General features: G+C 69.9%; 106 protein-coding genes and 2 tRNA genes (2 of these 108 running past the window's edge). 35 read left to right on the top strand and 73 right to left on the bottom strand.

Going from position 1 to position 111,561, the window contains the following annotated elements:
• The 7 genes from C1M51_RS17965 to uvrC form a co-directional block, all read right to left on the bottom strand.
• Window positions 1-374 carry the 5' portion of a SurA N-terminal domain-containing protein gene (locus C1M51_RS17965; RefSeq protein WP_129451881.1) on the bottom strand. Its footprint begins 1,549 nt before the window's first position, so only the first 374 of its 1,923 coding nucleotides appear in the window; the start codon lies at window positions 372-374; its stop codon lies off the left edge, out of view.
• A 158-nt stretch (window positions 375-532) separates the two neighbouring features.
• Window positions 533-608, bottom strand: a tRNA-Val gene (locus C1M51_RS17960).
• 14 nt (window positions 609-622) lie between these two features.
• Window positions 623-895, bottom strand: a complete 273-nt coding sequence (locus C1M51_RS17955) for an HU family DNA-binding protein (protein WP_011829551.1) — start codon at window positions 893-895, stop codon at window positions 623-625.
• A 258-nt stretch (window positions 896-1,153) separates the two neighbouring features.
• A complete protein-coding gene (locus C1M51_RS17950; protein WP_129451880.1) occupies window positions 1,154-2,050 on the bottom strand; it encodes a DMT family transporter in 897 nt (298 codons plus the stop codon).
• On the bottom strand, window positions 2,050-2,616 hold the full coding sequence (gene pgsA, locus C1M51_RS17945; protein WP_129451879.1) for a CDP-diacylglycerol--glycerol-3-phosphate 3-phosphatidyltransferase: 567 nt from the start codon (window positions 2,614-2,616) through the stop codon (window positions 2,050-2,052). Before pgsA ends, C1M51_RS17950 begins: the two co-directional genes overlap by 1 nt.
• 51 nt (window positions 2,617-2,667) lie before the next feature.
• On the bottom strand, window positions 2,668-3,189 hold the full coding sequence (locus tag C1M51_RS17940; protein ID WP_129451878.1) for a hypothetical protein: 522 nt from the start codon (window positions 3,187-3,189) through the stop codon (window positions 2,668-2,670).
• Entirely contained in the window at window positions 3,176-5,197 is a 2,022-nt protein-coding gene (uvrC, locus tag C1M51_RS17935) for an excinuclease ABC subunit UvrC (protein ID WP_129451877.1), read from the bottom strand. The genes C1M51_RS17940 and uvrC overlap by 14 nt, the downstream gene beginning before the upstream one ends.
• 42 nt (window positions 5,198-5,239) lie before the next feature.
• Between uvrC and earP the strand changes: the two genes are divergently transcribed.
• From earP to mnmC, 4 genes are all read left to right on the top strand, one after another.
• Complete coding sequence (gene earP, locus C1M51_RS17930; protein WP_129451876.1) at window positions 5,240-6,310, top strand: elongation factor P maturation arginine rhamnosyltransferase EarP; 1,071 nt, start codon at window positions 5,240-5,242, stop codon at window positions 6,308-6,310.
• Between the two features lie 90 nt (window positions 6,311-6,400).
• The gene (gene efp, locus C1M51_RS17925) at window positions 6,401-6,955 is read left to right on the top strand and encodes an elongation factor P (RefSeq protein WP_036230106.1); all 555 of its coding nucleotides are present in this window, start codon (window positions 6,401-6,403) and stop codon (window positions 6,953-6,955) included.
• 88 nt (window positions 6,956-7,043) lie between these two features.
• Window positions 7,044-7,997 carry a heme-dependent oxidative N-demethylase subunit alpha family protein gene (locus C1M51_RS17920; RefSeq protein ID WP_129451875.1) on the top strand — a complete coding sequence of 318 codons (954 nt, stop codon included), beginning with the start codon at window positions 7,044-7,046 and terminating at the stop codon, window positions 7,995-7,997.
• Complete coding sequence (gene mnmC, locus C1M51_RS17915; RefSeq protein WP_129451874.1) at window positions 7,994-9,955, top strand: FAD-dependent 5-carboxymethylaminomethyl-2-thiouridine(34) oxidoreductase MnmC; 1,962 nt, start codon at window positions 7,994-7,996, stop codon at window positions 9,953-9,955. Before C1M51_RS17920 ends, mnmC begins: the two co-directional genes overlap by 4 nt.
• Here mnmC and C1M51_RS17910 read toward each other — a convergent pair.
• The 16 genes from C1M51_RS17910 to rpsB all read right to left on the bottom strand — a co-directional run bounded on the left by C1M51_RS17910 (window position 9,922) and on the right by rpsB (window position 25,006).
• Entirely contained in the window at window positions 9,922-10,707 is a 786-nt protein-coding gene (locus C1M51_RS17910; protein WP_129451873.1) for an RNA methyltransferase, read from the bottom strand. The two genes, mnmC and C1M51_RS17910, sit on opposite strands and share 34 nt — an antisense overlap.
• Window positions 10,704-11,357, bottom strand: a complete 654-nt coding sequence (rnhB, locus tag C1M51_RS17905) for a ribonuclease HII (protein WP_129451872.1) — start codon at window positions 11,355-11,357, stop codon at window positions 10,704-10,706. The genes C1M51_RS17910 and rnhB overlap by 4 nt, the downstream gene beginning before the upstream one ends.
• Window positions 11,329-12,459, bottom strand: a complete 1,131-nt coding sequence (gene lpxB / locus C1M51_RS17900) for a lipid-A-disaccharide synthase (RefSeq protein WP_129451871.1) — start codon at window positions 12,457-12,459, stop codon at window positions 11,329-11,331. Before lpxB ends, rnhB begins: the two co-directional genes overlap by 29 nt.
• A gap of 7 nt (window positions 12,460-12,466) precedes the next feature.
• Window positions 12,467-13,255, bottom strand: a complete 789-nt coding sequence (gene lpxA / locus C1M51_RS17895) for an acyl-ACP--UDP-N-acetylglucosamine O-acyltransferase (RefSeq protein WP_129451870.1) — start codon at window positions 13,253-13,255, stop codon at window positions 12,467-12,469.
• Window positions 13,256-13,266: 11 nt separating this feature from the next.
• Window positions 13,267-13,707: a 3-hydroxyacyl-ACP dehydratase FabZ gene (gene fabZ / locus C1M51_RS17890; RefSeq protein WP_129451869.1), complete on the bottom strand. Its 441-nt coding sequence runs from the start codon at window positions 13,705-13,707 to the stop codon at window positions 13,267-13,269.
• Window positions 13,704-14,801: a UDP-3-O-(3-hydroxymyristoyl)glucosamine N-acyltransferase gene (gene lpxD / locus C1M51_RS17885; protein WP_129451868.1), complete on the bottom strand. Its 1,098-nt coding sequence runs from the start codon at window positions 14,799-14,801 to the stop codon at window positions 13,704-13,706. Before lpxD ends, fabZ begins: the two co-directional genes overlap by 4 nt.
• 16 nt (window positions 14,802-14,817) lie before the next feature.
• The gene (locus C1M51_RS17880; RefSeq protein ID WP_129451867.1) at window positions 14,818-15,327 is read right to left on the bottom strand and encodes an OmpH family outer membrane protein; all 510 of its coding nucleotides are present in this window, start codon (window positions 15,325-15,327) and stop codon (window positions 14,818-14,820) included.
• A complete protein-coding gene (gene bamA, locus C1M51_RS17875; protein WP_129452265.1) occupies window positions 15,327-17,564 on the bottom strand; it encodes an outer membrane protein assembly factor BamA in 2,238 nt (745 codons plus the stop codon). Before bamA ends, C1M51_RS17880 begins: the two co-directional genes overlap by 1 nt.
• A gap of 112 nt (window positions 17,565-17,676) precedes the next feature.
• Window positions 17,677-19,038, bottom strand: a complete 1,362-nt coding sequence (gene rseP, locus C1M51_RS17870; protein WP_129451866.1) for an RIP metalloprotease RseP — start codon at window positions 19,036-19,038, stop codon at window positions 17,677-17,679.
• Complete coding sequence (gene ispC / locus C1M51_RS17865; RefSeq protein ID WP_036247899.1) at window positions 19,035-20,213, bottom strand: 1-deoxy-D-xylulose-5-phosphate reductoisomerase; 1,179 nt, start codon at window positions 20,211-20,213, stop codon at window positions 19,035-19,037. The genes rseP and ispC overlap by 4 nt, the downstream gene beginning before the upstream one ends.
• Window positions 20,214-20,220: 7 nt before the next feature.
• Window positions 20,221-21,063 carry a phosphatidate cytidylyltransferase gene (locus C1M51_RS17860; RefSeq protein ID WP_036230118.1) on the bottom strand — a complete coding sequence of 281 codons (843 nt, stop codon included), beginning with the start codon at window positions 21,061-21,063 and terminating at the stop codon, window positions 20,221-20,223.
• A 14-nt stretch (window positions 21,064-21,077) separates the two neighbouring features.
• On the bottom strand, window positions 21,078-21,776 hold the full coding sequence (gene uppS / locus C1M51_RS17855; RefSeq protein ID WP_049820893.1) for a polyprenyl diphosphate synthase: 699 nt from the start codon (window positions 21,774-21,776) through the stop codon (window positions 21,078-21,080).
• 74 nt (window positions 21,777-21,850) lie between these two features.
• Window positions 21,851-22,411, bottom strand: a complete 561-nt coding sequence (gene frr / locus C1M51_RS17850; RefSeq protein ID WP_011829571.1) for a ribosome recycling factor — start codon at window positions 22,409-22,411, stop codon at window positions 21,851-21,853.
• Between the two features lie 23 nt (window positions 22,412-22,434).
• The gene (gene pyrH / locus C1M51_RS17845; protein ID WP_011829572.1) at window positions 22,435-23,145 is read right to left on the bottom strand and encodes a UMP kinase; all 711 of its coding nucleotides are present in this window, start codon (window positions 23,143-23,145) and stop codon (window positions 22,435-22,437) included.
• A 91-nt stretch (window positions 23,146-23,236) separates the two neighbouring features.
• Window positions 23,237-24,145, bottom strand: coding sequence for a translation elongation factor Ts (gene tsf, locus C1M51_RS17840; RefSeq protein ID WP_129451865.1), 909 nt, complete (start codon window positions 24,143-24,145; stop codon window positions 23,237-23,239).
• 117 nt (window positions 24,146-24,262) lie between these two features.
• A complete protein-coding gene (gene rpsB / locus C1M51_RS17835) occupies window positions 24,263-25,006 on the bottom strand; it encodes a 30S ribosomal protein S2 (protein WP_036230121.1) in 744 nt (247 codons plus the stop codon).
• A 223-nt stretch (window positions 25,007-25,229) separates the two neighbouring features.
• Between rpsB and C1M51_RS17830 the strand changes: the two genes are divergently transcribed.
• Genes C1M51_RS17830 through C1M51_RS17820 form a run of 3 tightly spaced genes read left to right on the top strand, consistent with a single transcriptional unit; the run spans window position 25,230 to window position 29,528 of the window.
• Window positions 25,230-26,594, top strand: a complete 1,365-nt coding sequence (locus C1M51_RS17830; RefSeq protein WP_129451864.1) for an amidase — start codon at window positions 25,230-25,232, stop codon at window positions 26,592-26,594.
• The gene (locus tag C1M51_RS17825; protein ID WP_036247905.1) at window positions 26,591-27,982 is read left to right on the top strand and encodes an FAD-dependent oxidoreductase; all 1,392 of its coding nucleotides are present in this window, start codon (window positions 26,591-26,593) and stop codon (window positions 27,980-27,982) included. The genes C1M51_RS17830 and C1M51_RS17825 overlap by 4 nt, the downstream gene beginning before the upstream one ends.
• A gap of 28 nt (window positions 27,983-28,010) precedes the next feature.
• Entirely contained in the window at window positions 28,011-29,528 is a 1,518-nt protein-coding gene (locus C1M51_RS17820) for an NAD(P)H-hydrate dehydratase (RefSeq protein ID WP_129451863.1), read from the top strand.
• Between the two features lie 19 nt (window positions 29,529-29,547).
• Here the strand turns inward: C1M51_RS17820 and rnr are convergent, their stop codons facing one another.
• Window positions 29,548-31,779, bottom strand: a complete 2,232-nt coding sequence (gene rnr / locus C1M51_RS17815) for a ribonuclease R (RefSeq protein ID WP_129451862.1) — start codon at window positions 31,777-31,779, stop codon at window positions 29,548-29,550.
• A 74-nt stretch (window positions 31,780-31,853) separates the two neighbouring features.
• Between rnr and C1M51_RS17810 the strand changes: the two genes are divergently transcribed.
• Window positions 31,854-31,938 (top strand) — tRNA-Leu (locus C1M51_RS17810).
• A gap of 69 nt (window positions 31,939-32,007) precedes the next feature.
• Here C1M51_RS17810 and C1M51_RS17805 read toward each other — a convergent pair.
• From C1M51_RS17805 to C1M51_RS17705, 20 genes are all read right to left on the bottom strand, one after another.
• The gene (locus C1M51_RS17805) at window positions 32,008-32,529 is read right to left on the bottom strand and encodes a phosphoribosyltransferase (protein WP_129451861.1); all 522 of its coding nucleotides are present in this window, start codon (window positions 32,527-32,529) and stop codon (window positions 32,008-32,010) included.
• Between the two features lie 35 nt (window positions 32,530-32,564).
• Window positions 32,565-33,899, bottom strand: a complete 1,335-nt coding sequence (locus C1M51_RS17800) for an adenylosuccinate synthase (RefSeq protein ID WP_129451860.1) — start codon at window positions 33,897-33,899, stop codon at window positions 32,565-32,567.
• 38 nt (window positions 33,900-33,937) lie between these two features.
• Window positions 33,938-35,101, bottom strand: a complete 1,164-nt coding sequence (locus C1M51_RS17795) for an ATP phosphoribosyltransferase regulatory subunit (RefSeq protein ID WP_129451859.1) — start codon at window positions 35,099-35,101, stop codon at window positions 33,938-33,940.
• An 80-nt stretch (window positions 35,102-35,181) separates the two neighbouring features.
• Complete coding sequence (locus C1M51_RS17790) at window positions 35,182-35,370, bottom strand: DUF2065 domain-containing protein (RefSeq protein ID WP_011829582.1); 189 nt, start codon at window positions 35,368-35,370, stop codon at window positions 35,182-35,184.
• A gap of 35 nt (window positions 35,371-35,405) precedes the next feature.
• Complete coding sequence (gene hflC / locus C1M51_RS17785) at window positions 35,406-36,296, bottom strand: protease modulator HflC (RefSeq protein ID WP_129451858.1); 891 nt, start codon at window positions 36,294-36,296, stop codon at window positions 35,406-35,408.
• A 14-nt stretch (window positions 36,297-36,310) separates the two neighbouring features.
• The gene (hflK, locus tag C1M51_RS17780) at window positions 36,311-37,618 is read right to left on the bottom strand and encodes an FtsH protease activity modulator HflK (protein ID WP_129451857.1); all 1,308 of its coding nucleotides are present in this window, start codon (window positions 37,616-37,618) and stop codon (window positions 36,311-36,313) included.
• A complete protein-coding gene (hflX, locus tag C1M51_RS17775; RefSeq protein ID WP_129451856.1) occupies window positions 37,615-38,859 on the bottom strand; it encodes a GTPase HflX in 1,245 nt (414 codons plus the stop codon). The genes hflK and hflX overlap by 4 nt, the downstream gene beginning before the upstream one ends.
• 70 nt (window positions 38,860-38,929) lie before the next feature.
• Window positions 38,930-39,175, bottom strand: coding sequence for an RNA chaperone Hfq (hfq, locus tag C1M51_RS17770; protein WP_036230128.1), 246 nt, complete (start codon window positions 39,173-39,175; stop codon window positions 38,930-38,932).
• 71 nt (window positions 39,176-39,246) lie between these two features.
• Window positions 39,247-40,587, bottom strand: coding sequence for a ribosome biogenesis GTPase Der (gene der, locus C1M51_RS17765; RefSeq protein WP_129451855.1), 1,341 nt, complete (start codon window positions 40,585-40,587; stop codon window positions 39,247-39,249).
• Between the two features lie 17 nt (window positions 40,588-40,604).
• Window positions 40,605-41,714, bottom strand: a complete 1,110-nt coding sequence (bamB, locus tag C1M51_RS17760; RefSeq protein WP_129452264.1) for an outer membrane protein assembly factor BamB — start codon at window positions 41,712-41,714, stop codon at window positions 40,605-40,607.
• Window positions 41,714-42,400, bottom strand: a complete 687-nt coding sequence (locus tag C1M51_RS17755) for a tetratricopeptide repeat protein (protein WP_129451854.1) — start codon at window positions 42,398-42,400, stop codon at window positions 41,714-41,716. The genes bamB and C1M51_RS17755 overlap by 1 nt, the downstream gene beginning before the upstream one ends.
• A gap of 49 nt (window positions 42,401-42,449) precedes the next feature.
• Window positions 42,450-43,781, bottom strand: coding sequence for a histidine--tRNA ligase (gene hisS, locus C1M51_RS17750; protein WP_129451853.1), 1,332 nt, complete (start codon window positions 43,779-43,781; stop codon window positions 42,450-42,452).
• 76 nt (window positions 43,782-43,857) lie between these two features.
• Window positions 43,858-45,156, bottom strand: coding sequence for a flavodoxin-dependent (E)-4-hydroxy-3-methylbut-2-enyl-diphosphate synthase (gene ispG / locus C1M51_RS17745; protein ID WP_129451852.1), 1,299 nt, complete (start codon window positions 45,154-45,156; stop codon window positions 43,858-43,860).
• Entirely contained in the window at window positions 45,153-46,067 is a 915-nt protein-coding gene (locus C1M51_RS17740) for a RodZ domain-containing protein (protein ID WP_129451851.1), read from the bottom strand. Before C1M51_RS17740 ends, ispG begins: the two co-directional genes overlap by 4 nt.
• The gene (gene pilW, locus C1M51_RS17735) at window positions 46,060-46,893 is read right to left on the bottom strand and encodes a type IV pilus biogenesis/stability protein PilW (protein WP_242499818.1); all 834 of its coding nucleotides are present in this window, start codon (window positions 46,891-46,893) and stop codon (window positions 46,060-46,062) included. Before pilW ends, C1M51_RS17740 begins: the two co-directional genes overlap by 8 nt.
• Complete coding sequence (gene rlmN, locus C1M51_RS17730) at window positions 46,890-48,074, bottom strand: 23S rRNA (adenine(2503)-C(2))-methyltransferase RlmN (RefSeq protein WP_129451850.1); 1,185 nt, start codon at window positions 48,072-48,074, stop codon at window positions 46,890-46,892. Before rlmN ends, pilW begins: the two co-directional genes overlap by 4 nt.
• A 47-nt stretch (window positions 48,075-48,121) precedes the next feature.
• Window positions 48,122-48,547, bottom strand: a complete 426-nt coding sequence (ndk, locus tag C1M51_RS17725) for a nucleoside-diphosphate kinase (RefSeq protein WP_011829595.1) — start codon at window positions 48,545-48,547, stop codon at window positions 48,122-48,124.
• Window positions 48,548-48,627: 80 nt separating this feature from the next.
• Complete coding sequence (locus C1M51_RS17715; RefSeq protein WP_242499817.1) at window positions 48,628-50,685, bottom strand: pseudouridine synthase; 2,058 nt, start codon at window positions 50,683-50,685, stop codon at window positions 48,628-48,630.
• Entirely contained in the window at window positions 50,682-51,470 is a 789-nt protein-coding gene (scpB, locus tag C1M51_RS17710) for an SMC-Scp complex subunit ScpB (RefSeq protein WP_129451849.1), read from the bottom strand. Before scpB ends, C1M51_RS17715 begins: the two co-directional genes overlap by 4 nt.
• Window positions 51,471-51,670: 200 nt before the next feature.
• Window positions 51,671-52,699, bottom strand: a complete 1,029-nt coding sequence (locus tag C1M51_RS17705; protein WP_242499816.1) for an RluA family pseudouridine synthase — start codon at window positions 52,697-52,699, stop codon at window positions 51,671-51,673.
• A gap of 66 nt (window positions 52,700-52,765) precedes the next feature.
• On the opposite strand from C1M51_RS17705, the gene C1M51_RS17700 reads away from it, so the two are divergent.
• Window positions 52,766-53,575: an outer membrane protein assembly factor BamD gene (locus tag C1M51_RS17700; RefSeq protein ID WP_310733934.1), complete on the top strand. Its 810-nt coding sequence runs from the start codon at window positions 52,766-52,768 to the stop codon at window positions 53,573-53,575.
• A 33-nt stretch (window positions 53,576-53,608) separates the two neighbouring features.
• Here C1M51_RS17700 and C1M51_RS17695 read toward each other — a convergent pair whose 3' ends face one another.
• A complete protein-coding gene (locus C1M51_RS17695; RefSeq protein ID WP_242499814.1) occupies window positions 53,609-55,609 on the bottom strand; it encodes an ATP-dependent DNA helicase in 2,001 nt (666 codons plus the stop codon).
• Window positions 55,610-55,691: 82 nt separating this feature from the next.
• The gene (locus C1M51_RS17690; protein ID WP_011829601.1) at window positions 55,692-55,895 is read right to left on the bottom strand and encodes a YdcH family protein; all 204 of its coding nucleotides are present in this window, start codon (window positions 55,893-55,895) and stop codon (window positions 55,692-55,694) included.
• Between the two features lie 96 nt (window positions 55,896-55,991).
• Between C1M51_RS17690 and C1M51_RS17685 the strand changes: the two genes are divergently transcribed.
• Window positions 55,992-56,759, top strand: coding sequence for a PP2C family serine/threonine-protein phosphatase (locus C1M51_RS17685; protein WP_129451847.1), 768 nt, complete (start codon window positions 55,992-55,994; stop codon window positions 56,757-56,759).
• A 62-nt stretch (window positions 56,760-56,821) separates the two neighbouring features.
• Here the strand turns inward: C1M51_RS17685 and C1M51_RS17680 are convergent, their stop codons facing one another.
• From C1M51_RS17680 to C1M51_RS17645, 8 genes are all read right to left on the bottom strand, one after another.
• Window positions 56,822-57,436, bottom strand: a complete 615-nt coding sequence (locus C1M51_RS17680; protein WP_129451846.1) for a hypothetical protein — start codon at window positions 57,434-57,436, stop codon at window positions 56,822-56,824.
• Entirely contained in the window at window positions 57,436-58,533 is a 1,098-nt protein-coding gene (zapE, locus tag C1M51_RS17675; protein ID WP_129451845.1) for a cell division protein ZapE, read from the bottom strand. Before zapE ends, C1M51_RS17680 begins: the two co-directional genes overlap by 1 nt.
• 19 nt (window positions 58,534-58,552) lie before the next feature.
• On the bottom strand, window positions 58,553-59,980 hold the full coding sequence (lpdA, locus tag C1M51_RS17670; RefSeq protein ID WP_036231538.1) for a dihydrolipoyl dehydrogenase: 1,428 nt from the start codon (window positions 59,978-59,980) through the stop codon (window positions 58,553-58,555).
• Window positions 59,981-60,007: 27 nt separating this feature from the next.
• Window positions 60,008-60,325 (bottom strand): multidrug efflux SMR transporter, encoded by a 318-nt coding sequence (locus C1M51_RS17665; protein WP_011829606.1) that lies wholly within the window; start codon window positions 60,323-60,325, stop codon window positions 60,008-60,010.
• 31 nt (window positions 60,326-60,356) lie between these two features.
• A complete protein-coding gene (odhB, locus tag C1M51_RS17660; RefSeq protein WP_129451843.1) occupies window positions 60,357-61,637 on the bottom strand; it encodes a 2-oxoglutarate dehydrogenase complex dihydrolipoyllysine-residue succinyltransferase in 1,281 nt (426 codons plus the stop codon).
• Window positions 61,638-61,750: 113 nt separating this feature from the next.
• On the bottom strand, window positions 61,751-64,609 hold the full coding sequence (locus C1M51_RS17655; protein WP_011829608.1) for a 2-oxoglutarate dehydrogenase E1 component: 2,859 nt from the start codon (window positions 64,607-64,609) through the stop codon (window positions 61,751-61,753).
• Between the two features lie 249 nt (window positions 64,610-64,858).
• Window positions 64,859-65,824: an Hsp33 family molecular chaperone HslO gene (locus C1M51_RS17650; protein ID WP_129451841.1), complete on the bottom strand. Its 966-nt coding sequence runs from the start codon at window positions 65,822-65,824 to the stop codon at window positions 64,859-64,861.
• Between the two features lie 216 nt (window positions 65,825-66,040).
• A complete protein-coding gene (locus tag C1M51_RS17645) occupies window positions 66,041-66,565 on the bottom strand; it encodes a gamma carbonic anhydrase family protein (RefSeq protein ID WP_129451839.1) in 525 nt (174 codons plus the stop codon).
• A gap of 31 nt (window positions 66,566-66,596) precedes the next feature.
• Between C1M51_RS17645 and C1M51_RS17640 the strand changes: the two genes are divergently transcribed.
• Window positions 66,597-67,418 carry a ferritin-like domain-containing protein gene (locus C1M51_RS17640; protein ID WP_129451837.1) on the top strand — a complete coding sequence of 274 codons (822 nt, stop codon included), beginning with the start codon at window positions 66,597-66,599 and terminating at the stop codon, window positions 67,416-67,418.
• A 6-nt stretch (window positions 67,419-67,424) separates the two neighbouring features.
• On the opposite strand, the gene C1M51_RS17635 is transcribed toward C1M51_RS17640, so the two are convergent.
• The 4 genes from C1M51_RS17635 to C1M51_RS17620 form a co-directional block, all read right to left on the bottom strand.
• Window positions 67,425-68,027 (bottom strand): MarC family protein, encoded by a 603-nt coding sequence (locus tag C1M51_RS17635; RefSeq protein WP_011829615.1) that lies wholly within the window; start codon window positions 68,025-68,027, stop codon window positions 67,425-67,427.
• Window positions 68,028-68,052: 25 nt separating this feature from the next.
• On the bottom strand, window positions 68,053-68,766 hold the full coding sequence (locus tag C1M51_RS17630) for a phosphatase PAP2 family protein (RefSeq protein WP_129451835.1): 714 nt from the start codon (window positions 68,764-68,766) through the stop codon (window positions 68,053-68,055).
• A gap of 37 nt (window positions 68,767-68,803) precedes the next feature.
• Window positions 68,804-69,724 (bottom strand): site-specific tyrosine recombinase XerD, encoded by a 921-nt coding sequence (xerD, locus tag C1M51_RS17625; protein WP_129451833.1) that lies wholly within the window; start codon window positions 69,722-69,724, stop codon window positions 68,804-68,806.
• Window positions 69,725-69,870: 146 nt separating this feature from the next.
• Window positions 69,871-70,785, bottom strand: coding sequence for a tripartite tricarboxylate transporter substrate binding protein BugE (locus C1M51_RS17620; protein WP_129452260.1), 915 nt, complete (start codon window positions 70,783-70,785; stop codon window positions 69,871-69,873).
• 191 nt (window positions 70,786-70,976) lie between these two features.
• Between C1M51_RS17620 and C1M51_RS17615 the strand changes: the two genes are divergently transcribed.
• The gene (locus tag C1M51_RS17615; protein WP_011829619.1) at window positions 70,977-71,879 is read left to right on the top strand and encodes an AEC family transporter; all 903 of its coding nucleotides are present in this window, start codon (window positions 70,977-70,979) and stop codon (window positions 71,877-71,879) included.
• 29 nt (window positions 71,880-71,908) lie between these two features.
• On the opposite strand, the gene queG is transcribed toward C1M51_RS17615, so the two are convergent.
• A complete protein-coding gene (gene queG, locus C1M51_RS17610) occupies window positions 71,909-72,958 on the bottom strand; it encodes a tRNA epoxyqueuosine(34) reductase QueG (RefSeq protein ID WP_207207849.1) in 1,050 nt (349 codons plus the stop codon).
• 33 nt (window positions 72,959-72,991) lie between these two features.
• On the opposite strand from queG, the gene tsaE reads away from it, so the two are divergent.
• A complete protein-coding gene (tsaE, locus tag C1M51_RS17605) occupies window positions 72,992-73,462 on the top strand; it encodes a tRNA (adenosine(37)-N6)-threonylcarbamoyltransferase complex ATPase subunit type 1 TsaE (protein ID WP_129451831.1) in 471 nt (156 codons plus the stop codon).
• Window positions 73,459-74,823 carry an N-acetylmuramoyl-L-alanine amidase gene (locus tag C1M51_RS17600; RefSeq protein ID WP_129451829.1) on the top strand — a complete coding sequence of 455 codons (1,365 nt, stop codon included), beginning with the start codon at window positions 73,459-73,461 and terminating at the stop codon, window positions 74,821-74,823. Before tsaE ends, C1M51_RS17600 begins: the two co-directional genes overlap by 4 nt.
• A gap of 22 nt (window positions 74,824-74,845) precedes the next feature.
• On the opposite strand, the gene C1M51_RS17595 is transcribed toward C1M51_RS17600, so the two are convergent.
• Window positions 74,846-75,502 carry a DedA family protein gene (locus C1M51_RS17595; protein WP_129451827.1) on the bottom strand — a complete coding sequence of 219 codons (657 nt, stop codon included), beginning with the start codon at window positions 75,500-75,502 and terminating at the stop codon, window positions 74,846-74,848.
• A gap of 41 nt (window positions 75,503-75,543) precedes the next feature.
• Window positions 75,544-77,178 carry a cation:proton antiporter gene (locus C1M51_RS17590; protein WP_129451825.1) on the bottom strand — a complete coding sequence of 545 codons (1,635 nt, stop codon included), beginning with the start codon at window positions 77,176-77,178 and terminating at the stop codon, window positions 75,544-75,546.
• 87 nt (window positions 77,179-77,265) lie between these two features.
• Between C1M51_RS17590 and mutL the strand changes: the two genes are divergently transcribed.
• From mutL to C1M51_RS17565, 5 genes are read left to right on the top strand one after another with little or no spacing between them, the layout of a single operon-like run.
• Window positions 77,266-79,083 (top strand): DNA mismatch repair endonuclease MutL, encoded by a 1,818-nt coding sequence (gene mutL, locus C1M51_RS17585; RefSeq protein ID WP_129451823.1) that lies wholly within the window; start codon window positions 77,266-77,268, stop codon window positions 79,081-79,083.
• A 30-nt stretch (window positions 79,084-79,113) separates the two neighbouring features.
• Entirely contained in the window at window positions 79,114-79,998 is an 885-nt protein-coding gene (locus C1M51_RS17580; protein ID WP_207207775.1) for an alpha/beta hydrolase, read from the top strand.
• A 34-nt stretch (window positions 79,999-80,032) separates the two neighbouring features.
• The gene (locus tag C1M51_RS19370) at window positions 80,033-81,283 is read left to right on the top strand and encodes a pseudouridine synthase (RefSeq protein ID WP_129451821.1); all 1,251 of its coding nucleotides are present in this window, start codon (window positions 80,033-80,035) and stop codon (window positions 81,281-81,283) included.
• Window positions 81,280-82,263 carry a tRNA (adenosine(37)-N6)-dimethylallyltransferase MiaA gene (miaA, locus tag C1M51_RS17570; protein WP_129451819.1) on the top strand — a complete coding sequence of 328 codons (984 nt, stop codon included), beginning with the start codon at window positions 81,280-81,282 and terminating at the stop codon, window positions 82,261-82,263. Before C1M51_RS19370 ends, miaA begins: the two co-directional genes overlap by 4 nt.
• A complete protein-coding gene (locus C1M51_RS17565; RefSeq protein WP_207207774.1) occupies window positions 82,260-82,919 on the top strand; it encodes an ABC transporter ATP-binding protein in 660 nt (219 codons plus the stop codon). The genes miaA and C1M51_RS17565 overlap by 4 nt, the downstream gene beginning before the upstream one ends.
• 780 nt (window positions 82,920-83,699) lie before the next feature.
• Here C1M51_RS17565 and C1M51_RS17560 read toward each other — a convergent pair.
• Window positions 83,700-86,180: an SEC-C metal-binding domain-containing protein gene (locus C1M51_RS17560; protein WP_129451817.1), complete on the bottom strand. Its 2,481-nt coding sequence runs from the start codon at window positions 86,178-86,180 to the stop codon at window positions 83,700-83,702.
• Between the two features lie 262 nt (window positions 86,181-86,442).
• Between C1M51_RS17560 and C1M51_RS17555 the strand changes: the two genes are divergently transcribed.
• Window positions 86,443-87,777 (top strand): AAA family ATPase, encoded by a 1,335-nt coding sequence (locus C1M51_RS17555; RefSeq protein ID WP_129451815.1) that lies wholly within the window; start codon window positions 86,443-86,445, stop codon window positions 87,775-87,777.
• A gap of 470 nt (window positions 87,778-88,247) precedes the next feature.
• On the opposite strand, the gene C1M51_RS17550 is transcribed toward C1M51_RS17555, so the two are convergent.
• Complete coding sequence (locus C1M51_RS17550; protein WP_129451813.1) at window positions 88,248-88,616, bottom strand: DUF1428 domain-containing protein; 369 nt, start codon at window positions 88,614-88,616, stop codon at window positions 88,248-88,250.
• Between the two features lie 214 nt (window positions 88,617-88,830).
• Between C1M51_RS17550 and C1M51_RS17545 the strand changes: the two genes are divergently transcribed.
• From C1M51_RS17545 to C1M51_RS17535, 3 genes are read left to right on the top strand one after another with little or no spacing between them, the layout of a single operon-like run.
• Complete coding sequence (locus C1M51_RS17545) at window positions 88,831-89,556, top strand: AzlC family ABC transporter permease (RefSeq protein ID WP_129451811.1); 726 nt, start codon at window positions 88,831-88,833, stop codon at window positions 89,554-89,556.
• Window positions 89,546-89,854, top strand: a complete 309-nt coding sequence (locus C1M51_RS17540) for an AzlD family protein (protein ID WP_129451809.1) — start codon at window positions 89,546-89,548, stop codon at window positions 89,852-89,854. The genes C1M51_RS17545 and C1M51_RS17540 overlap by 11 nt, the downstream gene beginning before the upstream one ends.
• A 33-nt stretch (window positions 89,855-89,887) precedes the next feature.
• Complete coding sequence (locus C1M51_RS17535) at window positions 89,888-90,691, top strand: 2-keto-4-pentenoate hydratase (RefSeq protein ID WP_129451807.1); 804 nt, start codon at window positions 89,888-89,890, stop codon at window positions 90,689-90,691.
• A gap of 19 nt (window positions 90,692-90,710) precedes the next feature.
• Here the strand turns inward: C1M51_RS17535 and C1M51_RS17530 are convergent, their stop codons facing one another.
• Together C1M51_RS17530 and C1M51_RS17525 are read right to left on the bottom strand one after the other, a co-directional pair.
• Entirely contained in the window at window positions 90,711-91,343 is a 633-nt protein-coding gene (locus C1M51_RS17530; protein ID WP_129451805.1) for an FMN-binding negative transcriptional regulator, read from the bottom strand.
• Window positions 91,344-91,382: 39 nt separating this feature from the next.
• Complete coding sequence (locus C1M51_RS17525; RefSeq protein ID WP_129451803.1) at window positions 91,383-92,006, bottom strand: DJ-1/PfpI family protein; 624 nt, start codon at window positions 92,004-92,006, stop codon at window positions 91,383-91,385.
• Window positions 92,007-92,070: 64 nt separating this feature from the next.
• Between C1M51_RS17525 and C1M51_RS17520 the strand changes: the two genes are divergently transcribed.
• The 3 genes from C1M51_RS17520 (at window position 92,071) to C1M51_RS17510 (ending at window position 94,446) form a co-directional block, all read left to right on the top strand.
• A complete protein-coding gene (locus tag C1M51_RS17520; RefSeq protein ID WP_129451801.1) occupies window positions 92,071-93,405 on the top strand; it encodes a PLP-dependent aminotransferase family protein in 1,335 nt (444 codons plus the stop codon).
• A gap of 173 nt (window positions 93,406-93,578) precedes the next feature.
• On the top strand, window positions 93,579-94,031 hold the full coding sequence (locus C1M51_RS17515) for an Hsp20/alpha crystallin family protein (protein ID WP_036235252.1): 453 nt from the start codon (window positions 93,579-93,581) through the stop codon (window positions 94,029-94,031).
• Between the two features lie 31 nt (window positions 94,032-94,062).
• Entirely contained in the window at window positions 94,063-94,446 is a 384-nt protein-coding gene (locus tag C1M51_RS17510; RefSeq protein WP_129451799.1) for an Hsp20/alpha crystallin family protein, read from the top strand.
• 72 nt (window positions 94,447-94,518) lie between these two features.
• On the opposite strand, the gene C1M51_RS17505 is transcribed toward C1M51_RS17510, so the two are convergent.
• The 3 genes from C1M51_RS17505 to C1M51_RS17495 form a co-directional block, all read right to left on the bottom strand.
• Window positions 94,519-94,926, bottom strand: coding sequence for a GreA/GreB family elongation factor (locus tag C1M51_RS17505; protein ID WP_129451797.1), 408 nt, complete (start codon window positions 94,924-94,926; stop codon window positions 94,519-94,521).
• A 311-nt stretch (window positions 94,927-95,237) separates the two neighbouring features.
• Window positions 95,238-95,885 (bottom strand): phosphatidylcholine/phosphatidylserine synthase, encoded by a 648-nt coding sequence (locus C1M51_RS17500; RefSeq protein ID WP_129451795.1) that lies wholly within the window; start codon window positions 95,883-95,885, stop codon window positions 95,238-95,240.
• Between the two features lie 51 nt (window positions 95,886-95,936).
• The gene (locus C1M51_RS17495; protein WP_129451793.1) at window positions 95,937-96,521 is read right to left on the bottom strand and encodes a flavin reductase family protein; all 585 of its coding nucleotides are present in this window, start codon (window positions 96,519-96,521) and stop codon (window positions 95,937-95,939) included.
• A gap of 121 nt (window positions 96,522-96,642) precedes the next feature.
• Between C1M51_RS17495 and C1M51_RS17490 the strand changes: the two genes are divergently transcribed.
• The 9 genes from C1M51_RS17490 (at window position 96,643) to xth (ending at window position 107,030) form a co-directional block, all read left to right on the top strand.
• On the top strand, window positions 96,643-99,180 hold the full coding sequence (locus C1M51_RS17490) for an FtsX-like permease family protein (RefSeq protein ID WP_129451791.1): 2,538 nt from the start codon (window positions 96,643-96,645) through the stop codon (window positions 99,178-99,180).
• Window positions 99,177-100,301, top strand: coding sequence for a lipocalin-like domain-containing protein (locus tag C1M51_RS17485; protein ID WP_129451789.1), 1,125 nt, complete (start codon window positions 99,177-99,179; stop codon window positions 100,299-100,301). The genes C1M51_RS17490 and C1M51_RS17485 overlap by 4 nt, the downstream gene beginning before the upstream one ends.
• Before the next feature lie 86 nt (window positions 100,302-100,387).
• Window positions 100,388-102,217, top strand: a complete 1,830-nt coding sequence (locus C1M51_RS17480; protein ID WP_129452256.1) for an ABC transporter transmembrane domain-containing protein — start codon at window positions 100,388-100,390, stop codon at window positions 102,215-102,217.
• An 82-nt stretch (window positions 102,218-102,299) separates the two neighbouring features.
• A complete protein-coding gene (locus C1M51_RS17475) occupies window positions 102,300-103,007 on the top strand; it encodes an OmpA family protein (protein WP_129451787.1) in 708 nt (235 codons plus the stop codon).
• Window positions 103,008-103,046: 39 nt separating this feature from the next.
• A complete protein-coding gene (locus C1M51_RS17470; RefSeq protein WP_129451785.1) occupies window positions 103,047-103,877 on the top strand; it encodes a thymidylate synthase in 831 nt (276 codons plus the stop codon).
• Between the two features lie 9 nt (window positions 103,878-103,886).
• Window positions 103,887-104,384: a dihydrofolate reductase gene (locus C1M51_RS17465; RefSeq protein ID WP_129451783.1), complete on the top strand. Its 498-nt coding sequence runs from the start codon at window positions 103,887-103,889 to the stop codon at window positions 104,382-104,384.
• A 125-nt stretch (window positions 104,385-104,509) separates the two neighbouring features.
• Entirely contained in the window at window positions 104,510-104,677 is a 168-nt protein-coding gene (locus C1M51_RS17460) for a DUF2256 domain-containing protein (protein ID WP_129451781.1), read from the top strand.
• Between the two features lies 1 nt (window position 104,678).
• Window positions 104,679-106,205, top strand: a complete 1,527-nt coding sequence (locus C1M51_RS17455) for a cryptochrome/photolyase family protein (RefSeq protein ID WP_129452255.1) — start codon at window positions 104,679-104,681, stop codon at window positions 106,203-106,205.
• A 54-nt stretch (window positions 106,206-106,259) separates the two neighbouring features.
• A complete protein-coding gene (gene xth / locus C1M51_RS17450) occupies window positions 106,260-107,030 on the top strand; it encodes an exodeoxyribonuclease III (protein ID WP_129451779.1) in 771 nt (256 codons plus the stop codon).
• A gap of 12 nt (window positions 107,031-107,042) precedes the next feature.
• Here xth and C1M51_RS17445 read toward each other — a convergent pair whose 3' ends face one another.
• The 5 genes from C1M51_RS17445 to glnA all read right to left on the bottom strand — a co-directional run.
• Entirely contained in the window at window positions 107,043-107,612 is a 570-nt protein-coding gene (locus C1M51_RS17445) for a DUF3617 domain-containing protein (protein ID WP_129451777.1), read from the bottom strand.
• A 52-nt stretch (window positions 107,613-107,664) separates the two neighbouring features.
• Window positions 107,665-109,176: a nitrogen regulation protein NR(I) gene (gene ntrC / locus C1M51_RS17440; RefSeq protein ID WP_129451775.1), complete on the bottom strand. Its 1,512-nt coding sequence runs from the start codon at window positions 109,174-109,176 to the stop codon at window positions 107,665-107,667.
• A gap of 50 nt (window positions 109,177-109,226) precedes the next feature.
• Window positions 109,227-110,348, bottom strand: coding sequence for a nitrogen regulation protein NR(II) (gene glnL / locus C1M51_RS17435; RefSeq protein WP_129451773.1), 1,122 nt, complete (start codon window positions 110,346-110,348; stop codon window positions 109,227-109,229).
• Window positions 110,341-110,856 (bottom strand): hypothetical protein, encoded by a 516-nt coding sequence (locus C1M51_RS17430; protein WP_011829668.1) that lies wholly within the window; start codon window positions 110,854-110,856, stop codon window positions 110,341-110,343. Before C1M51_RS17430 ends, glnL begins: the two co-directional genes overlap by 8 nt.
• A gap of 190 nt (window positions 110,857-111,046) precedes the next feature.
• Window positions 111,047-111,561, bottom strand: partial view of a type I glutamate--ammonia ligase gene (glnA, locus tag C1M51_RS17425; protein ID WP_011829669.1) — the final stretch only. Its footprint extends 904 nt past the window's final position; 515 of the gene's 1,419 nt are visible here — the last part of the coding sequence; its start codon lies off the right edge, out of view — the gene reads right to left on this strand; its stop codon occupies window positions 111,047-111,049.

Raw genomic sequence — 111,561 nt, 5'->3', positions numbered from 1 at the left:
AAGGCGAGCTGTGGATCGCTGGCGAACGCCCGCTGCAGGCGTTCGTCGCTGGTGGTCAGGTGCAGCTTGTCAGCCGCGACGAGCATCACACGCTCACGCACGAGGGCGTCCAGCGTGCGCTGCTTCGCCTCGGGCGTATCGAACAGCTTGAGGTCGACACCGGGGGACTGCGCCCGCAGGCGTTCGACCTGGTTGCGGTGCGCCGCATCCCACTCGGCCTGCGTGATCGAGGTGCCCGCAACCTTGGCGACGGCCGTATTGCCTTCGCTCATGCCGGTGTAACCCTGCACACCGAAGAACACGAAGGCCGGAAAGATCAGCAGGACCAGGATGAACTGCAACAGCCGGGTGTGCGAACGAACGAATTCAAACATCGATGGCCTCGGAAGATCGATCTGTGTCGGCCCACATGCGACAAAGGCGAACCGGGGTTCGCCTTTGCTGGACTGGCTCTCTTGCGCGCTCTGATGAGAGCGCTGCTGCCGGATTCTATCGAAGCGGTCGTGGCCGTCTCAGGATGTCGACTCCGGGGTGGTGGGTGCTGAGGGGTTCGAACCCCCGACCTACGCCTTGTAAGGGCGCCGCTCTACCAGCTGAGCTAAGCACCCGAGCCGGACATGGTTCAGTTGAGTGCGTCCTTCAGGGCCTTGCCCGGACGGAACTTCGGCACCTTGGCCGCCTTGATCTTGATCGTGTCGCCGGTGCGCGGGTTGCGCCCACTGCGCGCTGCACGCTTGGTCACGGCAAACGTGCCGAAACCGACGAGCGACACGCTGCCGCCCTTCTTGAGCGTCGTGCGCACACCGCCGATCAGTGCCTCGAGCGCACGCGTGGCAGCGGCCTTCGAGATGTCGGCCTGCTTGGCGATGTGTTCGATCAGTTCAGTCTTGTTCACGAAAGGTACCCCCTTTGAAAGGTGTCTCTGTCTACGGTGGAAGGTGCGGGACCCAGCCCGGTGGGACGCGCTGCGGAAGGCCGCTGGGACTGCGGATCATTACAGCGGTGAGCCTGCGGGGTGTCAAGCGCGGAAGGCGATTCTATGCGTATTCCCCCATGCAGATCGCCCACCGGCCGGGGCTCGGCAAGCTGGCTCGCATCGACGCTGCAGGCCCGACGGGACACCTTGTGGACGCGACGGCACAGGTCGCCCCACTCATGCCTCGCTTCGCGTCGCACGAACCACCAAGGCGACGCCCACCGCCGTCAGGGCCAGCCCGACCAGCACGCTCAGCGACAGCGACTCGCCGAACAGCAGCCACGCCATCAGCGCGGTGCAAGGTGGCACCAGGTAAAGCAGACTGGTCACGACCGTCGCGGCGCCGCGCTGGATCAGCAGGTAGAGCAGCGAACTGCCGCCGAGCGTCAGCACCACGACGGACCAGGCCATCGCACCGAGCAGTTGCGGGTGCCATTGCACCGGCGCCGGCTCCAGCAGCGCGAGCGGCAGCGTGACGGCCAGCGCCGCCAGCAGTTGCACGGCGCTGGCCGTCCGCACGTCGCAACGCGCCACATGCTGCTTCTGGTACAGCGTACCGGCGGTGATGCAGAACAGGGCGAACAGCGCCAGGCCGAGGTTCGCTATCGTGACCTCGCCGCTGCCGAGCCGGTGGCCTACCACCAGCAGCAGCCCGGTGAAGCCGAGCGCCAGGCCGACCCATTGCCGGGCCGACACCCGTTCGGACGGCGATCCGGTGCGGCTGATCCACACGGCGGTGAGCACCGGTTGCAGGCCGACGATCAGCGCCACGGTGCCGGCACCGATGCCCAACCGCACCGCGGCCCACACGCCACCCAGGTAGCCCGCGTGCATCAGCACGCCGGTCACGGCCAGGTGTCTCCACTGCGCCCGCCCTTGAGGCCACGCCGCGCCGGACACCCTTACCCAGAGCACGAAGCACAGCGCCGAGAGCGCAAAGCGCCAGGCCAGGAATTTCAGCGGTGGGGCATGCGGCATGCCGTAGCGCGCTACGACGAAGCCGGTACTCCAGATCAGCACGAACAGCGCCGGCATCGCGCCGATCAACAGCGCGCGCTGCTGGGCGGGCGGCATCAGCGCACCTTGGCCCGGATCTCGGGCAACGCCTTCTGCAGGTAATAGACCATCGACCAGATGGTCAGCGCCGCCGCGACGATGATCAGGACGGTGCCCCACAGGTGGGTGTCGATCACGCCGAACAGATGGCCGTCGAAGAGCAGGAAGGGGATCGCGATCATCTGCACGGTGGTCTTGAGCTTGCCCAGCATGTGCACCGCGACGCTGCGCGACGCGCCGATCTGCGCCATCCACTCGCGCAGGGCCGAGATCGCGATCTCGCGCCCGATGATCACCAGCGCGATCAGCGCATTGACGCGGTCGAGCTGCACCAGGATCAGCAACGCGGCACAGACCAGGAACTTGTCGGCCACCGGGTCGAGGAAGGCGCCGAACGATGAGGTCTGATTCAGCTTGCGGGCCAGGTAGCCGTCAGCCCAGTCGGTCAGCGCCACCACGACGAACAGCACCGTCGCGATCAGGTTCTGCATCGATGGCGCCATCTGGAGGTAGAACACGCCGACGATCAGCGGAATCGCGACGATGCGCGCCCAGGTCAGGAGAGTCGGCAGCGTGAAGAACATGCGGGCATTGTGCCCAAGAAGGGCCGATGCCCTTGGCCATGCCGGCGGCGTTCAGGAATCGAGGGTACGAGGCTTGAACTTGCGGTCGTCTCGGAACAGGAAGGTTTCGGTGAACTTCCAGGGCCGGGGCAGCTTCGACACGTCGCCGAAGGGCGCCGCGCGTCGTACCGCATCGATGGACAGCTGGATGGTGTCCTTGGCCTGGCGTGGCTCGCGCAGCACCTCGATACGGCGCACGCTGCCATCGGCGTTGAGCTCGACTTCCAGCACCGGGATGGCCAACAGCGGCTCGGGCACCTCGCCGCTGTAGGTCATGCCCGGGTTGGCGGCGACCAGCCGGCGCGCCGCCTGCAGGCGCAGGCCGGCAAGCGTGCGTGGCGCCTCCGGGGCCGGCAGGGCCCCGGCCGACGGTGCCGGTGCGACAGGCGCCGCAGGACGGGCAGGCGCCGGCGACGGCTTCGGCGTCGGTGGTGCGGTGGTCGAGCAGGCGCCCAGCGTCAACGCCAGTGCGGCCCCGAGGCGGGCCGCGTGCCAGCGCGTGCGTCGCGCCGACGATTCTTCAGTGCAGGACACGGTAGATCTCCTCAGCCAGTTCTCTGGAAATGCCATCGACGCTCGACAGGTCGTCCACGCTCGCACTGGCCACGCCGCGTGCGCCGCCGAAGCGCTGCAGCAGCTTCGCACGTTTCTTGGGCCCGATGCCGGCGATGTCCTCCAGCCGGCTGCCGCCGGTGCGCACACTGGCACGCCGGGCGCGCATGCCGGTGATCGCGAAGCGGTGGGCCTCGTCGCGGATCTGTGCCACCAGCATCAGCGCGGCCGAGTCCTTGCCAAGGTAGACCTTGGCGCGGCCGTCGGCGAACACCAGCTCTTCCAGGCCGACCTTGCGGCCCTCCCCCTTCTCGACCCCGACGATCAGGGACAGGTCGAGCCCGAGCTCCTCGAACACGTCGCGCGCCATCGCCACCTGGCCCTTGCCGCCGTCCACCAGCACGAGGTCGGGCAGCCGCGCCGTGCCCTGGGCGGATGCCTCGGCGAGCTTGGCGTAGCGGCGCGTCAGCACCTGGCGCATGGCTGCGTAGTCGTCGCCAGGGGTGATGCCGGTGATGTTGTAGCGCCGGTACTGGGCCGGCTGCATCTTGTGCTCCTCGAATACCACGCACGAGGCCTGGGTCGCCTCGCCGGCCGTGTGGCTGATGTCGAAGCATTCGATGCGGAAGCGCTCCAGCTGGTCAGGCGCCAGGTCGAGCGCATCGACCAGGGCCCGCGTGCGGGCCTGCTGCGAGCCTTCCTCGCTCAGCAACTGCGTGAGCTTGATGCGTGCGTTCTTCTCCGCCATCTCCAGCCACTGCCGGCGCTGGTCGCGCGGCTGGTGCTGGGCCGTGACGCGCACGCCGCTGGCTTCGGTCAACGCCTCGACGAGCGCCTTGTCGATCGCATGGCTGGTGATCAACAGTGGCGGTGGCGCACCGTCGAGGTAGTGCTGGGCGATGAAGGCCTCCAGTACCCGCACCTCGACGCGAGCGTGGGGCAGTACCACCGCGGCAACCGGCACGGCGGCGTCCTCCACCCCCTCGAGCGCACTCGCCTCCTCGACGTGCGTCGGGAAATAGGGTCGGTCGCCCAGGTGCCGACCGCCCCGCACCATGGCCAGGTTGACGCAGGCACGCCCCCCCTGCACCACCGCCGCCAGGATGTCGGCGTCCTTGTCGAAGGCGCCGTCGGCGTTGGTCTCGACCGACTGCTGGTGCAGCACCCGTGACAGGGCCCCGAGCTGATTCCGGATCTCGGCGGCCTTCTCGAACTCCAGTGCATCGGCGTGCGCCATCATCTGCGCCTGCAGCGTACCCATCACCTCCTGCTGTTCACCGAGCAGAAAGCGCTCGGCGTTGCGGACATCGCGTGCGTAGTCCGCGGCCCCGATGGCCTGCACGCAGGGCCCCGAACATCGCTTGATCTGGTACAGCAGGCAGGGCCGCGTGCGGTGGTTGAACACCGTGTCCTCGCAGGTGCGCAGCCGGAACACCTTCTGCAGCAGCTGGATCGATTCCTTCACCGCCCAGGCGCTCGGGTAGGGGCCGAAGTAGCGATGCCGCTTGTCGACCCCACCGCGGTAGTAGGCCATGCGCGGGTAGTCGGCGGCCGACGCGGCGCCTGCAGCGGCCTGCGGTACGCCGGGCATCGCCGCGCCGGTGATCTTGAGGTAGGGGTAGCTCTTGTCGTCGCGGAACAGGATGTTGAACTTCGGGTTCAGCGTCTTGATCAGGTTGTTCTCGAGCAGCAGCGCCTCGGCCTCGGAGCGCACCACCGTGGTCTCCAGCCGAGCGATCCTGCCGACCATGTGGCCGGTGCGCGTACCGCCATGGTTCTTCTGAAAGTAGCTCGACACCCGCTTCTTCAGGTTGCCGGCCTTGCCCACGTAGAGCAGCGCCCCCTGCGCGTCGAAGTAACGGTAGACGCCGGGCAGGCTGGGCAAGGCCGCCACCTCGATCGCCAGGCGGTCCCGCGCCTCGTCGCCGGCTGCCGCTGTTGCGGCGGCGTCGGTCGGAGGCACCGTGTCGTCAGGGGAGGCGGCCGTCATGGTCGCGGATTGTGCAGCGTCGCCCTGTCGATAATCCCGCCGATGACATCACCGCTGCGATGGGACCTGTTCTGCCACGTGATCGACAACTTCGGCGATGTCGGCGTGTCGTGGCGGCTCGCCGCCGACCTGGCGCAGCGCGGGCAGCAGGTGCGGTTGTGGATCGACGATCCTTCCGCACTCGCCTGGATGGCGCCGGGCGGCCGGGCCGGCGTCGAGGTGCTGCGCTGGGCCGAGCCCCTGCCGGACCACGAGCCGGGCGACGTGGTCGTCGAGACCTTCGGCTGCCAGCTCCCCGCGGACTTCGTGCGCCGCATGCGACGCCCTCGCCCGCCGGTGTGGATCAACTTCGAGTACCTGAGTGCCGAGTCCTACGTGGAGCGCAGTCACGGGCTGCCCTCGCCGCAGCTGGAAGGCCCCGGCCAGGGCCTCACGAAGTGGTTTCTCTACCCCGGCTTCACACCGAGCACCGCCGGACTGATCCGGGAGCAGCGGCTGCTGCAGCGCCGCGCTGCCTTCGACGCCGCAGCCTGGCTGGCTGCCCACGGCGTGCAGCGCCAGCCCGGCGAACGCGTGGTCAGCCTGTTCTGCTACGAGAACCCGGCGTTGCCGGCTTGGCTGAACGGGCTGGCCCAGGAGCCCACGGTACTACTGGTCACGCCGGACAAGGCCGCGCGGCAGGTGAAGGCAGCGCTCGGCGACGGCGGGCGCACGGGCGCACTGCGAACCGTGATGCTGCCTTACCTGCCGCAGGACGAGTTCGATCACCTGCTGTGGGCCAGCGACCTCAACTTCGTGCGCGGCGAGGATTCCTTCTCGCGCGCGCAATGGGCGGGCGTTCCCTTCATCTGGCAGATCTATCCGCAGGTGGACGACTTCCACGCCGTGAAGCTTGACGCCTTCCTGAGCCGCTACCTTGGCGCGGCCTCGCCCGTCCAGGGCGCACAGATCCGCGTGCTTTGGCAGGGCTGGAACGGCCTGTCCGACGTGGCAGTACCCGCCTGGCCCGAAGCGCGGGGCTGGCAGCGACTCGCCCGCGACTGGAGCGCGCACCTGGCCAGCCTGCCCGACGCGACGGACTGCCTGCTTCGCTTCGTGGCCGGCAGAGGCTAAAATACCGAGTTGTCTAGAAAGAAGGCGGCGCTGCCGCTGGGCAGCACAGCCGGGCCGCCACGGACCCGCCCCTTCCAACACGGAATCACTATGAAACTCGCACAGGAAATCCGCGCCGGTAACGTGATCATGCAGGGCAAGGACCCGATGGTCGTGCTCAAGACCGAATACAGCCGCGGCGGCCGCAACTCCGCCACGGTGCGCATGAAGATGAAGAACCTGCTGAACGGCTCCGGTGCCGAAGTGGTGTTCAAGGCCGACGACAAGATGGACCAGATCGTGCTCGAGAAGAAGGAGTGCACCTACTCCTACTTCGCCGACCCGATGTATGCGTTCATGGACGCCGAATACAACCAGTTCGAGGTGGAATCCGAGAACATGGGCGACGCGATCCAGTACCTCGAGGACGGCATGCCGGTCGAGGTGGTGTTCTACGACGGCAAGGCGATCTCGGTGGAACTGCCGACCAGCCTCGTGCGCGAGATCACCGAAACCGAGCCGGCCGTCAAGGGCGACACCTCGGGCAAGGTGCTGAAGATCGCGAAGCTGGCCACCGGCTTCGAGATCTCGGTGCCGCTGTTCGTGCAGACCGGCGACAAGGTCGAGATCGACACCCGCACGCACGAGTACCGCAAGCGCGTGTGAGCGAACGCGCTTCGCCGCGGACGAGGGCACCTGAGGGTGCCCTTGCCGTTTCTGGTGCGGCACGGCGGCTGCGGGCACCATCCGGACCATGAACCCGGGGTTCGACTTCGATGCCGCCGTCGGCGCGCCCTTTCGCATGCAGCCGGGGTTGCGCAAGCTGGCGCCGGCGACGGCCCAGCTGACGGCACTGAATCCGGCCGCACCGGCGTTCGCCGAGAAGCTCACGGTGCTGACGCAGCATGCCGGCGAAGCGCTGGTCTGCGCACCGGACTTCGACCCGCTGCCCGCGCTGCGGGCGCTGGTCCACGAGGCCGCCCGGGATCCCCTCACGGCGTTGAGCGCCGATGACGATGGTGTCACCGCCCACCGGCTCGGTTGTCGCGTGCGCTGGGACGGCGGGCTGGTCGATGCCGGCAGTGCGGCGCCCTCGCCGCATGCGGCGGCGCTCGCCTGCCTCACGGCGCTGCCGCCCGCACAGCGCCTGTCGGGCCTGCTGAGCCTCGCGCTGCACGAGGATCTGGCGATCGTCGATGGCGCCCGGGCCACGCTGCCGTGGATGGCGGTCTGCCTGCCGTCGCACTGGGCGCCGTCGGAGAAGGTCGGCCGCTCGTTCGCTGCGGTGCATGGGCCGGTGGCCGACAACGCCACGCTGATCGCGGCCAGCCAGCACCTGACGCGGCTGGTCTGCCAGCCGCAGCGCTGGGAACGCTTCGTGTGGAACCTGACGACGCACCCTGCGCACGACCAGCATCCGGCCCGCCACGCACGGCGGCCCTGGCCCGACGACCCGCAGGCCGTGGCCGAGCTTGCTCACTGGCGCACCGAGCACCAGACCTTCATTCCGCTGCCCGCGCTGCAGCAGGCCGTGTTCACGATCCATGTGAACGTACGGACGATGACGCAGGCCATCGCGACGCCGCGCCAGGCCGCCGCCCTGCACGCCGCACTGTCGACGATGAGCGATGCGGTGCTGGCCTACCGCAGCCTCGGCCCGGCTCGTGACGGCCTGCTGGCCTGGCTCGCCGCGCGCGCGTCGGCATGAAGACCGCGCCGATCACGCCGGGCCGCCTGGCCTTCTCGCCCGACGGCGTGCCGCTGGCGCCGGAGTTCGGCGACGTCTACCACCCGGCGGCCGGCGCGCTGCAGCAGGCGCACCACGTCTTCCTCGGCGGCAACCGGCTGCCGGTGCGCTGGGGCGGCCGCGAGCGCTTCGTGATCCTCGAGACCGGCTTCGGCCTGGGCAACAACTTCCTCGCCACTTGGGACGCCTGGCAGCGTGACCCGCAGCGCTGCGAGCGGCTGGTGTTCGTCTCGATCGAGAAGCATCCGCTGACGCGCGAGGACCTGGCTCGTGCGCACGCGGCTTCACTGCTGCCCGAATTGGCCCGTGCACTGGTTTCGGCTTGGCCTTTGTCCACGCCGAACCTGCATCCGCTCGCCTTCGAAGACGGTCGCGTGCAGCTGCTGCTGGGTTTCGGCGACGTGGCCCTGCTGCTGCCGCGGTTGGTGGCATCGGTGGACGCCTTCTTCCTCGACGGGTTCGCACCGGCACGCAATCCGGAGATGTGGGAGCCGCGCCGGCTTCAGCGCCTGGGCCGGCTCGCCGCGCCCGGCGCGACCGCGGCGACCTGGAGCGCTGCGCGGGTGGTGCGCGACGGGCTCTCGGCCGCCGGCTTCACGGTGGAAACCACGGCCGGTACCGGCGGCAAGCGCGACATCACGGTGGCGCGGTTCACACCAAGGCACATCGCGGTGCCCCCGCCCGGTGGCTGGCATGCGCACGACGCCGCCTCGCGCGAAGCCTTGGTGATCGGCGCCGGTCTGGCCGGCTGCGCAGCAGCCTGGGCGTTGTCGCAGCAAGGCTGGCAGTGCCAGGTGCTGGATCGCGCGGCGGAGCCGGCCGACGTCACCTCGGGCAATCCGGCCGGGCTGTTCCACGGCAGCTTCCACCGCGACGACGGTCCGCATGCGCGCACGCTGCGTGCCGCCGCGCTGGCGACCGAACGCCTGGCCGGTGCGTGGATCGCGCAAGGCGGAGTGACCGGCCAGCTCGCCGGCTGCCTGCGCCTCGAGTCGAGGTGGGACGACGACGCGGCGCGTGCGGCGCTGGCAGCCCAGCAGATCGCCCCCGGCTATGTCGACTGGATGGATCGGGCTGCCGCGCGCACGCTCTCCGGTCTCGCCCTGCCGAGCGGCGCCTGGTTCTACCCGGGCGGCGGTTGGCTCGCGCCGCGCGACTACGCGCGCGCGCTGCTTGCGCACGGTGGCGCCCGCTTCCGGGGCGGCATCGACGTAGCCGCCATCGAGCGCCACGGCAGCCTGTGGCGCGCCCTCGACGTGCAGCGCCAGGTGATCGCCGAAGCACCGGTGCTGGTGCTGGCCAATGGGCTCGGCGCGAACGGTCTGCTCGGCGCCGGCCGCGGTGAGGCGCTGTTGCCGCTGACGGCGGTGCGCGGACAGATCAGCAACCTGGCAGCCAATGGCCACGCCGGCCCGTTGCCCTGCCCGCGCCTGCCGGTCGCCGGCGGCGGCTATGTGCTGCCGCCGACGGACGGTCGGCTGCTCTTCGGCGCCACCAGCCAGCCCGGCGACACCGATCCCGCGCTGCGCGACGCCGACCACCGGCTCAATCTGCAGCAGCTCGCCGGCCTGTCGGGCGGTGACGCCGAAGCCTGGTCCGGGTTGCCCTGGCAGGGCCGCGTGGGCTGGCGTGCCGTGACGAGCGATCGGCTGCCACTGATCGGTGCAGTGCCCGACCTGGAGGCGCTGGACCGCAGCTCGCGCGCCGACCAGCCACGCTTCGTGCCGCGCCAGCGCGATGCGCAAGGCGGTCTCTATGTCTTCACCGGCCTCGGTTCGCGCGGCATCACCTGGGCCGCGCTCGGTGGCCAGTTGCTGGCCTCGTGGATCAGCGGCGCGCCCTGCCCGCTCGAAGCCGATCTGCGCGACGCGCTCGACCCCGCGCGCTACGCGCTGCCGCGCTGGCGCAGCGACTCGTAGAGGCAGATCGCGGCGGCGGCGGCCACGTTCAGCGATTCCTCGCCGCCCGGCTGCGGGATGCGCCGCGTTTCGCTGCAGCGCGCCAGCAGCGCCTCGCCGACGCCCTGGCCTTCGTGCCCGAGCACCCAGCCGCAGGGACTCGGCAATCGTCCCTCGGCCAGCCCGAGGCCGGCGTGGGAACTGGTGGCCAGCAGCGGCACGCCCAGCGCCTCCAGGTCTCCGACCTCGGCCGATTCGACCAGGTGCAGTGCGAAATGCGCGCCCATGCCGGCGCGCAGCACTTTCGACGACCACAGCGCCGCGGTTCCCTTGAGCGCGACGACCTGCGCCACGCCGAGCGCCGCGGCGCTGCGCAGGACGCTGCCGACGTTGCCGGCATCCTGCAGCCGGTCGAGCACGACGGTCGCCACACCCGCCTGCATCGCCGTCGCCTCGGCCGCGTGATCGAGCACGAAGCCCAGCCGGGCCGGCGACTCCAGGCCGCTGAGTTGCGCGAACAGTGCGTCGGCAACGATCGCGATGCGCGGCGCCGCTCGCGCCAGCCTCTGCAGCCGCGGGTCGCCCCAGCCAGCCTCGCTGACCACCGCCTGCGCCGGCACGACACCGCGCGACACGCAGGCCTCGCACAGGTGATCGCCCTCGAGCCAGACCGCGCCGAGCTTGCGGTAGGCCCCCGGGTCCTGCGCGAGCTTGCGCAGCCGCACGAGCAGCGCGTTGTCGCGCGAGCTGATGAACTGAGGGCCGCTGGTCACGGCCGGCGCTCCAGCAGCACCTCGCGTACCGGCGCGAAGCTGCGCCGGTGCGCGCCGCAGGCCCCATGCGTGCGCAGCGCCGCCAGGTGGTCGGGCGTCGGATAGCCCTTGTGGCCCGCGAAGCCGTACTGCGGGTGCGCTTCGTGCAGCGCGAGGCAGAGGCGGTCGCGGTGCACCTTGGCGAGGATCGACGCCGCCGAGATCGCGGCCACCTTCGCGTCCCCCTTGACGATGGCCTCGGCCGGCACCTGCAGCACCGGCAGCCGGTTGCCGTCGACCAGCACCTTGTGCGGCCGCAGCCGCAGGCCCTCGACCGCGCGGCGCATCGCCAGCAGCGTGGCCTGCAGGATGTTGAGCGTGTCGATCTCCTCGACGCTGGCCTCGGCGATGCAGCAGCACAGCGCCTTTGCGCGGACCTCGTCGAACAGACGCTCGCGCACCCGCTCGCTCAGGACCTTGGAATCGCCCAGGCCGCGGATCGGCTGCACGTCGTCGAGGATCACCGCCGCGGCCACCACCGGCCCGGCCAGTGGCCCGCGGCCGGCTTCGTCGACACCGGCCAGCAGGCCCGGGACGTCCCACGACAGGCCGAGCTGCCGGTCGGTCGGCAGGCCCGGTGCCTCAGCCCGCGATGACTTGCGCGATCGCATCGGTGGCGGCGCGAGCGGTGTCGCGTCGGAGCTGGAAATGGAGCTCGGTGAAACGCTGCGCAATGCGCTCGCAGGCAGTCGGATCGTCGAGCCAGCGCAGCACTTCGGTGGCCAGCGCGTCCGGCGTCATCGCGTGTTGCAGCAGCTCGGGAACGACAAAGTCCTCGCTCAGCACGTTCGGCAGGCCCACCCAGGGCTGGTAGCGCATGTGGCGCATCACCTGCCAGTTGAGCCAGTGGACGCGGTAGCCGATCACCATCGGCCGTTTGAACAATGCGGCTTCGAGCGTGGCGGTGCCGCTGGCCACCATCACCACGTCGCTGGCGGCCATGACCTCGTGCGAGCGGCCGTCGACCAGCTCGACCGCCTCCTGCGCAGAGGCTTCGGCCACCGCCGCCTCGACCATCGCACGCAGGCCGGGGGCGACCGGCAGCAGGCAGCGCAGCCCGGGCCGCGCCGTGCGCAGCCGCTGCGCGGCACGCAGGAAGTCGGGCGCGATGTGGCGGATCTCGCCGCGGCGGCTGCCGGGCATCACGGCCACCACGGTCTCGCCGCCACCCAGGCCGAGCGCAGCGCGCGCGGCGGTGCGCGGCACGTCCAACGGGATCGCATCGGCCAGCGGATGGCCCACGTAGCTGGCCGGCACGCCCGCCTTCGCCAGCAGCGCCGGCTCGAACGGAAAGAGGCACAGTACGTGATCAGCCGACGCGGCCAGCTTGTGCACCCGCCCGCCGCGCCAGGCCCAGATCGACGGGCAGACGAAGTGGATGGTCTTGAGCCCGGCCGCCTTCAGGCGCGCCTCGAGGCCGAGGTTGAAGTCGGGCGCATCGATGCCGATGAAAGCCGACGGGCGCTGCGCAAGCAACCGGTCGCCGAGCTCGGTGCGCAGCGCGACGAGCTGGCGGTAAACCTTCAGCGCCTCGGCGTAACCGTGCACCGAAAGTCGCTCGCTGGGCCACCACGCCTCGAAGCCCTGGGCCACCATGTCGGGGCCACCGATGCCGGCCGCCTGCAGCGACGGCCAGCGGGCCTTCAGGCCCCCCATCAACAAGCCGGCGAGCAGGTCGCCAGAGGCTTCGCCAGCGACCATGCCGAGCTGCATGGTGGTGCTATCTGACGATACCGCGCTTGGAGGCGGCGAGGAAATCGAGCATCAGCCCAAGGTCCACGTCTCCGCCGTCGACCCCGCCTTTCAGTGCAGCGATGGCGGCCTTCGATTCATCGAGCGTCAGCCCCTTGCGATAGAGCAGGCGGTGCATCTGCTTGACCTGGGCGATGCGTTCTGCACCGAAGCCGCGCCGGCGCAGCCCCTCGACGTTGAAGCCGCGCACCTCGGCCGGGTTGCCGTCGACCATCATGAAGGGCGGCACGTCCTGCGACAGCGCGGTCTGGAAACCGGCCATCGCGTGCGCGCCGATCTTCACGAACTGGTGCACGCCCGTCAGGCCGCCGATGATGACCCAGTCGCCCACGTGCACGTGTCCGGCCAGCGTGGCGTTGTTGGCCAGGATGCACTGGCTGCCGAGCTGCACGTCGTGCGCGAGGTGCACGTAAGCCATCACCCAGTTGTCGCTGCCGACGCGGGTGACGCCGCTGTCCTGCGCGGTGCCGCAGTTGAAGGTGCAGAACTCGCGAATGGTGTTGCGGTCGCCGATCTCGAGCCGGGTCGGCTCGCCGGCGTACTTCTTGTCCTGCGGCGCCGCACCGATGGAGCAGAACTGCCAGATGCGGTTGTCGGCCCCGATCGTCGTGTGGCCCTCGATCACGCAGTGCGCACCGATCGTGGTGCCGGCACCGATGCTCACGTCGGGGCCGATGACCGTATACGGCCCGATCTGGACGTCAGGCGCGAGCTGCGCCTGCGGATCGACGATCGCGGTGGGATGGACCGTGCTCATCGCGGGCGCCTTCAGGCGACGCTGCGCATCGTGCACATCAGCTCGGCACCGCAGGCCAGTTCCCCGGCGACCGTGGCGCGTGCCTTGAACTTGTGGATGCCGGCGCGCACGCGGTCCGCCTCGACCTCGAGGATCAGCTGGTCGCCCGGCTCGACCGGCCGCTTGAAGCGCGCCCCGTCGATGCCGACGAAATAGATCACCGAGTTCTTGTCGGACTGCAGGTTGTTGTCGGCAAAGCTCAGCAACGCGGCGGCCTGCGCCAGCGCCTCCAGCATCAGCACACCCGGCATCACCGGACGGTGCGGAAAGTGCCCGACGAAGAACGGCTCGTTGATCGTGACGTTCTTCAGCGCCTTGATGCGCACGCCGGCCTCGACCTCCAGCACCCGGTCCACCAGCAGGAAGGGATAGCGATGCGGCAGTTTCTCGAGGATCTGGTGAATGTCCATCATGGCGTGTTCTCGGCGCCGCTCGCGTCGGCGGCACCTGGTTCTTGGTCGGAAGCGGCAGCGGCCTGGCGCTCCAGTGCGCGGATGCGCTCGCGCAGCGCCGGCAACTGGCGCAGCGTGACCGCGGTCCTTTCCCAGGCGCGATTCTCGGCCAGCGGGAAGATGCCGGTGTACACGCCGGGCTTGTCGATAGAACGCAGCACGGCCGTGTGGGCCGAGACGTGCACGCCGTCGACGATGTTCACATGGCCCACCACGCCGGCGCCGCCACCGAAGGTGCAGCCTTCACCGATGCGCGTGCTGCCGGCCACGCCGGTGAAGGCGGCCATTGCAGTGCCCCGGCCGATTCGCACGTTGTGGGCGATCTGGATCAGGTTGTCGAGCTTCACGCCGTCCTCGATCACGGTGTCGCCGAGCGCACCGCGGTCGATGCAGGTGTTGGCGCCGATCTCCACGTCGTCGCCGATGCGCACGGCACCCAGCTGCTCGATCTTCACGTAGCCGTGCTCGCGGCTCGGCGCGAAGCCGAAGCCGTCGGCCCCGATGACGGCGCCGCTGTGGACGATGCAGCGGGCACCGACCACGCACTCGAACGCCAGGGTCACGCGCGGATGCAGCCGAGTGCCAGCGCCGACGCGCGCCGCGCGCCCGACGAAGCACTGCGCACCGATCTCCGCACCGTCGTCGATCTGCGCGCCGGCCTCGACGACCGCCAGCGCGCCGATGCTGACGCCAGCGCCAAGCCGTGCGCCGGGATCGACCACCGCGCTCGGGTGCACCCCGGAGACCGCTGCGGGTCGCACGCGCCGCGCCCACCATTGGGTCAGGCGCGCGAAATAGAGATAGGGATCGGGCGTGACGATCGCTGCACCGCGGGCCACCGCTTCGTCACGCAGGGCCGGCGCCACGATCACGCAGCCTGCCGAGCTGCCGGCCAGCTGGGCGCGGTAGCGCGGATTGGCCAGAAAGGAGATGGTGGCGGCATCGGCGTCCTCGAGCGGCCCGATGCGGGCGATGCCGAGTGACTCCGGGCCGATCAGTTCGCCGCCGAGTGCTGCGGCGATGTCGCCGAGCGTGACCTCTGCCGAGTCGATCACCGCGCGGCCACGCGCCTCACTTCGCGCCGTTCAGCGCCTTGATCACCTTGTCGGTGATGTCGACGCGCGGACCCGCGAACACGGCTTCCTGGAGGATGACGTCGTACTTCTCGGTCTCGAAGATCTGCTTGATCACCTTGTTGGCGCGATCGACCACACCGGCCAGTTCCTCGTTCTTCCGCTGGTTCAGGTCTTCCTGGAACTCGCGCCGCTTGCGCTGGAACTCGCGGTCCTGCTCGACCAGGTCGCGCTGACGGCGGCTGCGATCGCCTTCGGCCAGGGTGGGCGCATCCTTCTCGAGTTTTTCCGAAGCGGTCTTCAGCTTCGCAGCGACGTCCGCCAATTCCTTCTCGCGTTTGGAGAACTCGGACTCCAGCTTGGCCTGGGCCGCCTTCGCGGGGCCTGCCTCGCGCAGCACGCGTTCGCTGTTCACGTAGCCGATCTTCAGTTCCTGCGCTGCCGCCACCGTCACTCCGGCAGCGAGCACCGCCGCGGCAAGCATCGGCATCAATGACAAGGTCTTCATCAGAACGCGGTCCCGATCTGGAATTGCAACTTTTGAATTCTATCCTGCGCAAACTTGCGCACCGGCTGACCGTAGCTGATCTTGAGCGGCCCGACCGGGGAGACCCAACTCAGGCCGATGCCGGCTGCGGCACGCAGGTCGCCGAGGCTGAGCTTCTCGTCCTCGCCCCACACGTTGCCGGCGTCGAGATAGCCGAACAGGCGCAGCGTGCGGTCGTTGCCCGAGCCGGGCACCGGGACGTAGAACTCGGCATTCAGGTTGAGCTTGCGGTTGCCGCCGATGTAGGCGCCGGTCACGTCGATCGGGCCCAGCGAGCTCTGGTCGAAGCCCCGCACCGACCCGAGGCCGCCGCCGTAGAAGTTCTTGAAGATCGGATACGGACGGCCGCCGAAGCCCTTGCCCCAGCCGGCTTCGGCATTGAGGCCCAGCGTGTACTTCTTCGACAGCGGAATCCACTGCTGGATCTGGTAGTTGGTGCGCAGATACCGGGTGTCGAGCGCCACGCTCCACTCGGCGTTCAGCCGCTGGTAGAGACCGGAGGTGGGGACCAGCGCGCTGTCGCGGCCGTCGCGCTGCCAACCGAGCGTCAGCGGCAGGCTGTCGGTCGTGTCACCGAAGGCCTCACGGTACAGGAAATAGCTGTTCGGGATCGAGACACCGGCCTCGATCTGGGTCCGCTCCCAGCCCGCGCCGAAGAACACGGTATCGAACTCGCTGAACGGCACGCCGAAACGGATCGCCCCGCCCTGCGTCACCAGCTTGTAGTCCTCGCCCTGGCTGTTGATCGGCCTGGCCGTTCGGTAGAACACGTCGATGGCGCGCGAGATGCCGTCGACCGTGAAGTACGGATCGACCGTGCTGACCACGATGTTGCGGTTGTAGCGGCTGGTGTTGACCTCGAAGCCCAGGTAGTTGCCGCTGCCGAAGATGTTGTCCTGTCGGATGCCGAAGGTCAGCGAGACCTTCTCCGCGCTGGAGAAGCCGGCGCCCAGTTGCAGATTGCCGGTCGGCTTCTCGACCACCTGGGCCGTGATGTCGACCTGGTCCTGCGCACCCGGCACCTCGGCGGTGTCGATGGTGACCTCGCTGAAGTAGCCGAGCCGGTCCACGCGGTCGCGCGACAGCTTGATGCGCCGGCCGTCGTACCAGGACGACTCGAACTGCCGGAATTCGCGCCGCACCACCTCGTCGCGGGTGCGGGTATTGCCTGCCACGTTCACGCGGCGTACGTAGACCCGGCGGCTCGGCTCGCCGACCAGCACCACCTCGACGCGCCCGGTGGCACGGTCGATCTCGGTCCGCGGCTCGACGCGTGCAAAGGCGTAGCCGAACGCGCCGTACATCTCGGTGAAGCGGCGGGTCGTTTCGGCGACCGTCTCGGCGCGATACGCCTCGCCCGGCTTGATGGCCACCAGCGCCTTGAAGTCGTCTTCCTTGCCGAGGTACTCACCCTCGAGGCGGACCGCCGTCACGGTATAGGGCTGACCTTCGGTCACGTTGATCGTGATCGAAATGTTCTGCTTGTCCGGCGAGATGGCCACCTGGGTGGAGTCGACGGTGAACTCGAGATAGCCGCGGTTCAGGTAATAGGCGCGCAGTGTCTCGAGGTCGGCATTGAGCTTGGTACGCGAATAGCGATCCGTCTTCGTGTACCACGTGAGCCAACCGCCGGTGGTCAGCTCGAACTGCCCGAGCAGCGTGCTTTCCGAGAACACCTTGTTGCCGGTGATGCGGATGTCGCTGATCTTCGCAACCTCGCCTTCGCTGACGGTGAAGGTGACGTTGACGCGGTTGCGCTCCACCGGGGTGATGGTGGTCACGACCTCGGCACCGTAGAGGCTGCGCGTGAGGTACTGGCGCTTGAGTTCCTGTTCGGCACGGTCGGCCAGGGCGCGGTCGAACGGCTGGCCTTCGCCGATGCCCACATCCTTCAGCGACTTGGTCAGCGCGTCCTTGTCGAACTCCTTGAGCCCGACGAAGGTCACCGACGAGATGATCGGCCGCTCCTCGACGATGACGACGACCACGTCGTTGTCGACGTCCAGTCGCACGTCCTTGAACAGGCCGGTGGCGAACAGCGCGCGCAGCGCGGCGGCGCCCTTCTCGTCGCTGTAGGTGTCGCCGATACGGAACGGCAGCGCGCCGAAAATGGTACCGGCGTCGGCCCGCTGCAGGCCTTCGACACGGATGTCCTTGAGCACGAAGGGCTCGACCGCCCACACCGGCGCCGCGTGCATTGCCACCGCCAGGGCGGCGGCGAGAATCGAGGGGCGCAACGCGGAAGGGGTGGCCAAGGAGAGCGACGGACGGACCGTCGACAGGAGGAGCGCGCGGGAGAAGGCCATGCGGTCAATGCAGGCCCAGCAGGCGGGCCACGTCGTTGTAGAGGGCGAGTGACATCATCACGAGCATGATTGCCAGCCCCCCGCGCTGCAGCCGATCGAGCCACACCTCAGAGACCGGCCGCCCTGTCACTCCTTCGAAAAGATGATACATGAGGTGTCCGCCGTCGAGCATCGGCAACGGCAGCAGATTGAGCACGCCGAGACTGACGCTCACCAGTGCGAGGAAGCCGAGGTAGTAGGCCAGCCCGAGTTGTGCCGACTGGCCGGCGTAGTCGGCGATCGTCAGCGGCCCGCTCAGGTTCTTCAGCGAGGCCTCGCCGATCAGCATCTTGCCCAGCATGCGCAGGCTCAGTGCCGCCACTTCCCAGGTCCGTTGGGCACCGCGCACCAGGCCATCGACCACGCCGTAGCGCACCGTGATCGTTTCCGGCGCCTGCCCCACGTAGGCCTCGATCCGGCCCACGCTGCGGGCGCCGTCGGTCAGCAGCCCTGGCATCACGGTCAGCGATAGCCGCTCGCTGCCCCGCTGTACCTCCCACGCCATCGGGACCGGCACGCCGTCCCGCACGGCCGCACGGATCGTCTCGCGCAGCCGTCCGGCATCGTCGATGCGGGCGCCATCGACGCCCAGCACGCGGTCGCCTTCACGCAGCCCGGCCCGCGCGGCGGGTCCGCCCTCGACCAGCTTGCCGAGCACCGGCTCGCTGAATGGCGCGCCGATGCCGATGCGGCGCATCAGCTCGGCATCGACCTCGCGAGCGTCCACGCCCTCGAGCGCCAGGCGCACCGTGCGCTCGCCGTGCCCCTGGGCGTCGGTGATGCGCAGCGCGATGCGTTCGCCGCGCAGGGCGGCGTCGGTCAGCTGCCAGCGCAGATCGGTCATCGACTGCACCGGCTCGATACCGCCGTCGTCCTGCACGACGCCCCGCACCCAGTCGCCCGCCGCCAGGCCCGCGCGATCGGCAATGCTGCCGACCGTCGGCGCGCCGAGGACGGCCTTGGGTTCCTCCAGCCCGACCCAGTTGGCCGCGGCGTACAGCAGAACTGCGAGCAGCAGGTTGGCGGCCGGGCCGGCCGCCACGATGCTCGATCGCTGCCACAGCGGTCGGTTGTTATAGGCCCGAGCGCGTTCGGCAGCGGGCACCGAACCCTCGCGTTCGTCGAGCATCTTCACGTAACCGCCCAGGGGCAGCATCGAGACGACGAACTCGGTCTCCCCCCGCTGGCGGCGCCACACGACCCGCCCGAAACCGACCGAGAAGCGCAGCACCTTCACGCCACAGGCCACGGCAACCCGGTAGTGCCCGTATTCGTGCACGACGATCAGGATGGCGAGCGTCAGCAGGAAGGCCAGCAAGGTGGTCATGACAGGGCTTTCAGGTGCTGGCGCGCCACGCTGCGGGCTTCCGCGTCCAGCGCGAGCAGGCCCGCGAGCGAGGCCGCGGCCCCGGCGCCAAGCGGCGTGCGTTCGAAGGTGTGGGCATTGACGCTGTGAATCTGGTCGAAGCGGATCGTTCCGGCCAGGAAGGCCGCCACGGCCACCTCGTTCGCGGCATTCAGCACCGCCGTGCCGCCCTCGGGCCCGCGCAGGGCGGCCCAGGCCAGCGGCAGCCCGGGGTAGCGGCGCTCGTCGGCCGGCTCGAAGCTGAGAGCCCCCAGCCGCAGGAAGTCGAGTTGCTCGGCTCCGGACTCGATCCGTTCCGGCCACGCCAGCCCGTAGGCGATCGGTACGCGCATGTCGGGCGTTCCGAGCTGCGCCAGCACCGAATGATCGCGGCATACCACCATCGAGTGGATGATGCTCTGAGGGTGCAGAACGACACGCACCTGCTCGGGCTGCAGGTCGAACAGCCAGCGGGCCTCGATCACCTCGAGCGCCTTGTTCATCATCGTCGCCGAATCGACTGAAATCTTGCGGCCCATGACCCAGTTCGGATGGGCGCAGGCCTCGTCGGGCGAGACGTCGCGCAGGCTGGCCGGGTCACGGCTGCGGAACGGCCCGCCTGAAGCCGTCAGCACGATGTGATCGATGCGCCGCGCCCAGGTGCTGCGATCCTCCGGCAGGCACTGGAAGATCGCCGAGTGCTCGCTGTCGATCGGCAGCAGCGTGGCGCCGCCTTCCTTCACCGCCGCCATGAACAGCGCACCGCCCACCACCAGCGCCTCCTTGTTCGCCAGCAGCAGGCGCTTGCCGGCGCGCGCAGCAGCCAGGCAGGGCGCCAGCCCGGCGGCGCCGACGATCGCCGCCATCACCGTGTCCACCTCCGGGTGCGCCGCTACCTCGGCCAGTGCGGCCGCGCCGGACAGCACTTCGACGCCGCTGCCCGCGAGCCGCTCGCGCAGCGTCTGCGCTGCCGCGGCGTCCGGCAACACCGCGTAGCGCGGCCGGAACTGCAGACACTGCGCCGCCAGTTCGTCGATTCGGCTGTGGGCGCTGAGTGCGAACAGTTCGTAGCGGTCGGGATGGCGCGCGATCACATCGAGGGTGCTGACACCGATGGAGCCGGTGGCACCGAGAAGGCACACGCGTTGCATCGTCATGGCGTCTTCAGAAGGAACACAGCGCCAGCGCCAGTGGGAACACCGGCAGCAACGCGTCGATACGGTCGAGCACGCCGCCGTGGCCCGGCAGCAGCGCGCTGCTGTCCTTGGCGCCGGCACTGCGCTTGACCAGCGACTCGAACAGATCGCCGACGACGCTCATTGCCGTGAGAAACACCAGTGCCACGGCCAGCCCGGCGAACCCGAGCCGTTCGAGCAACTGGCTGTACAGGCTGGACACCGACTGGCCGGTGTACCGATCGAGGGCGATCCAGACCAGGGCGAGCACCAGCACGCCAGCCATGCCGCTCCACACGCCCTCCCAGCTCTTGCCCGGACTGATGGCCGGCGCCAGCTTGCGCCGACCGAAGGCGCGGCCGCCGAAATAGGCGGCGATGTCGGCCGCCCACACCAGCGTGAACACCGAGAGCAGGAAGTTCACGCCGCGTGCCTTGGCGGCCACCATCGCCAGCCAGACGCTCCACAGCAGCAGCGCGCCGAGCATCCAGCGCAGCGGCGGGCTCAGGGTCGGCCAGCCGGCGACGCCACGGCGCAGGACCCACGCGCCGCCCAGAACCCAGGCCGCGGTCGCGACCCACCACCACCCGGCGCCCTCCGCCGCCACGTCGGGCCAGCCCAGACCGTAGGCTGCCGATCCGCCCGCGGCCACCAGTCCGCCCAGCGCTACCGCGCCCACCGATCCGAGACCGTTCAGGCGCCCCCACTCCCAGCCGGCGGCACCGATCATCACCAGCAGCAGCAGCGCGAACGGCCACAGGGCCGCGGCGAACAAGGCCGGAAGGAGTGCCGCGAGCAACAGCAGCGCCGTGATGATGCGTTGCTTGAGCATCGTGCGGGCCGGGCTCAGACCGTGGCCTGCGGATCGGCCGCCACCGCTGCGACCGGCTTCACGCCACCATAGCGGCGATCGCGCGCGGCGTAGGCGGCCAGCGCAGCATCCAGCTCGACGTCACCGAAGTCCGGCCACAGGCAATCGGTGAAGTACAGCTCCGAGTAGGCCGCCTGCCACAGCAGGAAATTCGAGATCCGGACCTCGCCACCGGTGCGGATGAAAAGATCGGGATCGGGCGCGTGGCTGAGCGCCATGTACTGCCCCAGCCGGGCCTCGTTCAGCTGGTCAGCCGGTATGCCGTCGGCGATCGCCTGCCGGCAGGCCTGCAGCACGTCCCAGCGGCCGCCGTAGTTGAACGCGACCGACAAGGTGATGCGCGTGTTGTGCGCGGTGCTGCGCTCGGCCTCCGCCCAGGCCTCTCGCACCTTGTCGGACACCGCATCGCGGTCGCCGACGATGCGGATGCGCACGCCCTCCTTCGCCAGCTTGGCCAGGTACTTGGAGACCGCCACCAGCACCAGACCCATCAGACCCGACACCTCTTCTTCGGGCCGCTTCCAGTTCTCGCTGGAGAACGCGAACACCGTGAGGTACTCGATGCCACGATCGGCGCAAGCCTTGACGGTGCGCACCAGCGCGTCGACGCCCTGCTTGTGCCCGACGAAGCGCGGCATGAAGCGCTTGCTGGCCCAGCGGCCATTGCCGTCCATCACCACGGCCACGTGGCGCGGGATCGCGGCGGGGGCCTGGCTCACGGCGGAGGCGCTACGCACACCGGAGGCTCTCAAACCGCGAGGATCTCGGCTTCCTTGGACTGCACCAGTCGGTCGATCTCGGCGATCACGCGGTCGGTGAGCTTCTGCACCTCGTCGAGCGAGCGGCGCTCGTCGTCTTCGGAGATGGCCTTGTCCTTCAGGAGCTTCTTGGCCTGGTCGTTGGCGTCGCGGCGCAGGTTGCGCACCGCGATCCGTGCGTCCTCGCCGGCGCCGCGCACCACCTTCGTGAGGTCGCGGCGGCGTTCTTCGTTCAGCGCCGGCATCGGAACGCGCAGCAGCTCACCCTGCGACGACGGATTCAGGCCCAGGTCCGACTCGCGGATCGCCTTCTCGATCTTCGGGCCCATGCCCTTTTCCCACGGCTGGACGCTGATGGTGCGGGCGTCGAGCAGGCTCACGTTGGCCACCTGGCTGATCGACACCATCGAGCCGTAGTACTCGACGTGCACCTGGTCCAGGATGCCGGGGTGGGCGCGGCCGGTGCGAATCTTCTGCAGTTCCGACTTGAAGGATTCGATCGAACGTGCCGACTTCTGCTCGAACGTCTTCTTGATGTCTGCGATGCTCATGTTGTTGCGATCCTCGGACGGGTTCACACATGCACCAGGGTGCCCTCGTCCTCTCCCGTCACCACGCGCCTGAGGGCACCGGGCTTGAAGATCGAGAACACCTTGATCGGCAGCTTCTGGTCGCGGCACAGCGCGAACGCCGTCGCGTCCATGACCTGCAGGTTCTTGCTGATCGCCTCGTCGAAGCTGATCTTGGCGTAGCGCGTGGCGCCGGGATCCTTCTTCGGATCGGCGGAGTAGACGCCATCGACCTTGGTCGCCTTCAACACGATCTGCGCGCCGATCTCGGCCCCGCGCAGCGCGGCGGCGGTGTCGGTGGTGAAGAACGGGTTGCCGGTGCCGGCGGCGAAGATCACCACCTTGCCTTCTTCGAGGTACTGCAAGGCCTTCGGCCGAACATAGGGCTCGACCACCTGCTCGATGCCGATCGCCGACATCACCCGGGCGGTCATGCCCTCTTGGCGCATCGTGTCGGCGAGGGCGAGTGCATTCATCACCGTGGCGAGCATGCCCATGTAGTCGGCCGTCGCGCGGTCCATGCCGACGGCACCGCCGGCCACGCCTCGGAAGAGGTTCCCGCCGCCGATCACCACCGCCACCTCGCAGCCCATCTCGGTGATCTCGCGCACCTCCTGCACCATGCGCACGATGGTCGCGCGGTTGATGCCGTAGGCGTCGTCGCCCATCAAGGCCTCGCCGGAAAGCTTGAGCAGGATGCGCTTGAACGCCGGCATGCGGGGGACTCCTCGGGTGAACGGTCGGTAGGACGGCAGTTTAGGGGATGGCCCCGGCACGCAGGCACGCGCGCCGGGCCGGGCGCAGCGCTTACTGCCCCTTGGCAGCGGCCACCTGGGCGGCCACTTCGGCGGCGAAGTCGTCGGTCTTCTTCTCGATGCCCTCACCCACGATGTACATCGTGAAGCCCTTGATCGTCGTGCTGGCGGCCTTGAGCATCTGCTCGACGGTCTGCTTGTCGTTCTTCACGAAGGTCTGGTTGAACAACGAGACCTCCTTCAGGAACTTCTGCACCGAGCCTTCGACCCGCTTGGTGACGATCTCGGCAGACTGCGGCGCCTTGCCGGCCGCCTCGGCGGCCTTGGCATCCTCGGCGGCCTTGCCGGCGGCGACGTTGCGCTCCTTCTCGATCAGATCGGCCGGCACATCGGCCGAGGTCAGCGCCACGGGCTTCATCGCGGCCACGTGCATCGCCACGTCCTTGGCGGCCACGTCGTCGCCGGTGTACTCAACCACCACGCCGATACGGGTGCCGTGCAGGTAGCTGACCAGCTTGCTGTCGCCGCTGAAGCGCTTGAAGCGGCGGATCGCGATGTTCTCGCCGATCTTGCCGATCAGCGCGGTGCGGGTGGCCTCCACCGTCACGCCGGCGATCTCCAGCGCCGACAGCGCCGCGACGTCCACCGGGGCCTGGGTGACCACGAGTTCCGCGAGCGTCTTGCCGAAGGCCAGGAAGTCGTCGTTCTTGGAGACGAAGTCGGTTTCGCAGTTCAGTTCCATCAGCGCGCCGGTCGTGCCGCTGATGTGCGCCACGACGATGCCTTCGGCCGTGACGCGCGAGGCGGCCTTGCTGGCCTTGCTGCCGAGCTTGACGCGCAACAGTTCCTCGGCCTTGTTCAGGTCACCTTCGGCCTCGGTGAGGGCCTTCTTGCACTCCATCATCGGGGCGTCGGTCTTGGCGCGCAGTTCGGCGACCATGCTGGCGGTGATTGCGGGCATTGCGTTCTCCGTTCGGTGAAGCGAGGCTGCCTCCGGGCAGCGATCGCTTCGAAATCATTGAAAAAAAGGGGCTGAATCAGCCCCTTGATGAGTGCGCGGGGGCGCCTTGCGACGGGCTCAGGCCGCGTCGCTGACTTCCACGAACTCGTCGGTGCTCTGGGCGGCGGCGACCACTTCGCTGACCGCGTTGGCCTTGCCTTCGAGTGCGGCATCCGCCACGGCACGGGCGTACAACGCCACGGCCTTCGCGGAGTCGTCGTTGCCCGGGATCACGTAATCGATGCCCTCGGGCGAGTGGTTCGAGTCCACCACGCCGATGACCGGAATACCCAGCTTCTTCGCCTCGGCAATCGCGATCTTGTGGTAGCCCACGTCGATGACGAACATGGCATCGGGCAGCGCGTTCATGTCCTGGATGCCGCCGATGTCCTTCTCGAGCTTGGCGATCTCGCGGGCGAACAGCAGCGCTTCCTTCTTGCTCATGGACTCGAGGCCCGCTTCCTGCTGCGCCTGCATTTCCTTCAGCTTCTTCAGCGACCCCTTGACGGTCTTGAAGTTGGTCAGCATGCCGCCGAGCCAGCGCTGGTCGACGTAGGGCATACCGGCGCGCTGGGCCTCCTGGGCGACCACTTCGCGCGCCTGGCGCTTGGTGCCGACCATCAGGATCGTGCCGCGCTTGGCGGCGAGCGAGCGGGTGAACTTCATCGCCTCGTTGAAGAGCGGCAGCGTCTTCTCGAGGTTGATGATGTGGATCTTGTTGCGATGGCCGAAGATGAAGGGGGCCATCTTCGGATTCCAGAAGCGGGTCTGGTGTCCGAAATGGACGCCCGCTTCCAGCATTTCACGCATGGTGAGGGACATGGAAACTCCAAAGGTTGGGTCTAAAATCCGGCCAGAATTGCAAGTGATTGCAGCGCTTTGTTGCGACATGCAAGCAGACCTCTTTCGAGTCTTGCAACACCTTTTGGCGACCGGGTTTGCGGATTGCAAATGTTCTTCCGGCTTTTGCCGAACCGGCCTCGATCGAACCGACCAGGACAGGCACCGACGTGTTCCAGAAAAACCCTGAGAGTTTAGCACGCCGATGACCGACGACCTGCTCTCCCGGCGCGCCCGGGTGCTTGACGGCACGAGCAGCGCCGGCGCGGAGATCGAGCGCTCGCTGCAGCACGCAGCCTCCGCTGCCGTGGCCCCGGCCTTCCTGAAGATCGATGCTGTCGGCGCGCGAGCCGCGGCCCGCGCCGTCGACGCCGCGTTCTCCAGCGGCGCCCCGCTGCCGCCGCTCGCCGGTCTGGCCGTCAGCATCAAGGACCTGTTCGACATCGCCGGTCAGGTCACGACCGCGGGCTCCACGGTACTGGCCGATGCCGAACCGGCTGCGCAGGACGCGCCCGCGGTGTCGCGGCTGCGGGCAGCCGGCGCAGCGTTGATCGGCCGCACCCACATGACCGAGTTCGCGTTCTCGGGCATTGGCCTCAATCCGCACCACCCCACGCCGGCCAACGTGCCGATGGCAGCCCTGGACCGCGACACGCCGCGCATCCCAGGCGGCTCCAGTTCCGGCGCGGCGGTCTCGGTGGCCGGCGGGGCCGCGTGGGCGGCGCTGGGTTCGGACACCGGCGGTTCGGTGCGCATCCCGGCCGCGCTGCAGGGTCTGGTCGGCTTCAAGAACACAGCATCGCTGACGCCGACCGAGGGGGCCATACCGCTGTCCACCACGCTCGACACGGTCTCGGCCCTGACGCGCTCGGTGCGCGACGCCGTGCTGCTGCACGAGTTGCTGTCGGCGCGCCGCGTCGCGCTGCCTGGCCGGCCGCTGCGCGCCACCCGGCTCGCGGTGCCGACGACGCTGATGCTCGACGCGCTGGAGCCTGCCGTGGCCGCGGCCTTCGAACGCGCCGTGGACCGGTTGTCGCGCGTCGGCGCACAGATCGTCACGCTCGACGTCCCGCCGCTGGCCGACCTGGCGCCGCTGCAGGTCAACGGTGGTTTCGCGAGCTGCGAAAGCTGGGCCTGGCACCGGCACCGGCTCGCGACACACGAAGAAGCCGGCTACGACCGCCGCGTGGTGACGCGCATCCGCCGCGGCATGGCCATGAGCGCGGCGGACTACATCGACCTGCAGAAGGCACGCGCCGCCTGGATCGCTCGCATGCACGTGGCGCTGCGTGGCTTCGACGCGGTGCTGTCCCCGACCGTGCCGATCCTCGCGCCACCGATCACCGCGCTGGAAGCGAGCGACGAGGAATTCTTCCGCGTCAACTCGCTGCTGCTGCGGAACCCGTCGGTCGTGAACCTGCTCGACGGCTGCGCAATCAGCCTACCCTGCCAGGCGCCGGGCGAAGCGCCGGTCGGCCTGATGCTGTGGTCGCGCGGCCATGCCGACGACGCCCTGCTCGACACGGCCCTGGCCGTCGAAGCCGTGCTGGCCACTGGAGCATCCTCATGAAGGTCGGCGTGATCGGCGCCGGTATCGTCGGCGTGACCACAGCCTACGAGCTGGCCGAGGACGGCCACGACGTCACCGTGTTCGAGCGACACAGCAGCGTCGCCTCGGAGGCGAGCTTCGCGCATGCCGGCTTGCTGGGCTCGGGCGATGTTGCGCCATGGGCAGCGCCCGGCCTTCCCGGCCGCCTGCTGCGCGACCTGTTCAGCCGCCATCCGGCGATGCGCGTGCGCCCTTCCTTCGACGCGATGCAATGGCGCTGGCTGTGGCGCTGGTGGAGCGCCTGCCGCGCGCCGAACTTCCCGCAGCGCCACATCGAGCTGCTGCGACTGGCGCAGTACAGCCGCGAACGGCTCCGCGTGCTCGACGAGCGGCTGCAGCTGGATTTCGAACGCTCGCAGGGCCTGTTGCTCCTGCTGCGAGAAGAGCGCGACGTTGCCGCGGCGCAGCCCCGCCTGGCGCTGCTGCGCGAACTCGGCATCAGCGTGCGCGAACTGGACGCCGCCGCCTGCCACGCGACGGAGCCCGGCCTCCATCGCGAGCAGCCGCTGGCCGGCGGGATCCAGCTGCCCCAGGACGGCGTGGGCAACTGCCGCCAGTTCGCCCACCTGCTGCGCGACGCGGCCGAGCGGCTCGGCGTCGAGTTCCGGTTCGGCACCGTGGTGCGCGCGCTGGAGACCGGAACACGCTCCGATGGCGCCGAACTGCAGCTCGAGCACCTGGCCCTGACCACCGGCTTCGCTTCGAGCCGGGCCACGGCCGTCCCCGGCGGCAACGGCGACAAGCACGGCAACGCGATGGCTCACCGCGCGCGCGCCGCGGCGCGCTATCTCGACCCGGTGTCGGCGGAGGCTTTCGATGCCGTGGTGATCGCCGCCGGTGTCGATGCCGCCGAACTGCTGCCGGGCCTGGGCATCAAGCTGCCGCTGATGCCGATCCACGGCTACTCGCTGACAGCGCCGCTGCGCTCGCCCGAACGGGGCCCGAAGGCAGCACTGGTCGACGAGCGCTACCGCATCGCGATGAGCCGGCTGGGGCAGCGCGTGCGTCTGGCCGGCTGCGCCGAGCTGGGCGGCTCGGTGCAGACGCAGCGGCGGGCGGCGGTCGAGACGCTGTACCGACTGCTCAACGACTGGTTCCCCGGCGCCGCCCACATTGCGCGGCCCCAGGTATGGAAAGGCGCTCGGCCAACGCTGCCCGACGGCCTGCCACTGATCGGCCCCAGCCCCCGCCCCGGCGTGTGGCTGAACCTGGGCCACGCCGACCACGGCTGGACGCTGGCCTGCGGCAGCGCCCGGCTGCTGGCCGACCAGATCGCCGGACGCTCGCCCGGCTTCGATCCGGGCAGTTTCGCGCTGGCCCGGGCGGCCTCGGTCCCGCCGTCTGCCTGACGGGTCAGCCAACATGCCTGATGTCGCGATGCCCTGGGCCGTTCTGGGCGATGGCTCGCGGCGTGACGTGGAGCGGCTGCCGCTGTTCGGCGTGGCCGCAACGCGTGCGCTGGAGATCGAGGCCGCGCGCGCCTTGCCGCCCCACACGCTGATGCAGCGTGCCGGCGGCTCGGTGGCCCGGCTGGCCCTCGCATTGGCGCCGCATGCACGACGCATCTGGATCGCTGCCGGTCCCGGCAACAACGGTGGCGACGGCTTGGAAGCCGCGGCGTGGCTGCAGCGCGCCGGCAAGCAGGTGACGGTGAGCCTTGCGCCTTCCGTGCAAACGCCAGCCGATGCGGCGGCAGCCGGCGCCAAGGCACGTGCCGCGGGAGTCGCACTGGTGGAAAGCAGCGCGCCGCCCGAGCCGCTCGGCCCCGACAATCTGGCCATCGACGCCCTGTTCGGCATCGGCCTGACCCGCGCGCCCGCCGGCTGGGCCCTGGCCGCGATGAGGTCGCTCAACGACGGCGGCACTCCGGTGTTGTCGATCGACCTGCCCAGCGGGTTGGATGCCGAGCAGGGGGCACTGCTTGACGAGACCGCCGTGGTGCAGGCTCGCTGGACACTGAGCCTGCTGACCTTGAAGCCGGGTCTGTTCACCGCTCAGGGACGCGACCACGCCGGGCAAATCTGGTTCCACGACCTGGGTGTCGATGCCGAGACCTCACAGGCGAGTGCCGGCCTGCTGACGGGTGCGAGCACGTTGTGGCCGGCGCGCCGGCATGCGCAGCACAAGGGCAGCTTCGGCGACGTATGGGTGGTCGGCGGCGCCGCCGGCATGGCCGGGGCCGCGCTGCTCGCGGCACGGGCCGCGCTGGCCGCCGGCGCTGGCCGTGTGCACCTGGTGCCGCTCGATCCGCAGTCACCGGCGCTCGATCCCATTCACCCCGAGTTGATGCACCGGCCGCTCACCGCACTGCACGATGCCCGCACGCCTCTCGAGAATGCCACGGTGGTGTGCGGCTGCGGTGGCGGCGACGTGGTGCGTGAGCACCTCCCGGGCCTGATCGCCCGTGCCGGACGCCTGCTGCTCGATGCCGATGCGCTGAACGCGGTGGCCGCCGACCCGTCGCTCGCTCGCTTGCTCGAAATGCGTGCCGGCCGCAGGCGCGCCGCCACGCTGCTGACGCCGCACCCCCTCGAGGCCGCCCGGCTGCTGGGTCTGCAGACTGCCGCGATCCAGTCCGCCCGGCTGTCGGCCGCGGAGCGGCTCGCGCAGCGATGGCACGCCACCGTCGTCCTCAAGGGATCGGGGAGCGTCATCGCGGCGCCGGGGGAAACCACGCTGATCAACGCCAGCGGCAACGCATCGCTGGCCACGGCGGGAACCGGCGATGTGCTGGCGGGCTGGATCGGCGGGCTCTGGGCGCAAGGCCTGTCAGCACGGAGCGCCGCGCTGCTGGGCACACACACCCATGGCGCCGCCGCCGACGCCTGGTGCGCAACCCAGGCGCGCACCGGGCCGCTGGCCGCGAGCGCGTTGATCGCTCAGCTGCAGCGCTGAGCGCCGCAGCGGCTCGGGCCTACCGCCTCGATCGCTTCGACTTGCGCGCGGGCGCAGTGTCCACGCCCGCGCTGCGCGCGGGCTTGCGGGGGGTCTTGCTGACGGCCTTCTTGGCCGCCCGCTTGTGTTCGCGGTCGACGTCCTTCACGACCTGCAGCTCCTCGACGGCCGACGCCGCCTTGTCGCGCGGTGCCCGCGGGTTCAGCCCCGATTCATGGACCAGCCGGAAGTCGATCTTGCGACCGTCGAGGTCGACACGACTCACCTGCACCCGCACCCGGCTGCCGACGACATAGCGCACGCCGGTGCGCTCGCCGCGCAGCTCCTGTCGCGCTTCGTCGAAGCGGAAGTACTCTCCGCCGAGTTCGGTGATGTGCACCAGGCCCTCGACATACAGCTCGTCGAGCGTGACGAACAGCCCGAAGGTCGTGACCGCGGTGACCGCGCCGCCGAACTCCTCGCCGAGGTGCTCCCGCATGAACTTGCACTTCAGCCAGGCCTCGACGTCGCGCGACGCCTCGTCGGCTCGCCGCTCGTTCGCGCTGCAGTGCGCGCCGGCCGCTTCCCAGGCCATCGCCTCGGCGGTCTGCTTGACGACCAGCTTGCTGGCCTGCTGCGCCTTGGAGGCCGCGGTCGGCCGAACCTTGCGCGTGTGGACGGCCGAGCTGGCGAGCTCGGTGACCTGCAGGTGGTACTTCTTGCTGCCCAGCAGCGCCTTGATCACACGGTGCACCAGCAGGTCCGGATAGCGGCGGATCGGGCTGGTGAAGTGCGTGTAGGCCGGGTAGGCCAGGCCGAAGTGACCGCTGTTGGTCGGCGTGTAGATGGCCTGCTGCATCGAGCGCAACAGCATCGAGTGGATCTGGGTGGCGTCAGGGCGGTCCTTCGTCGCCTGCGCGATCGCCTGGAACTCGCCGGGCCGGGGATCGTCGCCGATCGACAAGCCGAGGCCGAGCGCGCGCAGATAAGTCTGCAGGATCGCGCGCTTCTCGGGCGTCGGGCCTTCGTGCACGCGGTACAGCGAGGCGTGCTTGTGCGACGCGATGAAATCGGCCGAGCACACGTTCGCCGCCAGCATTGCCTCCTCGATCAGGCGGTGTGCGTCGTTGCGCGTGCGCGGCACGATCTTCTCGATGCGCCCGTTCTCGTCGCAGACGATCTGCGTCTCGGTGGTCTCGAAGTCGACCGCGCCGCGCGTGGCGCGCGCCTTCAGCAGGGCGCGATACACCTCGTGCAGGTGCAACAGGTGCGGCACCAACTCCTTGCGCTTCTGCGCCTCGGGCCCGCGCGTGTTGGCGAGGATCGTCGCAACTTCCGTGTACGTGAAGCGCGCGTGCGAATTGATGACCGCCGGGAAGAACTGGTAGGCGTGTACCTCGCCGGCGGCGTCGACCACCATGTCGCACACCATCGCGAGGCGGTCCTCGTTGGGATTCAGCGAGCACAGCCCGTTGCTGAGCTTCTCCGGCAGCATCGGAATCACGCGCCGCGGGAAATAGACCGAGGTCGCGCGCTCGTAGGCATCGTCGTCCAGCGACTCGCCGGGCTTCACATAGTGGCTCACGTCGGCAATGGCAACGATCAGGCGCCAGCCGTTCGGCGCCGCCGCCTTGGTCTTGCGGCCGATCGTGACCGGTTCGCAGTACACGGCGTCGTCGAAGTCCCGGGCGTCCTCGCCATCGATGGTGACCAGCGGGACGTCGGTCAGGTCGATGCGCTGCCTCTTGTCGGCCGGCCGCACCTTGTCGGGCAGCTTGGCCGTCTGCGCCAGCGTCTCGGCCGAGAAGCGGTGCGGCACTTCGTACTTGCGCACCGCGATCTCGATCTCCATGCCCGCGTCGTCGATCTCGCCGAGCACCTCGGTCACGCGGCCCAGCGGCTGCGAATGCATCGACGGCGGCTCGGTCAGCTCGACCGCGACCACCTGACCCGCGCTGGCATTGGCGATGCCGTTCTTCGGGATCATGATGTCTTGGCCGTAGCGTTTGTCCTCCGGGGCGACCAGCCAGATGCCACTCTCGTGCAGCAGGCGACCGATGATCGGCGCCTTGCGGCGTTCCAGGATCTCGAGCACCCGCCCTTCCGGCCGGCCCTTGCGGTCGTAGCGGATCACCCGCACGCGGACGCGGTCGCGGTGCAGCACGGCGCGCATTTCCTGCGGCGACAGGTAGATGTCGGATTCGCCGTCGTCGCGCTGCACGAAGCCGTGCCCGTCGCGGTGGCCTTGGACGATGCCCTCGACCTCACTCATCAGCGCCGCGCCGAGCGGCGTGCTGCTTGTCTTGTCTTCGTTCTTTATGCTAATATCTCCGGCTTCGGTACCTAGCCCAGGTGGCGGAATTGGTAGACGCACTAGTTTCAGGTACTAGCGAGTAACATCGTGGAGGTTCGAGTCCTCTCCTGGGCACCAAATCATAGAAGGCCAGCGCAGCGCGCTGGCCTTTTTGTTTTCCGCGTTCGATGACAGGCGCGTCCCTGCTCAAACCGCCAGCTTCCGCGCGAGCCCGTCGGGCCGCAGGCTGTCGTAATCCTCGAACGGCTGGTGGATCCAGGGACTGGTCGGCAGCGATTCGACGTAGTAGTCCGGCGTGTAGCTCGACACGCCCTTCACCCAGATCACGGACGAACGCAGTTCGCTGATCGACGGCATGCCGCGCAGGCGATCGACCACGGCCTTCAGGGTTACCCCGGTGTCGGCAAGGTCGTCGACCAGCAGCACCCGACCGGCCAGTTCGCCCTTGGGCAGGGTGATGTAGGTCGCCAGGTCGAGCCGGCCCTGGATGGTGCCGGCGTCCGAGCGGTAGGAACTGGTCGACATGATCGCCAGCGGCTTGTCGAACACCCGTGACAGCATGTCGCCGGGCCGCAGGCCGCCACGCGCCAGGCACAGGATCTGGTCGAACTCCCAGCCCGAGTTGTGCACCTTCAGCGCCAGGCGCTCGATCAGCAGGTGATACTCGTCCCAGGAGACGTAGAGGTGCTTGCCGTCGTCGGTGAGCATGTGGCGTGGTTCCCGTGGTATCAACCTTTGGCGCATCAGCCCTGGTAGGGGTGGCGTAGCAGGATGGTGTGCTCGCGATCCGGCCCCGTCGACACCATGTCGATCGGCGCGCCGATGACCTCCTGCACACGCTCGAGATAGCGGCGCGCGTTGAGCGGCAGGTCGTCCCAGCGCGTCGTGCCGACGGTGCTGTCGGTCCACCCCGGGAAGCTCTCGTAGACCGGCTTGCAGGCCACGATCTCGTCGGCGTCGAGCGGCAGGATGTCGATGCGCCGGCCATCGAGTTCGTAGCCCACGCCCATCTTGATCTCGGCCAGGCCGTCGAGCACGTCGAGCTTGGTGATGCACAGGCCCGTGAGGCCGTTGATCAGGATCGAGCGCTTCATCGCCGCCGCATCCAGCCAGCCGCAGCGCCGCGGGCGGCCCGTGACGGTGCCCCGCTCCTGGCCGACCGTCGACAGATGGTGCCCCACCGTGCCGGGCTCGTCCATCGGCAGCTCGGTCGGGAACGGGCCCGAGCCCACGCGCGTGGTGTAGGCCTTGGTGATGCCGAGGATGTAGTGCAGCTTGTCCGGGCCGACGCCAGACCCGGCGGCCGCATTGCCGGCCACGCAGTTGCTCGACGTGACGTAGGGGTAGGTGCCGTGGTCGATGTCGAGCAGCGTGCCCTGCGCGCCCTCGAACAGCACGCTGCCGCCGGCCAGGTTGGTCTCGTGGATGCGCACGCCGACATCGGCCAGCATGGGCTTCAACTGTTCGGCGACCTTCATTGCATGGTCGAAGATCGGCTGGAACTCGAGCGCCTCCGCCTTCAGGAAACCCTGCAGCACGAAGTTGTGAAGCTCGAGCAGATCGCGCAGCTTCTTCGCGAAGCGATCCGGGTGCTTCAGGTCCTGCACGCGCAAAGCGCGCCGTGCGACCTTGTCCTCGTAGGCCGGGCCGATGCCCTTGCCGGTCGTGCCGATCTTGCCGGCCCCCGAGCTCTCGCGCAGCGCCTCGCGGGCCTTGTCGACCTCCACGTGGAAAGGCAGGATCAGCGGGCACGACTCGCTGATGAACAGCCGCGAACGCACCTCGACGCCGGCCGCCTCCAACCGCTCGATCTCGCCGAGCAGGTGGGCCGGATCGACGACCACGCCGTTGCCGATGTAGCAAGCCACGCCGTCGCGCATCACACCCGATGGAATGAGCTGCAGCGCAGTCTTCTTGCCCTTGATCACCAGCGTGTGACCGGCGTTGTGGCCGCCCTGGAAGCGCACCACCGCCGCTGCGTGGTCGGTCAGCCAATCGACCACCTTGCCCTTGCCCTCGTCGCCCCACTGGGTCCCGACCACCACAACGTTGTGACCGGCCTTGCTCGCTGCTTGCATTGTCTTGTCCTGAATCTGATGGCTCTCGGTCGCTGGCTTCACAGCGGCCGGACGACCCATTGGCCGCCTTCTTGCACGATCTCGCGGTCGCAGTCGAACTCCTGGACCTCGTGCTCATGTCCCGGCAGCACGCACACCACGGTCTCGCCGCCGGCCCGCAGGGCGCGGATGGCGGCGCGCAACCCGGTTTCCTCGCCCCAGGGCGCCCGCACCGCAGCCCGGCGCCCATCGGGGCAGGCACGTTGCACCACTTCCTTGAGATCGGCGCTGAAACCCACCGCCGGCCGGTTGCGGCCGAACACCGCACCGACTTCGTCGTAGCGCCCGCCGCGCACCAGCGAGTCGCTGGACCCGGCACCGTAGACGGCAAAGCGCGCGCCGCTGTAGTAGGCGTAGCCGCTCAGGTCGGCAAGGTCGAAGCCGACCCGCACGTCCGGATGCGCGATCGCGGCATGCGCGGCCAGGCGCCGCAGGTCGGCCAGCGCGGCGGTGATCAGTGGACGCTGCGGCAGCCGCGCCGCCGCGATGTCGAGCACCTCTCCATCGCCGTACAGCGAGGTCAGTGCCTGCAGCCCCTGCCGCACCTCGGCGGCGAATCCGCTGCCAAGCGCCTGCAGCGCCGTGCCGTCCTTGGCAGCGAGCGCCGCGTACACCTCGTTCAGACGCGCGGGGTCGCAAGCGACACCGGCCAGCAGGCCGCGCACGATACGGGCGTCGGCCAGGTCGAGCAAGAGGCCCGGGACACCTGCGGCACGCAAGCTGTCGAGCGCCAGATCCTGCACCTCGAGATCGGCCTCGAGTCCGGCATGACCGTAGAGCTCGGCGCCGAACTGCAGCGGTTCCCGGCTGCCGTGCAGTCCGGCCGGCCGCGTGTGCGCCACCGGGCCGCAGTAGCACAGGCGCGTGATGCCATCGCGATTGAGCAGGTGCGCGTCGATGCGCGCCACCTGGGGCGTGGTGTCGGCACGTAGACCCAGCGTGCGGCCGCTCAGTTGATCGACCAGCTTGAAGGTCCGCAGATCCAGTTCGTGCCCGGTGCCCGTCAGCAACGACTCGAGGTGCTCGAGCAAGGGCGGCATCACCAGTTCGTAGCCGTAGACGCGGGCCGCGTCCAGCACGGTGCGCCGCAATTCCTCGATGCGCCGCGCCTCGGAGGGCAGCACATCGGCAATGTGCTCGGGCAGCAGCCAAGCAGAGGTCATGAAAAGCCTGCGGGGTTAAAACCGCATTGTACCGGCGCCCCCAGCAGCATTCGCGCGCGATTGACCTGCGCGAACGGCGCTCAGCCCGCCAAAACCAGCAGCACCACCAGCCCGCCCAGCATGCTGCTCAAGCCGAGAAAACGCAGTTGCCCGTCGCTCAGCCGCGTGGCCTGCTCGAACACCCGGCGCCAGCGCTGCGGACTCAGGAAGGGCAGCAGCCCCTCGAAGACCAGCATCAGCGCCAGCGCGCTGAACAGCGTGTCCCACATGCCGGCTCCTGCTGCGGCGCGCCGTCAGCCCGAGCTCACCTGGCACGGGAGGAGGATGGCCCGCCCTCACCTCGCATCGCGCGGAAGAACTCGCTCTCGGGCTCGACCACCATCACGTCGGTCTTGCTGCGAAAGCTCGCCCGATAGGCCTCGAGGCTGCGATAGAACTGCGCGAACTGCGGGTCGCGCCCGAAGGCCTCGGCATACAGTGCCGAAGCCTTGGCATCGCCATCACCCTTGACCTTCTGTGCATCCCGGTAGGCCTCGGCGACGATGACCTCGCGCTGCCGGTCGGCGTCGGCGCGCACCTGCTCGCCTTCGGCCTGGCCGGTGGAGCGGGTCTCGTTTGCCACGCGCTTGCGCTCCGACTCCATGCGGCGGTAGACCGCCTCGGTGATGTTGGCGACGAAGTCGACCCGCTTGATCCGCACGTCGACCACCTCGATGCCGAAGCTCGTGGCGTCATCCGACAACCGCCGCAGCACGCCCTGCATGACCTTGTCGCGCTCGGTCGAGAGCACCTGGCGCACGCTGACCTTGGTGACCTCCTCGTTCAGCGCGGCCTGGACGATCGGTGCCAGCCGCGCCTCGACATTGCGCGCATCGATGCCGCTGTTGCGGATGAATTGCCGAGGGTCCTTGATGCGCCACTTCACCAGCCAGTCGATCACCAGACTGGTCTTCTCGGCGGTGAACACCGGCCGCGTTTCAGGGCTGTCGAGGCTCTGGATGCGGCGGTCGAGGAAGACCACGTTCTGGAACGGCGGGGGCAGCTTGAACTTCAGCCCCGGCTGGGCAATGACTTCCTTGATCTCGCCCAACGCATACAGCACGGCGAACTGCCGCTGGTCGACGACGAACAGCGTGCTCGAGGCAACCATCAATGCGAGCAGAGCGCTCGCCACGATCAGACCGATGCGATTCATTCTTGTTGTTCTCCTCAACGGCTCTCGCGCTCGCGCGAACGCTGGTTGTCGCGTGAGCGCACGTCGTTCGGCGACGTGCCGGTGCTTTCGGTGGTCGGCAGCGCGGGCGCCGGTGTGGCCGCGGCGGTCGCCCCGGCCGATTGCATCAGCTTGTCGAGCGGCAGGTACAGCAGATTCGAGCCGGTGCGCGACTCGATCATGATCTTGCTGACGTTGGAGTACACCTCACGCATCGTGTCCACATAGAGACGATCGCGGGTGACGGCCGGCGCCTTCTGGTACTCCGTCAGCACCTGCTTGAAGCGCGACGCATCGCCCTCGGCCTGTGCGATCACGCGCGCCTTGTAGCCCTCGGCCTCCTCGCGCAGGCGCGAGGCCGTGCCCTGCGCCTTCGGGATCACGTCGTTGGCGTAGGCCTGGCCCTCGTTCTTGAAGCGCGAGCGGTCGGCGCCGGCCTTCACGGCATCGTCGAACGCTGCCTGCACCTGCTCGGGCGGCGCCACGCTCTGCACGTTGACGTTGGAAACCAGGATGCCGGTCTTCAGGCGGTCGAGCTGGGCCTGGATGGACTTGACGAGGTCGGTCGCGATGGCATCGCGCTGCTCGTACAGCACCGAGTCCATGTTGCTGCGACCGACGATCTCGCGCACCGCGGATTCGGAGGCCAGCACCACCGCCTCGTCCGCATTGCGGTTCTCGAACAGATAGTCCTTCGAATCCTTCAGTCGGTACTGCACCGTGAAGCGGATGTCGACGATGTTCTCGTCCTGGGTCAGCATCGACGAGTCCCGCAGCCCGGTGGCCTGCACCACCGAATTGCGCCCGACCTCGACCGACCGCAACTGCGTCACGTTGACCACCTCCGCCGACTGGAACGGGTATGGGAAGCGCCACTGGAAGCCGGCTTCGACCGTGTGGCTGTATCGGCCGAAGGACATCACGACGCCCTGCTGCCCTTCCTGCACGATGAAGAAACCGCTGCCCAGCCAGATCAACGCCACGACCGCGCCGATCAAGCCGATGCCGATACCGGCGCTGCGCAGGTCCGGCGGCGGCGAGCTGGCGCCGCCGCCTTCGGGCTGCGGACTGTTCCCACCCCCTTTGCCACCGAACAAGCCGCTCAGGCGACGGTTGAAGTCGCGCCAAAGCTCGTCGAGGTCGGGCGGGCCGTCGTTGCGGCCGCCGGTCGCCAGCAGCCGCTCCCCGCGCGCGCGCCAGACGGCGCGGCGCACGGCGCCGGACCACAGCAGCGCCAAGGCCTCGACCAGGAGTGCGGGGCGGCCCCGCGGGCGCACTGCGCCTGCATCGTTATAGGTATTCATGCGTGTCGTTGGAGCAAGACGGAGGCGGGAATGGGATCGTGATCGGAGGGCTCGGCGTCGGCGGCGTCGCGCACCGGCGCGGCGGGGACCGAGGCAACGGGCGCGCCCGCCTCGCCACCATCGGCGAGCAGCGCTTCGCTCACCAGCGCCCGCAGCTCCGCGAGCCCCACACCGCGCAGGGCACTGACGAAGACGCGCGGGATGCGGCGTCCGCCATCGAGTTCGAGCCGATCCACCAGCACGCGGGGCCGCTGCTCCTCGTCGAGCTGGTCGAGCTTGTTGTAGACCAGGATCTGGGGAATGCCGGCCGCGTCGATCTCCGCGAGCACGCGCTCCACCTCGACCCGCTGCTCGGCCAGCACCGGGCTCGAGGCGTCGACCACATGCAGCAGCAGGTCGGCATCGGCAGCCTCCTGCAGCGTGGCGGCGAAGGCCTTGACCAGCGTGTGCGGCAGGTCACGGATGAAGCCCACGGTGTCCGACAGACTGACCGAGCGCCGTGCGTCTTCGAGGTAGAGCTGCCGCGTGGTGGTGTCGAGCGTCGCGAACAGTTGGTCGGCGGCGTAGCTGCGGGCCTTGACCAGCGCGTTGAACAGCGTGGACTTGCCGGCATTGGTGTAGCCGATCAGCGAGACACGGAAGGTGCCGGCGCGCTCGCGCGAGCGCCGTTGCGTGCCGCGCTGGCGCTTCACCTTGTCGAGTCTCGCCTTGAGCGACTTGATGCGCTCGCCGATCATGCGGCGGTCGAGTTCGATCTGGCGCTCGCCCGGGCCGCCGCGATGGCCCACGCCGCCGCGCTGGCGCTCGAGGTGGGTCCAGCGGCGCACCAGCCGGTTGCTGAGGTACTGGAGCTGCGCGAGCTCGACCTGCAGCTTGCCCTCGTGGCTCTGCGCACGGGCCGCGAAAATCTCGAGGATGAGGCCGGTGCGGTCGAGCACCTCGACGCCAAGATGACGCTCCAGGTTGCGCTGCTGGGTCGGCGACAAGGCCTGATCGAAGATCACGCACTGGCCGCCGCTTTCGGCCACCAGCGCCTTGAGCTCGTCGGCCTTGCCCGAACCGAGGAACAGTGCGGCGTCGGGCGCCTTGCGGCGGGCGATCAGGCGCGCCACCGGCGTGTCGCCGGCCGACTCGGCCAGCAGCGCCAGTTCGTCGAGGGTGGCGTCGAAGGAGGCGCCGGCGCCGAGGTCGACACCGACCAGCACCGCCCTGGCCTCATTGACGGCGGCGGACGCGCTCAAGCTGAAACCACCAGGGTCTGGCGGCAGGCGGTCAGGCGACGGGACGGATGCCGGGAGTCCATCGAGCCGTTCAGCCCGCCGACTCCGGCGCGTCGTTGGCCTGGAAATTCACGGCCCGGCCAGGCACGACGGTCGAAATCGCGTGCTTGTAGACCATCTGGGTCACGGTGTTGCGCAACAAGACCACGTACTGGTCGAAGGACTCGATGTGCCCCTGCAGCTTGATGCCGTTCACGAGGTAGATCGAGACCGGAACGTGCTCCTTGCGAAGCAGGTTCAGGAACGGGTCTTGTAGGAGTTGCCCTTTGTTGCTCACGATATCGTCCGTGTTCTGAAGCTGTTGGAGGATGGAAGGTATCACAGGCTCCAGCCGGCGACGCCCCCAGGCTACGAGTCCTTCTCCGCGAAGGGGTTCCGTGACGATTTCATCTCGATGCGCATCGGCGTGCCGCTGAGCTGGAAGTGGCTGCGGAAGCGCCCCTCCAGGAAGCGCTTGTAGGCGTCGGTCACGTGCTCCAGCGAGTTGCCGTGGATCACGATCACCGGCGGGTTCTGCCCGCCCTGGTGGGCGTAGCGCAGCTTGGGCCGGAAGGCGCCCGCGCGCTTGGGCTGCTGGAACTGCACCGCCTCCAGCAGCACCCGCGTCAGCACCGGCGTGGCGAGCTTCTTGGTGGCCGAGGCCCAGGCGTCGGCGATCGCCTTCCACACCGGCCCCAGGCCCTGGCGCTTGATGGCGGAGATGTGCAGCACCGGCGCGAACTTCAGGAAGGCCAGCCGCTGCTCGATGGAGCGCTGCAGCAGTTCGCGCTGGTAGCTGTCGACCGCATCCCACTTGTTCACCGCCAGCACCACGGCACGGCCGGAATCGAGGATGTAGCCGGCGATGTGGGCGTCCTGGTCGGTCACGCCCTGGGTCGCGTCGAGCAACAGGAGCACCACATTCGCGTCGGCGATGGCCTGCAGCGTCTTGACGACCGAGAACTTCTCGATCGACTCGAACACCTTGCCCTTGCGCCGCAGACCCGCGGTGTCGATCAGTTCGAACTTCTGGCCGTTGCGCTCGAACGGCACGCTGATGGCGTCGCGGGTGGTGCCGGGCAGGTCGAAGGCCACCAGGCGTTCTTCGCCGAGCCAGGTGTTGATCAGCGTGGACTTGCCGACATTCGGGCGGCCGGCCACCGCCAGGCGGATCGGTCGATCGGGGTCGTCGAGCGCCAGATCGTCGGGCTCGTCGAACGCAAAGTCCTCCAGCGCCGCCGTCAGCAGGCTGCGGATGCCCTGCCCGTGTGCCGACGACACCGCCAGCGGCTCGCCCATGCCGAGCTCGTAGAACTCGGCCAGCTGGATGCCTTGCAGCATGCCCTCGGCCTTGTTGGCCGCAAGCAGCACCTTCTTGCCGGCGGTGCGCAGGTAGCGCGCGATGTCGTGGTCCTGTCCGGTGAGGCCGGCGCGGACGTCGACCACGAAGATGACCACGTCGGACTCCGCCACCGCCTGGCGCGTCTGCTTGGCCATCTCCTTGTAGATGCCGCTCTCGGCGGTGGGCTCGAAGCCGCCGGTGTCGACGACGATGAACTCGCGTTCGCCGAGCCGCCCATCACCGTAGTGGCGATCGCGGGTCAGCCCGGCGAAGTCGGCCACGATCGCATCGCGGCTCTTCGTCAGACGGTTGAACAGCGTCGACTTGCCGACGTTGGGGCGCCCCACGAGCGCCAGGACGGGTTTCATTCAGGTTCCGATCGCACTCACTCGGGCCGGAACGCGAACACCGTACCGCGGCGGGTCACCGCGACGATGGTGGTGCCGACCTTCACCGGGGCGCCGACGATGGGCTGCCCGTCGGTGGGCAGACGCAACAGCGGCTGGCCGTTGTTGCGATCGAGGAAGTGCACCTGGCCCTCGAAATCGCCGAACACCAGCGTCGGGCCCACCACCAGCGGTGAACTGAGGCCGCGGTGGAGCATGCGCTCCGAGGTCCATGCGACGTCGCCGCTGGCGCGCTTCCAGGCGGTGATGCGGTCGGTGGCATCGGCCGAGAACACCAGTTGCTCGTCGGCCGCCACGCCCTGGGTCCCGCCGGTGGTCTTGGCCCAGCCGAGAGTGCCCCCTTCGGCGTTGACGCAACCGACCGCAGCCTGGAAGCCGCGCACGCAGACCGCGTCGCCGACACGCGCCGCCGGCCCGACCAGGTCGGCCAGCCGTTCGACCTCGTTGGTGCCGCGCGGCGACGCGACGGTGGTGTCCCAGCGCACGCTGCCGCGCAGCGGGTCGAGCCCGGCAAGGCGCGGACCCTGGCCGACCACCAGCGTGTCCTTCCACGGCAGCAGCACACCGGGCTGCAGCAGCGTCAACGGATCGCCGGGGCGCTGCTGGATCCATAGCTTGCGACCATCGAGCACGTCGAAGGCCTGCACGCTGCGGTCGATGCCGAGCACGAAGACGCGCTCGCCCGCCACCAGCGGCGGCGTCACGACACGGGTGGTCAGGCGCGTGCGCCACAGCGGCTTTCCGCTGTCGAGCACGACCAGCTCGTTGCCGGTCGTCACGACGCTGGCGTAGCGCCCGTCGCTGCCGACACCGGCGCTGAGCTTGCCGTCGGCATCGCCGCGCCAGACCTCGCGGCCGGTGTCCGCCGCCAGGGCGACGACGCGGCCGTCGGAACTGGCCAGCACCACGGCGCCAGCGCCGGTGGCGATGCGCAGGGGAAAGTCCACGCTGCCCAGACCCTGCGTCCACACCTGCCGGCCCGCGATCTGCGCCTTGAGCGGCTCGAGGGGTGTCGGCTTGGGTTTCTCGGGACCGCTGGAGCACGCGGCCAGGCCGGCGACGAGCAGCGCGGCGGCAAGGCGGCGCATCACTTCGACGCTCCCGTCACCGCCGCCGAGGCCGCTGCAGCAGGCGCCTCAGCGGCGCCCAGCGCGGTCAGCTTGGCCTCGACCAGCCGACGGTAGTCGAGCGTCGGCGGCATCGCATCGAACGCGGTCTGATAGGCGGCACGCGCCTCGGCGGGCTTGCCCTGCGCCGTGAGAATGTCGCCGCGGCGATCGGCCGCCAGCCCTGCAAAGGACTGCGGAGGATCGGTCGGCAGCGCCTTGAGCGCCTCGTCGTACTTCTTTTCGTCGAGCAGCACGCCGGCCAGGCGCAGGCGCGCCAGCACCGCGTACTCCTTGTCGCCGGCGTTGCCGATCACCCACTCCAGGCTGGCCCGCGCCGCGTCGTTCTGGCCCTTCTCGAACTGCGCCTTCGCCGCCAGCAGGCCGGCCTGCCCGGCGAACGCCGTCGAACCGTAGCGATCCTTCATGTCGGCGAACACGCGAGCGGCCTTGTCGGTGTCGCCGGCGATCACGGCCTTGTCGAGTTCGTCGAACAGCACGCTGGCCTTCACGGATCGGTCTCGCTGCATCCACTGCCAGCCGTTGAACGCGGCGAAACCGCCGAGCGCAATGATCAGGACCCAGGTGATCAGGTTGCCGTACTGCTTCCAGAAGTGCTTGATCGAGTCGAGCTGTTCTTGTTCTTGGAGGTCGAGATGGGTGGCCATGCGGGTGCTTTGTGAGAGGCTGCGCGGCGTGCGGGGCGCGAAGCCGGGATTATGAACGGAGCAATTCGCCGGCCCAGGCCGCTGGATCGGCCAGCGGGCGCAGCACCTGGGTGGCCGCGCCCTCCCCGGCACGCAGCGGCTTGAGCGCCACCATGCCCTGCGCCAGTTCATTGGCACCGAATACCAGCGCATGGCGGGCGCCGCTGGCGTCGGCCTTCTTGAACTGCGACTTCATGCTGGCTGGCCCGTCCTTGCCGGCGGGATGCAGGACGACGCTGGCGCCGTGGGCGCGCAAGGCCTCGATCAGCACCATCGCCGTCGGCAGCGCGGCAGCGGCAGGCAGCACCGCGTAGGCGTCCGGCAGCCGCGGCGGCGTCACGACGCCGACCGCGTCCAGCAGCAGCAGCAGGCGCTCGATGCCCAGGCCCCAGCCGACGCCTGGTGCCGGCTTGCCGCCGAGCTGCTCGATCAGGCTGTCGTAACGGCCGCCGCCTCCGACCGTCAGGGGCGCGCCCATGCGATCGGTGACCCACTCGAACACGGTGAGGTTGTAGTAGTCCATGCCGCGCACCAGCCGCGGGTTGATGCGGTAGGGCAGGCCGGCGGCATCCAGCACCGCACGCACGGCATCGAAATGCGCCAGCGAGGCGTCGCCGAGGAAGTCGATCAGCCGGGGCGCCGCGTCCACCACGGCCTGCATCGCCGGCGTCTTGGTGTCGAGGATGCGCAGTGGATTGCTGTGCAGGCGGCGCTTCGCGTCGTCGTCCAGCAGGTCGGCGTGCGCCTCCAGGTGCGCGATCAGCGCCGCCCGGTGGGCGCGCCGCTCTTCGGGCTGCCCCAGGCTGTTGATCTCCAGCCACAGGTCACGGCCTTCGATCAGCCCGAGCTCGCGCCACAGCGCACGGCACATCAGGATCAGCTCGGCATCGACATCCGGGCCATGGAAGCCCAGCGCCTCGGCGCCGGCCTGATGGAACTGGCGGTAGCGGCCTTTCTGCGGGCGCTCATGCCGGAACATCGCGCCCAGGTAGTAGAGGCGCTTGCCGCCCTCGTACAGCAGCGAATGCTCGGTCACCGCCCGCACCACGCCAGCCGTGCCTTCCGGACGCAGCGTGAGCTGGTCGCCGTTCATGCTGTCGGTGAAGGAGTACATCTCCTTCTCGACGATGTCGGTCACCTCGCCGAGCCCGCGCACGAACAGCGCCGTCGGCTCGACGATCGGTGTGCGGATCGCGGCATAGCCGTAGCGCTGCATCACGCGGCGCACCGCGTCCTCGAACCATTCCCAGCGTGCCGATTCGGGCGGCAGCAGGTCGTTCATGCCCTTGACCGCACGCAGCGGCGAAATCTCCGTCTTGGCGGCTTTCTGTTGTTCTGCCATGGTCGATGCCCACAAGGATTCAGGCCGGCCGCGGCCGGTTCGCTGGGCGCACCCGGGGGTGCGCCGGCTCGCCGCGTCAATGCGCGGCGGTGATGCTGCCGTAACGGCGCTCGATGTAGTGCTCGACGACGTTCTGGAACTCGCGCGCGATGCCCTCGCCGCGCAAGGTCATCGCTTTCTCGCCATCGATGAACACCGGCGCGGCGGGCGCCTCGCCGGTGCCGGGCAGGCTGATGCCGATATCGGCATGCTTGCTCTCGCCGGGCCCGTTGACGATGCAGCCCATTACCGCCACCTTCATGTTCTCCACGCCCGGGTAACGCGCCTTCCAGACCGGCATCTGTGCCCGCAGGAAGTCGTCGATCTGCTTGGCCAGCTCCTGGAAGGTGGTGCTGGTGGTGCGGCCGCAGCCCGGGCAGGCGGTGACGCTGGGGTTGAAGGCACGCAGGCCGAGCGACTGCAGGATCTCGAGCGCCACCACCACCTCCTGCGTGCGGGCCTCGCCCGGCTGCGGCGTGAGACTGACGCGGATGGTGTCGCCGATGCCGTCCTGCAGCAGCATCGCCAGCGCCGCGGTCGACGCCACGGTGCCCTTGGTGCCCATGCCGGCTTCGGTGAGCCCGAGGTGCAGCGGGTAATCGCAGCGCTTGGCCAGCGCGCGGTAGACGCTCACGAGATCCTGCACGCCGCTGACCTTGCAGCTGATGAGGATCTGGGACGGATCCATGCCCAGCTCGCGCGCATACGCGGCCGACTGCAGCGCCGAGCTGATCAGCGCGTGGTACATCACCTGCTTGGCGTCCCAGGGGCGGGCGCGGGCGGCGTTCTCGTCCATCAACGCCGCCAGCAGCTCCTGGTCGAGGCTGCCCCAGTTGACACCGATCCGCACCGGCTTGTCGTGGCGCATCGCGGCCTCGATCATCATCGCGAACTGCCGGTCGCGCTTGTCGCCCTTGCCCACGTTGCCGGGATTGATGCGGTACTTCGACAGCGCGGCCGCGCAGTCCGGGAACTCGGTCAGCAGGCGGTGGCCGTTGTAGTGGAAATCGCCGATCAGCGGCACCGAGATGCCCATGCGGTCGAGTTGCTCGCGCACGTGAGGCACGGCCTGCGCCGCCTCCGGCGTGTTGACCGTGATGCGCACCAGCTCCGAGCCCGCCAGCGCCAGCTCCTTCACCTGGATCGCGGTCTCGATCGCATTCACCGTGTCGGTGTTGGTCATGGACTGCACGCGCACCGGCGCGTCGCCACCGACCGTCACGACATGGCTGCCCCAGACGACACGCGCCTGCAACGAACGGCGCGCAGCAGGCTGCGCCACGTCGATCGCTTCGGCGTCACTGCTGGTCCCTTCGGACGCTGCTGGCCTGTTCATTTCAGCTCCAAGCGCGCGACGTTGTCGCGCGTCGACTCGCTCAATGCGACCGGCTGGCCGCGGAAGACGATCTGGGTGGCTTCGGCATTGCCCACGGTCACGTGCAGCGGGAGCGGGCCGTCCAGACCCGCCGCCTCGCCGGCCGCCAGCGTGCGCGACAGCAGCACCTGCCCCTTCGCGTCACGCACCTCGACCCAGGATTCCGCCACCACCCGCATGGTCAGCAGGCCGCCGGCCGCGGATGCCGAGGCCGCGGTGCCGAGCGGGGCCGAGAACACCGTGTCGATCACGGCCGAACTGGGTGCTGCAGCCTCGCCCTCGGGCGACCCGACGGCCGACGCTGCCGCCAGTGCGGGCGAGGCCGACTCGGGCGCGATCGACTTCGCCGATGACACGGCAATGCCTGCATCGATGGGATTGCCGGCGGCGAGCTCCGGGACCGCCGAGGCGCCGGCATCGGTCGGCAGCAGCCGACCCACCCAGCCCACGGGCAGCAGGTAGACGGCCACCGCTGCCAGCACCAGGACGGCAGCCGCGATCAGCGGTGGGCTGAGGAAACGCTGCCAATCGTCACCATCGCTCGGCACGCCGCGATCGTGGAAGGGCTGGTTGAGGCCCCGCGCGACGTGATCGAGCCCCCGGCCGGCCGACGCGGCCGTAGGCAGGAGCGACAGCACCGGCTCGGCATCGATTTTCAGTGCGCGGCACATGCTCTGCGCCAGCGCGCGCGCGAAAGTGGCGTCGGGCAACTGTTCTGGGCGGTCGTTCTCGATCGCCTCCAGCTTCTGCGGCGAGACCTTCAGCGAGGCCGCGAGCACCGCGAGGTGCAGCCCTTGCGATTCGCGCGCCGCGCGCAGCAGCCTCCCGGCCGTCGTGGCCGGCGGGCTCGCGTCGACCGTCCCCTCACTCATCGAACATGCCCCGCTCGAACGATGCCGCCTCGCGCGACGTGGGGTAGCTCGCACGCAGCTGGTTGCCCAGATCGCGAACGCCCTGCGGATTGGCGAGGCGGTTCTCGATGCGAGCGGCGAGCCACAGCGTCTCGGCGCTGCGCAAGTCGGCGTTGTTGTTGACGCGGCGCACGTAGAAGCGCGCCCGCTCGTACTCGCCACGTCGGTACAGCACGTCGGCCAGGTTCATCGCGATCGCCGGGTTCGCCGGCTCGAGTTCGTAGGCGCGCTTGAGCGTCAGCTCGGCCAGGTCCAGCTGGCCGGCGCGTGCCTCGCAGATCCCCTGCACCAGGAAGGTCCGGTTCGGGGTGCGGTACTGCGGCGTCGCCACGGCGCGCTCGAACAGCTTTCCCGCCTCCGGGTAGCGGCCACGCTGGCACAGGAACCAGCCGTAGTTGTGCATCACGTCGCCGTCGGTGGATGCCAGCTGCAGTGCACGCTTGAAACTGTCCTCGGCCTTCTGCTCCTCGCCCAGCGCGGCCAGCACCAGGCCTTGCAGGTTCAGCGCCTGCGGGAGGTTGGGGTCGGCGGCCAGCGCCAGCTTCACCTCCGACAGGGCATTGTCGAAACGCCCCTCGGAGAAATAGGCCCCCGCAAGGTCGAGGCGGATGCGCGCGCGCTTCGCCGAGTCGGACTCCTCGTCCGGGCCGGCGCCGGCGGTGGAACCGCTGCGGCCGAAGTCGTTGGGCCGGCCCTGCGCCTGGGCAACGCTCCAGACCGCGCCACACAACAGCGTGGCCAGCAGCAGCCCTCGCATCGCGTCCCTCACCCATCCGTCCCGCATCATCGTGTCGTCTCCGTGGCTGAGCCCGATGGTGCAGCGTCAATCCGGCGCTGCACCGCGCTGTCGATCGACCGGATGGCGATCGGCGCACGCCGCATCCGTGCCTGCGCATTGGTGCGGTCCTGCACCTCGCCAGCCAGCTGGCCGCAGGCGGCATCGATGTCGTCGCCGCGTGTCCGGCGCACCGTGGTGACCAGACCCCCGTCGACCAGCAGCTGCGCGAAAGCCTGCACGCGCACCACCGACGAACGCGTCAGCCCCGAGGCCGGGAAGGGGTTGAACGGGATGAGGTTGATCTTGCAGGGCACGCGCCCCACCGGCCCACGCTCTCCGACGAGGCGCAGCAGCTCGCGCGCCTGCGTCTCGCTGTCGTTGACGCCGTCGAGCATGCAGTACTCGAAGGTGATGAAGTCGCGCGGTGCCGCCTCGAGGTAGCGCTGGCAGGCCTCGAGCAGCTCCGCGATCGGGTACTTGCGGTTGAGCGGCACGAGATCGTCGCGTAGCGCGTCGGTCGGCGCATGCAGCGATACTGCCAGAGCCACCGGACAGTCCTCGCGCAGGCGGTCGATCATCGGCACCACGCCGGAGGTCGATACCGTGACACGGCGGCGCGACAGGCCGTAGCCGTGATCGTCGAGCATCACGCGCAGCGCCGGCAACAGCGCGGCGTAGTTCTGCAGCGGTTCACCCATGCCCATCATCACGACGTTGCTGATGACGCGCTCGGACGTGCCCAGCCGCGCGCGCAGCTGGTGCTCCGCATGCCAGAGCTGGGCAACGATCTCGCCGGTCGACAGGTTGCGGCTGAAGCCCTGGTGACCGGTCGAGCAGAAGCGGCAGCCGACCGCACAACCGGCCTGCGACGAGATGCACAACGTGCCGCGATCATCCTCGGGGATGAACACCGTCTCGACGGCATTGCCGCCGCCCACGTCGAACAGCCACTTGACCGTGCCGTCGGCCGACACGTGCTCGCTCAGCACTGCGAGCGGCCGGACCGCCGCCCGCCCCGCCAGCTTCTCGCGCAGCGACTTCGCCAGATCGGACATCTGAGCGAAGTCGCTCTGGCCCTTCTGGTGGATCCAGCGGAACAGCTGAGTGGCTCGAAAACGCTTCTCGCCGAGCTGCTCGCAGAAAGCGGCCAGCGCGTCGAGATCGAATTCGAGCAGGTTGGCCGCAGTCATGGCATGCACCGATCGGACCGTCGAGGCGCCGGGCGCCCCGCAGTCGTTCAGCGGCTGTAGACGTTCATGCCCGGGAAGAAGAACGCCACCTCGACCGCAGCGGTCTCGGGCGCGTCCGAGCCGTGCACGGCATTGGCGTCGATGCTGTCGGCGAAGTCGGCACGGATGGTGCCCTTCTCGGCCTTCTTCGGATCGGTGGCGCCCATCAGCTCGCGGTTCTTGGCGATCGCGCCCTCGCCTTCCAGCGCCTGGATCATCACCGGGCCCGAAATCATGAACTCGACCAGGTCCTTGAAGAAGGGCCGGGCCTTGTGCACGGCGTAGAACTGCTCGGCCTCGCCGCGCGACAGGTGGACCAGCTTGGCCGCCACGATCTTCAGGCCCGCGCCCTCGAAACGGGCATAGATCTGACCGATCACGTTCTTGGCAACGGCGTCAGGCTTGATGATGGACAAGGTGCGTTCGATCGCCATATTTATTCTCCGGAATCAATGATTTAGCAGAACCTTGAATTGTAGCGCTTGAGGTCGGCGCCTCGATGTGGCCCGCAGCCTCAGCGGCGCGGCCCGCGGCCGCCACCGCCGCCCCCACGCCCCCCCTGGCCTCCGCGCCCACCACCACCGCCCCGCTTGCCGCCGGCCTTGTTGAAGTAGGCATCGGCGCCGATGTAGCCCACCGAGGTCTGCATCGGATCGGGCTGCTTCGGCCCTCCCTTCCTGGCGCCCGGTTCGGGCTGGTGCGCATCGTGCCGGCCGAAGCCGGCATTGATGCGCTGAGAGCCCTTGACGAAGCGCTTGTCGAAGGTCTGTTCCAGCGGATTCGGAATGGTTCCGGGCGGGCCGCCGACGTCGTGATCCGACTGCGAGCCCCCATGTCCGAAGCCCTGGGCTGCGCCGCGGCGCGGGCCCTTCGCAAAGCGACGGTCGAAGGTCTGCTCCAGCGGATTGGGGATGCGGCCGAAGTCTTCCTCTCCAGCGCCGTCGGTGTCGGGAGCGGACTCGCCGGACCGCGGTTCACGCGGCTCGCGGCGCGGGCCGCGCTCGCCGCCGCCCTGGCCCTGCGCGCGGGCCCCGCCCGGCTGCGGCCCGCGCGCGTTGCGCTCGGACTTGCCGTTGCGACCGTTGTTGCGCCGCTGTTCGCGGTTGCCTTGAGCGTCGCGCGACTCGCTTTGCGCCGCTGCGCCACGGCCGCCGCTGGCCAGCTGGCGGATCGCGCGCAGATCCTGGTCGTCAAGCTCGACCCAGACGCCGCGCTTGAGGCCGCGCGGCAGCACCACGGTGCCGTAGCGGATGCGGATCAGACGGCTCACGGCCAGGCCGACCTTGTCGAACAGCTTGCGCACCTCGCGGTTGCGCCCTTCGGTGATGACCACGCGGTACCAGCGGTTCGCGCCTTCGCCACCGCCCTCTTCGATGCTCTTGAAGCCGGCGGTCTGACCGTCGATCTCCACGCCCTCGAGCAGCTTCGCGCGCTGTTCCTCGCTGAGGCTGCCGAGCACGCGCACCGCGTACTCGCGCTCGACGCCGAAGCGGGGATGCATCAGCTGGTTCGCCAGTTCGCCTGAGTTGGTGAACAGCAGCAGGCCCTCGGTGTTGATGTCCAGGCGACCGACGGACTGCCACTTGCCCTGCTGGAGGCGCGGCAGACGGCGAAACACCGTGGGACGCCCTTCCGGATCGTTCAGCGTGACCACTTCGCCGGTCGGCTTGTGATAGGCCAGCAACCGTGCCGGGCCCGGCTGGATGCGCAGGCGCACCGGCTTGCCGTCGACGGCGATGCGATCGCCGTAGGAGATGCGCATCCCCACATGGGCCACTTCGTCGTTGACCGTGACCTTGCCGTCGAGGATGAACTGTTCCATGTCGCGGCGCGAACCGATGCCCGACTGCGCCAGCACCTTGTGCAGCTTGGGCGCCTCGGGCTCGGGACGCAGCACGCGCTTGGTCGACTGCTCGACGCTGGCCTCGTCGTCCGGCTCGGGTGGCTCGGCGTCGTAGGCACCCGACAGCACTTCCTCGAAGCGCTCCACCACCAGCGCCGGATCGAGCGCTGGGCGCGGCGCCTGCGGCGGGCGTTCGGCGCCGGGCTCGACCGAGCCATCGGTGGCCTCGCCGCCTTCGCGGCCGGCGCGGTCCTTGCGGCCACGGCGCCGGTTGCGGCCACGACGGCTGCGCTCACCCGATTCGTCGCCGGCCGCCGCCGCCCCCGCTTCGGCGGATCCGACCGCTTCGGTCGGTTCGCTGTCGGCAGCTGCTCCTTCGGCCGCTTCCGCAACCGCCGGCGCCGAGACCGGTACGGGCCGCTCGATCGGAGCCGGCCGGACTTCGGCCGCCGCCGGCGCATCAGCCGCCACGGGCGGCGCGACGGCCTCGGACGACTCCGCGACCGCCACATCGGCCTTGGGCTTGCGCCGCCGCGGGGTCTTCGGTGCCGCTGTGCCCGCATCGGCTTCGACGGCCGCCGTCACCTCCACGGCTGCCGCGCTCTCGGCCGCTGGCGTCGCCGCCTTGCGCGTGCGTCGCTTGACCGGCGCTGCAGCGGCGCTGTCGTCACCGGTGGGCGGCGTGGCATCGGGCTGCGTATCGCTGGGCGGGGTGTCGTTCGAATTCATGTCTGGGGTTCCGTGCCGGCATCGGCCGGCGGCGTGGGAAGTTCTGCGGTCGAGGAGAGCGTCTCCGATGCGCCCATGGGGATGGCCGCGTCGACAGCCTCGTCATCGTCGTCCGCGGCCGCTTCGTCCGAAGCCTCGAGCGGCTCCGGCGGAAGGGCATCGAGGCCCGGCTGCGGGAGCCCGGGATCGTCCTCCCCCGGTGAGGCGGCATCGGTGGGGGCATCGAGCAGCGACACCTGGCCCGGCAAGGCGTCGACGAGCATCGTCACCGCTGGCGCGCCGTCGAGGGCGGGCAACTGCTCGAGCGTGGCGAGGCCGAGGTCGTCGAGGAACTGCCGCGTCGTCGCGAACAGCGCCGGCCGTCCCGGCGTTTCGCGGTGGCCGATGGTCTCGATCCAGCCGCGGTCCTCGAGCTGCTTGAGCAACTGGCTGTTGACGGTGACGCCGCGGATGTCCTCGATGTCGCCGCGCGTCACCGGCTGGCGGTAGGCAATGATCGCCAGCGTCTCGAGCGTCGCGCGGGTGTAGCGCGGCGGCTTCTCGGGGTGCAGGCGATCGAGGTACTCGCGCAGCTCCGGGCGGCTCTGGAACCGCCAGCCGTTGGCCACCGCCACGAGCTCGACGCCACGGTCCTCCCAGTCGCGCGCCAGCTCGTCGAGCAGGACGCGCAGGGTGTCGGGGCCGAGTTGGTCATCGAACAGCGTGCGCAACTCGCGCAGCGGCAGCGGCTGCTGCGCGCAGATGAGCGCCGTCTCGAGGACGCGCTTTGCATCCTGTGTGTTCATCGAATCCGTCTGTCGTCTTGGCCGACTGGGGAGCCGGCGTGCAAGGGAACCGGGGTGCCTTCTGTGTGCTGTCTGCACTGCAGGTGCGGCGAGTGTCTCGGCCGCAGAGGCCGGCCGGAGCCGGGGTGTGGCTGAACTCGGGGAGGACCTGCGGTGGTCGGAGCCGGACGAGCCGCCTTCGGCCACCGGCGAGGGCTGCATCAACCCTGCGCGCCGATTGTATCTGTATCGAGGCCGGGTGCGTGCGGCCCGCCCACGATCTGCTGCCAGGCCGCGCGCAGGTCGTCGGGCAGGACCGCGCTGAACTCGACCGGCTGCAGACTCGCCGGATGGACGAAGCCCAGCCGGTGCGCATGCAGCGCCTGCCGCGTCAGGCCGAGTCCGGGACGGCCACCGTACAGCGCGTCGGCCAGCAGGGCATGGCCTCGCGAGGCCATGTGCACCCGGATCTGATGCGTGCGGCCGGTGTGGAGCGTACAGCGCACCGCGCTGACGGCGTCGCGCGCCGCGATCAGCTCGACATCGGTGCGGGCCGTCCGGCCGCCCGGCAGCACGGCCATCTTGACGCGTGACACCGGATCGCGGCCGATCGGCGCGTCGATGCTGAAGACCGCCTGGCGCAGCACACCGTGCACCAGGGCCAGGTACTCGCGATGCACCTCCCGCGCGGCGATCGCGCGCACCAGCGACGTCATGGCCGGCAGTGTTTTGGCCACCACCATCAGGCCGCTGGTGTCCTTGTCGAGCCGGTGCACGATGCCGGCCCGCGGCAGTGCCGCCGCGCCGGCGTGATGCGCCAGCAGGCCGTTGAGCACGGTGCCCGACCAATTGCCGGGCGCCGGGTGGACCACCAGACCGGCCGGCTTGTCGATGACCAGCAGATGCGCATCCTCGAACACCACCGGCAGCGCCACCGGCTCGGGCCGGAAGGCCTGGCTTTCCGGCGTGGGCAGCAGCGTGATCTCGATCTGCTGGCCCGCGCTGACGCGCCGCGCGCGGGCCGTCACGGTGTGCCCGTCGATGCGGACCTGCCCGCCCTCGATCAGCGTCTGCAGGTGGTTGCGGGAGAACTCGCCGGCCAGCGTCGCCAGCCAGCGATCGAGACGCTCGCCGTGCGCGCCGGCATCGACCCGCGCCTGGCGTTGCTCGGCATCGCCCGCCAGCGGCTCGGCGGGCTCGTCGGCCTCGGCCGGCTCGGTGGCCACGGTCTGGCGCAAGGGAGCACCCATATAATTTTGCTGTTCCTTCAACTGCGGCCGCCCCGGCGCCGCCTGCTGGTGATGACCGCGATGCGTATGAGCCCTGCCGCCCACTGGCGCGCGACCCTGGCCGTGGTGCTGGCGGCCGCCAGCATCGGACTGATCGGATGTGCCGGCGGCCCGAAGGACGAGTTTGCCGGCAAGAGCACCGACAAATTGTACGAAGAGGCCCGCGACGAAGCCGCCAACGGCAACTGGGAGCGCGCCTCCAAGCTGTACGAGAAGCTCGAGGCGCGCACCGCCGGTACCCAGCAGGCGCAGCAGACGCAGATCGACCTCGCCTACGCGTACTACAAGACGAACGAAAAGGCGCAGGCCCTGTCGACGATCGAACGTTTCATCAAGCTGCACCCCAGCAGCCCGGCGATCGACTACGCCTACTACCTGCAGGGCCTGATCAACTTCAACGAGAACCTCGGCCTGCTGGGCGGGTTGGCACGCCAGGATCTCTCCGAACGCGACCAGCAGGCCGCGCGCGACGCCTACCAGAGCTTTCGCCAGCTCACGCTGCAGTTCCCCAACTCGAAGTACACGCCGGATGCGCAGCTGCGCATGAACTACATCGTCAACACGCTGGCCACCTACGAGGTCCACGTGGCGCGCTACTACTACCGCCGCGGCGCCTACGTGGCCGCGGCCAACCGTGCGCAGCAGGCGGTGCAGGAGTTCCAGCGGGCTCCGGCGACCGAGGAGGCGCTCTACATCCTGGGCATCAGCTACGACAAGCTCGGCCTGACCGAATTGCGCGACGACGCCCAGCGTGTGCTGCAGACCAACTTCCCGGAGTCGCGCTACGTGAAGGAAGGCTTCGAGACGGCCGACAAGCCCTGGTGGCAGATCTGGTGATCCGGTCGCGATGGCGGCCCTGACGCCATAGCCTCAGACCCAAGCCGGCGCGGCCTTCGAAATCTCGGCCAGCCACGCCAGCGCCTGCGCTTCTTCGCGCAGTACCTGCATCGGCGGCAACGCAGCCCGCAGTCGCTGTCCATAGCCCATCGTGCCCATGCGCGGATCGCACACGACCAGCAGGCCGCGATCGCTCTCGCTGCGGATCAGCCGGCCGGCCCCCTGCTTCAGCGAGACTGCAGCCTCGGCCACGAAGTAGTCATTGAAGGGGTTGCGCCCCTCGCTCTCGAGCCGCTTCACGCGCGCCTCGACCAGCGGATCGTTCGGCGGCGGAAACGGCAGCTTGTCGATGATCACGCACTGCAGCGCCTCGCCGGGCACGTCGATGCCTTCCCAGAAGCTCTGCGAGCCGACCAGCACCGCGCGCGGCGTGTCGAGAAAGCGCTGCAGCAGCTGGCGCTTGGGCACGCTGCCCTGCATCAGCACGGTGATCGGCTCTGCATCGCCCTCGAAGTCGGCCTGCAGCGCCTCGCCCACGCCGGACAGCGCGCGCAGGGTCGTCGTCAGCACGAAGGTGCGACCGCCCGCGGCCCGCGCACAGGCCGCCGCCAGGCGCGCGACCGCCGCAGTGTGGCCCGGCTCGTTCGGCTTCGGGAAGCGCGTGGGGACGTAGAGCCGCGCGTGCATCGGGTAGTCGAAGGGGCTGTCCACACGCAGCGTGCGCGCCGTCTCCAACCCGGCCTGTTCGGTGAACCAGGTGAGCCGCTCGTCGGCCCCGAGCGTGGCCGACGTGAAGATCCAGGCCTTCGGCGCCGCCGCGATCTGCTCGCGCATCGCGTCGCGCACGTCGAGCGGTGATTCCACCAGCCGCAGCCCCTGCGGCGTGAGATCGATCCACCGCACGCGCCCCGGCTCGGCCTCAAGGCCGAAACCGGCCGCGCGGGCGGCCAGCGTCGACGCCCGCTCCGCGAGCTTGGCCAAGTCGGGTGACATCTCCACCACGATGTCGAGCGCATCGGCCGCGCTCCGGCAGGCCTGCCCCAGCGCGGCGAGTGTCTCGATGAAGTCGGCCCGATCGGCGCGATCGCCCCAGCGCAGCTTCAGGCTGCCGCGCACCTCGCGCAGCGGCCCGTTCGCAGCCAGGCGCAAATCGCGCGCCGCACGGTCGCATCCTGCCGCCAGTTCCTGCCAGGGCTGCAGGCCGCGCGCCTGCGCCAGCCCGACGGCCAGCATGTCGCGCGCGAAATCGACCACCTGGGCGCTGCCCAGTGTGCTGCCGAGGAAGGCCACGCCCGCCTCGGCGAGCTGATGCGCCTCGTCGAACACCGCCACGTCCACGGAAGGCAGCAGTTCGGCCATGCCGGTGTCCCGCAGCGACAGGTCGGCAAAGAACAGGTGGTGGTTGACCACCACCAGGTCGGCCGCCATCGCCTCGCGGCGGGCCTTCATCACGTGGCAGCCGCGGTACTCCGGGCACTCGCTGCCGAGGCAGTTCTCGCGCGTCGAGGTCACGAGCGGGATCACCGACGAGCGCTCGTCCAGGCCTTCGAGCTCGGCCAGGTCGCCGCTCACGGTGCGCTGCGCCCACCGCTCGATCTTCGCCAGCGTGCGCGCCGCGTAGCGGTCGGGCAGCGCCGTCGCCTCCCGAGCCTGCACCAGCCGCTGCAGGCACAGGTAGCTGCTGCGGCCCTTCAGCAAGGCCACGCTGACCGGCAAGGCCAGCACCTCGCGCAGCCGCGGCAGATCGCGCAGGAACAGCTGGTCCTGCAGGCTCTTGGTCGCGGTGCTGATCAGCGTGCGATGCCCGGCCAGCAGCGCCGGCACCAGGTAGGCGAAGGTCTTGCCGACGCCGGTGCCGGCCTCGGCCACCAGCACCTCGCGCGCATCGATCGCATCGGCCACGGCAGCGGCGAGCTCCAGCTGAGCGCCGCGCTCGCGGTACTGCGCATCGGCCCGCTGCAGCGGACCGCCGAACGCGAAGGCCGCACTCACCGCCACCTGCAGTTCGCTGCGCATGCCGTCGGCCGGGCTCATGACCGCCCCGCGCTCACGGCCGCTGGCCGCGCCCGATCCCCCGCGGGGAGGTCGCCCGCCTCCGGGCGGCCGTGCGTCGGGCTCATGCCGGCTCGGGCGGGCTGAGGCGCATTTCCAGTGTGGCGATCTGGTCCCGCAGGGCCAGGCGGCGCTTCTTGAGACGCCGCAGCGTCAGTTCATCGAGGGGCCGCTCGACGGACGCCTGGTCGATCAGGCTGTCGAGGTCGCCATGCTCGATGCGCAATTCGATGAGCCGGCGTTGCGGTGAATGCAGGTTGTCGTCCATCGGGGGTTGCACCGCCGCAATCTGGATGTCAACAGGCCTTGATGCCGATGCAAGCCTGCCATTGGTTCGCATGGCAATGAAGATTATAGTTTTCGGATGAGTACTGCGCCCCCAGGTTATCGACTTGCCGCTGCCACCGGCCTGCACCGCGGCGATCGCGCGTACCAGCAGGACCAGGTCGGCGTGCTGCCGCACCCACGGGTGCCGGGCTGCGTGCTGGCCGTCGTCGCCGATGGCATGGGCGGCAAGAGCGGCGGGCGCAAGGCCGCCGACCAGGTGCTGCTCACCGCGCAGCAACTGTTCGAGCGCTACACGCCGAGCCGCGACACACCCTCCGAGACGCTGAAACAGCTCGTGCTCGAGTCGCACCTGATGATCAAGCTCACGGCGATCACCGCCGAGGAAGAACCGCACAGCACGCTGGCGGCTTTCCTCATCAGCGCCACACGTGCCTGCGACGTGATCCACGCCGGCGACTCGCGCGTCTACCACTTCCGCGGCGCGGAACTGGTCAGCCGCACCGTGGACCACTCGTTCGTGCAGCGTCTGGTCGATGAAGGCCAGATTACCGAGGACGAGGCCAACACGCACCCCCAATCGAACCTGCTGACCGGCTGCCTCGGCACGCAGCAGGACCCGCCGCTGACGCTGAGCCATATCCCTTCGCTGGAAATCGGCGACACGCTGTTGGCCTGCAGCGACGGCTTGTGGCACTACTTCACGCCGCGCGAGCTTGGTGCGATCGTGCACACGCTGTCGCCGCGCGAAGCCAGCGAGATGCTGGTCGGCAAAGCCCGGCATCGGGCCCGCGGCGGTGGCGACAACCTGTCGCTGGCGCTGGTGCGCGTCGAAGCGCTGGGCTGAAAAGACTCCTCGGCGGTTGAACGGCGCGGCCGAGCTGCCTGCGGGCGCAGCCCCGCTGTCACTCAGGGCGCCGACGCACTCTCGACCGGCGGCAGCGGTGCAGCGGGCGGCTTGCGCGATGCGGCCCGCTGCGCCGCGGCCTCCTGCCGCGCCTTGACCTGGCTCTGCCGGTTCTCGTATTCAGCGCGCGAGCGCTGCTCGTCGGCGCGCCGCTGGGCGGGATCGAGGGGCCGCGCGGGCGCAGGCGTATGCGTTGCCGCGCGCGTCGGCGCACGGATCGCCGCGCTGGCGGGCTCGAAGGGGATCCGCGGCGCCGATGCGCGCTCCTCGCGGTCACGCGCCTGGCGTGCCTGCTTCGCATCGATGCGCTGCTGACGGGCCGCAGCCCGCCGCGTCCGTTCCGCGTCGTCAAGCGCCGCCTCGCGCGTGCTCAGGCGCTTCAGCGCATCTCGGCGCTGCGTCTTGGCGGTGTCGACACAAGCCGTCACGAGAAAGCGCTGCGCGCACTCGCGCTCCTGCTCCGCGAAATCGCGCTCGACTTGCCGGCGCTCGGCGGACAGGCGCTCTCGCTGCGCCTTGTCCGAATCCCCTGTCTCGCCCCGCGAAGGCAATGCCGCGCCGATCGCTGCCAGGGCGACGGTGCAGGAGACCAGGAAGCCGGCGAGCTGTGCCCTCATCACGTCAAGCTCGTATCGACTTCTCGCCGCGACAGCGCCAGAAACTCGGCCGACTGCATCTCGGTCAAGCGAGACACGGTGCGCGGGAATTCATGAGCCAGCGGCCCGTCGGTGTAGAGCTGTTCGGGCGGCACGGCGGCGGACATCACGAGTTTCACGCGCCGATCGTAGAGCACGTCGACCAGCCAGGTGAAGCGCCGCGCCTCGGACGCCAGCCGGGGCGGCATCTCGGGCACGTCGGACAGCAGCACGGTGTGGAACTGCGAGGCCAGTTCGAGGTAGTCGTTCTGTGAGCGCGGGCCGCCGCACAGGGTCTTGAAGTCGAACCACACCACCCCCCCGGCGCGCCGGCGCGCACGGATCGTCCGCTGCTCGATGTTCAGCACCGGATCCTCGTCCTTGGCCTCGGCGAGGCGCTCGAAGGTCTCGGTCAGCGCTCCGTCGGCCTCCGGTCCGAGCGGTGTGTGGTAGAGCGCCACCCCCTCCAGCGTGCGCTGGCGGTAGTCGACCCCGGCGTCGACATTGATCACCTCCAGCCTGTCCTTGAGCAGTTCGATCGCCGGCAGGATCCGGTCGCGATGCAGGCCGTTGGGATAGAGCGCGTCGGGGTGGAAGTTGGACGTCGTGACGATGCTGACGCGGTTGGCGAACAGTGCCGCCAGCAGGCGGTGCAGGATCATCGCGTCGGTCACGTCGGCGACGTGGAATTCGTCGAAGCAGATCAACCGGAAACGCCGCGCGATCCGGCTGCCCAGTTCGTCCAGCGGGTCGGCCGTGCCCTTGAGCTCCTGCAGTTCGCGATGCACCTCGCGCATGAACTCGTGGAAGTGCAGCCGCGTCTTGCGCACCAGCGGCACCGACTGGAAGAAGCAGTCCATCAGGAAGCTCTTGCCTCGCCCGACGCCACCGTACATGTAGACGCCGCGCGGAATCGGCGGCCGGCGCAGCAGCTTGCTCACCGCATTGCTGCGGCGTGCCTTGTAGTCGATCCACTCGTTCTCGCAGCGCTCCAGCGCGTCGAGCGCACGCAACTGCGCGTCGTCGGCCCGGTAGCCGCGCTCGGAAAGCGTCTCACCGAACAGTTGGCGGACCGTCATGGCTGTCGGCCCGCGCCGTTCAGAAGTTCAGCGTGCGCTTGTCCACGGCCAGGGCGGCCTCCTTGGTCGCTTCCGACAGCGACGGATGCGCGTGGCAGATGCGGGCAATGTCCTCGGCACTGGCCTTGAACTCCATCGCCACCACCGCCTCGGCGATCAGTTCGCTGGCCATCGGCCCGACGATGTGCACGCCGAGGATCTCGTCGGTCGCAGCGTCCGCCAGGAACTTCACCATGCCGGTCGTGTCGCCGAGCGCACGCGCACGGCCATTGGCCAGGAACGGGAAGGTTCCGGCCTTGTAGGCGCGGCCGGCCGCCTTGAGCTGCTGCTCGGTCTGGCCGACCCAGGCGATCTCCGGGCTGGTGTAAATGACCCAGGGGATGGTGTTGAAGTTGACGTGTCCATGCTGGCCGGCAATGCGCTCCGCGACCGCCACACCCTCTTCTTCCGCCTTGTGGGCAAGCATCGGGCCGCGCACCACGTCGCCGATGGCCCACACCTTCGGCAAGTTGGTGCGGCAGTCGTCGTCGACCACGATCGCGCCGCGCTCGTCGAGCTTCAGCCCCACCGCTTCGGCGTTCAGGCCGGTGGTGTTGGGCACGCGGCCGATCGACACGATCAGCTTGTCGACCTCCAACGTCTTGGCATCGCCCTTGGCGCTGGTGTAACTGACGCTGACGCCCTTCTTGTCCTTCTTGACTTCGCTGATCTTCACGCCCAGCTCGATCTTCAGGCGCTGCCTCATGAAGGCCTTCTGGGCTTCCTTGGCGATCTGTTCGTCGACCGCGCCCAGGAAGGTCGGCAGCGCTTCCAGCACCGTCACCTCGGCGCCCAGGCGGCGCCACACCGAGCCCATCTCGAGGCCGATCACGCCCGAGCCGATCACGCCCAGCTTCGCCGGCACCGACGGGATGCGCAGCGCTCCGTCGTTGCTGAGGATGCTCTCCTCGTCGAACGGTGCACCCGGCAGCGCGCGCGCACTCGAACCGGTGGCGATGATGATGTCCTTGCCGATCAGCGTGTCCTCGGTGGCGCCGCTGACCTTGATCTCGTAGCCACCGTCACCGGCCTTCACGAACGAGCCGCGGCCGTGGAAGAAGGCGACCTTGTTCTTCTTGAACAGATAGAGGATGCCGTCGTTGTTCTGCTTCACGACGGTGTCCTTGCGCCCCAGCATCTTCGCGACGTCGATGCTCAGGTCTTTCAGTCCGATGCCGTGGTCGGCGAACGCATGGCCGGCGTGTTCGAAGTGCTCGCTCGACTGCAGCAGCGCCTTCGACGGGATGCAGCCGACGTTCGTGCAGGTACCGCCGGGTGCCGGACCGCCCTTGTCGTTCTTCCACTCGTCGATGCAGGCGGTGTTGAAACCCAGCTGCGCCGCACGGATGGCCGCGATGTAGCCGCCCGGGCCGCCGCCGATCACGACGACATCGAAAGTCTTGCTCATGAGAATGCTCCGAAAGGCTCGCCGCGTTCAGTGGGCGAGCTTGAGTGTGATGACGCCACCGACGATCAGTGCCACGCCGAGGTACCGCGCCAGCGACGCCGAGTCGCCGAAGAACAGCACCCCGATCAGGAAGGTGCCTGCGCCGCCGATGCCGGTCCAGACCGCGTAGGCCGTGCCGATGGGGATCTCGCGCTGGGCCAGCCACAGCAGCCAGCCTGACAGCCCCATCGACAGTACGGCAGCGGCAATGCCCCAGACCTTGTAGGCCGGTTGCTGCGACAGCTTGAAACCGACCGGCCACCCGATCTCGAACAGGCCCGCCAGCGCGAGGTAGATCCAGGCCATGCTCGTCAGTCGGGAACCGGTCTCGAGACGATCAGATATCGAACAGCAGGCGCGCCGGGTCTTCCAGCGCTTCCTTCATCGCCACCAGGCCCAGGACCGCCTCGCGGCCGTCGATGATGCGATGGTCGTACGACATCGCCAGGTAGTTCATCGGCCGGATCACGATCTGGCCGTTCTCGACCACCGCCCGGTCCTTCGTCGCATGCACGCCCAGGATGGCGCTCTGCGGCGGATTGATGATGGGCGTGCTCAGCATCGAGCCGAAGGTGCCACCGTTGGAGATGGAGAAGGTGCCGCCGGTCAGGTCTTCGAGCGACAGCTTGCCGTCGCGGGCCTTCTGGCCGAATTCGGCGATCTTCTTCTCGATGTCGGCGAAGCTCATCTGGTCGGCGTTGCGCAGGATCGGCACCACCAGGCCGCGCGGCGAGCCCACCGCGATGCCGATGTCGAAGTAGCCGTGGTAGACGATGTCGTTGCCGTCCACGCTGGCGTTGATGACCGGGTAGCGCTTGAGCGCCGCGACCGCGGCCTTCACGAAGAAGCTCATGAAGCCGATCTTGACGCCGTGTTCCTTCTCGAACTTCTCCTGGAAGCGCTTGCGCATCTCCATCACCGGGGCCATGTTGACCTCGTTGAAGGTGGTCAGGATGGCGTTGGTCGCCTGCGACTGCAGCAGCCGCTCGGCCACGCGGGCCCGCAGGCGCGACATCGGCACGCGCTGCTCGGGGCGGTCGCCCAAGTTCAGCGCGGCCGGCACCGTGACGGCGGGCAGCGCCTTGGCGACGGATGGCGCGACCGGCACCGAGACGGCAGCCGCTGCCGGGGCAGCGACGGCGGGCGCCGCGGCCTTGACGCCGGCCTGCAGCGCCGTCTGCACGTCGCCCTTGGTCACGCGACCATCCTTGCCGCTACCGGCCACCTGGCCCGCACCCAGCTGGTTCTCGGCCAGCAGCTTCGCGGCCGCGGGCATCGCCACGTCGCTCTTCGCGCCGGCCGGACCGGACGCGGCGCCGGGCGCCGGCTTGACGTCGGGCACCGGCTTGACCTCGAGCGGGCTGACCGCTTCCTTGCCCTCGGTATCGATCTTCGCGATCACCTCGTCGCTGACGCAGCTCTCGCCGTCGTTCTTGACCAGTTGCGCCAGCACGCCGGCGGCCGGTGCCGGCACCTCGAGCACGACCTTGTCGGTCTCGATCTCGATCAGGATCTCGTCGATCGCCACGGCTTCGCCGGGCTTCTTCTTCCACTGCAGCAGCGTCGCTTCGGCAACGGACTCGCTCAGCTGGGGGACTTTGACTTCAATGATGGCCATGGAATGCTTTCTTCGTTGTTTGGATGACGCATCGCGCGGATCCGGCAGCTCCGACCGGCGCGGAAGCCGGTCGAAGGCCGCGGTTCATGGCCGCGCACGCGTCCGCGATGACGTCACTTGGACAGGACGAATCCCTTGAGCTTGCCGTAGGCCTGGTCCAGCAGGGCCTTGAGTTGCTCCTGGTGCAGGTGCGCGTAGCCGACGGCCGGCGAGGCCGAGGCCGGTCGGCCGGCGTAGCCGAGCTTCTGCCCCTCCAGCATGTTCTCGTGCACGTAGTGCTGCACGAAGAACCACGCGCCCTGGTTCTGAGGCTCGTCCTGACACCACACCACGTCGGTCGCGTTCGGGTACTTCTTCAGTTCGGTCGCGAAGGCCTTGTGCGGGAAGGGATAGAGCTGCTCCACGCGCAGGATCACCACGTCGGTGCTTTTCTTCTCGTCGCGACGCTTCACCAGGTCGTAGTAGACCTTGCCCGAGCACGCGATCACGCGCTTGACCTTGGCCGCGTCGATGTCGGCGTTCTGCTCGGGGATCACCGTGCGGAACTCGCCGCGGGTGAACTCCGACAGCGGCGACGCCGCGTCCTTGTTGCGCAGCAGCGACTTCGGCGTCATCACCACCAGCGGCTTGCGGAACATGCGCACCTGCTGGCGACGCAGCAGATGGAAGATCTGGCTGGCCGAGGTCGGCTGGCAGACCTGCATGTTGTTGTCCGCCGCCAGCTGCATGAAGCGCTCGAGGCGCGCCGAGCTGTGCTCCGGTCCCTGCCCTTCGTAGCCGTGCGGCAGCAGCAGCGTGAGGCCGTTCGCGCGGCCCCACTTCACCTCGCCGGAGGCGATGAACTGGTCGATCACGACCTGCGCGCCGTTGACGAAGTCGCCGAACTGCGCTTCCCAGATCGTCAGCGTGGTCGGGTCGGCCGAGGCGTAGCCATACTCGAAGCCGAGCACCGCCTCCTCCGACAGGATGGAGTCGATCACGACGAACGGCGCCTGGCCATCGGCCACGTGCTGCAGCGGCGTCCAGGTACCCTCGTCCCACTTCTCGCGGTTCTGGTCGTGCAGCACCGCATGGCGGTGGGTGAAGGTGCCGCGGCCGCAGTCCTCGCCGGACAGGCGCACCGGATAACCGCTCGCCACCAGCGAGGCGTAGGCGAGGTGCTCGCCCATGCCCCAGTCGACGTTGATCTCGCCGCGGCCCATCGCCGCACGGTCGGCGAGCACCTTCTCGACCAGCGGATGGACCTTGAAGCCCTTCGGGATGGTCGTGATGCGCTCGGCCAGACGCTTGATCTCGGCCAGCGGCAGCGCGGTGTCGGCCGCGTCGGTCCACTTGCGGTTCAGGTAGGGCGTCCAGTCGACCGCGTACTTGCTCTTGTAGTTGGTCAGCACCGGGTCGACCGTGTGCTTGCCGGCGTCCATCGCGGCACGGAAGGCCTTCACCATCGCGTCGGGCTCGTCGGGCTTCAGCGTGCCCTGGGCCACCAGCTTGTCGGCGTACAGCTTGCGCGTGCCGGGATGGGCCGCGATCTTCTTGTACATCAGCGGCTGGGTCAGCGACGGCGTGTCCTGCTCGTTGTGACCCAGCTTGCGGAAGCAGATGATGTCGACGACGACATCCTTGTTGAACTCCTGCCGGTAGTCGAGCGCGAGCTGGGTGCACAGCACCACGGCCTCGGGATCGTCGCCGTTCACGTGCAGCACCGGCGCCTCGATCATCTTGACCACGTCGGTGCAGTACAGCGTGGAACGCGAGTCGCGCGGGTCGCTGGTGGTGAAGCCGATCTGGTTGTTGATGACCAGGTGCACCGTGCCACCGGTGTAGTAGCCACGCGTCTGCGCCAGCGCCAGCGTCTCCATCACGACGCCCTGTCCGGCGAAGGCCGCGTCGCCGTGCACCAGCACCGGCAGCACCGTGTCGCCTTCCTTGTCGCCACGTCGGTCGAGTCGCGCCTTGACCGAACCTTCCACCACCGGGTTCACGATCTCCAGGTGCGAGGGGTTGAACGACAGGCTCAGGTGGACCGGGCCGCCCGGCGTGGTCACGTCGCTCGAGAAGCCCTGGTGGTACTTCACATCACCCGCGGGCAGTTCTTCCTTGGCGGTGTGGTCGAACTCGGCGAACAGGTCCTTGGGCATCTTGCCCAGCGTGTTGACCAGCACGTTGAGGCGGCCGCGGTGGGCCATGCCGATCACGATCTCCTGGACGCCGCGCTCGCCGCCACGCTGCACCACCTCGTCCATCGAGGCGATGAAGCTCTCGCCGCCCTCGAGCGAGAAGCGCTTCTGGCCGACGTACTTGGTGTGCAGATAGCGCTCCAGGCCCTCGGAGGCGGTCAGCCGATCGAGGATGTGGGTCTTCTGCGCCGCGGAGAAGCTCGGCTTGGCCCGCACGCTTTCGAGCCGCTGCTGCCACCAGCGCTTCTCGACCGGCTCGGTGATGTGCATGAACTCGGCGCCGATGGAGCCGCAGTAGGTCTCGCGCAGCGCCTGCAGGATCTCGCGCAGCGTCTGCTGTTCGGCGGTGGTGAAGTAGGTGTTCGTGGCGCTGAACGTGATGTCCATGTCGGACTCGCTCAGGTCGTAGAACGCCGGCTCCAGCTCGGGAATCTTGGGGCGCTCGGTGCGCTTGAGCGGATCGAGGTCGGCCCAGCGGGCGCCCAGCGTGCGGTAGGCTGCGATCAGCGACTGCACGTGCACCTGCTTGCGCGCGACCGCCAGTTCGGCGGCGCTGGCCTTGACGGCGAAAGCGTTGGCCTTGGCGCGCTGCGCGAAGGATTCGACGACCGGCGCATGCGCCACGTCGCGGGATTCGGAGCCGTCGGTGGCCGGTACGTGCTGGAGCGCGTCGAAGTAGGCGCGCCATTTCTCGGGGACCGAGCCCGGGTTGTCGAGATAGGACTCGTACAGTTCCTCGACGTAGGGCGCGTTGCCCCCGAACAGGTACGAGTTCGACCGGTACTGCTGCATCATCTTCGCTCACCTTTCACCCTGGTATCCAGGACGTTGGCTGGTTGAAAAACCTTCCGCGACACGGCTGGACCGGTTGGCGGATTGCGACCCGCCTTTGCTTGTTCAACAGAACCAGAAAAGGGGACGGGAAGGACCAAATTTCGAGGTGCACTGTAGCACCGCGGCGGGGCGCTGTCCCGGGAACCGGCACCAGAACAGGCCGGAATCCGGCCGTTCATCGGCGTTTCACGATCGTGCGGACGGCCCTCGCTACTGAACGGCGCGCGAGGCCGGCGGCTGGTCGCGCGGGGCCGTGAAGACCTCGCCGCCGTCGACCGCATCGAAGTGGTACTGGGCGCCACAGAACTCGCAGCCCACCTCGGCCAGCCCGCGCTCGGCGATCAGGCCGTCGAACTCCTCGCGCCCCAGGCCGCGCAGCATACGCGCCACGCGCTCCCGCGAGCAGCTGCAGGCGAAGCGCGGCCCGTGCTCGCCGGCCAGCGGCTCGAAGCGGCGCACGGTCTCCTCCCAGAACAGCCGCCGCAGCAGGGTGTCGGCGTCCAGCGTCAGCAACTCCTCGCGCGTCAGCGTCGCACTGAGGTGGGCGATGCGGTTGTAGGCCTCGTTGAGGCCGATCTCGTCCTCGTTGCGCGCGCCGAGGTTGCCCTCGCCCTCGACCGGCAGGCGCTGGATCAGCAGGCCGGCGGCCACGTCGTCGTTCGCCGCCAGCACGAGCTTGGTGTCGAGCTGCTCCGACTGCAGCATGTAGTGCTCCAGCACCTCCGACAGCAGCTGCAGCGGCTCGCGCCGGTCGCCGTGCAGCGGCACCACGCCCTGGTAGGGCTGCTGGCCCGGGAAGCGGTCCTTGGGGTCCAGCGTGATCGCGCAATGGCCGCGCCCGCCCACGTTGACCAGCGCCTCCAGCCGCGCGCCGGCCGGCACCTCGCCGACCACCGTGGCCGTGGCCCGAAACGCCAGGTCGGGCTGCACCTCGGCCACCGCCAGCTTCACCGGCCCGTCGCCCGAAATCTGCAGCACCAGTGCGCCGTTGAACCTGATGCTGGCCTGCATCAGCACACCGGCGGCCGCCATCTCGCCCAGCAGCGTGCGCACCGGCGCCGGATGCGCCCGCTCTGCCCCGCGGCGTGCCAGCAGTTCGGTCCACGCGCCGGTCAACCGCACCAGCATGCCGCGCACCGGCAGGCCCTCGAAGATGAATTTATGGAGTTCGCTCATGACCACCCCTCGCCCGGTGAATACACCGGTCGGTCCCCCGAGGGGACGCGAGCCGGCTTGGGGCGGCCCGGCGCTCGGCTCGCCTGTTGACTTGATTGCTCATCACTGGACCACCCCTCACCCGGTGAATACACCGGTCGGTCCCCCGAGGGGACGCGAGCCGGCTTGGGGCGGCCCGGCGCTCGGCTCGCCTGTTGACCTGGTTGCATATGGGGCTCAATCCACGCGCTTCAACGTGGCCTTGAAGCGCTGGCCCCGCTCCACATAGGTCTGGGTGCCGCGCCGCATGCGTGCGATGTCCTCCTCGCTCAAGGGGCGCACCGCCTTGGCGGGGCTGCCGAGGATCAGCATGCCGTCCTCGAACTCCTTGCCCTCGGTGACCAGCGCGCCGGCACCGACCAGGCAGTTGCGGCCGATCTTCGCGCGGTTGAGCACCACCGCCTGGATGCCGATCAAGGCACCGTCGCCGACGGTGCAGCCGTGCAGCATCGCCTGGTGCCCCACGGTGACGCCCTCGCCCACCACCAGCGGACAGCCCGGGTCGGTGTGCAGCACGCTGCCTTCCTGCACATTGGAGTGGCGGCCGATGACGATCGGCTCGTTGTCGCCGCGCATCGTGACCTGCGACCACACGCTGGCGCCTTCGCCGATCTCCACGCTGCCGATCAGCTCGGCGCTCTCGGCCACGTAGGCCGTCGCGTGCACCTGCGGCACACGATCATCGAGCTGGTACAGGGCCATGGGCGACTCCGGCAAAGTGATAATTTTACGGATGCATCCCGACCTGCCCCGCGCCGGCGAGCCGGCCCTTGAACTGCGAAGCCAAGCGCTGACGCTGCTGCAGGAATGCGATCCACTGGCCAAGGCTTCCGCGGCACGCGCACTGCTGGCCCGGCGCGATGCGCTGGCGCTCGACACCGAGGCCACGCTCCAGCCCGCGGGTCCCCTGCCCGGCCGGCCCGCGCGGCCGGTGCTGCTGCCGGCACTGCGAGTGCCGCAACGCTCGATGGCCAGCCCCGAGGGCCGTGCCGCCCTGCTGCACGCCATCGCGCACATCGAGTTCAACGCGATCAACCTCGCGCTCGACGCCCTCTGGCGCTTCCCGGGCCTGCCGGCGGCCTACTACCGCGACTGGCTGCAGGTCGCCGGCGAGGAGGCCCTGCACTTCTCGCTGCTGCGCGAGCACCTGGTGAGCCTGGGCCACGACTACGGCGACTTCCCCGCCCACGACGGCCTGTGGATCATGACCGAGCGCACCGCCCACGATCCCATCGCCCGCATGGCGCTGGTGCCGCGCACGCTGGAGGCCCGCGGGCTCGACGCCACCCCGCCGCTGCAGCGCAAGTTCGCCGCAGCCGGCGACGCGCGCGCGGTGGAGATCCTCGCGATCATCCTGCGCGACGAGATCGGCCACGTCGCGATCGGCAACCGCTGGTACCGCTGGCTGTGCGACCGCGAAGGGCTGGACCCGGTGGCGCTCTACCCCGAACTCGCGGCGCGCTACGAGGCGCCGCGCCCGCGTCCGCCCTTCAACCTGGCGGCCCGCACAGCGGCGGGCTTCAGCGCCGAGGAGCTGGCCTACCTGAGCGGATGAGGCAGCTCAAAGGCTGTCAAAGAAGTAGCGCTTCAACCCCGCGAGGATCATCTCCACCGCCACCGCGGTCAGCACCAGGCCCATCAGCTTCTCGATCGCCGACACCATCGAGTGTCCGAGCAGCTTGCGGATGCGGTCGGCCGCCAGCATCACCGCGCCGCACACCAGCATCGCCGCGCTGACCGCACCCACCCATTGCATCAGCTGCTGCGGCTGCCGCGAGGCCAGCAGCAGCACCGTGGCCATCGCCGACGGCCCGGCCAGCAGCGGCACCGCGAGCGGGAAGATGAAGGGCTCGCGCGCCCCCCCGTCGGACGCGTAGATCTGCGAGCCCGAGGTGAAGATCATGCGGATCGCGATGATCAGCAGGATCACGCCGCCGGCCACCTCGAGCGAGCGCTCCGACAGGTGCATCAGGTTCAGAAAGCCCTGCCCCGCGAACATGAAGGCCAGCAGCACGCAGAAGGCGATCAGCACCTCTCGCACCGCCACGCGGGTGCGCCGCTCGGGCGGCACGCCCTTCAGCACCGAGATGAAGATCGGCAGGCTGCCGAAGGGGTCGAGCACCAGCAGCAGCAGGACGAAGGCGGAGACGAAGCTGTGATCCATGGCCCGATTGTCCCAGGCCCGCGCCTCAGGTCTCGCCCGTGCGCGGCGCCGGGGCACCCGCCGCAGGGCGGACGAGCGGCCGGTGCGCCAGCGAGCGCAGACCCAGCCAGCCGACCAGCCCGCCCAGCGCGCTGCCGGCCAGCATGTCCAGCGCCACGTGCTGCCGGATCGCCAGCGTGGCGTACAGGATGCCCACGCACCAGAGCGCGTTCAGGCCGCGCATCACCAGGCCGGCCGAGGTCTGGCGGAACACGCGCTCGAACCACACCGCGGTGTACACCGCGAACGCCGCGTGCAGCGACGGGCAGGCGTTGCCGGCCACGTCGGCCGATTTCAGGAAGGCCACCGCCTCATGGCGGGCCCAGTCGATGTCGAACTCGGGCACCTTGCTCGGCCAGAACCAGAAGATCGCCAGCCCGACCAGGCTCAGCAGCAGCGCCGACAGCGCATAGGTGCGCACCTCGCGCGCGTCGTCCAGCAGCGCCGGGGCGATCGACACGTAGAACCACAGCGACGCGTACAGCGGCAGCGCGGCGGGCTGGAAGTCCACCCAGTCGTCCATCGCGATCAGCGGCATCGTCGTGATCGCCTGCGGCGTGTGCCGCATCACCCAGAAGTAGGCGATGAAGAACAGCGTGATGCCGAGCGTGGTGCCCGCCATCTTCACCAGGCTCAGCACGCGGGTGCGCCGGCGCAGTTCGTGCAGCCAGCCGACGGGAGGCAGGAGGCGGTGCTTCAAGGCCCCGATGGTAGTCGGCCGCTCCTGCGGCCCGTGTTCAGCCGCGCGGGTGGTGCTGTGCGTGCAACTGCTTGAGACGCTCGCGCGCCACGTGCGTGTAGATGGTCGTGGTGGAGATGTCGGCATGGCCCAGCAGCATCTGCACCGCACGCAGGTCGGCGCCGTGGTTGAGCAGGTGCGTGGCGAAGGCATGCCGCAGCGTGTGCGGCGACAGTGGCACCTGGATGCCGGCGGCGCCCGCATGCCGCTTGATCAGCTGCCAGAACGCCTGCCGCGTCATCGGGCCGCCGCGTGCGGTGACGAACAGCGCGTCGCTCGCCTGGCCGCCCAGGATGGCCGCGCGCGCCTCGGCCAGGTAGCGCATCAGCCAGCCGTGCGCCTCCTCGCCGAACGGCACCAGCCGCTCCTTGCTGCCCTTGCCGGTGACGCGTAGGGCCGCCTCCGAATACCCCACGTTCACGCTCTTCAGCATGACCAGTTCGCTGACGCGCAGGCCACTGGCGTACAGGATCTCCAGCATCGCCCGGTCGCGCAGGCCGAGCGGCGTGTCGACGTCCGGCGCCTCCAGCAACGCCTCCACCTGGGCCTCGCTCAGGGTCTTGGGCAACCGCAGCGGCTGCTTTGCGGCCAGCAGCTTCAGGGTCGGATCGACGCTCAGTCGGTGCTCGCGCAGCGCCCAGCGGAAATAGCGCTTGAAGACGGTGAGCCGGCGGTTCGCACTGGTCGCACGCGTGCCGGCGTGCCGCTCCAGCGCGTAGGCACGCAGGTCGGCCTCGCCGCTGCCGTCGAGCGGCTTGCCGCTGGCGTGGCCCAGCCAGCGCGCATACAGCGTCAGGTCGCGCCGGTAGGCGGCCAGGGTGTTGTCCGACAGCCCGTCCTCGACCCACAGCGCCTCGAGAAAGGCGTCGATCGCCGCGGCACTGGCGGCAGGCAGAGGTGGCGGCTCGTCGTCAGGCATCCGCCTCAGTGTGCCCAAAAACTGGACCACCCCCTGGACTCACGCGCCCGGCAGACCCCAGCAGACGCCGTGGCTCCGGCTCCGCCGGGCCACCAGCGTCGCCCCCTGGAGGGGGAGCGGCGCAGCCGCAACGGGGGTGGGCAACCTCAATCGAGTTTCAGCTTCTGCTGCTCGACCACCTTCTTGTAGACCTCGAACTCGGCCTGCGTCTGGGCGGTGAACTGCTCCGGCGTGTTCGCCACGATCAGCGAACCGGTGTCCTCGATGCGCTTGCGCACCGACGGGTCCTCGAGCGTCTTCTTGGTCGCGGCGGCGATCTTGTCGACCACGTCCCGCGGCATGCCCTTGGGTCCGTGGAAGCCGTAGTAGGCCATGCGGTTCACCGGCTCCAGGCCCACCTCCTTGAAGGTCGGCACGTTCGGCAGCACCGCCAGGCGCTCGGGCGCGGCCACCACGATCGCGATCAGCCGGCCGTCCTTGATGAAGGGCAGCGCCGACGGCAGGTTGTCGAAGATCATCGGCACCTGGCCCGCCACCGTGTCGTTGAGCGCCGGGCCGGCGCCGCGGTACGGGATGTGAGTCACGAAAGTGCCCGACAGGCTCTTGTACAGCTCCATCTGCAGGTGGCCGATGCCGCCGGTGCCCGAGCTCGCAAAGCTGTACTTGCCCGGGCTCTTCTTCAGTTCGGCGAGAAAGCCCTTGTAGTCGCGGGCCGGAAAGCTGGGGTGCACCGCGATGACGTTCGGTGTCGCCGCGATGTTGATGATCGACGTGAAGTCGGTCAGCGGGTTGTACGGCGTCTTCGGGTTGATGGCCGGGTTGGATGCCGTGGTGGACACCGTGGCCATGCCGATCGTGTAGCCGTCCGGCGCCGCCTTGGTGATCTCGCTGGCACCGATGATGCCGCCACCGCCGGCCTTGTTCTCGACCACCACGGTCTGCCCGAGCGGGCCGTTCATCTTCTCGGCCACGACACGGGCCACGATGTCGGTGGTGCCGCCCGGCGCGAACGGCACGATCAGCCGCACCGGCTTGCTCGGGTAGGCCTGGGCGAACACCATCGTGACCGGGGCGAGGGCCGCCAGCACCCCGCAGGCGGCCACCACGACGCGACGCGAACTCGAAACCATTGAGCGCTCCTGGAAGAAATGGGCAATGCGGTCGACTGTGCCCCCACGATTTGCCAGCGCCGATTGTGGAAACCCCTCACAGGGTCAACCGTTACCCTAGGAGCCCCTGCCCCGGTTCCGACATGCGCGACATCCTGCTCCTGCTGCCCGACTTCCTGCTGATCGTGGTCGGCTTCCTCGTCTGCCGCTACACCACGCTGAACCGCCCGATCTGGGAATCGATGGAGAAGCTGGTCTACCACCTGCTCTTCCCGGTGCTGCTGTTCACATCGATCGTTCGCAACCCGCTGAATCCGGCCGATGCCGCCTCGCTCGCGCTCGGTGGCGTGGCCACGGTGGTGCTGGGCATGGGGCTGGCCTACGCGCTGGGTCGCTGGCCTGGGGTCGACCCGATGTTGCACGCTTCCGGGGCGCAGACGGCGTTCCGCTTCAACTCCTATGTGGCGCTGGCGATGGCCGAGCGCCTGGGCGGTGCGGCCGGCGTGGCCCAGATGGCCGTGCTGGTGGCGGTGTGCGTGCCGCTGTGCAACGCTGGCGCGGTGCTGCCGCTGGCGCGCCACGGCGGCCACCACCTCGGCCGCGAGCTGATGCGCAACCCGCTGATCCTCAGCACCTTGGGCGGCCTGGTGGCGAACCTGCTGGGGCTGCAGTTTCCCGATGCGGTCGGCACCACCCTGCAGCGGATCGGCAGCGCGGCGCTGCCGCTGGGCCTGATGGCGGTCGGCGCCGGCCTGCAACTGGGCGGGCTGACGATCGCACCGAAACTGGCCACCGCGCTGTTGACGATCCGCCATGCACTGCTGCCGGCCTTCGCGCTCGGCTTCGGCCTGTGGCGGCAATTGCCGCCGCTGGAACTGACGGTGCTGGTGGCCTTCGCTGCAATGCCCACCGCGTCGAGCGCCTACGTGCTGGCGGTGCGCATGGGCGGCCACGGCCCCTTCGTCGCCGGGCTGGTGACCGTGTCGACGCTGCTCGGCATGGTCACGCTGCCGGCGTGGATCGCGCTGCGGCTCGCGGTGGGCTGAGTCCGCCCGCGCACCGGCTGCGAAGCCGCTCAGGCGCGCTGCGCCAGTGCCCAGTCGATGTGCTCGCGCAGCAGCTCGCTCGCACCATCACGCGCCACCTGCAGCGCCTGCGCGACCGCCGGGTCGCCCTGCTCGCGCCAGGCGTTGCCGAGGGCCACCGCGAGGTTGCGCTGCCAGCGCGCGTGGCCGATGCGGCGGATCGCGCTGCCCTCGGTGCGCTTCAGGAACTCGGCCTCGGACCAGGCCCACAGCCCCAGCAGCGTCGGCGCCTCGAAGACCTCGCGGGTGTCGAAGTCGGGCAGCACGGCGCGCGTGGCGTACTTGTTCCAGGGGCATACCAGCTGGCAGTCGTCGCAGCCATAGATGCGGTTGCCCATGGGCGCGCGGAGCTCGACGGGGATCGGCCCGTCGTGCTCGATCGTGAGGTAGGAGATGCAGCGCCGCGCGTCGACGCGCCGCTCGGCCACGATCGCCTGCGTCGGGCACACGTCGAGGCAGGCACGGCAGCTGCCGCAGTGCGCGTCCACCGGCTTGGTGAGCGGCAGCGCGAGGTCGACATAGATCTCGCCCAGGAAGAACATCGACCCGGCCTCGCGCGACAGCGCCAGCGTGTGCTTGCCGCGCCAGCCGATGCCGCTGCGCGAGGCCAGCTCCACCTCCAGCACCGGCGCCGAGTCGGTGAACACGCGGTGCCCGAACGGGCCCAGTTGCTCACCCAGCCGATCGGCCAGTGTCTGCAGCCGCGCGCGCAGCACCTTGTGGTAGTCACGGCCCCGGGCGTAGAGCGACACGGTCGCCGCCTCGGGCCGGCGCAGGCGCTCGAACTCGATCGCCTGCCAGCCCTCGGGCAGCGCGGCCGGCAGGTAGTCCATGCGCGCGGTGATCACGCGCACCGTGCCCGGCACCAGCTCGCCGGGCCGCGCGCGCTTCAGGCCGTGCCGCGCCATGTAGTGCATGCTGCCGTGGAAGCCCTGCGCCAGCCAGGCCAGCAGGCCGGGCTCGGCACTGCGCAGGTCCACGTCGGCCACACCGATCTGTGAAAATCCGAGCTCGCGCGCCTCACGGCGCAGCCCGGCCATCACGGCCTGCTCGTCCGGGACGCCCTGCGTTCGATGCATCCGCCGATTCTAGAAACCCGACACGAACACTGGCCCGACGAGGACGCCTGCGCGGCACGCGCGTCCGCCCTGGCCGCCCATGCCGCACTGTGCGACGCCTTCATCGAGCTGCAGGGGCCGCTCGGCGCCGGCAAGACCACCTTCACCCGCCACCTGCTGCGCGCGCTGGGCGTCACGGGCCGCGTGAAGAGCCCGAGCTATGCCGTGGTCGAACCCTACGAACTCGCCACCGGGCCCGCCTGGCATTTCGACTTCTACCGTTTCGGTGACGAGCGCGAGTGGGAGGACGCCGGCTTTCGCGACATCTTCGCGGGCCCGGGCCTCAAGCTCGTGGAGTGGGCGCAGAACGCCGGCGAAACCCTGCCCGTGCCCGACCTGCGCGTGGAACTTGCGCCGCTGGAGGGCGACCAACGCGCCGTGACCCTGATGGCCTACACCGAGCGCGGCCGGGAGCTGCTGCGATGAAACCCTCCCGACGCCGACTGCTGCAACGCGCCGGCTCGGTCGTGCTGCTGCTCGGCACGCGCGAGCTGGCCTTCGGTGCCAGCATCGTCGCAGTGCGCGTGTGGCCGGCAGCCGACTACACCCGCGTGACCATCGAGTCCGACACCGCGCTCGCCGCGAAGCACTTCATGGCCGAGAACCCGCAGCGCGTGGTGATCGACGTCGAGGGCCTCGAACTCAGCCCCGAGCTGCGCGAGGTGGTCGGCAAGGTGAAGGCCGGCGACCCCTTCATCTCCGGGGTGCGCGTCGGCCAGAACCAGCCGCGCGTGGTGCGGCTGGTGATCGACCTGAAGCAGCCCACCGCGCCGCAGGTCTTCACGCTCGATCCGGTGGCCGCCTACCGGCACCGGCTGGTGTTCGACCTCTACCCGACCGCCGAGCGCGACCCGCTGCTCGCGCTGGTGCAGGAGAAGGTCTACGCCGACCGCGCCGCCGCCGAGCCCTCGGACCGCGCCGCCTCGGCGGTGAACGACGCACTGGGCGACTTCATCGGCCAGATGGGCGGGCACGGCAACAAGCCCGCCGCCAGCGCCACCGGGCCGCTGCCGGTGCCGCCGGTGGCCGGCAGCGAGCCTCCCTCGGCGGGCGCCGCAGCGGCCAAGCGCATCGCCGAGCGGCTGGTGATCGTCGCGCTCGATCCCGGCCACGGCGGCGAGGACCCCGGCGCCATCGGCCCGACCGGCCTGCGCGAGAAGGACGTGGTGCTGCAGGTGGCGCAGCGCCTGCGCGCCCGCATCAACGAGCAACCCAACATGCGCGCGATGATGACGCGCGACGCCGACTTCTTCGTGCCTCTCAACGAGCGCGTGCGCAAGGCGCGCCGGGTGCAGGCCGACCTGTTCATCTCCATCCACGCCGACGCCTTCATCAAGCCGCATGCGCGCGGCGCCTCGGTGTTCGCGCTCAGCGAGCGCGGCGCCACCAGCGTGGAGGCGCGCTGGATGGCGCAGAAGGAGAACGCCGCCGACCTGGTGGGCGGCACCAACATCAAGAGCAAGGATGCTGCCGTCACGCGCGCCCTGCTCGACATGAGCACCAGCGTGCAGATCCGCGACAGCCTGCGGCTCGGCAGCGAGGTGCTGGGCCGCATCGGCCAGGTCGGCCGGCTGCACAAGCCGCGCGTCGAGCAGGCCGGCTTCGCGGTGCTGAAGGCCCCCGACGTGCCGTCCATCCTGGTGGAGACCGCCTTCATCTCCAACCCCGAGGAGGAGAAGCGCCTGCGCGACCCCGCCTACCAGACCCAGCTGGTGGAGGCGCTGCTGAGCGGCATCCTGCGCTACTTCGCGAAGAACCCGCCGCTGGCGCGCAACCGCTCCATGTAGCGCGGCGCGGCGCGGGGCCGGCTCAGACCGTCTGCGCCTTGCCCTCGCCGCGGCTGGCGCGCCAGGCGCCGAACAGCGCCACCACGCCGGGGATGATGATCATGGCCCAGATGATCTTGCTGAGGTTCTGCTGCACCCACGGGATGTTGCCGAACCAGTAGCCGGCCAGCACCAGGCCGCAGACCCACAGCACCGCCCCCAGCACGTTGTAGGCGGTGAACTTGCCGCGGCTCATCGCGGCCACGCCGGCCACGAAGGGCGCGAAGGTGCGGATGAACGGCATGAAGCGCGCCAGCACGATGGTGATGCCGCCGTAGCGTTCGTAGAACGCGTGGGCCTGGTCGAAGGCGCGCTTGTTGAAGAAGCGCGAACTCTCCCACTGGAACACCTTCGGTCCGAAATAGCGCCCGATCGAGTAGTTGGTCTGGTCGCCCAGCACCGCGGCCACCAGCAGCAGCCCCATCGCCAGCGGCAGGCTCATCAGCCCGGCGCCGCACAGCGTGCCCACCACGAACAGCAGCGAGTCGCCGGGCAGGAAGGGCATCACCACGACGCCGGTCTCGACGAACACGATCAGGAACAGCAGCGCGTAGACCCAGGCCCCGTAGGCCTGCACGAAGGCCGCGAGGTGCACGTCGACGCGCAGGATGAAGTCGATCAGGTAGGCAATGAATTCCATGGGACGCGATTATCCGGGGCGACCGTGACGGCGGCGGCGGCTCACAGCCGCGCGCGGATGGCGCGGGCGATCTGCTCGGTCTGCTCGTCCAGTGCGTCGACCACGAACTCGGCGCCGAAGTCGCGCAGCCAGGCGGCCTCGGCGTCGTTCATCGCCGCGCCGACGATCTCCACGCGCGGATTGAGCTGGCGTGCCGCGCGGCAGACCTGCATCTTCTCGACCAGCGGCATGTCGGCCACCACCAGCATGTGCGCCTGGCCCAGGCCGGCGGCGGCCAGCACGTCGGGGCGCCCGGGGTCGCCGTAGACCTGGGCCACACCCGACGGCAGGCCCTCGAGCGCCTCGCTCGCCTCGTGTTGCACCACGCACAGCGGGATGCCGGCCGCAGCGCAGCGCTGCACCACGCGCCGCCCGAGCGAGCGGTAGCCGGCCAGCACCACCGCCGCACCCGGCGCGTCCGGCGCATAGGAGGAGGCGAGCGGCACCTCCTCCTCCGGTGTGCCGCTGCGCTCCTTCGGCAGCCAGTGCTCGACCAAGCGGAACAGCACCGGGTTGAGCGCGATCGAGACGATGGCTGCCACCACCAGCACGTCCAGCGCCTCCTTGGGGATCACGCCCAGGCTCAACCCCAGGCTCGCCAGGATGAAGGAGAACTCGCCGATCTGCGCCAGCCCCACGCCCACCGTCGCGGCGGTGCGCCAGTCGGAGCGCAGCAGCAGCACGATCACCACCGCCACCAGCGGCTTGAGCAGCAGCACGACCCCCAGCGCGGTGAGCACGAGCGCCGGCTGCTGCACCACCAGGTTCGGGTTGAACAGCATCCCCACCGACACGAAGAACAGCGCGGTGAAGACGTCGCGGAACGGCGCCATGTCGGCCGCCGCCTGCGGCCCGAAGCGCGACTGCCCGACCACCAGCCCGGCGAAGAAGGCCCCGAGCGCGACCGACACGTGGAACAGCTCCGACGCCAGCACCGCGACGCCCAGCGCCACCACGAACACCGTGAGCGTGAACAGCTCGGCCGAGCGCGCGCCCGCCACGCGCTCCAGCAGCCGGCCCACCACGCGGGTGCCGACCAGCATGACGATCGCCACGAAGGCGGCCACCTTGGCCATCGCCAGCAGCAGCGCGCTGCCCAGGCTCTGCGCATCGGAGGAATCGCTCGCCAGCACCGGCAGCACCACCAGCGCCGCGACGGTGAACAGGTCCTCGACGATCAGCCAGCCCACCGCCACATGGCCGTCGCGCGAGCTCAGGCGGTCGCGCTCGACCAGCATGCGCATCAGCACCACGGTGCTCGCCACCGCCAGCGACATGCCGAACACCGCGCCGGCCGCATGCGACCAGCCGAAGGCGCGCGCCGCGGCCCAGCCGGCCACGCCAGCCACCAGGCTCTGCGCCACCGCACCGGGCACCGCGAGGCGCCACACGCGCAGCAGTTCCTGCGGATGGAAGTGCTGCCCCACGCCGAACATCAGCAGGATCACGCCGATCTCCGACAGCTGCGAGGCCAGCGACTGGTCGGCCACGAAGCCTGGCGTGTTGGGGCCCACCACGATGCCCGCCAGCATGTAGCCGACCAGCGTCGACAGGCCGAGCCGGCGCGTCAGCGTGCCCAGCAGCAGGGCGAAGGCCAGCCCGCCGGCCAGCGTGACGATCAGCGTGAGGTCGTGCATGCGCGAGAGGAAGTCGAGGGTCGATCGAGGCGGTGCCCGTGACCATAACAGGCCGACACCCGATTTCGCGCTTCTACAATCTTCTCGATGAATGCCGTGTTGTCCCCGGCCGGCCCGCGCCGGCAGATCCGTGAGCTGCCCGACGAACTGGTGAGCCAGATCGCCGCCGGCGAAGTGGTCGAGCGGCCGGCCTCGGTGGTGCGCGAGCTGGTCGACAACGCCCTCGACGCCGGCGCCCGCGAGATCGTCGTCAAGCTGATGGCCGGCGGCGTGCGCGCCATCCTGGTGGAGGACGACGGCATCGGCATCCCCGCCGGCGAGCTGCCGCTGGCGCTCAAGCGCCACGCGACCAGCAAGATCGCCTCGCTCGACGAGCTGGAGAACGTGTCGACGATGGGCTTTCGCGGCGAGGCGCTGGCCGCCATCGCCGCGGTGTCGGAGCTGTCGATCGCCAGCCGCCACGCCGACGCCCCCCATGCGCAGCGCCTCGACGCCCGCTCCGGCGAGCTGGTGCCCGCCGCGCGCGGCGTGGGCACCAGCGTGGAGGTGCGCGAGCTGTTCTTCAGCACGCCGGCACGCCGCAAGTTCCTGAAGACCGACGCCACCGAGCTGGCCCACTGCCTGGAGGCGGTGCGCCGCCACGCGCTGGCGCGGCCCGACGTGGGCTTCGCGGTCTGGCACGAGGGCAAGCTGCTGGCACAGTGGCGCCGCGCGCCGCTCGAGCAGCGCATCCGCGATGCGCTGGGCGAAGACTTCATCGCGCACAGCCGCGAGGTCACGGCCCAGCCCACCGGCCTGCGCATCAGCGGCCGCATCGGCCTGCCCGATGCGGCGCGCGCCCGGGCCGACGAGCAGTACGTCTACGTCAACGGCCGCCACGTGCGCGACCGGCTCATCTCGCACGGCCTGCGCACCGCCTACGCCGACGTGCTGCACGGCGGGCGCCAGCCGAGCTACGTGCTGTTCATCGAGATCGCGCCCTCGCGGGTCGACGTGAACGTGCACCCGACCAAGATCGAGGTGCGCTTCCGCGACGGCCGCGAGGTGCACCAGGCGGTGCGCCATGCCGCCGAGGACGCGCTGGCGCTGCCGCGTGCCGACGAGACCCGTCCCGCGCTGTTCGAGCCCACCCGGCCGGCCGTGTGGAGCCCGCTGGCCGAGCAGGCCGGGCTGGGCCTGGGCGCAGGCGTCAGCGAGCGCCGACCGGCCTGGCCCGCACCGAGCGGCGAATCGGTCGACCTGCTGCTGCACCTCGATCCGGCGCCGGACGGTGGCGCGCCGTCCCCGACAGTGCCGCCTCCGACGCTGCAGGGCGGTGACGACTGGCCGCTCGGCCGCGCGCTGGCTCAGCTGGGCGGCGTGTACATCCTGGCCGAGAACCGCGACGGCCTGGTCATCGTCGACATGCACGCCGCGCACGAGCGCGTGGTCTACGAGCGGCTCAAGGCCGGCCTGGCCGGCGCGCGCATCGAATCGCAGCCGCTGCTGATCCCCGCCATCTTCCCGGCCACCGCCGCCGAGGTGGCCACCGCCGAGGCGCAGGTGGAGACGCTGGCGCGGCTCGGCCTCGACCTCACGGTGCTGTCGTCCAGCGTGCTCGCGCTGCGCTCGCACCCGGCCGCGCTGGCCGGCGGCGACATGGTGGCGCTGGCGCGGTCGGTGCTGGCCGAACTGGCGCGCTACGACGCCAGCCACGCGATCGAGCGTGCGCAGCACGAACTGCTGTCCAGCATGGCCTGCCACGGCGCGGTGCGCGCCAACCGGCGCCTCAGCGTCGAAGAGATGAACGCGCTGCTGCGCGACATGGAGCGCACCGAGCGCGCCGACCAGTGCAACCACGGCCGCCCCACCTGGCGCCAGCTCACGCTGAAGGAGCTGGACCAGCGCTTCCTGCGCGGCCGCTGAACTTCTGCGCGGCGCGGCGCTCTGTCGCCCATGCCCGCACTGCCCCGCTCCGCACGCCGCCCCGGCACCGCGCCCGCCCTCGTTGCCCTGCTGCTCGGCCTGGCGCTGCTGACGGCCGGCTGCGCCTCGCTCGACACCCAGCAGCGCCGCTGGATCTTCCAGCCCGCCGCGTCGCCCTGGGCCGGCGGCGTGACCGCCGCCGAGGGCATGGACGACGTGTGGATCGACTTCGACTCCGCCGCGAGCGGCCGGCTGGTGCGGCTGCACGGCCTGTGGCATCCGCGTCCCGACGGCGCGCAGGCCGGTGCGCCGGTGCTGCTCTACCTGCACGGCGCGCGCTGGGACGTGACCGGCAGCGCCCGCCGCGTGCGGCGCATGCAGGAGCTGGGCTTCAACGTGCTGGCGATCGATTACCGCGGCTTCGGCCGCAGCGCGCCGGGCGAGCTGCCGTCCGAGCAGATGGCCTACGAGGACGCCCGCGCCGCCTGGGACTGGCTCGCCGCGCGGCACCCGGGCGCGCCGCGCTACATCTTCGGCCATTCGCTGGGCGGCGCGATCGCGATCGACCTGGCCGCCCAGGTGCCCGACGAGACCGGGCTGATCGTCGAGGGCAGCTTCACCTCGGTGCGCGACGTGTTCTCGCAGATGCGCTGGGGCTGGCTGCCGCTGGGCCCGCTGATCACGCAGCGCTTCGATGCCCAGGCCAAGGTGGCCCGTGTCGGCTCGCCGCTGCTGGTGGTGCACGGCAGCGAGGACCGGCTGATCCCGCCCGCGCTCGGCAAGGCGCTGTACGAGCGCGCCGCGTCGCCCAAGCGCTGGCTGCTGGTGGAGGGCGGCTCGCACCACAACACCAACGCCGTCGGCCAGGGCGCCTACCGCGAGGCGCTGCGCGAGCTGTTCGGGCTGGCCTCCTGAGCCGGCGGCGCGCCATGATCCAATCGGCACCGACATGGCCACCCTCAAGCTCAAGAAGCCGGCGCCCGGCGCGCCCTCCTCTCCCGCGGCCGGACGCCGCGCCCCGCTGCGCAGCGGCGGCGTGAAGCCCGCGCGCCCGACGCTGGCGCAGGCCGAGGCCGAGCGCGCCCGCCAGCGCGCGGAAAGCACGCCCCCACCGCGGCCCGAGCGGACCGACGCACCGCCTCGCGCCGGCCGCACGGCACCCGCCGCGCCCGGCCGCCAGCGCAGCGACGCACCGCGCCCCTCCTCCCGCAGGGTGACCGACCAGCCCCCGCGCGGCCCGGGTCGGCCCGCTGCCGAGCGCTCGTCGCGTGACCCGAACCGCGCCTCCGAGCGAGCTGTCTCGCGCGATCCGGCCCGCGGGCCGAACTCCGACCGCCGCCCCCCGCGCACCGCCGACAGCGGTGCGCCGCGCCCCTTGGCCCGGCCTCCACAGCGCCCAGCGGCCCGCGCCGCCACCGCCGCGCCGGCCGCAGAGGCCCACCCGCGCCTGTCCAAGCGCATGAGCGAGCTGGGCCTGGCCTCGCGCCGCGAGGCCGACGAGTGGATCGAACGGGGCTACGTGCGCGTCGACGGCGAGGTGGTCGACCAGCTCGGCGCCCGCGTGCGCCCCGAGCAGCAGATCACCATCGACCCGCAGGCCCAGCTGGAGCAGGCGCAGCGCGTGACCATCCTGCTGCACAAGCCGCTGGGCTATGTGAGCGGCCAGGCCGAGGACGGCCACGCGCCGGCCTACACGCTGGTCACCGCCGCCACCCGCTGGGCCGGCGACGGCAGCAAGCAGCGCTTCAACGCCAGCCAGCTCAAGCACCTGGTGCCGGCCGGCCGCCTGGACCTCGACTCCACCGGCCTGCTGGTGCTGACGCAGGACGGCCGCGTCGCCAAGCTGCTGATCGGCGAGGACAGCCCGGTCGAGAAGGAATACGTGGTGCGCGTGCAGTGGACCGCCCGGCCCGAGCTCACCGACCTGAAGCAGCACTTCCCGCCCGAGGCCCTGGCGCGGCTGCGCCACGGGCTCGCGCTCGACGGCGAGAAGCTCCAGCCCGCCAAGGTGTCGTGGCAGAACGAGCAGCACCTGCGCTTCGTGCTGCGCGAAGGCAAGAAGCGCCAGATCCGCCGCATGTGCGAGCTGGTCGGCCTGAAGGTCGAGTCGCTCAAGCGCATCCGCATCGGCCGCATCGGCCTGGGCGAGCTGCCGCCGGGGCAGTGGCGCTACCTCGGGCCGTTCGAGACCTTCCTGTGAACGCGGACCTGCCCGCCACCGCCGGGCTGGACGCGCTGTGCCTGGCCGGGCCCACCGCCGCCGGCAAGACCGCGGCCGCGCTGGCGCTGGCGAGCGTGCTGCCGGTGGAGGTGGTCAGCGTCGACTCGGCGCTGGTCTACCGCGGCATGGACATCGGCACCGCCAAGCCCAGTGCCGCCGAGCGCGCCGCGGTGCCGCACCACCTGATCGACCTGATCGAGCCCAGCGCCGCGTACTCGGCCGCGCAGTTCGTCGCCGACGCACAGCGCGCCATGGCGGAGATACGCGCCCGCGGCCGGCTGCCGCTGCTGGTGGGCGGCACCATGCTGTACTTCAAGGCGCTGTTCGACGGCATCGACGCGCTGCCGCCGGCCGACCCGGCGATCCGCGCCGCGCTCGACGCCGAGGCCCGCGCGCGCGGCTGGCCGGCGCTGCACGCCGAGCTGGCCACGGTGGACCCGGCCACGGCCGCGCGGCTGGCACCGAACGACGCGCAGCGCGTGCAGCGCGCGCTGGAGGTGTGGCGTGCCACCGGCCAGCCGCTGTCCAGCTTCCACAGCGGGCGCTTCGACGTGGCGCCCGCCGCACCGCACCGCACCGCGCTGGTCTCGCTGGAGCCTGCCGAGCGCGGATGGCTGCACGCCCGCATCGGCGAGCGCTTCGCGGCCATGCTGCAGGACGGCCTGGTGGACGAGGTGCGCCGCCTGCGCGCACGCGGCGACCTGCACGCCGACCTGCCCTCGATGCGCTGCGTGGGCTACCGCCAGGCCTGGGCCGCGCTCGACGCCGGCGACCCGCCCGACCTGAAAGCGCTGCAGGAGCAAGGCAGCGCCGCGACGCGCCAGCTCGCCAAGCGCCAGCTCACCTGGCTGCGCGGCATGCCGTGGCGGCACACGGTGGCCTGCGATGCGCCGGACGCCAGCGCGCAGGTGGTGGCGCTGGCGCGGCGGCTGGTCGACGAGGGCCAGGCCGCGGCATGAGCCTGCTCGCCATCGACGGCCTGGCCAAGCGCTACGGCGACAGCCGAGTGTTCGAGCACGTCTCGCTGCGCATCGAGGCGGGCGAGTTCGTCGCGCTGCTCGGCGAATCGGGCGTCGGCAAGTCCACGCTGCTCAATGCCATCGCCGGGCTGGACACGGTGGACGCCGGCCGCGTGCTGCTGGACGGCGACGACGTGACCGCCCTGCCCGAGCGCGCGCTGGCGCAGTTGCGCCGCGCCCGCCTCGGCTTCGTGTTCCAGGCCTTCCACGTGCTGCCGCACCTGAGCGTGGCCGACAACGTGGCGCTGCCGCTGCTGCTGCTGGGCGCGCCCGATCCGGCGCGCGTGCAGTCGGTACTGGCCGCGGTGGGCCTGGCCGGGCTGGGCGAGCGCCTGCCGCAGCAGCTGTCGGGCGGCCAGCTGCAGCGCGTGGCGATCGCGCGTGCGGTGGTGCACCGGCCGCGCCTGATCCTGGCCGACGAACCCACCGGCAACCTCGACCCCGCCACCGCCGAGCGCGTGATGGACGTGCTGGCCCACGAGGTGAAGCAGGAAGGCACGGCCTGCCTGCTGGTCACGCACTCCCTGGCCGCGGCGGCGCGCGCCGACCGCGTGCTGCGGCTCACACCGGGCGGCGTGCAGCCGGCCACGGCCTGAGGGCGCGGCCGGCGTGGTGTGTGGCGGTGTGCCGACGAACTCTTTGTGGACACCTTGCGGACAGGCCGCATACGGATCGGTGACGAGCCCCTGCCTACGCTGCTGCGCGCCACGGGATCTTCAGGGGCTGATGACGGATTTCGCTCCTCATCAGCCAGACTTTGACTCGTGCGGAGTGGCTCCATGGCAGCGTCAGCGGTCCGTCGACTCTTTGCTGCCAACGGTAGCTTAGCGGCGCATCGCCGCCAGTGAGGTGGCGCTGGGCGTCAACGGTCGAGATGCAGCGGTTGCTGTCCTCGGGTCCCGCAAGTTCACCGGCAGCTACACCGCGGGCCGCCGCCCTTCGAGTCCGGTCAGCGACCCATCGCCGATCATCAGCGGTGGGCGTCGGCTTTGTGGCGACGATTCGGCAGTTGCTGCCATTTGCGACCGAGCCCCAAAAGTGTTATGTCAGCACCCGCGGGTGTTCTGCACTATTGGCGGCCCCTCGGTCTGCACAGCCCAAGGGCCAGGCGGCAGCATCTACGCCGGGGGAGTCGTGTCGCGGGCGAGTTCGGCGGTCACAGTGTCGCTCGGGGCTGGTCGCTGCTGCGCGAGATAGACGCCGGTGTAGGCGTTGCCGACCTTGTTTTTGCGGCTCGGCCGGACGCCGTCGGCGAATCTGCGGTTGCTGCGTCGCGTCCCGCCCCGTCTCCGCCCCATTGTTCGCACCGACCGCGGCCCGCCGGGCTCGTTGACTGCAAGCCTTTGTGGCAAGCACCGGGATGTCTCGCCCGCGGATCACCTGCGGTTTACCACCGAGCCGCAGCACTTCTTGAACTTCTTGCCCGACCCGCATGGGCATTGTTCGTTTCGCCCGATCCGTCCACCCGTTGCGATGGCCTTCTGAAGCCGTGCCTCGCGCAAGGCTTCACCGCGTGCTTGAAGTTTAGGCAGTTCGAAGACGTTGATGTCCGCACGTCGCAGGAACTCCCACTCGGCATCAACGAGTGCACCCGCGTCATCGTAGGAGAGTTCAAGAAGCACCCGCTCCGGCTCGTCATGCATCACCATGATCGCCCTCGCGTGGTCGCGCGTCTCATCTGCCGAGGGGCGGGGCCAGCGGGGGGTAAACGCGTAGGCTGTCAGGCGCACATCCCCGAAGGTCGAAAACGGACGAGGCTGCTTCGCCTCTGCCCGCTCAAGCTCTTGCGCGATCGTGTTGAACATCCGGTCACGCCAGTCTCCGCCTACGTCGAGCACGAAGGCCGCGATCGCAGAGCGACGCCTCTTGCCGCTCGCTCGCAAGAACTCGAGCAAGGCGGTCATGCCCGCGGGCATTTTCTGATGAAGAGGCGAGGGAAGGTCCGGGTCCGCTAGGCGCGCAGCAAAGAACCTGTCAATCTCCTGCCGGTACCCCAGGAATTGCAGGCGAGCCCTTCCTCCGCCACGAAGGTCGGCAGCGTGCTGGGGGTAGTGGTTGTGCTGGAGGTACAGACCCAAGTGGTCCAGTTCGTCGTCGAGTTGAAGGATGCTTGACTTGAACGCCTCTCTGCGCACCTGGACGAAATGCAGAAACTCGAGTGGATTGGTAAAGATGTCCGCGTACACGCGTAGGTCGTCCAGGGACAGTGACCATACGGGTTCGTTCCCCACGTCGACCCCGATAGACGACAGGTGTTGAACCTGCGCGGCAATCTCAGTGAAGGGGTCAAGCGTGACAGCGCAGACCGTGACTTGGCGATAGTCCTTGAGTCTCAGCCGGCCAGTCTCGTTTCCTGCTTGGTCAAGCAACGGCACCTCATCGGCGGTTTGCAGGTATCGAAGGAATCGGTTGCCTTGCTTCGCGGGCGCGGACACGAGGTTCTTGATCGACTGCACGTGCGCGTCGACATCGGTAGCGGGCGACGTGTAGGTGAACGAGCCTGACTTCACTTCGACGATGAACAGGTGATCGTCAATCGCAAGCACGCCGTCTGCCTCGTATCGAATGGCCGCGGCCCCAGCCTCGGCCAGCCAGTAGTAGATCTCTGTGAAGCACGTAGCGCCTGGCAGAAGCTGTTGCAAGTACTCGAACGGCAAAGTCTCGGTAACTTCCTTGCGAGCGTCGATCCAGGTCTGCTTCAGCCTTGGATCCTCTGCGAAAACGCGTTTCTCGAGCTGTCGGTAGAAGTGGTCGAACAAGCCGCTTTGGTCGAAGCAGTAGTACCGTCCGTCTAGCTTGAGGAAGGGTCGCCTGTGTATGGGCCAGACGCGCAACGGCCACCCCTTGAAGGGCCCTTCGGCGAAGAACTCTCCATCCTGGCCCGGAGCCCACGAAAAGTCCTCGAGGAACGCAGGCGGCAGGTTCGTCACCTTCTGCAAATCGAAAAGGTCGTAGAGAAGAAAGAGCCCGACCGCTCGGTTCTGTTCCGTCTCAAGTCCGTGACGGACGATCGACGCGCGCAGCAGTTCCCCGGGGTCGTCACCCTCCGCGATGCCAGCCTTGATGTCTGTGTCGAGTGCCGCAAGAGACTTCTTTCTGAACTCGTCCATGGCGACAAAGGCCTCTGCGAGGCCTTTGGTCAGTGAATGCCAGATCTTCGCTAGCTCATCGCACAATTGCTCGCTGCTCAGTCCGTAGAGACGCTGGACCGCTCCTGTCTGTGGTGCCAGCAGCTCTCGCAGTGCTTGAACCTGATGGTTCTGATACTGCTCTCCAGTGACATTGCACCAATGGAGCTGTGTCCGAAAGTGGAACTCATCGAACGCGGCGTCGATAGCCGCACCACTCTGGCGGCGCTCAGCTGTGGCGCACATAAAGTACTGCGAATTCAGCTTCTGAAAGATTGACTCGACCAGCTTCTGCAGCTTGCCCCAGGACTCATCGGTCAGATCACTCGGTGGATCTGCGACGGGCGGAGTGGCGGCAACCAGGCTCTGTACGTAGTCGATCATTCGTGCGGCGTGTGCGAGTTCGGGGCCGACCTCGACTTCGCTCTCAATCCCCAGGCTCGCGGCGCTTCGTTCGCCCCAGGCCCGGTGCAGCACTTTCAACGGGTTCAGCGTCGCCAACAGGGCCGATGCTTCGGCGACGTCCCGGTCAATCTCGCGCACCACCTGGCCATAGCCTGCGACGAGGCGCGCTTGGAACTTGTCGAACTCGCCCGGAGACCAGTCTGACTGCCAGACGACGTGACGGCCATATCTCGCCATGCGAAGAGGACCTGCGCTGAAGACCTCGTCAGGCCGCTGAGCCGCGCTGCGACGAGCAGACTTCTTATGCTTGTTGCGGCGCTTCATACGTCGATCCTGCCACAGGCGCTTCCTGGCTCTTGGTAGGCAGGGCGGCGCGGTACCGTTACATCATCGAGAAGGCCCGCCCACTTTTGGTGGGTAGGCCTTCGTGCCTGTCCTAGGCGTGTCAGCAGGAGAACGTAGATGACGGTCCCGCCGGTGACAATGCTGCAACCAGGCATTGGAAGATGGCTGCGAGCGACACTCGACCGGGGTAGTCGTGACTCCCGGCGCTTCCGAGTGCCAATGACGTGAAAGAAGGGTTGGGATGACCGAAGAGACGCCGGCGGATTCGAGTCGAACCGATGTTGGCCTCGCTGCGTCGTGCCTGTCCCAGGCAACCGCGCACTACCTGCGAGACGACGGGGACTTCAATGGTCTTCCGTTGGCACACATCTCGGCTGCAACGGGTCGCTCTTGGTCTGAGCTGCAGCAGGCCTTGACCGATCTTGTAGAGGCTGGTGCCGCACACGTTCACTGGGGTTACGTCGACGTCAACCCACATATCAACCGTCGTGGCTTCGCGCCCAAGGCGGCACAACTCGAGCATCTGAAGACGCTAGATGCCACCGAGTACTACACCTGCCTCTACCCCAGCGAGGATGTGTTGAAGGCGACGCCACCTGCTGGTGCTTACGCCAACAGGCCCTACACGCGCGAGCTTGCCCTTGGTGCAGCGCAGTTCGGCTACCGATCGTTCGAACTGCAGGTCCTGGAGACCTATCGAAACGATCCGCGGTACTACTACACCTGCTCCGACATCGGCGGGTCGATCTGCATCTCCTCGGAACACTCTCAAGGAGGTCAACAGGTGCGTGAGTCCGACCAGGTTTTGGTGGAAACCTTCGGCTTCTCGTACGACGAGCACAGAAACCGCGCGGTTGCGGTCTTCGTTCGGTACCTTCATGATCTCAGCGCTGAGCATCAACAGATGTGGCGTGCGCGGCAGCTAGAGGGATCGCACGGCCTGCATCCCGACTACTACCGAGCCAACGTTCTGGGGGAATGGCCAGAGCACATATCGCTACTCGAGGCGCTGTGCATCGAGGTCTGGCTCATCAACCAGATGGCGCAGGTCATCAGAAAGAGGCCGCTCTTCAGGCAGGACTTTGGCCAGCATGCAGAGAACCGACCGAAGAAGCTTGCCCTTCTCATCCGCCCGACCCTCGAAGAGTTCAACGCTGCCGTTCTGTTGCTGGACAAGGTGCTGTCTGACAACATTTCGACCAAGTTCTTCGAGGGCGCCATTCCGCTGGAGAGCGAGATGGAGCGACGAGACGGGAAGATCGAGGTTCGGCCCAAGGGAACGATCACCTTGCTCGACGAGTACTTGCGAAGCGTCTACCGCACCAATGACTGGAGCGTGTGGGACGAGGCGATCGCGTCGTTAAGGAAGGTGCGGAAGCTTCGGCAGAGCCCAGCGCATGCGGTCAAGGAAGACGTGTTTGACCCGGAGTACGCAAGGCAGTTTCGGGAACTCTGCGTCGAGGGGTACGGTGCGCTGCAAACATTGCGTACCTGCCTTCAGCGACACCCGGCGGTTCGGGGTGCCGGGATCGAAGTTCCGCATGCTCTGGAGGAAGGGAAAGTTTGGACTGAGTAGGCGGAGCCGAGGCTCGTTCCGGCGACCTCCGCAGTTGATTCAGAGTCCCCTGTGGCGCGGCCCACATCCAGCCCAGCGTTCGAGCGCTCCGCACCATCGGCAATTGAATTCTCTGATTCTGCCTGGGGTTTGCCTTCAGTCGCGAGTCTGGCCTCTATAACGGCTGCCTCGGACAGCAGCCACTGGCGGCCCCCAAAATGACTGTCTGCTAACAGTCTGAAGCTGCCCCATTCGCACCGCTATGCCCGTTTCGCAGCGGCTGCGGCCATCCGCGCAGCGCAACCATGGACACTCCGATCGGCATCAACCGGTCGTTGGGCTCATCTGTTTGCGCAGAACCGAGCGCGAGCTACCGGATGTGCAGCGTGCGCAAAACCGCGCGCTGCGGTAGTCGGTGGCGCCGGTGGCGTGCACCGAACGTCCACCGTGGTGCAGCCCCGTGCGGGTCCGGGTCCCGCAGGCCCCACCGCTCAAGCCTTCACTTCGACCACCTGTTCAAAGCCACCGAAGATCATCCGCTTGCCGTCGAAGGGCATCGGCGGATTGCCGGGGTTGGAGGGGTCCATGCGCGGGTCTTCCACCATCTTCTTCATGGCGGCGTCGCGCGTGGCCTTGTCCGGCCATTCGACCCACGAGAACGCCACCGTCTCCTCGGCCGTCGCCTGGACCGCGCGGCGAAAGTCGGTGACCTTGCCGTCGGGGACGTCATCGCCCCAACTCTCGATCACACGCGTTGCCCCCAGCTCGATGAACAGCGCGTCGAAATGACGCGCGTGCTCGATGAACTGCTGCTTGTTGGCCGTGGGAACCGCGATCACGAAACCGTCGATGTAGGACATGCCTGGACTCCTGGCGAGGGTGGACCGGTCGACGCACCCGCCCGGGCGCGCCTCCTGCCTTCACGACGAACGAAAGGTGGCTGATTCGACAGGGCCGCTGACACTGTAGGTCACCCTGCGCATCATGCGGTTCTCGATGTTTCCGCTGAACGAAAGTGTGTGATGCGAACTTTGCGCTTTTCGGAACCCTGCAAAGCAGCCACAGTCACGCCCCATGACTCCGCATGACCCGTTCCTCGCGCAAGGCACCCTCACCCGCCCGCTGGTGTGGGCCGGTTTCCGGCAGATGACGCCGATCGCCGCCTTCGTGCTGGTCTTCGGCGCGGCCTTCGGCCTGGCGGCCACCCAGCACGGCCTGCACGCCGGCTGGGCGGTGGCCATGAGCGCGCTGGTGTTCGCCGGCGCGGCGCAGTTCGCGGTGCTCGACCTGTGGGGGTCGCAGGTGCCGGTGCTGCCGCTGGTGCTGACGGTGTTCGCCATCAACGCCCGCCACCTGCTGATGGGCGCCACGCTCTACCCCTGGCTGCGCCCGCTGTCGGCCCGCCGGCGCTACGGCGTGATGGTGCTGGCCTCGGACGCCAACTGGGCCATGGCGCTGCAGGCCTTCGGGCGCGGCCAGCCGGGCTTCGGCCAGCTGCTGGGCGGCGGCCTGGCGCTGTGGCTGTTCTGGGTGCTCGGCACCTGGCTGGGCACGCAGGTGGGCGACCTGATCGCCGACGCGCGGCGCTGGGGGCTGGACATGGTGATGGGCTGCTTCCTGCTGGCCATGGCGGTGGGCGGACAGGCGAAGAACCTGCGCCTGCTCGCCATCTGGGCGGTGGCGGCCGGCGCCTCGCTCGCCGCCTGGCGCTGGCTGCCCGAGAACAGCCACGTGGTGGTGGGGGCCGTGGCCGGCGGCCTGCTGGGCATGGTCTGGAAGGAGCAGCGCCGTGAGCCTTGATTCGCTGGGCTGGGGCACGCTGCTGATCGTGGCCGTGATGGCGCTGGTCACGCTGGCCACGCGCTGGGGCGGCGTGTTCGTCATGTCCTTCGTGCCCATCGGCCCGCGGGTGCAGCGCTTCATCGAGGCCATGTCGGGCTCGGTGCTGATGGCGCTGCTGGCGCCGCTGGCGGTGCAGGGCGACGGCGGTGCGCGGCTGGCGCTGGCCACCACCGCGGCGGTGATGCTCGTGCTGAAGAAGCCCCTGCCCGCCATCGCCGCCGGCATCGTGGCGGCGGCGGTGTTCAGGCAGTTCTGACGGCGAGCGCCCGTCAGGCAACATCGCCGGACCATGCCGCCCGCCGCCCACGACGCCGCCCAGCTGCTCTGGCGCTGCCGCCAAACAGGCAGCGTCATCGACGCCCTGCCCGACGCGCTGCGCCCCGGCGATGCCGCGGCCGGCCATGCGATCCAGGCCGCGCTGGCCCAGGTGGCCGGCAGCCCGGTGGTCGGCTGGAAGATCGCCGCCACCAGCGCGGCCGGGCAGGCGCACATCCAGGTCGACGGCCCGCTGCCGGGGCGCATCCTGAGCAGCTTCGTGCACGCTATGGGCGCCACGCTGTCGCTCGCCGGCAACCGCATGCGCGTGGTCGAGCCCGAGTTCGCGTTCCGCCTGGGCGCTGCGCTGCCGCCGCGCGGCACGCCCTATGCCGTCGACGAAGTGCTGGCGGCCGTCGCGTCGCTGCACCCGGCCTTCGAGCTGCCCGATTCGCGCTTCGCCGATTTCGCCCGCGCCGGCCTGGCGCAGCTGATCGCCGACGACGCCTGCTGCGGCCGCTTCGCGTTCGGGCCGGCGGTGGCGCCGGCGGCGTGGCGCGGGGCCGATCTGGCGGCGCAGGCCGTGCACGCCACCGTGCGGGCCGCGGACGGCAGCGTGCGCTGCACGCGCCGCGGCGAAGGACGCGCGCTGCTCGGCGATCCGCGCACCGCACTCACCTGGCTGGCCAACGAGCTGTCCTCGCTGGGCGTCGGCCTGCGCGCCGGCGACTGGGCGTCGTGCGGGACCTGCATGGTGCCGCTGGCGGTGCAGCCGGGCGACCGTGTCGAGGCCGACTACGGCAGCTTCGGCGTCATCGAGATCGGCGTGTCCCGCTAGGGCCGCCTGCGGCGGCAGCTCACGCGGGCGGACCGGCGGCCCGCATCGCCTCGCCGAGTTCGGTGTCGCCCTGGTCGATCAGGACCTGCGCCGCGCTCACGCGATCGCGCGTCTCGCGGTTCTGGCTGAGCTTGAACTTGCCCACCAGGCGCGCCACCGCGATCTCCAGGCCCACGATGGACTTCAGCATCGCGTCGATGTAGTCGCTGGGCGCGTCGCCCATCTTCCACGGGCGGGGCTGGCCGGCCTCGTGCTGGCGCGTGAGCCGCGCCACCAGGCCGCGCACGTAGCGCTCGTCGTTGCGCACGGTGATGGTCCCGTGGGCATGGACCACCCGGTAGTTCCAGGTGGGCACCAGCTTGTGCGCCTCGTGTTTGCTGGGGTACCAGTTGGGCGAGACGTAGGCCTGCGCGGCACGGAACACCACCAGCACCTCGTCGCCGTCGGCCACGCTCTGCCACAGCGGGTTGTCGCGGGCCACGTGGGCGCGCAGCACGCCGTGCGGGCCCACGCCGGTGTCCAGCTCGAATGGCACGTGGTTCGCGTCGAGGCCGCCGCTGCCGTGGGTGACCAGCATGCCCAGCGGGTGACGGGCGATCAGGTCGTGCAGGGCCTCGGGCCGCCGCTCCTCGAAATGGCTGGGCAGGTACATCCTGGCTCCCCGGCAGATGGGTTTCGAACGGCCCGATTGTCAGGCGGCTGCCGGTTCGGCGCCCGCGAGATATGGCCCGATGTTGCGCATCGCCTGCGCCACATAGGCCTCCTTCTCACCCACCGGCGCCACGTAGTGCAGCGCGCTCTCGGCCGCGGCCACGCCCTGCAGCCGCGCGATGACCCACGCCGCCAGGTAGGCCGACGCCAGGCAACCGCCCGCGGTGGCGAGGTTGCCGCGCGCGAAGAAAGGCTGGTTCAGCACGTCGACGCCGGCCTCCTGGACCCAGGGTTTGGTGATCAGGTCGGTGCAGGCCGGCACCTCGTGCAGCAGGCCCAGCTTCGCCAGCACCAGCGTGCCGGAGCATTGGGCACCCAGCAGCTGCCGGGTGGGGTCGAGCGGCTTCAGTTGATGCATCAGCGCGGTATCGGCGATCACCTCGCGGGTCTGCAGGCCGCTGCCCACGATCACGGCGTCGGCCGTCACGGCGTCCTGCAGCGAGGCCTGGGCCTCGATGACCACGCCGTTCATCGAACGGACCCGGGCGCTCGGGCTGGCGATCGACACGCGCCAGCCGGGCTGCTTGACGCGGTGGAGGATGCCGAGGGCGATCAAGGAGTCGAGCTCGTTGTAGCCCTCGAAGGTGAGGATGGCGATGTGCATGGCCTCGATGCTAGGCGTGCCAATCAATACAATCAAATAATTGTCATGCATACAACATCGCCCCATGGCCCAGGCCCGGTACAAGCAGGTCGTCGACCGGTTCGCCGCTGAGATCACGGGCGGCCGCCTGCCGCCCGGCACCCGCCTGCCCACGCACCGGCAGCTCGCGGCCGACGAGGGCCTGGCGCTGGTGACGGCCAGCCGCGTCTATGCCGAGCTGGCGACCATGGGCCTGGTGAGCGGCGAGACCGGCCGCGGTACCTTCGTCAAGGAAACGGCGGTGCCGCGTGGCCAGGGCGTGGACCAGCACGCGGTGGCGGCCGACATGCTGGACCTGAACTTCAACTACCCGTCGCTGCCGGGCCAGGCCGAGCTGTTGCGGAACGCGCTGCGCCAGCTGGCCGCGGCCGGCGACCTGGAGGCGCTGCTGCGCTACCAGCCGCATGGCGGCCGCCCGCACGAGCGGGCCTCGGTGGCGCGGCATCTGGCGCGCCGCGGGCTCACCGTGCCGGGCGAGCAGGTGATGCTGGTCGACGGCGCGCAGCACGGCCTGGCCACCACCGTGATGGCGCTGCTGCAGCCCGGCGACGTGGTGGCGGTCGACGCCCTCACCTACCCCGGCTTCAAGCTGCTCGCCGAGGCCCACCGGCTGGAACTGGTGGCGGTGCCCGCCGGCACCGACGGCCCCGACCCGGACGCGCTGGCCGCGCTGTGCCGGCGCCGCCGCGTCAAGGCGCTGTACGCCATGCCGACGATGCACAACCCGCTGGGCTGGGTGATGAGCGCGAGCCGCCGCCGCGCCCTGGTGGCGGTGGCGCGGCGACACGGGCTGCTGGTGATCGAGGACGCCGCCTACGCCTTCCTGGTGGAGCAGGCGCCGCCGCCGCTGGCGGCGCTGGCACCGGAGACCACGGTCTACGTGTCGGGCTTCTCCAAGAGCGTGGCCACCGGCCTGCGCGTGGGCTGCGTGGCCGCGCCGCCGCAATGGGTGGGCGCTATCGAGCGCGCGATCCGCGCCACCACCTGGAACACGCCGGGCGTGATGACCGCCATCACCTGCGGCTGGATCGACGACGGCACGGTGGACCGGCTGGAAGCCGGCAAGCGCCGGGACGCGCGCGCGCGCCAGCAACTCGCCGCACAGGTGCTGGGCGCGCTGCGGCGCGTGAGCCACCCGGCCTCGTACTTCGTCTGGCTGCCGCTCGCCGAAGAGGTGCGCGCCGACCAGGTGGCCGCGGCGCTGATGCGCGAGCGCGTCTCGGTGTCCACCGCCGAGCCCTTTGCCACGTCGGCGCGGGTGCCGCACGCGATCCGGCTGGCGCTGGGCTCGGTGGACTTCGACACGCTGCGCGAGGCTCTGGAGACCGTGGCGGCGGTGATCGCCGAGCGCACGTACTGAGAGGCATCGACCCTTCGCACGCGGTCGAAGGCGGTCGCCGCGGCGGCGCGCCCGGCCTCCGCATGGCCGCGCTTCCGACCCCTTGAAACCGCCGCACCGGCCCCTACTTCGAGAACCGAGCCGGCGGGTCGGTCTCCTGCCGGTGCCAACCCCTGCATCGGAGGACATACACCATGTACGAATCGATCCTGAATCACCCGTACAGCCTGTTTGGCCAGTTCGAGCGCCTGCGTCGTGAACTCGACGACGTGTTCGGCGTTTCCGGGTTGCCCAACAGCATCCGCTCGGTCGCGGCGGGCACGACCCCGGCGATCAACATCGGCCGCACCGCCAGCAGCGTGGAGATCTACGCCTTCGCGCCCGGCCTGGACGCGTCGAAGATCGAGGTCACGCTCGACCGCGGCGTGCTGCGCATCTCGGGCGAGCGCGCGCCGGGCATCCCGACCGGCGACCCCAAGGTGCAGGTCTATGCCCGCGAACGCGGCACTGGCCGCTTCGCCCGGGCGATCTCGCTCCCCGACGACGTGGATGCCGCACACGTGAACGCGAGCTACCGCGACGGCGTGCTGCAGGTCAGCGTGGCGCGCCGCGAATCGGCCCAACCCCAGCGCATCACCGTGCAGTGACGCGCCAGCACGACACACAGGAGAACCCATCATGAGCGACAAGAAGCAAGTGACCGCCCGCGCCGCCGTCGACACCGAACAGCAACGTGCCGTGTCACCCGCGGTCGATGTGTTCGAGGACGCCTCCGGCATCACGCTGCTGGCCGACATGCCCGGCGTGCCCAGGGATCAGCTGGATCTGAAGATCGAGGGCGACGCACTGCTGATCGAAGGCGCGGTGCAGCAACCCACGCCCGATGGCCTGGAGGCGGTGTATGCCGAAGTGCGGGTGCCGCGCTACCGGCGCAGCTTCACGCTGAGCCGGGAGCTCGACACGGCGCGCATCGACGCCAACCTGAAGGACGGCGTGCTGACCGTGCGGATCCCCAAGCAGGCGCACGCGCAGCCGCGGCGGATTGCCGTGACCGCGGGCTGAAACCTCGGGCCGCCGTCGGCGTGCGGCGCCCTCGAAGCACGCGGGGGCGCCCGCGGGTCGGGGCGATGACCGCTACATCGCGTAGTCGCCGCTGGCCTCGGGCTGGAACAGCAGGGCCACCACCTCGGCGGCCCGCGCCTCGCCCGCGGGCGTGGACCAGCGCGCCACGGCGCCGACCGTCAGCCCCAGCAGGCTGCAGCCCACCGGCGACAGCACCGACACGAAACCTGCCGCGGGCTCCGCGTCGGCCGGGTAGCAGAGCGTGAGCCGGCTGCGCAGGCCGCTGGCCAGGTCGTGCAGCAGCACCTGCGAATACATGGTCACCACGTCGGGCCGGACCTGGCGGGAGGGCACGACGGTGCAGGCGTCGAGCAGGGGCTCGATCGCCGCGGCGGCGGCGGGACGCTGACGGCGCGCGAGGCTCAGCAGACGAACATGGTCCAGCTCGGTGAGCGTGCGCTCGAGTGTCAAGACTTCCACGGGGCATTCCTTCGATCAGGGGCGCCGTGCCGGGCCATCGCCGGCACACGCCATCGCGCGGGCTGGGGGCCCGGCGATCGGAGGTTTGCGCAGAGGGGGTGGAGGTGATCGCCGGGCCTAGGGGTGTGCGGCCGGCAGACGGGTGCGCATGCCCGCCCCGGCCCGCAAGGCGGGTCCGCGCAGCGCGGCGGTGCGGGCAAGGGAGCACATGGCGGCACTCTAGGCGGCCCTCCTCAGGGACGCAACGGACGGCGGCCAAGTCGCACTGCGGCGTGGGCGTATTGCCTCGACGGCGGACCGGGACGCTGCGCTCAGATCTTCGGGATGCGCAGCGTCTTGCTGATCATCAGCGTGCCCGACAGCGCGAACATCAGCACCAGCGGGTGCAGCGTCCAGCCGGCGATCGACCAGGCGCCGCCGGGCAGCGGCGCCGTGAGGCCGCCCTGCTGCCACGCGATGGCCGCGAGCACCGCGGTCAGCACCACGCTGGTGGGAATGGGCGTGCCCTCGAAGTACGGCACCTTGGCGGCGCCGGCCGACAGGCTCTCGGCGGTGACGTTGTAGCGCGCCAGCCGGCTCACGCCGCAGCAGACGAAGTAGATCAGCACCACCACGTCCCAGCCGCCGCGCAGGCCCGCGGCGAACGCCAGCGCGGCCGGGGCCACGCCGAAGGAGATCACGTCGGCCAGCGAATCGAGCTCGCGGCCCAGCGCCGAGTGCTGCTGCCGCCAGCGCGCCACGCGGCCGTCGAGCCAGTCGAACGCGAAGGCCAGCGGCGCCATCGCGGCAGCCCACAGGAAGTCGGACAGCTTGCCGCTGCCCATGTAGAGCATCGCCAGGAACACGCCGGCCGTGCCGCAGGCGGCGTTGCCCAGCGTCACGAAGTCCGCGAGATGGAAGCCGCGGATCATCGACAGGTGGCGCGGGGGCGGCTTGGATGGCGGTGTGTCGTGGGGCATGCAGACCTCGGCGAGTGCGGGCAGTGCTGAATTGCAGGGACGGCGATGGTCTCAGTGGCTGTCGCCAACCGGCGCCGCCCTGACGATGCGCGAGGGCACGGCGAACGTGCCGCCGCCCAGGTGGTGCAGCGTGTGCAGCTCGGCGTTGTCGTCGCGGAACGACCAGCGCCCGTCGGCGAACACGCGCGGGTCGGCCTGCGCCGAGACCACCTCGCCGAACACGGTGTCGTAGGCCGCCTCGGTGTGCGGCTCGGGGATGCGGCGCAGCTCCAGCCAGGCCACGCAGCCTTCGACGAGCGGCAGGCCCAGCACCGGACCCGGCGTGAAGCGGAGGCCGAAGCGGGCGAACTTGTCGACCTCGCGCCCGCTCTCGCTGCCCACGGCGTAGCTCAGGTCAGCCAGCGCCGCGCACGGCAGGCCGATCGCGAAACGGCCGCTGGCCTCGAGCAGCTCGCGCGTGTAGGTCTTCTTGTCGACCACCACCGCGATGCGCGGCGGCGTGAACTCCACCGGCATCGACCAGGCCGCGGCCATCAGGTTGCGGCGGCCTCCGTGTTCGGTGGCGATCAGCACCGTGGGACCGTGGTTGACCAGGCGGCTGGCATGGTCGAGGGTAACGGGGTGCATCGGCATCATGCGGGCAGTCTACGGGCGCTGCAGCGTTAGCATCGGCGCCGTCATGAAGCGCACCGTGCCCCAGCAGCCCCACGGAAGCTTCTTCGCCAGCGTGGCGGCGGTGGCGCGCTGAGCGAGCGCGATGAGCCTGACCCCCCTGCTGCGCCACCTGTCGTGGCCCGAGCTGCGGCACCACGCCGCACGCCACGCCATCGCCGTGCTGGCGGTGATGCTGGGCGTGGCGCTGGCGTTCTCGGTGCACCTGATCAACGCGTCGGCGCTGTCGGAGTTCGGCGCGGCGGTGCGCAGCGTCAACGGCGAGCCCGACCTGAGCCTGCGCGCCGTGAGCGGCAGCGGTTTCGACGAGGCGCTCTACGGCCGCGTGGCCACGCACCCGCAGGTGGTGCTGGCGTCGCCGGTGGTCGAGGTGGACACCTATGCGCTCGACGCGCAGGGCCGGCGCGTGGCGCTGCGGGTGCTGGGGCTCGATGCGCTGGTGGCCCCGGCGCTCTCGCCGACCCTGCTGCCCGAGCCGGCCGCCGGTGCCGGCCGCCTGGCGATGCTGGACCCCGGCGCGGTGTTCCTGAACCCGGCCGCGCAGGCGCTGCTGAAGCCGGACGACGGCGACGGACTCCTGCGCGTGCAGAGCGGCCTGCATCTCGTGTCGCTGCGCATCGCCGGCGGCAGCAGCGCGCCGGGCGTGCCACTGGCCCTGATGGACCTGGCCGGCGCGCAGCAGGCCTTCGAGCGGCTGGGCCGGCTGAGCCGCATCGACCTGCGCTTCAGCGCCGGCGCCGACCCGCAGCGCGTGCTGCGCGAGCTGGCGCTGCCGGCCGACGTGCGCGCCGCGACGCCGGGTGAATCGGCGCAGCGGCTCAGCAACGTGTCGCGCGCCTACCGCGTGAACCTCACGGTGCTGGCGCTGGTGGCGTTGTTCACCGGGGCCTTCCTGGTGTTCTCGGTCCTGTCGCTGTCGGTCGCGAAGCGGCTGCCGCAGTTCGCGTTGCTGGGCGTGCTGGGGCTGGGCGCGCGCGAGCGGCTGCAGTGGGTGCTGGCCGAATCGGCGCTGCTCGGGCTGGTGGGCAGCGCGCTGGGCCTCGCGCTCGGCACGGCGCTCGCGCTGGGCGCGCTGCGCTGGCTGGGCGGCGATCTCGGCGGCGGCTACTTCGCCGGCGTGGCCCCGCGGCTGCAGTTCGGGCCGCTCGCAGCGCTCGTCTACGGCGGACTGGGCGTGGTGGCGGCGCTGGTGGGCGGCTGGCTGCCCGCGCGCGCGGCGCAGCGCATCGCACCGGCCCAGGCCTTGAAGGGCCTGGGCGAGGCCGGCGCGCGCACGCGGCGGCCGTGGCTCGGGCCACTGCTGATGCTGGCCGGCGCGCTGCTGGCGCTGGCGCCGCCGATCGCCGGCCTGCCGATCGCCGCCTACGTGGCGGTGGCGCTGCTGCTGGTCGGCGGCATCGCCTGCGTGCCGGCCGGCGTGGGCCTGCTGCTGCGCGCGGTGCGGGTCCCTGCCTCGAGCGCCGCCTGGTTGCTGGCCACGCAGCGCGCGCGCCACCAGCGCGCCAGCGCGACGGTGGCGGTCGCCGGTGTGGTGGCCAGTCTGGCGCTGGCGGTGGCGCTGACCGTCATGGTGGCGAGCTTCCGCGACGCGGTGACGCGCTGGCTCGACACGGTGCTGCCGGCCGACCTGTACGTGCGCACCGCGACCGTGAGCGCCAGCAACGACACGGCCTGGCTGCCGCCCGATTTCGTGGCGCGCGCCGGCGCCCTGCCCGGCGTGCGCCGCCTCGAGACGCTGCGCGCCCTGCCGCTGTCGCTCGACGCGGCCCGCCCACCGCCGGTGCTGATCGCACGGCCGCTGGCCGACGCGCAGCGCACGCTGCCACTGGTGGGCGAGCTGCTGCCGGCCGCGCCGGGGGGCGAGCCCGGCGTGTTCGTGAGCGAGGCGATGGTGGCGCTGTACGGCGCCGCGCCAGGCACGCGCCTCGTGCTGCCGCTGACGCACCGCGACGGCCACGCGCTGCCCACGCGCTTCTTCGTGCGCGGCGTGTGGCGCGACTACGCGCGCCAGCAGGGCGCGCTGGTGGTCGACGCGCAGGATTTCGTGGCGCTCACCGGCGACACGCGCGTGAACGACCTGGCACTCACGCTCGCGCCCGGCGCCGACCCGGCCGCGCTGCAGCAGGCGCTGCGCGCGCTGGCGCCCGACCCGGCGCTGCTCGAGTTCGCGCAGGCCGGCGAGATCCGCGCGAGCTCGCTGCGCATCTTCGACCGCAGCTTCGCGGTCACCTACTGGCTGCAGGCCGTGGCGATCGCGATCGGGCTGTTCGGCATCGCGGCCAGCTTCTCGGCGCAGGTGCTGGCGCGGCGCAAGGAGTTCGGCCTGCTGGCGCACCTGGGCTTCACGCGCGGCCAGGTGCTGGCCATCGTGGCCGGCGAAGGCGTGGCGTGGACGGCGGCCGGCGCCCTGCTCGGCCTGGCACTCGGGCTGGCGGTGAGCGTGGTGCTGGTGCATGTGGTCAACCCGCAGAGCTTCCACTGGACGATGGAGCTGCTGGCGCCCTGGGGCCGGCTGGCGGCGCTGTGCGCCGCGGTAGTGGCCGCCGGCACGCTGACCGCGGCCGTCGCGGCGCGTCGCGCGGTCTCGCAGGACGCCGTGCTCGCGGTGAAGGAAGACTGGTGAACGACAAGCCCCTGCCGCTGTCGCGCCGCGCGCTGCTGCTGGCCTGTGCGCCGGGCTTCGGGCTGGGTGTGGGCGCCGCACGCGCGGCGCCGGTGGTGCGGGCCGGCACGCCCATCGTGCTGCCGCGCGACTTCGGTTCGCACCCCGAGTACCGCACCGAATGGTGGTACGTGACCGGCTGGCTCGAGCCCGCCGCAACGTCTGAACCATTCGGCTTCCAGGTGACGTTCTTCCGTTCGCGCACCGACGTGGCCGCCGCCGACCACCCGAGCCGCTTCGCCGCGCGGCAGCTGCTGTTCGCGCATGCCGCGCTCACCGATCCGCGGGCCGGCCGGCTGCGCCACGACCAGCGCACCGCCCGTGCCGGCTTCGGCATTGCCGAGGCGGCCACCGCCGACACCGACCTGCGGCTGCGCGGCTGGCAGCTCCTGCGAGTCAGCGCCGCGGCGTCTGGCGCGCACCACTACCGCGCCGTGGTCGACGCCACCGCCCAGGGCTACACCTTCGACCTGCGGCTCGACGCGACGCAGCCGGTGCTGCTGCAGGGCGACGCCGGCTATTCGCGCAAGGGCCCGGCCCCCGAGCAGGCGAGCCACTACCTCAGCGAGCCGCAGCTCTCCGTCGGCGGCACGCTGCGCGTGGAGGGCCGCGCGCTCGCGGTGACCGGCCGTGCCTGGCTCGACCACGAATGGAGCGAGGCGCTGATGCACCCCGACGCGGTGGGCTGGGACTGGGTCGGCATGAACCTCGACGACGGCGGCGCCCTCACCGCCTTCCGGCTGCGCCGCGCCGACGGCTCGGCGCTGTGGGCCGGCGGCAGCTTCCGGCCGCGCGGCGGCGCGGTGCGCACCTTCGGCCCCGACGAGGTGCGCTTCACGCCACTGCGGCGCTGGCGCAGCCCGGCGACGCAGGCCGAGTACGCGGTGGCCTGGCAGCTCGACACGCCGGCCGGCTCGCACCACGTGCGCGCCCGTCTGGACGCCCAGGAGCTCGACAGCCGCGGCTCGACCGGCTCGGTCTACTGGGAGGGCCTGAGCGACCTGTTCGAGGCCTCCAGCGGCACGCGCACCGGCCGTGGCTACCTGGAAATGACTGGCTATGCGAGCCCGCTGAAGCTGTAGCCGCGCCGCGCGCAGGGCCGCAGCGTCAGGGCCCCACGGCGGGGGCTGCTTACACTGCGGGCCCCATGGCCTCTTCCACTTCCACGATGTCCCAGGCCGTCACCGGCGGCGCCGCTGCCGGCGCCGGCGCCAAGGCGCGCTCGGTCCGCCCCTTGCGCGGCCTGCTGCCCTTCCTGAAGCCCTACCGCGGCCGCATCGTGCTGGCCGGGCTGTTCCTGGTGGGGGCCGCGCTGACCACGCTGGTGTTCCCGGTGGCGCTGAAGGCGCTGATCGACCAGGGCCTGGTCAGCAGCGACCCCGGCGAGCGCGTGCTGGCGCTGCGCGGCCACTTCTTCGCGCTGTTCGGCGTGGGCGCGGCACTGGGCCTGTTCTCGGCGCTGCGCTTCTACATGGTCACCTGGCTCGGCGAGCGCATCACCGCCGACCTGCGCAATGCGGTCTACGCGCACGTGGTGAAGCAGAGCCCGCAGTTCTTCGAGACCACGCAGACCGGCGAGGTGCTGTCGCGCCTGACCACCGACACGACGCTGGTGCAGACGGTGGTGGGCTCCAGCCTCAGCATGGGCCTGCGCAACACCGTGATGGGCCTGGGCGCTCTCGTCATGCTGGTGATCACGAACCCGGTGGTGATGGCGCAGGTGCTGGGCATCCTGGTGCTGGTGGTGCTGCCGGCGCTGTGGTTCGGCCGCAAGGTGCGCAGCCTGTCGCGCGCCAGCCAGGACCGCGTGGCCGATTCGAGCGCGATCGCCGCCGAGGTGCTGAACGCGGTGCCGGTGGTGCAGAGCTACACGCAGGAGGCGCGCGAGGCGCAGCGCTTCGACGCCTCCACCGCTCGCGCCTTCGCCACCGCGGTGCGCCGCACTCGCATGCGCGCCGGGCTGGTGGCCTTCATCATCACGGCCACCTTCGGCGCGCTGCTGTGGGGCCTGTACCAAGGCACGCAGGCGGTGATCCGCGGCGAGATCAGCGCCGGCCATCTGGGCCAGACGGTGGTCTACGTGATCCTGCTGGTGAGCTCGGTCGCGGTGCTGGCCGAAGTGTGGGGCGACCTGCTGCGCGCGGCCGGTGCCAGCGAGCGCTTGATGGAACTGCTGGCCACGCGCTCGCCGATCGAGAGCCCCGCGCAGCCGCGGGCGCTGGCGGCGGCGCCCACCGGCTCGCGCGTGAGCCTGCGCGAGGTGCTGTTCCGCTATCCGTCGCGACCCCTGACGCCGGCACTGGACGGCGTGACGATCGACGTGGAGCCGGGCCAGACGGTGGCGCTGGTGGGTCCCAGCGGCGCCGGCAAGAGCACGGTGTTCCAGCTGCTGCTGCGCTACTACGACGCCCAGGGCGGCACGGTGGCGATCGACGGCGTGCCGGTGCGCGAGGCCGACCTGGGCGCGCTGCGTTCGCGCATCGGCCTGGTGCCGCAGGACAGCGTGATCTTCTCGACCAGCGCGCTGGAGAACATCCGCTACGGCCGACCCGAGGCGAGCGACGAGGAGGTGATGGCCGCGGCGCGGGCCGCGCACGCCGACGCCTTCATCCGCGCGCTGCCCGAGGGCTATGCCAGCTTCCTGGGCGAGCGCGGCGTGCGGCTGTCGGGCGGGCAGCGCCAGCGCATCTCGATCGCGCGTGCGATCCTGAAGAACGCGCCGCTGCTGCTGCTGGACGAGGCCACCAGCGCGCTCGACAGCGAAAGCGAGCGCGCGGTGCAGGCCGCGCTGGACGAGGCGATGCGCGGCCGCACGACGCTGGTCATCGCCCACCGGCTGGGCACGGTGATGCACGCGGACCGCATCGTGGTGCTCGACGCCGGGCGCGTGGTGGACAGCGGCACGCACACGGAACTGCTGGCCCGCAGCGGGCTCTACCAGCGGCTGGCAGCGTCGCAGTTCTCCGATGCGCCGGCGATGGCGGTCAACGACGCCTGAGACGGGCGCGTTGTAACGAACGCTTGCAGCGCCCCCGGCGCCGCGCCGTACAAAGACGATCCCGGACCTCGAAGGAATTGCCATGACGATCACCTCCTCCCGCAAGTCGATCCCCACGCTCTCGATCGTCGCGCTCACCGCGGCCGCGCTGCTGGCCAGCGGCTGCGCCAACATGAGCCAGGAGCAGCAGGACACCGCCAAGGGCGCCGGCATCGGCGCGGCCGTCGGCGCGGTGGCCGGCGTGCTGATCGGCGACAGCAAGAAGGGCGCGGCCACGGGCGCGGCGATCGGCGCGCTGGGCGGCGCGGTGGCCGGCAACGTGTGGTCGAAGAAGATGGAAGAGAAGCGCCGTGCGATGGAACAGTCCACCCAGGGCACCGGCGTCGACGTGACGCGCACCGCCGACAACCAGCTCAAGCTCAACGTGCCGAGCGACATCTCCTTCGACACCGGCAAGTCGGCCATCAAGCCCGAACTGCGCACCGTGCTCGACAGCTTTGCCAACGGCCTGGCCAACGACCCGGCGCTGCAGGTGCGCGTGATCGGCCACACCGACAGCACCGGCAGCGACGCGATCAACAACCCGCTGTCGGTCGACCGCGCGCAGAGCGTGCGCGACTATCTGGCCGGCCGTGGCATCCAGCCGGCACGCATCGAGACCTCGGGCCGCGGCTCGCACGAGCCGATCGCCGACAACACCAGCGAGGCCGGGCGCGCGAAGAACCGCCGCGTGGAGATCCTGCTGCGCGAGCCGGAACAGGCCGGCGCCCCGGCCGCCCCGAAGTCCTGAACCGGCGCGGCCGCGGGGCCCGCTGCCTACAATCTGCAGATGTCAGCTCTTCCTTCCCCCTCGCCCCGCCCCGCCCGTTCCCAGTACGAGGACTTCCTGCGCCACGTGCGCGACCACGGCGTGGTCAAGGCCGACCGCACCGGCACCGGCACCACCAGCGTGTTCGGCCACCAGATGCGCTTCGATCTGCGCGAGGGCTTCCCGCTGGTGACGACCAAGAAGGTCCACCTGAAGAGCATCGTGCTCGAGCTGCTGTGGTTCCTGCGCGGCGACGGAAACGCCTCCTGGCTGCAGGAACGCGGCGTGACGATCTGGGACGAGTGGGCCGCGCCCGACGGCGACCTCGGCCCCGTCTATGGCGTGCAGTGGCGCAGCTGGCCCACGCCGGATGGCGGCCACGTCGACCAGATCGCCGAGGTGGTGAAGCAGCTCAAGACCAACCCCGACTCGCGCCGCATCATCGTGAGCGCCTGGAACGTGGCCGACCTGCCGAAGATGGCGCTGATGCCCTGCCACGCGTTCTTCCAGTTCTACGTGGCCGAGGGCCGGCTGTCGTGCCAGCTCTACCAGCGCAGCGCCGACATCTTCCTCGGCGTGCCCTTCAACATCGCCAGCTACGCGCTGCTGACGCACATGCTGGCGCAGCAGTGCGACCTGGAGGTCGGCGACTTCGTCTGGACCGGCGGCGACTGCCACATCTACAGCAACCACCGCGAGCAGGTCGAGCTGCAGCTCTCGCGCACACCGCGCCCGTACCCCACGCTGCAGATCAAGCGCCGGCCCCCGTCGATCTTCGACTACGCCTACGAGGACTTCGAGATCATCGGCTACGACCCGCACCCGGCCATCAAGGCGCCGGTCGCGGTCTGAGGCCTCCCGATGGAACTCTGGCTGATCGCCGCGGTGGCGCGCGACGGCGCCATCGGCCGTGCCGGAACGATGCCGTGGCACCTGCCGCAGGATCTGGCTCACTTCAAGCGCACGACGCTGGGCTGTCCGGTGGTGATGGGCCGCAAGACCTGGGAGTCGTTGCCGCCGCGTTTCCGGCCTCTGCCGGGCCGGCGCAACGTGGTCGTGACGCGCAATGCCGCCTGGCAGGCCGACGGCGCCGAGGCCGCGCCCTCGCTCGACGCCGCGCTCAAGCGCCTGCGCGAAGCGGAGCGGGTGTTCGTCATCGGCGGCGGTGAGCTCTACGCCCAGGCGCTGCCTCGCGCCGACGGCCTGGTGCTGACCGAGGTCGACACCGACGTGCCGGACGCCGACACGCACTTTCCCTTCTGGGATCGCGGCGCCTTCACCGAAGCCACGCGCGAGAGCCACGCCGACGGTGCGCCCTGGCCCTACCACTTCGTGCGCTACGAGCGCGTCCCTCGCTGAAACCGCACATCAGGCAGCGACGATCCTTTGGACGTTCAATCAGAGGTCGCGGACCATGACAACCTCTCCCCGAACGGCCGCGACCGCCTCGAAGCGGTTCGGAGTTCGGTTCGGCCTCGCCGCCAATGACATCGTCCACCCCCGCATACCGCGGCAACAAGGCCGCCTTGCCCAGCAAGCCTTGCGTGGCCTGCGGCCGGCCGATGAGCTGGCGCCGTCGCTGGGCGCGCACCTGGGATGAGGTGAAGTTCTGCTCCGACGCGTGCCGGCGCGCCAAGGGAGCCCGTGGCTGAGATGCGCCACCTGGTCGTGGTGCTGGGCGATCAACTGGAGCTGCACGCTGCCGCGTTCGACGGCTTCGACGCCGCACGCGACGCGGTGTGGATGGCCGAGGTGGCTGAGGAATCAGCGCATGTGTGGTCCAGCCAACCGCGCACGGTGATGTTCCTCGCCGCGATGCGCCACTTCGCGCTCGCCCTGCGTGCGGCCGGACGGACCTTGCACTACGCCCCGCTCGACGATCCCGCCACGCACGGCAGCCTGCAGGCGCAGTTGCGCGCCGACATCGAGCGCCTGCGCCCCACCGGCCTCGTGATGACGGCCCCAGGCGACTGGCGCGTGCTGCAGGCGATCAAGTGCGTGGCGCAGGCGCAGGGCCTGCCGCTCGAGATCCGCGAGGACCGCCACTTTTACGGCAGCGTGCGCGAGTTCGCGGCCCACGCGCGCGGCCGCAAGGCGCTGCGCATGGAGTACTTCTACCGCGAGATGCGCAAGCGCCACGGCGTGTTGATGCACGGAGACGAGCCCGAGGGCGGCCAGTGGAATTTCGACGCCGAGAACCGCGAGGCCTTCGGTGCCGCCGGCCCGGGCGCCGTGCCGCCGCGTGCGGTGTTCGAGCCCGATGCGCTCACGCGCGAGGTGATCGCGCTGGTCGAGAAGCGCTTCGGCACCCATCCCGGCCGACTCGATGGTTTTGCCTGGCCGGTGACGCGTGCACAGGCACTCGTCGCGCTGCAGCGCTTCATCACCGAGCGCCTGCCGCTGTTCGGCCACTACCAGGATGCGATGTGGCCCGGCGAACCCTGGCTGTACCACGCCCACCTGGCGGCCGCGCTGAACCTGAAGCTGCTGAACCCGCGCGAGGTCGTGGACGCGGCCGTAGCGGCCTACCGCGGGGGCGCCGCGCCGCTGGCCGGCGTGGAAGGCTTCGTGCGCCAGATCCTCGGCTGGCGCGAGTACGTGCGCGGCATCTACTGGACCCGCATGCCGGGCTATGCCGAGCTCAATGCACTGGACGCCCGCGAAGACCTGCCCGCCTGGTACTGGACCGGCGACACCGAGATGGCCTGCCTGCGCGACGCGATCACGCAGACGCTACGGCACGGCTACGCGCACCACATCCAGCGACTGATGGTCACCGGCCTGTACGCGCTGATGCTGGGCGTGCAGCCGCAGCAGGTGCACGCCTGGTACCTGGCGGTGTACGTCGATGCGGTGGAGTGGGTGGAACTGCCCAACACCCTGGGCATGAGCCAGTACGCCGACGGCGGCCTGATGGCCAGCAAGCCCTATGCGGCGACTGGCAGGTACATCCAGCGCATGAGCCCGCACTGCCAGGGCTGCCGCTACGACCCCGCCCAGCGCACAGGCGAGAAGGCCTGCCCGTTCACCACGCTGTACTGGGATTTCCTGATGCGCCACGAGGCGATGCTGGCCGGCAATCCGCGCATGGTGCTGCAGGTGAAGAACCTGGCGCGCCTGGACGAAGCCCAGCGGGAGGCGATCCGCGATCGCGCCCGGGCGCTGCGCCGCGCCTTGTAGGATGGCGGCCTCTGCGCAGCCGGACCCGCGGCCGGCACACCCTCTGGAATCCTCTTGAAACTCGCCACCTGGAACGTCAACTCGCTCGCCGTGCGCCTGCCTCAGGTGCTGGACTGGCTGGCCGCGAACCCGGTCGACGCACTGGTGCTTCAGGAAACCAAGCTCACCGACGACAAGTTCCCGCGCGCCGAGATCGAGGCCGCCGGTTACGCGGTGCAGTGGTTCGGGCAGAAGACCTACAACGGCGTGGCACTGCTGTCGCGCGAGCCGGCGCATGACGTGACGAAGAACATCTTCGGCTTCACCGACGAGCAGGCCCGCGTGATCGCCGGCACGGTGGACGGCGTGCGCGTGATCGGCGCCTACTTCCCGAACGGCCAGGCGCCGGACAGCGAGAAGTTCACCTACAAGATGGCGTGGCTGCAGGCGCTGCGCGACTGGGTGCGCAGCGAGCTGGCCGTGCACGCGAGGCTGGTGCTGATGGGCGACTTCAACATCGCGCCGGAAGACCGTGATGTGCACGACCCGGTGCTGTGGGCCGGGCAGATCCATTGCACACCGCAGGAGCGTGAGCACTTCCGCGAGTTGATCGGGCTCGGCCTGGTCGATGCCTTCCGGCTGTTCGAGCAGCCGCCCAAGAGCTGGAGCTGGTGGGACTACCGCAACCTCGCGTTCCGCAAGAACCAGGGCCTGCGCATCGACCACATCCTGGTCAGCGAGGCGCTGAAGCCGACGGTGAGCGCCTGCACGATCGACAAGCTGCCGCGCAAGAACGAACGGCCCAGCGACCACGCGCCGGTGGTCGTGGAGCTTTCCTTGGCGTGAGCGGCGGTCCGCCTACCTGGCGGCAGCGGGCGGGCGCGGCAGCGGCTTGACGCTGCCGCAATCGGCGCCGAGCCACTGGCCCTCACCCTGCATCGCCATCTTCGTGCCCTTGGCACCGCCGGTGCCGCGCATCTTCATCGTGTAGCGCTCGGCGCTGAGCGTGGTGATCTCGATGTCACCCTGGGACGGCGGCTTGGTACAGACGTACTTGATGTTCGTCGTCGCGCCGGAGCGGCTCTGGTCGTACTTGCAGTCGGGCCGCTGCTCCATCGGCACCGACTGGCGCGCCACGTCTTCGGGCGTGACGCAGACCTTGCTGGTCGAGCCGCCGCCGGTGGCGGCGTCCATGCCGGCGCCGTTGCGGCCCATCATCTCTTCCATCTGCTTGCGCTGCGCCGGCGGCATGGCGGCCATCTGCTTGCGCATCTGCTCCATCTGCGCCTGCTGGGCCGGATCGAGCTCCATCTGCTGCCTGATCTGCCACAGACCCGGCTTCATGGCGGTCTGGCCCTGCGCCGGCCCCACCGCCCCCAGCATGCCGGCACACAGCAGCGCCGCGGTGCCTATCCATGAATGGCTCATCGATCGCCTCCTCGTCCAGCCCGGGAACCGACCCGCGCCGACATGGCACGGCTCAGTCGTCGAGACCCAGTTCCTGGATTTTGCGCGTGATCGTGTTGCGACCGATGCCGAGCTTGTGGGCCGCCTCGATGCGCCGGCCGCGCGTGATGTCGAGCGCGGTGTGGATCAGGCGCGCCTCGAACTTGTCGGTCAGGGCCTGCCAGACGTCGGGCACGCCGGCCTCGAGCAGGGCACGCGCCTCGCGCTCCAGATCGTCGAGCCAGAGCCCGGCCACCGCTGCCGCCGCAGCGATCGGCGTGTAGGCCGCGCCGGCGGCCGCTGGATCGTTCGGGGCGATGGGGGCCGACGCCTCGGGCAAGGCGCCGTGGGCGGCGCCCTGCGGCGCGGCCGTCATGGGTGCAGCCGAGGCGATGGCCGTCAGCTCCGGCGGCAGGTCCTTGGCGTCGACCATCTGCGCCGGCGCCATCACCGTGAGCCAGTGGCAGATGTTCTCGAGCTGCCGCACGTTGCCGGGATAGTCGAAGCTCGACAGCCGCGCCAGCGCGGCCTCGCTCAGGCGCTTGGCCTCGACGCCCAGTTCCTTGGCGCTCTTCTGCAGGAAGGAGCGCGCCAGCGCCGGGATGTCCTCGCGCCGCTCGCGCAGCGCCGGCAGGCGCAGGCGGATCACGTTGAGGCGGTGGAACAGGTCTTCGCGGAAGGCACCCTGCTTCACGCGCTGCTCGAGGTCCTGGTGGGTGGCGGCGATCACGCGCACCGTGCTCTTCAGCGGGTTGTGCCCGCCGACGCGATAGAACTGCCCGTCGCTCAGCACGCGCAGCAGGCGCGTCTGCAGGTCGAAGGGCATGTCGCCGATCTCGTCGAGGAACAGCGTGCCGCCGTCGGCCTGCTCGAAGCGACCGCGCCGTGTGGTCTGCGCGCCGGTGAAGGCGCCGCGCTCGTGGCCGAACAGCTCGCTCTCGAGCAGGTCCTTGGGGATGGCCGCGGTGTTGATCGCGACGAAGGGGCCACTGGCGCGCGAGCTGTGCTTGTGCAGCGCATGCGCCACCAGTTCCTTGCCGGAGCCGCTCTCCCCGGTAATGAGCACGGTGACGTTGCTCTGGCTCAGGCGGCCGATGGCGCGGAACACGTCCTGCATCGCCGGCGCCTGGCCGAGCATCTCGGGCACCTGGGTCAGGCGCTCGTCGCCCTCGTCCTCGCGCAGGCTCTCGTCGAGCGCGCGGCGGATCAGTTCCACGGCCTTGGGCAGGTCGAAGGGCTTGGGCAGGTATTCGAAAGCGCCGCCCTGGAAGGCCGAGACGGCGCTGTCGAGGTCGGAGTAGGCGGTCATGATGATGACCGGCAGGGCCGGCAGCCGCTCCTTGAGCGTGCCGAGCAGATCGATGCCCGAGCCGCCGGGCATGCGGATGTCGCTCACCAGCACCTGCGGCGCGTCGCCCTCGTCGAGTGCCGTGAGCACGTCGCGCGGGTTCGCGAAGCAGCGCACCGGCAGCTCCTCGCGTTGCAGGGCCTTCTGGAGCACGAAGCGGATGGATTGATCGTCGTCGACGATCCAGATGGATTTCATGCGGCTCTGCGATCCCTGAGCGTCTTGCCAGCCGCAGCCCCGACATCGGGTCAGGGGAGCGGCATCGTGATTTTGAACAGCGTCCTGCCCGGTTCACTCTCGCATTCGATCGTGCCCTGATGTTGCGCCACGAAGGTCTGTGCCAGTGTGAGCCCCAAGCCCGAACCGCCATCGCGCCCGGAAACCAGCGGGTAGAAGATGCGATCGCGGATGGCCTCGGGAACGCCCGGACCGTTGTCCTCAATATGCAATTCCAGTGCCAAACGAAAGCGCTGCTTGCCGAGCGTGACCTGCCGGGCGATCCGCGTGCGCAGGACGATGCGGGCGTCACCGGCCACCATGCGCTCGCCCAGCGCCTGGGCGGCGTTGTGGGCGATGTTCAGCACCGCCTGGATCAGCTGCTCGCGGTCGCCGCGGAAGTCGGGGATCGAGGTGTCGTAGTCGCGTTCGATCCGGAGCCCGCGGGGAAACTCGGCCACGATCAGGGCGCGCACCCGCTCGCACACCTCGTGGATGTTGACGTCGCCCACCACGTGCGGGCGGCGATGCGGCGCCAGCAGCCGGTCGACCAGCGCCTGCAGGCGGTCGGCCTCGTGGATGATGACCTGTGCGTACTCGCTCAGGCCCTTGGACTCGACCTCCATCTGCAGCAGTTGCGCCGCGCCGCGGATGCCACCCAGCGGGTTCTTGATCTCGTGGGCCAGGTTGCGGATCAGCTCCTTGGTGGCGCGCACCTGGTCGAGCGCGCGCTCCTCGCGGTCCTGCCGGGTCTGCTGCTCGATCTCGATCAGCTCGACCAGCGTGACGTCGGACTGCTCCATCTGGTTGACGATCACGTGCACCAGCAGCGGCTCACCGGGCGACACGAAGGGCCGCTTGAGCTGGGCATCGAGGCGGCTGGTCGAGAACTCGTTGCAGGCCACCGCGGCGACGGTGTCCCGCAGCAGCGAGGGATCGACGAACCATTCGAACCAGTCGCGCCGCAGCACGTTGCGGCGCGACAGGCCCAGGACGTTCTCGAACGCCGCGTTGGCGAACAGGCAGCGCCCGTCGGGCTGGACCACCGCCACCATGGTGGCGAGCAGGTCGAAGGCCTCGCTCCAGTGCGCCGCAGCCGGCAGTGTGGTGCTCGCCGCGCCGGCCGCGACGGCAATGCCGCGGCGCTCAGCCACCGCTGCCGCCGGTGACCTTGGAGAGCTCGCGCCGCAGGGCCGCCACGTCGGACTCGGAGCGCTCGATGCTGGCCTTCATCTCGGCCACGCGGTCGAGGTACTTCTGGTAGTTCTTCTCGTCGCCGCGTCGCTCGGGCTGGCCGTTGTTGTACTCCTGCTTCAGCGCCGTCAGGCGCTCCTCTTCGCGGCGCAGCTCGGTCTCGAGGATGCGGCGCTTGTCGGTGTCGCGCGCGCGCTGGTCGGCCGGGTCGACGCGGCTGTCGGCCGGACGCGATTCGCCGCTCGGCGTGGCGGCCGGAGCGCGCCGCGCCGGCGCCTGGATCACCGTGATCGGCGCGCCCTCGAGCGTCTTGCAGCCCTTGGCGGCGGCCTCCTTCGGCGTGTAGGCGCTGGTGTACAGGTTGCCCGGGCACTTGTAGATGACGGGCTCCTGGGCCCCCGCGCCAGCGGCCGAGCTCACCAGCCCTGCCGCGACCAGCACGCGCAGTTCAACCGTCCATCGACTCATCCCGACTCCTTCATCCCGACGATCCGCAACAGCGCGACGCCCTGCGACCGGAGTATCCGGCATCCCGCATTCAACGCACGCCGTGCTGCCGGCGCGCACCGCGCCCCAAAAAAAAGGGACGGCGGATGCCGTCCCTTTCTCACACGCGACTTGCGCGCCGGCGGGCGGGCCCGCAGGCCCGCCTCGGCGATCAGAGCGTGTAGTACATGTCGAACTCGACCGGATGGGTCGCCATGCGGAAGCGCGTGACTTCCTGCATCTTGAGGTCGATGTAGGCGTCGAGGTAGGAGTCGGTGAACACGCCGCCCTTGGTGAGGAAGGCACGGTCCTTCTCCAGGTACTCAAGCGCCTGCTCGAGGCTGGCGCAGACGGTCGGGATCTTCGCGTCCTCTTCCGGCGGCAGGTGGTACAGGTCCTTGGTGGCGGCTTCGCCCGGGTGGATCTTGTTCTCCACGCCGTCCAGGCCGGCCATCAACAGCGCTGCGAAACCCAGGTAGGGGTTCATCAGGGGATCGGGGAAGCGCGCCTCGACGCGGCGGCCCTTGGGATTGGCCACGTAGGGGATGCGGATCGAGGCCGAGCGGTTCTTGGCCGAGTAGGCCAGCTTCACCGGGGCTTCGAAGCCAGGCACCAGGCGCTTGTAGCTGTTGGTGCCGGGGTTCGTGATCGCGTTCAGCGCCCGGGCGTGCTTGATGATGCCGCCGA

Origin of the sequence: Methylibium sp. Pch-M, from assembly GCF_004136295.1 — a bacterium.
Classification (GTDB): domain Bacteria; phylum Pseudomonadota; class Gammaproteobacteria; order Burkholderiales; family Burkholderiaceae_C; genus Methylibium; species Methylibium petroleiphilum.
The sequence above is the reverse complement of the archived record's forward strand: the minus strand, read 5'-3'. Positions and strand labels throughout refer to the sequence as shown.

Bases quoted from the DNA above. Each gene is read 5' to 3' on its own strand.
- C1M51_RS17695 (WP_242499814.1), bottom strand. From the start codon at position 55,609: ATGAGCCCGGCCGACGGCATGCGCAGCGAACTGCAGGTGGCGGTGAGT.
- zapE (WP_129451845.1), bottom strand. From the start codon at position 58,533: ATGACGGTCCGCCAACTGTTCGGTGAGACGCTTTCCGAGCGCGGCTAC.
- C1M51_RS17755 (WP_129451854.1), bottom strand. From the start codon at position 42,400: ATGGCCACCCATCTCGACCTCCAAGAACAAGAACAGCTCGACTCGATC.
- C1M51_RS17830 (WP_129451864.1), top strand. From the start codon at position 25,230: ATGACCGACGACCTGCTCTCCCGGCGCGCCCGGGTGCTTGACGGCACG.
- mutL (WP_129451823.1), top strand. From the start codon at position 77,266: ATGAATGCCGTGTTGTCCCCGGCCGGCCCGCGCCGGCAGATCCGTGAG.
- pyrH (WP_011829572.1), bottom strand. From the start codon at position 23,145: ATGCCGGCGTTCAAGCGCATCCTGCTCAAGCTTTCCGGCGAGGCCTTG.
- C1M51_RS17445 (WP_129451777.1), bottom strand. From the start codon at position 107,612: ATGAGCCATTCATGGATAGGCACCGCGGCGCTGCTGTGTGCCGGCATG.
- C1M51_RS17645 (WP_129451839.1), bottom strand. From the start codon at position 66,565: ATGGCCCTGTACCAGCTCGATGATCGTGTGCCGCAGGTGCACGCGACG.
- C1M51_RS17950 (WP_129451880.1), bottom strand. From the start codon at position 2,050: ATGCCGCCCGCCCAGCAGCGCGCGCTGTTGATCGGCGCGATGCCGGCG.
- ispG (WP_129451852.1), bottom strand. From the start codon at position 45,156: ATGAACAGGCCAGCAGCGTCCGAAGGGACCAGCAGTGACGCCGAAGCG.
- C1M51_RS17565 (WP_207207774.1), top strand. From the start codon at position 82,260: ATGAGCCTGCTCGCCATCGACGGCCTGGCCAAGCGCTACGGCGACAGC.
- C1M51_RS17795 (WP_129451859.1), bottom strand. From the start codon at position 35,101: ATGACCTCTGCTTGGCTGCTGCCCGAGCACATTGCCGATGTGCTGCCC.
- C1M51_RS17860 (WP_036230118.1), bottom strand. From the start codon at position 21,063: ATGCTCAAGCAACGCATCATCACGGCGCTGCTGTTGCTCGCGGCACTC.
- scpB (WP_129451849.1), bottom strand. From the start codon at position 51,470: ATGAACACACAGGATGCAAAGCGCGTCCTCGAGACGGCGCTCATCTGC.
- C1M51_RS17525 (WP_129451803.1), bottom strand. From the start codon at position 92,006: ATGCACATCGCCATCCTCACCTTCGAGGGCTACAACGAGCTCGACTCC.
- der (WP_129451855.1), bottom strand. From the start codon at position 40,587: ATGAAACCCGTCCTGGCGCTCGTGGGGCGCCCCAACGTCGGCAAGTCG.
- C1M51_RS17635 (WP_011829615.1), bottom strand. From the start codon at position 68,027: ATGGATCACAGCTTCGTCTCCGCCTTCGTCCTGCTGCTGCTGGTGCTC.
- C1M51_RS17460 (WP_129451781.1), top strand. From the start codon at position 104,510: ATGACATCGTCCACCCCCGCATACCGCGGCAACAAGGCCGCCTTGCCC.
- rnr (WP_129451862.1), bottom strand. From the start codon at position 31,779: ATGAGTGAGGTCGAGGGCATCGTCCAAGGCCACCGCGACGGGCACGGC.
- C1M51_RS17535 (WP_129451807.1), top strand. From the start codon at position 89,888: ATGCCGCCCGCCGCCCACGACGCCGCCCAGCTGCTCTGGCGCTGCCGC.
- earP (WP_129451876.1), top strand. From the start codon at position 5,240: ATGACATCACCGCTGCGATGGGACCTGTTCTGCCACGTGATCGACAAC.
- rnhB (WP_129451872.1), bottom strand. From the start codon at position 11,357: ATGCGATCGCGCAAGTCATCGCGGGCTGAGGCACCGGGCCTGCCGACC.
- C1M51_RS17510 (WP_129451799.1), top strand. From the start codon at position 94,063: ATGAGCGACAAGAAGCAAGTGACCGCCCGCGCCGCCGTCGACACCGAA.
- C1M51_RS17475 (WP_129451787.1), top strand. From the start codon at position 102,300: ATGACGATCACCTCCTCCCGCAAGTCGATCCCCACGCTCTCGATCGTC.
- C1M51_RS17500 (WP_129451795.1), bottom strand. From the start codon at position 95,885: ATGCCCCACGACACACCGCCATCCAAGCCGCCCCCGCGCCACCTGTCG.
- C1M51_RS17455 (WP_129452255.1), top strand. From the start codon at position 104,679: ATGCGCCACCTGGTCGTGGTGCTGGGCGATCAACTGGAGCTGCACGCT.
- C1M51_RS17655 (WP_011829608.1), bottom strand. From the start codon at position 64,609: ATGATGCAGCAGTACCGGTCGAACTCGTACCTGTTCGGGGGCAACGCG.
- frr (WP_011829571.1), bottom strand. From the start codon at position 22,411: ATGAGCATCGCAGACATCAAGAAGACGTTCGAGCAGAAGTCGGCACGT.
- C1M51_RS17640 (WP_129451837.1), top strand. From the start codon at position 66,597: ATGCATCCCGACCTGCCCCGCGCCGGCGAGCCGGCCCTTGAACTGCGA.
- lpdA (WP_036231538.1), bottom strand. From the start codon at position 59,980: ATGAGCAAGACTTTCGATGTCGTCGTGATCGGCGGCGGCCCGGGCGGC.
- rpsB (WP_036230121.1), bottom strand. From the start codon at position 25,006: ATGTCCCTCACCATGCGTGAAATGCTGGAAGCGGGCGTCCATTTCGGA.
- rseP (WP_129451866.1), bottom strand. From the start codon at position 19,038: ATGACCACCTTGCTGGCCTTCCTGCTGACGCTCGCCATCCTGATCGTC.
- C1M51_RS17825 (WP_036247905.1), top strand. From the start codon at position 26,591: ATGAAGGTCGGCGTGATCGGCGCCGGTATCGTCGGCGTGACCACAGCC.
- uppS (WP_049820893.1), bottom strand. From the start codon at position 21,776: ATGGACGGCAATGGCCGCTGGGCCAGCAAGCGCTTCATGCCGCGCTTC.
- C1M51_RS17555 (WP_129451815.1), top strand. From the start codon at position 86,443: ATGACCGAAGAGACGCCGGCGGATTCGAGTCGAACCGATGTTGGCCTC.
- bamB (WP_129452264.1), bottom strand. From the start codon at position 41,714: ATGCGCCGCCTTGCCGCCGCGCTGCTCGTCGCCGGCCTGGCCGCGTGC.
- tsf (WP_129451865.1), bottom strand. From the start codon at position 24,145: ATGCCCGCAATCACCGCCAGCATGGTCGCCGAACTGCGCGCCAAGACC.
- hflC (WP_129451858.1), bottom strand. From the start codon at position 36,296: ATGAATCGCATCGGTCTGATCGTGGCGAGCGCTCTGCTCGCATTGATG.
- xerD (WP_129451833.1), bottom strand. From the start codon at position 69,724: ATGCCTGACGACGAGCCGCCACCTCTGCCTGCCGCCAGTGCCGCGGCG.
- bamA (WP_129452265.1), bottom strand. From the start codon at position 17,564: ATGCACGCGGCGCCGGTGTGGGCGGTCGAGCCCTTCGTGCTCAAGGAC.
- C1M51_RS17700 (WP_310733934.1), top strand. From the start codon at position 52,766: ATGAGCCCTGCCGCCCACTGGCGCGCGACCCTGGCCGTGGTGCTGGCG.
- pilW (WP_242499818.1), bottom strand. From the start codon at position 46,893: ATGATGCGGGACGGATGGGTGAGGGACGCGATGCGAGGGCTGCTGCTG.
- C1M51_RS17595 (WP_129451827.1), bottom strand. From the start codon at position 75,502: ATGGAATTCATTGCCTACCTGATCGACTTCATCCTGCGCGTCGACGTG.
- C1M51_RS17665 (WP_011829606.1), bottom strand. From the start codon at position 60,325: ATGGCCTGGATCTACCTCGCGCTGGCGGGCCTGTTCGAGATCGGGTGG.
- C1M51_RS17880 (WP_129451867.1), bottom strand. From the start codon at position 15,327: ATGAAGACCTTGTCATTGATGCCGATGCTTGCCGCGGCGGTGCTCGCT.
- C1M51_RS19370 (WP_129451821.1), top strand. From the start codon at position 80,033: ATGGCCACCCTCAAGCTCAAGAAGCCGGCGCCCGGCGCGCCCTCCTCT.
- fabZ (WP_129451869.1), bottom strand. From the start codon at position 13,707: ATGATGGACATTCACCAGATCCTCGAGAAACTGCCGCATCGCTATCCC.
- C1M51_RS17470 (WP_129451785.1), top strand. From the start codon at position 103,047: ATGTCAGCTCTTCCTTCCCCCTCGCCCCGCCCCGCCCGTTCCCAGTAC.
- C1M51_RS17740 (WP_129451851.1), bottom strand. From the start codon at position 46,067: ATGAGTGAGGGGACGGTCGACGCGAGCCCGCCGGCCACGACGGCCGGG.
- C1M51_RS17480 (WP_129452256.1), top strand. From the start codon at position 100,388: ATGTCCCAGGCCGTCACCGGCGGCGCCGCTGCCGGCGCCGGCGCCAAG.
- C1M51_RS17620 (WP_129452260.1), bottom strand. From the start codon at position 70,785: ATGGTGTTCGCCCAGGCCTACCCGAGCAAGCCGGTGCGGCTGATCGTG.
- C1M51_RS17805 (WP_129451861.1), bottom strand. From the start codon at position 32,529: ATGCTCACCGACGACGGCAAGCACCTCTACGTCTCCTGGGACGAGTAT.
- C1M51_RS17590 (WP_129451825.1), bottom strand. From the start codon at position 77,178: ATGCACGACCTCACGCTGATCGTCACGCTGGCCGGCGGGCTGGCCTTC.
- C1M51_RS17515 (WP_036235252.1), top strand. From the start codon at position 93,579: ATGTACGAATCGATCCTGAATCACCCGTACAGCCTGTTTGGCCAGTTC.
- C1M51_RS17715 (WP_242499817.1), bottom strand. From the start codon at position 50,685: ATGAATTCGAACGACACCCCGCCCAGCGATACGCAGCCCGATGCCACG.
- C1M51_RS17650 (WP_129451841.1), bottom strand. From the start codon at position 65,824: ATGAGCGAACTCCATAAATTCATCTTCGAGGGCCTGCCGGTGCGCGGC.
- C1M51_RS17680 (WP_129451846.1), bottom strand. From the start codon at position 57,436: ATGAGGGCACAGCTCGCCGGCTTCCTGGTCTCCTGCACCGTCGCCCTG.
- C1M51_RS17580 (WP_207207775.1), top strand. From the start codon at position 79,114: ATGCCCGCACTGCCCCGCTCCGCACGCCGCCCCGGCACCGCGCCCGCC.
- pgsA (WP_129451879.1), bottom strand. From the start codon at position 2,616: ATGTTCTTCACGCTGCCGACTCTCCTGACCTGGGCGCGCATCGTCGCG.
- C1M51_RS17820 (WP_129451863.1), top strand. From the start codon at position 28,011: ATGCCCTGGGCCGTTCTGGGCGATGGCTCGCGGCGTGACGTGGAGCGG.
- C1M51_RS17690 (WP_011829601.1), bottom strand. From the start codon at position 55,895: ATGGACGACAACCTGCATTCACCGCAACGCCGGCTCATCGAATTGCGC.
- C1M51_RS17600 (WP_129451829.1), top strand. From the start codon at position 73,459: ATGAAACCCTCCCGACGCCGACTGCTGCAACGCGCCGGCTCGGTCGTG.
- C1M51_RS17545 (WP_129451811.1), top strand. From the start codon at position 88,831: ATGACTCCGCATGACCCGTTCCTCGCGCAAGGCACCCTCACCCGCCCG.
- efp (WP_036230106.1), top strand. From the start codon at position 6,401: ATGAAACTCGCACAGGAAATCCGCGCCGGTAACGTGATCATGCAGGGC.
- odhB (WP_129451843.1), bottom strand. From the start codon at position 61,637: ATGGCCATCATTGAAGTCAAAGTCCCCCAGCTGAGCGAGTCCGTTGCC.
- C1M51_RS17920 (WP_129451875.1), top strand. From the start codon at position 7,044: ATGAACCCGGGGTTCGACTTCGATGCCGCCGTCGGCGCGCCCTTTCGC.
- C1M51_RS17490 (WP_129451791.1), top strand. From the start codon at position 96,643: ATGAGCCTGACCCCCCTGCTGCGCCACCTGTCGTGGCCCGAGCTGCGG.
- uvrC (WP_129451877.1), bottom strand. From the start codon at position 5,197: ATGACGGCCGCCTCCCCTGACGACACGGTGCCTCCGACCGACGCCGCC.
- C1M51_RS17705 (WP_242499816.1), bottom strand. From the start codon at position 52,699: ATGGGTGCTCCCTTGCGCCAGACCGTGGCCACCGAGCCGGCCGAGGCC.
- C1M51_RS17615 (WP_011829619.1), top strand. From the start codon at position 70,977: ATGCGCGACATCCTGCTCCTGCTGCCCGACTTCCTGCTGATCGTGGTC.
- C1M51_RS17685 (WP_129451847.1), top strand. From the start codon at position 55,992: ATGAGTACTGCGCCCCCAGGTTATCGACTTGCCGCTGCCACCGGCCTG.
- lpxB (WP_129451871.1), bottom strand. From the start codon at position 12,459: ATGCAGCTCGGCATGGTCGCTGGCGAAGCCTCTGGCGACCTGCTCGCC.
- C1M51_RS17790 (WP_011829582.1), bottom strand. From the start codon at position 35,370: ATGTGGGACACGCTGTTCAGCGCGCTGGCGCTGATGCTGGTCTTCGAG.
- mnmC (WP_129451874.1), top strand. From the start codon at position 7,994: ATGAAGACCGCGCCGATCACGCCGGGCCGCCTGGCCTTCTCGCCCGAC.
- rlmN (WP_129451850.1), bottom strand. From the start codon at position 48,074: ATGACTGCGGCCAACCTGCTCGAATTCGATCTCGACGCGCTGGCCGCT.
- C1M51_RS17495 (WP_129451793.1), bottom strand. From the start codon at position 96,521: ATGATGCCGATGCACCCCGTTACCCTCGACCATGCCAGCCGCCTGGTC.
- C1M51_RS17550 (WP_129451813.1), bottom strand. From the start codon at position 88,616: ATGTCCTACATCGACGGTTTCGTGATCGCGGTTCCCACGGCCAACAAG.
- C1M51_RS17520 (WP_129451801.1), top strand. From the start codon at position 92,071: ATGGCCCAGGCCCGGTACAAGCAGGTCGTCGACCGGTTCGCCGCTGAG.
- C1M51_RS17430 (WP_011829668.1), bottom strand. From the start codon at position 110,856: ATGAGTCGATGGACGGTTGAACTGCGCGTGCTGGTCGCGGCAGGGCTG.
- C1M51_RS17800 (WP_129451860.1), bottom strand. From the start codon at position 33,899: ATGCAAGCAGCGAGCAAGGCCGGTCACAACGTTGTGGTGGTCGGGACC.
- ispC (WP_036247899.1), bottom strand. From the start codon at position 20,213: ATGACGATGCAACGCGTGTGCCTTCTCGGTGCCACCGGCTCCATCGGT.
- hisS (WP_129451853.1), bottom strand. From the start codon at position 43,781: ATGGCAGAACAACAGAAAGCCGCCAAGACGGAGATTTCGCCGCTGCGT.
- hflK (WP_129451857.1), bottom strand. From the start codon at position 37,618: ATGAATACCTATAACGATGCAGGCGCAGTGCGCCCGCGGGGCCGCCCC.
- queG (WP_207207849.1), bottom strand. From the start codon at position 72,958: ATGGCCGGGCTGCGCCGTGAGGCGCGCGAGCTCGGATTTTCACAGATC.
- ntrC (WP_129451775.1), bottom strand. From the start codon at position 109,176: ATGAAATCCATCTGGATCGTCGACGACGATCAATCCATCCGCTTCGTG.
- C1M51_RS17465 (WP_129451783.1), top strand. From the start codon at position 103,887: ATGGAACTCTGGCTGATCGCCGCGGTGGCGCGCGACGGCGCCATCGGC.
- ndk (WP_011829595.1), bottom strand. From the start codon at position 48,547: ATGGCGATCGAACGCACCTTGTCCATCATCAAGCCTGACGCCGTTGCC.
- tsaE (WP_129451831.1), top strand. From the start codon at position 72,992: ATGCATCCGCCGATTCTAGAAACCCGACACGAACACTGGCCCGACGAG.
- C1M51_RS17560 (WP_129451817.1), bottom strand. From the start codon at position 86,180: ATGAAGCGCCGCAACAAGCATAAGAAGTCTGCTCGTCGCAGCGCGGCT.
- lpxA (WP_129451870.1), bottom strand. From the start codon at position 13,255: ATGAGCACGGTCCATCCCACCGCGATCGTCGATCCGCAGGCGCAGCTC.
- C1M51_RS17530 (WP_129451805.1), bottom strand. From the start codon at position 91,343: ATGTACCTGCCCAGCCATTTCGAGGAGCGGCGGCCCGAGGCCCTGCAC.